Raw genomic sequence first — 115,343 nt, forward strand, 5'->3', positions numbered from 1 at the left:
AGCCGCTGCCTTCAACTTTGCTAAGTTGTTGAAGGCTTTTTATTGGGCCTTGAATAAATTCACTACAAATACCCGCCAATGTCTAATTTATTCACCAAGTTCATTGGTGCTGAAGTGAATTCTTCAGGTTCGACTATTTACCATTTTGGTTTATACTTATAAGCCATAAATATCATTATAAAAAATACGAGTATAAACATTGGGCCCATTAGAATTTGAAAATCCTGAAATTGATGGTTTTGCAATTAGAACTTTTAGAGATACGGCTGATTTGGATTATATAGCTGCGAGGCTTTGTTATCGTTCGGGATTAATTCCACAGTTTCACTGGCAATCATTACAGTGTATAGAAAAGTATTTCAAAACAATACTTTTACTTAATAGAATAAAATGTACTGAACGGACACATAGCTTAAAAAATTTATACGACTTATCAGTCCAATTACCTTTTGAATTATTTTTAAGCCCATCAAGTGATAAATTAATTGAACACCTTGATAAATTTGGCACAAACCGGTATTTTAATTACTCTTATTATGTAGATGGACCAAAACTGGTGTTGCTTGATAAATGCGTTTGGGAAATTCGACATTATTGTTATCAAATGAACTACAGTATTTTTTTAGATGGAGAATATCGCTCTCAATTAAACAATAATGTCAATTTAATAAGAACAAGTCATAATAATTTTAAAAATTCAAAAAAAATTCCAAATGTTAATGGGAAGCTTGAGGAAATTGTTGCTAATAAAGAGTACTTTTCTAGAAAAGCTTTGATATGGCAAAACGCCTTCTTTGGATTAAAAAACAGAAATGTTGTAAAGCAAAAAATACATTTTATAGCTGAAAACCCTCCTTTATCTCTTAACCCAGATTTACTTGAAGAAATTGAGAAATATATATTCTTACCTAAACATGTTTGCACAGCATATAGAAACATTAAAAAACCAAAATAGTGCTTATTTCAGTACTTTTCATCTCGTTCCCATGCTCCGGCGTGGGAATGCATAGCTACCAGTTCTGGTGGATTTCAATAAGACCGGATTGGCCGGCGTAGTTTCGGGCGCTGGAATAGCTCCAATGTTCGGCTTTGTCAACATAACCTCTTTTGACTGGGTTTTGATGAATATAGGCAATTTTTTGTTTTAATACAGTTTCCGTTTCAATTAATTGTGGGTGCATACCTTCTTGCTAAAATTGAAAATTTCGATCGGCTTTTTGTACTTTTATAGAATAACCACCCTTCCACGGTAAAATCGGAAGTTCGTTGTTTTTAGCTTTTTCTGAAATCAATGGATTGTTTTGGGCTAATAATCGACCTTGTTCCCAGCAGGTAATTAAGCCCATATCATGATCTTCCCACCTGTCTTGCCAAGTCGAGTTATTCCTTATTAGTGGATCGGTAATAGATTTTTTAATAACATTACTCATAACTCCAATATACAATATATTTATTTTAACTTCTATAAAGTTATTTATTTAAGATTTAGTTGTTTCACAGTCTCCGGAGCGTGGGAACGAGAATAAAGTGGCTATCCCAGATTCACATTATGATATCATCAGTTAAAACCATGAAATTAAATTATATTTTGCTAACAGTTGTCATGTTGCCTTCATGCGCTTTGGTTAATAGCAAGCACGAAAATCACATAGAAGGGATAGGTTCTCAACAAAAAGTATTTGTGATAAAAAGATCGTATATTGGACAGATAGCTGAAACCATTTTCGCTGATGTTAAAGAACTGGGTGAAGCAATGGACTCAGAATGTGCAAGTGACCCTAGGACAGAAGATGGTAGCTATATTTGGGTTTGTTTTCTAAAACCGAAACCTGTAGAAATTAAAGGTAAATTTCTAACAACACCACCAGATACGGGTGAGTGGATGCTTAATCTCAACTTTAAAGAAAATACATATCAATTAAGAAAATCATGGGTGCACAATGCGCAAAATCATGGAGGTGTCATTAAAAAAGTTTATATTGAGCGTATGGCGCAGTCAGTTTTGTCAGATTTAAGTGGCTCTATAAATCATACTAATACAAGCTGTGAGATTGATAAAAGTGTTGCAGATGGGCATTTTGTTTGGGTTTGTAATATACCCAATATATCTACATATGCGAACAGTGGAAATAAAAAATCAGTTTCAGGTTCTAACAATAGGATGTTAATTATTAATTTTAAAGAAAACACCTATGAACTTAATATGTTGTGACAACAAAACTGATGTTTCCTCGCTCTCAGTCTCTGCAGCTTGGAACGAGAATAATAAAAAAAAGAGTATAAAATGAGTGTCATACGTCTATTGGCCACGGGCATTAGAATTTTGGGTGCCTATTTTTTAATTAAATTTATAATCATGTCTTTGCAGTATTTTTATGCCTATTCATTTGTTGACGAATACGGTGCTGATGCCGGGCAACTTTTAAATTGGGTGACATTGACATGGGGTGTTATATACCTTGTTGTGATAATGATAATGCTTGTATTCCCGGTTACTTTAGCTCAGTGGTTTGTGCCGAGGAAAGTAAATGAAGATGATAGCGAAAATATCCATATTTCAAATCTAATCATATCTGCTTTTGTGATTATTGGGGTGGTGTTATTGGCCAGGTCAATTCCGGATATTTTTTATAATTGTGCGTGGATCTGGCATATTTATAGTGCAGAAATGAACACACATTTATTGTCTGAGTATGTTATTGATTTATTAACGACGTTTATTGAGTTTGGGATTGGTTTATACCTTACGATTGGAACAAGGGGCTTTCGGCGGATATTGTTTAAAATCCGCAGAGCGGGAATACAATAAAAGTCAGCACAATCTGTTGAGGCGTCATGCAATAATTAATATTTGATTGTGTGATTACTTGGCAACATCCTTGTTTGGATTTTCAGTCAATCATTTTATTGGCTGTGTCATTTTAGGGGCATAAACCATCGCTTGTTTGTCATTATTTGGCGTTACAATAGATTCTCTTTTTGGGGAAATGTTATGGTCTTTTTACCGTTAATTGTTTTGCTTGTTTTAATGGCTTTGTTTGTTCGTTGGGTGGTGGCTAAACGACCGGGGGATCGGTTTTATTATTGGGCTTGGGTGCTGGTCATGCTGAGTTCTTTTTTGCTGTTTTGGGTGAATGGGGCGGTGGGCATTATTGGGGACTCAAATAATGATGTCAATATGCTGTATAGCGCGTCACTTGGATTGGGTGTGATGGGTGCTTTATGGCAGCGGTTCCGACCTTTGCCAATGGTATATTTGATGTTGATTTTGGGCTTTTTACAGGTATTAATTGCGGTACTTGCCTGGCTGCTGGACTGGGGTGTCTCTGGACCTGTTTGGCCGTGGGATGTATGGTTTTTATCAATATTCTTTACTTTAATGTGGTTAATGGCTGCCTGGTTATTTTATAAGTCAGAATTTAAATAATAGTTCGTTTAGTGTGATTTTACTCTAGGGATGTCTGTGTTAAAGGTATTTTGATTGCTTTAATTTGTGACTGATTGCACCGTTTTTAGGTTAGCTGTTTGCTAATGTTAGCTTGAGCAGGGATAATGTTGATTTTAAATTTTATAAATAAAGGGCGGATATGTTGAGACAAGTTAAAGTGATGGTAATGGTTATGCTGCTGGCAGGGATTATGTCCGGCTGTGCAACTTTAAATGAAAACGAATGCTTGAGTGCGGATTGGTATCAGATTGGATTTAGTGATGGTGTCAAAGGTGAGCCGGAAACTTATTTGGAGAAGCACCGAAAAGCCTGTTCCAAGCATGGGGTTAGAACTGATTTGTCGGAATGGTTAACGGGGCGGGAAGCCGGATTACGTCGTTACTGTACCGCCGAAAAAGGTTATGAAGAAGGTTTGCTGAATAATAAATACCATGGTGTCTGCGCCGGTCGTGAGGGGCGTGAGTTTCAGCAAGCATACCAGCGGGGCAATGAGCTGTATCAGCAGCGTCAATTGGTGGCTCAAATTGAATCGGATATTAAAGGCATTGAGCAGAATATGGCGGACTTAGATCATGAGTGGGAAAATCTGCGGGCCGATTTATTGAATGATCGCTTAAGCAGTAATGAGCGTAGGCAGTTGGTTGACCGCTTGGATGTTGTTAAGCGAGACAATGAAAACATGGTTGGAGAGCGTCAGTTTTTAATTGAAAAATTAAACCAAGCCCTTGTTCAGTTGGATTATATGGAGCAAGAGCATCGCCGTAAAAGGTATTAAATGAGCAGCGATAAGTTCTCTGTTAGGATTTAAGTAAATTAATACGTCGTACAGGTTTCGTTAGTGTTAAATTTTTAAATAGCGTTGGAAGGTTGGGTCGTTGTACAAATATGCTGAACAGCACTAAGGCAATGGCCATGGCTTGATAGCTGTCTCTGGCCGGAACGTCTGCCGGTAACAGCCAAACGGCTAATAAGATAAGACTGCTGTGGGTGGTGCTTAGGAATAATAAATGGCGTGTTAAAAGACTCATTTGGCTGCCAGTTAACTGAGACATCAGAGGTAAGAAACCGTATAACCCGATACCACGGCTGATGATAAAAACGGCCACCGATAACAGCATAGCAAACCAATGATTTTTCAATAAATCAAAATCTAATTGATATATCACAATTCCGTAAATAACGATACTGGCAAAATAACGAAGGTTGCGTGATATGCCGCGCACATACAGTATTTCTCGTGGTGATAAAAATTGGCTGTGGGCTTTGTTCATAATAAGGACGCTGGTTAACATAGACATGATGCCGGAGACCCCGAAATAATGCTGACTGCTGAGATAGGATAACCAGCTAATGGTGATCAGTAGCAGAATATTAATTCGATAATTTTGAATATTAGTACTGATTAAGCCGCCAATAATACCCCAAACAAAGCCAAATACCACACCGCCCAACAAGGCCCATAGCCAATAAAGCCAATACCATGTAAGGTTTGGCCAAATAAACTCTTCGGCAGTATCCATTGCAGTTAAGGAAGCCACAGCCAAAAACAGTATTAAAGCCAGTACGCTGATAACGAGAGGTTCAATTTGTACCAGACCAAGATGTTGTCGTGCCTTTTCAGGATATATTTCATGCATGGATTTCACCATGGATAAAGTTTTACGAGGGGGTGAAAAATCTGTGATAAATAACAGCAAAGCCGTCGCTATTATGATGATTATAGGCGTCTCTAAATAATTGTTTAAACCCCAAAAAATAAATAAAGCAGCGAATCCAAAAGACAATACAAAGGTCGGTAGTAGTAACATCATTGGGCGCCAGCGTTGGTGACGTAAATGATGGAGATTAAAGCGATAGGCGGCATCAGCCAGAATAATCGGCAATAAAAGATATGTCGTTAGGTTATGAATTTGATCATAACTCAAAGTCGGAATTGAAATAAACAGACTCAAACCGTTGATAGCAATAAAACCGACAAGCACAAAGCAAGCTGCTAAGGAAAGTTGTAAGTTACGTTTCAGCCAGTTAGCCAGAGAAATGGCCACCAGTAGTATCACTAATAGAATACAAATGAAACCAATAGGATCTGAGTCATTCATGGTTTGACTCGGGTTGCTGAGTGTTGCTGAGATTTATTAGGTGTTGTTTTTGAAAGTGGCTGCGGCATAGCTTGAGATGTCGCGCTGAGTTGTCGCCAAGCAACTCTGGTATTACTAAAATATTCATGATCTTTCCCCTGCTTTTGACGAGTTATCGTCTGCCCTTGCTAATGATTATAGCAAAAAAGCCAGGTTGTCATCATATATTTTTGTTTGAGCTAATTAAGGACTTAGATGGGAGAGAAAAAGCGACCATCTTCAGGCTGTAATATGATCGCGCATTTCCTAATCAGAATACTGGGCAAGTTGGAGGTGGTGGTTCATCCCCTTCAAAGCCATTGGCAAAAATAAAATCTTCAAAACCATTTTTGAAAATCAAATCGGCTAAGGCGCCGCGTAAACTTTTAAGAGGATTAAAAGGCAAGCTACTGCCATCACCGTGAGGGAAGGGTGTTACCGGTGTAGCGATTAAATTAAAATCACCATAGCTGGTACCTGCTGTGACATCAATCCAAATACCGTTACTTTCATCGGCAAATAAGGCCACTAATTTATTTTGTTGAGAAAACATCAGGCTGGTGAGTCGGCCTGTCAGATTACCAACATCAGTAAATTCGCTGCAAGCAGCGGTCATGGTGTTCGGGTCGACATCTATCAAGACATCTTTGTCGCTGTAAGTTTGTGAGTCATAAGCATAAAAATGGTTATCGCCATAAGGACTGACAGCAAAATCGTGAATACCTTTATCCATAATGTTTGTTTGTGTCAGGCAAGTATCTACCGCCTGATTATAATTACCGTTATTTCTAAAGTTGTTGACCACACAAGTAGAAAAAATATTCGTTTGGTTTTGGAATTCTGTCATTACATCGGTGCATGCTTGGTCACTGCTTACATCCACATCTAGCCAGACAGTGGGTAGATTGCCGCCTGATGCGGTGGCTAAACTGGCATGGCTGACCTGGCCAATGACAATTTGTGGCATTTGGTATTCGACCTTGGCAGTGCCGGCAAGTAAAGAACCTGATGATTCATAATTGGTGCGGTAAGCCAGTAAAAAATAATCACCGGATTCATTAAAAGTGGCCGCTGAATGAACAATTGGTACCACTTGGTGAATATCGCCAGAAGTAGCGGTTTCTGATGGCGGCTGAATGAACCCGATGTTTTCATAGCCGCCATCATTACCAATGCGGAAAACGTCCACAGGATCCGCTTTCATAAAATCACCAAGCTTTTGTGGCATTGGAAAAGTAGGAGGCATTTCCAAATGGGTGCCTATACCGCGACTGTCGGTGGGCATCAAGCCATAGAGTAATTGATCCATCGGATTTAGACCCAGACCGTTAATCGGGTTCATTATGGCACCACAAGCCGATAAGTTGCCTAAATTATGTTTGTCCGTTAAGTTAGTGCACTGGCTGGCTAAGGCCATATTGCCTAGATTATCATTGGACACTGTATAGGCGCGGTTTAAATAATTCTGGAAAGATGTGCTGGTATTGGGTGAGCAATTAACCGGTGAGCCGGCCATGGCGAAATGGCTTAATGTCCATAAGACGGAGAATACATAAATTCGTTTTTTCATAAGGTTCTCTGGGGGATGGTCTCGTGAATCTACTTTACTGTAAAACGTGAATTCCGTCACATAAAAGCGGGTTTTAGTTGGGTATTTTGATAAAAACAATGAGTTTTCATATAAAGAATGTGACGTATTTCAAAAAAAGTTATAAAAATTGACACATTTTTAAAGGTTTTTTGTTTGATCATGATCCTAATTGAAGGTTGTATTGAGACAAGTTCAGTCCATTACATTTACTCAAAACCATGGCTAAATATAACGTCATCACAAAGCGACAACGGTGTAGAATTGTCGGTGGTGTCACTAAACCACAGATAATAATAAGACCCACGAATACCGACACCCATGGCGCGCCAGGTGGGGCTGCTCCAGATGCCCTGGTTTAAGATAACGTCATTATGGCCGGGACTATTTTTCCAACCATTCAGTGCAGCAGCCGGAGTCGGGTAGCCCCAAGCGGCATTTTCATAACCGTTACCGGTGTAGCTGCCAGCACTGATTTCGCGGGGTTTATCCCACATTTTCTGGGCTTGGGCGTGATCTTCGGTGTAACACATCCCAGACCAGAGATGGGGCATATCATTCGACCAACTGTGTAGGTTACAACTTGGGGTAAATAAGCTGCCACCATTAATAAGTGCATCCTCGGCATGCCATTGCCCCACAGTATTGAGAACATTTGAATAGGCAACAGCAGTTTTGCCATTATCAGTGCGGTATTGATTGACCAGATTTAGTAAGTTCCATTCATCGTTACTGAGACAAGTGCCGGGTGTCGCAGGCGTTTGTGCAAAAGACAGACTTGTGATCAAAACCAACAGAATGGTTACGATGTGTTTAAGCTGTGTTTTTATCTTCAAAGTCATGTTTTTATTGTAATGTCTCAGCATTGACAAAAATGTGAAGTTAGTCAATCTGAGGATAATTGCTTCAGCTTTAATTGCAGTGGGTCGAAGTTAATCTCAGGGTGGGTTTCTTTCAACTGTTGCAGTGTTTTTTGGCTTTTTTGCCATTGTTGATGGGCAATCTGCTGTTCTAAATCCTGCCACAAAGTTTGTTCAGTTTCGGTCAGTTTTTCTGGTTTTATGCGTTCGATTAAATCGGTTATCGATTTTGGTATCTGCTGCATTTGATTGTTAACCGGTAAGATTGCCGGCGCAGATTGCAGACTGTCTTCAGCCAAGGGTTCTTGTTCAGCTTTTAATTCTGAAAATTCTTGATGAGCTTCTTTTGTTGCTGCGCGACTTTTTGCTGCTGTGATCGGTGCTTCCAGACCGGCCATATCTGATTCCGATTCTTGACGTTTTATACGTGAGCCGGTGACGGTGATTTTGTCTTGTGCGTTCCTATCCTCTGCGGATGTGGCGGGTTTGGATTTGACATCTGGTTTGGGGCTGTGGTTAGAAACAGGTGCGCTGGGAATGGGTTCCGGTTGTAAAGATTCTTGTCGGACTTGTTGTAGTTCAGGTTGTTCCAGCATCAGCCACAGAATGGGTAGGGCGAATAAAACCGAAGCCGCCGCCAGCCACGGTCGTAAACGGCCCAATCGTGTCGATTGATGGGCTTGCTCCGCATGCGCTAAAATGGCGTCATCAATGGATTTTGGTGGTTGGGTTTTGTCACCTTTTTGATAAAGCTGATCGATGTGTGGGTCTTTGTGGTTCATAACAGCACCTGTAAGGTGTTTTTAAGTTTCTTCAGCGCATAACGGTAGCGGCTTTTGATGCGCTCTTTGGGTTGATGGGTGATTTCGGCGATTTGTTGCAAGGTTAAATCACCCTCGTGAAACAGCAGGAACACTTCCCGCTGATCCGGCGGTAATTCAGTGACCGCTTTATGCAGGGCTTTGGCATGACGCTTTTGTTGTAGAGCCTGTTCGGGTAACTGGTAATGCCCTGTTGTTTCATGATGATGTTCCGATATCGATTCATCAAACGCCTGTTCATAGCGTTTACCCTGTTTACGGTAATAATCAATCAATAAGCGTCGGGCGATGGTGTAGGCCCAGGTGGTAAATGTCTGCTTGGCATTAAAGTTGTCTTTATGTTGGATAATCCGAAACCACAGGTCCTGAAACAGTTCATCCGCTTGCGTCTCGTTATTAATTGATTTTAAGACAAAGCGATACAGCGGGCCTTTGTGGCGTTCATAAAGAACGGCAAAGGCCCGCTGGGCGTGATGTGTGTTATTGGCGTACATAACCATCAATTGTTCATCACTTTGTTGGCTGATTGTTTTCCCATGAACACGCTTAAGCATGGTGTTATTGTAAAACGAAACCAACGTGGCGCGAATACTTTATTGTTTCGACAGAGATTGCGCCAAAGACACCAGCTGCACAAACTCACCACGATAACCGAAGGCATCGTGGCCTTTGTTTTGATTGGCCAATGATCGAATGGCGTCGTAATCAAAATCTTTGAGATACGTGCCACCGCGTAATTGTTGACCAAAGGCGGCCACCGCGGCAGAAAATCCAAAAGCATCACTGACCTTGTTTAAATCTTTCATCTGATTTTTCTCAATCGGCCAGGTCAATAGCTGGCTGGTATCACTGTCGGGTTTTTTATAGCGGATTTTCAAAAAAGCCAGCTCTTTGCCATGTTGTTTTGAATTATCGGCATTCTGGTAACGTGATTCAGGTAACCAGCCTTTATTGCCGGTCAAAACAATTTCATAAATGGCGGTGACTGTATGACCGGCACCAATGTCGCCCGCATCAACCTTGTCATTGTCAAAATCTTCTTCATTTAACTGCCGGTTTTCATATCCGATTAAACGGTATTCGGACACGGTATTGGGATTAAATTCAATTTGAATTTTAACGTCTTTGGCAATGGTGAATAAAGTACCGTTCATTTGTTCCACCAGCACTTTATTGGCTTCTTTAATGGTGTCAATGTAAGCGTAATTACCATTGCCGACATCGGCCAGTTGTTCCATCAGATGGTCGTTGTAATTGCCGGTACCAAAACCCAGGGTGGTTAAAGACACACCTTGTTCACGTTTTTTCTCCACCAGTTCTTTGAGTGCTTCAAAGTTGGTTGTGCCGACATTAAAGTCACCATCGGTGGCAATTAATATTCGGTTAATACCGTCTTTAATAAAGCTCTGTTCCGCCAGTTGATAGGCCAGATGAATACCGGCTGAGCCATGGGTGGAACCACCGGCGGACAGTTGATCTAATGCCGCCGCAATTTTGGCCTGGTTATTACCCGGTGTTGGTTCTAACACAGTTCCCGCAGCACCGGCATACACGGCGATTGATACGCGATCATCGGCATTCAGTTGCCTGGATAACAGTTTTAAAGCCGACTTTAAAAGACCGATTTTATCGGGACTGTTCATGGAACCGGAGACATCCAATAAAAACACCAGATTGGCAGCGGGACGGTTTTTAACCGGGACTTCATAACCTTTTAAACCGATGTGCAATAAATGCGCGTCTTTATTCCACGGTGAAGGTGCGAGTTCGATGTGCGAAGCAAAGGGTGTATTTAGATTATCCGGTGCATCATAATCATAACTGAAATAGTTAATCAGCTCTTCGGTGCGAATGGCATCTTTGCGTGGCAATTGCCCGCTGTTTAAAAACCGACGCATATTGGCATAACTGCCGGTATCGACATCGATGGAAAAAGTAGACACCGGCTGCTTCAACACCGATTGCACACTCATATCATCAAACTGCTTGTAATTCTCTCGATCTTGCGACGGTATTTGCAGCGGTGAGGGCATCGGCATACCAATGCTATCGGCGGCCAAATTTGATGTTCGACTTATGCGAGATCCGGTGACGGTAATTTCACCTTGTTCGTAAAGACTGACCTGCGCTTCCTGTTCCTTTTTCTCAACCACAACCGGTTGACCGGTATCGACTTCCGGTGCGATCGGTTTGTTTTTTTCAGAAGGTTCAGGCTGTTGCCCGGCACAGGCAGTGAGTAAAGCAAAAAATAAAATAAATAAAAGGTGTTTCATAGCGATTCTCGTTTGTTAAGTACCCCTATATACGTTCGAGAATCTCAACGGGGTTAATTAAATTATCTATTTTTTCGTTAGAGATTCTCCAAAGTGATGAAAACCACTATCCGCGTCGTCCTCGTGCTTGACACGGGGACCCAGTATGCGAAGCATACAAAAGCGTAGCTTTTAATCGTGATTATTGAACGACATACAGAAATTCACCTGTACATCATTATTGAAGATGGGTCCCCGGGTCGGTGCCCGAGGACGACGCGATTGGCTTCTATTTACTTGAATGGTGATGCTTCGGACTATAATTTTCACAGATGAAACGTCTGTTTCGGGCAAGGCGCTAAATATCCATTCAGGCCGTTAATGAACTTTATCTTGATTATTGTTTTCTAATTGGTCGAAGTGCCATTGCGCTTTTTCCCAATTCAAATCTTGGCTCATATGCCAATTAAATTGGCGCGGATATTGATTGTACTTATTTATGTTTTTGAGGTGTTGATCGGCTATTTCAGGGTCATAGACTCGCCAGATTAAGCTTCTCGTACCATTCCACGTTTCTCTAATAAGGAAAAGCGCATTACCTCCCGCCTTAATATCCTTTTCTAATTTATCTCCAAATGGGTCAACAATCTCTCTTTCTTCTATTGAAGGCATACCATTTTCGATCAATTCCTCAAAATAAATTACTACAGTTAAGTGCCAACTAAAAATATATTGATGCTCAAAGTCTTTTAAAGAGGAATTAAGTACACCAACACCGGGTAAGCCATCCTCATGCCAATTAATTAGCGTATAAATTTCTTCTGGAAGCTCAATTTTAACCTCTTTTTCTTTCAATTTTTTTCTTTCCCTTTGCGTTTTTTAAACATATTAGATCAAGACTTTAAGCTTAGAATTTATTATAAATTTATTTAAGACAATTTTGATTATTATTTTAATTTTGTTGCAAAACAATCATTATCTTGTATTTGAATGAAAGGTAGTATTTTTACAGTGTTGCTGGACAAGGCAGGGCATCAACATTAGAGCGCCTTAGGTCAGCCCAGCAGCTACGGAGGGTTTTATCGTAGCTGCGCCCCTTGCGGGCGCCATTTATTAGATGAGTTCACTGGGACTAATTAACTTACGTCCCATGTACAATATTTCCGGTCTTGACAAGTAAACAAGTAAACCGAGACATTAAAATTCCCTTCAAGATGATTGGTAATGCGGTTGTTTGGTAGAGTTTGCCATAACCAGTCTAAATCGGTTTGTTCTTCATCTTCGGCGGAGAATGAATTTATAAATTCGTTTTTGTTTATGAAATCTGCTTTTGACGCTAATCTTTCAAACACGCAATAATCACCATTAACATAAGGCCAAACTCTATTTTGCCATGTTGGTAAAGCGGGTGTATTGTAGATAATGATATTCGTTTTATTTTCATCATCACCAAATGCTTCATTGGTTTCAATTCCGAGATTCTCAAGCTTACCTGCGATCAAGCATTCATCACAGATGCAATCAATTTCTTTTTCGCCATAGAAACCACCAGCATCAAACCATATCCCGTTATTTCCACAGATTGAACACGCTGAAGTTTTATCAAGTTTAAAAGAGAAATTGTCTGGATCTCTAAAATACCTGAAAGTTATTTTACTCATATATATGGAATATTAATATAGGGATTTCTAAATGTTGTTATCTTATAGATAATAAATTTGGATTATAGCAGAGACATTTCGTGGCCACAAAAAAACCCGTCTGCATAAGACGGGTTTCGTGGGTAAGTCCAGCACCCTTTTAAGTTCGATTAGTATTGCCTTTTATTATTCTGCTAAACATGAATTCAGACACTTGATGAACAAAAGGGGTGCTGGATTAGTGTCGCTATTTTATTTATTATTCGCTTGCGTTTTTTATCGCCAAAGCTTGTGCCACAGCGTTGACGGTGGCGGCGATGCGGATTGAGGATTGAATGCCTTCTTTGCTGATGCCGTGTTTGGCAATCGCGCTGACATGGGAATCAATACACATGCCGCAACCTTCAATGGCTGAAACCGCTAAACTAATCAGTTCAAAATCGACTTTTTCAATACCCGGTCGCGCCATCACGTTCATGCGCAATTTCGCCGGTAATGTGGCGTAGCTGTCATCACTACACAAATGGGTAAAACGGTAGTAAATATTATTCATCGCCATAATGGTGGTGGCGGCTTTAACGGCTTCCACATCAGTTTCGCTGAGAACATCCGCGACTTCACCGGCAATACTTTGGATAACCACCTTGTCTTTGGTGGCATAGGCTGAGCCCAGAGCAATCATGGCGATTTGTGAAGCCGATAAACCGGTAGCGCCTTCTTCCGTCAGGACACTGGTCAAATTTAATTTAATGTCTTTGGCATAATCAGGCAGGGCTGATTTTAAATCTTGAATAGACATAGAAAACTCCTGAAAATAGTTGGGTCAAAATCATCCCGTGACCAAGCGATCACGGGATGGATTTGGGTAATATTTAAGCAGTGGCTTGTTTTAAATCGATGGTTTCGTCGCCTTTGCTCCAGTTACAGGGGCATAACTCATCGGTTTGTAAAGCATCGAGAACACGCATCACTTCTTTCGGGTTACGACCGACGTTTAAATCTGTGGTCATGGAGAAGCGAATAATACCGTCCGGATCTACGATAAACACAGCACGTTGAGCCACACCTTCGTTTTTATCTAAAATACCCAAAGCTTCGGTCAGTTCTCGTTTCACATCTGCCAACATCGGAATCGGTAAATCACGCAATTCTTCCTGGTGTTTACGCCACGCCCAATGGGTGAACTCTGTATCGGTACTGGCGGTCAGCAACTGGGCATCCCGGTCAGCAAAATCTTCGTACAAATCACCAAAGGCGGCAATTTCAGTGGGACAGACAAAAGTAAAATCTTTTGGATAAAAGAAAATCACTTGCCATTTTCCGGCATAGGTTTGGTCTGTTATTTCGGTAAAAACGTTATCGATATTGATTTCATCTAATGGTTTACCGTCAACAGCGGTTAATTTAAATTCTGGAAATTTTTCACCAACACTAATCATAATGAACTCCTTGGTTTTTAGTTTAGAAAAAGAATATTGTTTCGATGGGTGTATGATAAGCGCAGGCGAATGATTTGTAAAATTGAATGATTAGATTGAACTGTTCGCAAAAATAGAACGTTGTAATTGTTGTCAATCAATCTTTAAACAGCAAGGGCATATTAATGATTACTTCAACTTTATAACTAATTTTTTGAACAAAAGTTTGCTGATGAATGGCGTATATTTTTGTGTGATTCAGTGACAAATATTTGAAATATTTTTAAATAAATGTCAAAAGTTAGCTTGCTTAACAAATAAATGCGTTTAATCGCTTAAAATTTAATCACTTCGTTATGGTTTTTTTGTGGGTGGTTGATATCTGTGGTTTAATTAAATACTCTTTGTTAGGGTCTTGCCCCATGTTAAGTGAAAAATAATAATCTGAATTTTCTATCATTATTTTTTGTTGTATTTGTTTGCTTTGGTAGCTATGCGTTTGCCGAAACTGAATTAGAACAATCTTTGACTGAATGCAAATCATTGGAGGATGACCAACCGCAACAAGCCATTACTTTGGCAGAATCAATCCTGTCTCATATGTCAAAAGAAGAAAATGCGGTTATCTATGGGCAGTTTTTAGGCTGTGCAGCCTGGGCTTACGCCAACAATAATGAAATAAATGAAGCACAAAATAAAGCCACAGAGTTAGAAGCATTATCGACTCAATTAGATGCCAGCGAGGATAAAGTCGATTTACTTCGCCGAACCGGCAGTATTTTTCATCGCACCGGCAATCGCATTGCGGCCGTTGATAATTACCAAAAAGCCATGGATATGGCTGAGTCTTTGAATTTGAAAAAGCCTCAAATTGCTATTTTGAGTAATTTAGGTGTTCTTAATTCCCAGATCAGGGAGCATGAACTGGCCATTGCTAATTATTATCTGGCACTGAAACTGATGGCGGAATTGGGTGATAACAGTTATCAGGCCCCGGTGCTGTTTAATTTGGCGATTACTTTAAATGGTGAAGGTCGTTATAAAGAAAGCTTACCGCTATTAGAAAAAGTGGAAGCCATGATAACCGACCAATGGCCTGACAGTCGCGTGGCGCAAGTGTATTCGGGATTGGCGGTTGCGCATAATGCCTTGGATTCACATAATCTGGCGTTAGCGTATATTGAAAAAGCGTTGGCGTTGTTATCCAAAGAGTCCATTCAATCCATTGAATATTATGGGACGCTGGTGGCTTATGCGGAGGTTTTGATTGCACTTGATCAAGCACAAAGCGCTTTACAACAGGCTGATACCGCCTGGCAATATTATCAATTAGACGAAAATCGGGAGCAATTGCTGAGTGTTAATAATCCCTTATATGCTTTGGCCAATGTCTATGAAGATGTCCAAAGACCGCTTAAAGCCCTGGCTGTTCGTAAATTGGCCGCAGAGATTGACGCGGAATTTCAGGACAGCTTTAATAAAGAAGCCATGGCACAAATGCAGGCCCGATTAAGTGACAGTCAGCAGCGCAAGGAATTGGCTGAATTAAAAGCGCAACAAGCTAAAGACAAAATAGAACTTATCGCCGCACAACATAATCGACAATTGACTTTAATGTTGGTGGTGTTCGGATCAATTTTAGTGCTGGCTTTTTTATTCTGGCAACGTCGTGTTAATAAACGCCTTCATGCCATATCGATACGTGACTCCTTAACACAATTGGGTAATCGACGTGCGATACGAGAATGGATGGCCAATCGAAAATTCCCACAACCGCCTAAAATTCGGTTGATGTGGTTGATTGATTTGGATATGTTTAAACATATCAATGATCAATATGGTCATGAAGCCGGTGATGAGGTTTTAATTGCATTGGCCCAAACCTTGCTTGGGTGCACCAATGATCAGCGTTTTGTGGGGCGTTGGGGTGGCGAAGAGTTTATGCTGATTACGGATGATATCTCAAAACATGTTATGTCTGATTTTTGTGACCATTTACTTTCAGCCATCGCCCAAACCGAAATTAACTACATGGATAAAATTATTTCGGTGACCGCCTCTGTGGGTGTCAGTCAAATGAAAGGTACCGATAAAAAAGCCTGGCATGAAGCGCTGACAACGGCTGACAAGGCGCTGTATCGGGCCAAAGACAAAGGCCGAAACTGTGTAATTTGTGGTGATATTAAGACGCCTTAAAAGACTTCGATGGTTCCCTGCATCTGATTTAACAATAATTAAGTGGTGAGTTAGTTATACTAAAGTCATTACGATGACAAATAAGGAACGCTTATGAAAATTAATAAATGTCTGATTTTGTGGGTTGCCCTTATGTTTTTAACGGCCTGCCATCACCGCACCATAAAACAATCTGACACCACCCTGTATTACAACGGCGACATTGTCACCATGCAGGGTGATGCGCCGCAAATGGTTGAAGTTATCGTTGAAAAACGGGGCAAAATTACCTTTGTGGGTGACTTAAAAACCGCCGAGAAGCAGTTTAGCCAAGCCCATAGGGTTGATTTGCAAGGCCGAACCTTATTGCCGGGTTTTATCGACCCGCACAGTCACTTTGGCATGGTTTCCAATACCATGGGGCAAGTGAACTTAAATTCGCCGCCGGTGGGTTCTGTGACCGGTATTGAGGATATTCTTAGTGCCATTAAAGCCTATAAAATAAACAATGACATAGCCGATGGTGAATGGATTTTTGGCTGGGGTTATGATGAAAGTCAGCTGCAGGAACAGCGGCATCCGAATAAGCGTGAGATTGATCAAGTGCTACCCAATAATCCGGTGTATTTACAGCACACCAGTGGTCATATGGGTGTCGCCAATTCGATGGCCTTAGAGCGCATGCAGGTGACAGCTGATACACCCAATCCCGAAGGCGGCAATATTGATCGAATTAGCGGTTCAAATGAACCCAATGGTTTAGTGCAAGAAACGGCCATGTATCCTTTTGTCGGGAATATGTTGCAAATTTTGGCCAGCCACCAGGCACAATATTTTGAGCAAACCCAGGATTACTACGCCAAAAATGGTGTGACCACTGCTCAGGATGGCATGACCGATCGCAATGCGCTGGCGTTTTTTCAATCACAAGCCGATGCCGGCAAACTTAAAATAGATTTGGTGGCTTTGGCAGGCTTCAGTGACCTTGATGAAAATCTAAAGGATGCTGAATTAAAATGGAAAACCTATCAAAACGGGTTTAAAGTTCAGGGCACAAAAATCATCGCGGATGGCTCGCCGCAAGGTAAAACCGCATATTTTACCAATCCTTATTTAACCAAAGTAGCCAGTTGTGATCATGATTGCAAGGGCTTACCGAGTCTTTCCCAAGGGACGTTGAATGACCTGTTTGTTACAGCGTACGCCCAGGACAATCAGTTATTTATTCACGCCAACGGCGATGCCACCATCGATATGGTGATTGCCGCCCATGAATATGCCGCTGAGCAACTGAATCAACCCTTGGACAAAGACCGCAGAACGATTGTGATTCATGCCCAATTTGTAAGGCCCGATCAGCTAAAGACTTTTCAAGAATACAATATGGAGCCGTCATTCTTTACCAATCATGCTTACTTTTGGGGTGATGTCCATGTCCAGAACTTAGGTAAACAACGGGCCTATTTCTTGAGCCCGATCGCCGCCGCTGAGGAACTTGGACTGAAATACACCGACCATTCTGATGACACCGTCACACCACTTGATCCGATGTTTTCGGTGTGGACTGCGGTTAATCGTGTTTCACGCAGCGGCCAGGTGATTGGTGAGCAACAGCGTGCGACACCCTTTCAGGCTTTAAAAGCCATCACCAGCCATGCCGCTTATGAACTATTTGATGAGGAGCTAAAAGGTACTTTGGCAGTAGGCAAGTTAGCCGATTTTGTGATTTTGAATCAAAACCCGTTAACAGTCGGTCCCATGTCCATAAAGGACATTAAAGTGGTAGAAACCATCAAACAAGGACAAACTATTTATCAATTACTGGAGTCTGCCCAATGAAAGCCTTTAACGAACTCTTTGATCTTAGTGGTAAAACCGCCATTGTCACCGGTGGTGCCAATGGTATTGGCAGAGCCACTGCGCTGCGCCTGGCACAAGCCGGTGCCAATATTGTGATTGCCGATTTGAATTTAAACGATGCCGAGCAAGCCGTCAAAGAAATTGAACAACAAGGTGCGAAAGCATTGGCGGTTGAATGCAATATCTTAAAAGACGACAATTTAGTGAATTTAGTGGATGCCGCTTTAAAAAAATTTGGCGGTATTCATGTGTTGATTAATAATGCCGGTGGCGGCGGTGGCGGACGCGAAAATCCCTTTAAAATTTCGGTGGATGATTTTCGCCGAGATTTTGAACTCAACGTCCACAGTGGCTGGCGTCTTTGCCAATTATGTGTGCCACATATGAAAAAAGCCGGTTATGGATCCATTGTATTCAGCACCTCCATGTCGAGTATTAACAGCAGCCCCAATATGAGTGGTTACGGTGCTTCAAAAGCCGCGGTTAATCACATGGTGTCGAATTTGGCCCATGACTTTGGACCGGAAGTCCGTATTAATGCGGTCGGTCCTGGCGCCACCCGCACAGCGGCCTTAGCCAGTGTCCTGACACCTGAAATTGAAGCCAAAATGCTGGCGAACACGCCCATTAAACGTTTGGGTGAAGCCGATGATATCGCCGGCGCCATGCTGTATTTCGCCGCCCCGGTCTCCGAATGGGTCAGCGGCCAGACTTTGTTTGTTAATGGCGGTGGTGTACAGACGCTGGATTGAGTGTCATACAGATTATGACAAACTTGTTAATTAGCTTGTGGAATTAAACACGATACAAATAGCCCAAGCTGCCATTGCAGAAATAGCCAAGCAATTTCCAAATTTAACAATGGTTAAAAATACAGAAGATCCGGTTGAGTTAAATGTTAACGTGCCCGTACAATCGGGTTTGAAGTACAAGATTTGGCTTGGCTTGCAAAATTCAGATGAGTTATTTTTTGCTGTCTCTGATAATTTTTATGTTAGCTTTTACCCTTGTACAAACCGGAACAATGTCGATCTTTTTGTGAAAGCGGTGACTGGTTTTATGTCCGGTGAACTTGGTGTTATAGAATACTATCGCGGCCGTTATTGTGTTAAAGCATATTTACAGAACATGGGTGAACAATCCAGGTGTACTATGGCGACATGGCATGGACGTTTTTGGAGGGTATTTGGCCGTAAAACGACTCAGATATTGAGGAATGATGACTTACAAGGCTAGTTGGCTTAACAGTCTGTTTAGCCAAACAATAAACAGTAGGTTTTATCGCTCGTTCCCATGCTCTGCGTGGGAATGTGTAGGGTTTTTAGGTTTTGTGAATATTCTAATGAACCAGTATGAAATAGCCCAGGTTAGTTTAAGGTCAATGGTTATATTGAGGTATGCATTCCCTCGCCGGAGCGTGCGGAACGAGGTCGATAATAGCGGAAATGAAAACAAAATGTTCGATGGGGTTTGAGAATTTTTAAAGGCTTAATCGTGCTCGTACAAACCCAAGCGATTTTTGGTGGCCATTAATCGTTGTTCTAAATCGTCAATTTTTTCTAATAGATTGAGTATGACGTCGATGCCTTCGGGGTTGATGTCCAGCTCGCGGTATAGTCGGATAATTTTGTCTATTTGGCGAATATTGGCTTCATCCACATATAAGCTGTCGTGGATGGTGATGGTTTCAATTAAACCGATGTCATGTAAGTGGGTAAAAAAGGTACGTTCCACCTGGTAATGTCGGCAGAGCGTGGTGATTTCTATGGTGTTTTGGCGGTCGTTACTCATGATTGAAGTTCTTGCAATTCAGTGAATAGTTGACGTTCTTTTTCGGATAATTGGGTCGGTATCTTAATTTGATAGGTGAGTATCAAATCACCTTTGTCATTATCTTTTTTGTATTTAGGAAAGCCTTTGCCTTTGAGTCTGACCTGGCTGTTACCCTGGGTGCCGGCTTTGACTTTTAATTTTACTTGACCGTCCAAGGTGTCAATCAATACATCACCACCAAGCACGGCGGTGTATAAATCCAAATCAATGGTTTTATACAGGTTGGCTTTTTCGCGACGAAATTTTGTGTTGTTCTGGATATTAAAACGGATGTATAAATCACCGTCAGGGCCGCCGTTGACACCTTTGCCACCGTGGCCTTTTAAGCGGATTCGCTGACCATTTTCGACACCGGCTGGCACGGTGATACGAATATTTTTACCGTTTAGGGTTAGGGTGCGTTTTTCGGTGGTGAGGACATCGGTCAGTTGCAGGGTTAATTCTGCTTGCATGTCTTCGCCTTTGAAATGTGCCTGGCGTCCGCCAAAACCGCTGCTGCCGCGGGCTTGGCTACCAAATATTGATTCAAAAAAGTCGGCAAAATCGGCCTCGCCGCCGGGGCTGCCGGTGTAGTGATGTTGTTGATAACCGTGTTGGCCACCTGCAGAACCGGCGCCTTGACCGTATTGATCAGCATGCTTCCAGTCCTCTCCAAATTGGTCGTATTTCTTTCGGTTTTCCTCTTTACCCAGCACTTGGTAAGCTTCGTTGATTTCTTTAAAACGGGCTTCGGCATCCTTGTCATTGGGATTGACATCGGGATGGTATTTACGGGCCAGCTTTTTATAGGCTTTTTTAATGTCAGCTTTGCTGGCTGATTTGTTGACGCCCAATACTTTGTAATAATCTTTATATTGCATATTGTTAATTATTGTTTGAGGTGCTTAAAGACACGCATAGATAAACAACAATATCGGGGTTTATTCTGCATTTTTCAATGGTATGCAGAGACTCATCCGATGGTTATCGTGGATAAGCTTTATAGACAGGCTGGCTTGGATCGGCTTCGATATCATCCATAATCTCTTCAACATCCAATTCCGTATCGCAATCATCACATTCCAGATGACTGGCATTTTCAAGCCATTTAATGGTTTTTTTGTGTTTGTGCCCACAATCGGCACATTGGAGAATAATTTTTTCGTTTTTCTTCATGGTTTTAACCCGGCTTTTAAGCCGAGACTTATTGGTTATTGAAAAGCCGGATCTCTAAACGGGTTGAGGTGTCCGAATCTGTTGTCATTATTTTATGGATATTTATGCTGAATTTGCAAAACATTTTTAGCAAATTATGTTCATGCGCTTAAGCCTTTTAAAAAAGGCTTGAGTTTTAGGATTGGTTTTGTGTACCATTGAGTCATCAGTTCAGCCGATACATTCATTGAACTGAGAAAATGTTATCAAGAAAGGCCGAGGGATTAGACCCGACGACGCCTTAGCAACCCTTTCCCCGTTACTAAACGAGAAAGAAGGTGCTACATTCTACTTCTTGTTATCCGGCAATGAAGATAGATAACTGAAATAAAACCACTGTTCTGTGGTTTTTCAGAATTTCTTTTTAACATTTTTCATTTGGACACAGTCTTCGGATTGTGCGAACTTTTATTTTTTAAAAAGGTATGAAAAATGACTCAATCTACACAATTACAAACCCAGGCGCTGCATGCAGGTCACGATGTCACACAACATGGCGGAACCCGCGCAGTACCAATTTACCACACATCCAGCTATGTCTTTAAAAATGCCGATCATGCGGCCAATTTATTTAATCTATCAGAGCCGGGTTACATTTATACCCGCCTGAATAATCCCACCAATGATATTTTGGAACAGCGTTTAGCCGCCCTGGAAGGGGGTGTCGGCGCGGTGGTCACCGCCTCAGGAACCGCGGCCATTAGCACCGCTTTATTGACGTTGCTTAAAGCCGGTGATCATATTGTCGCCTCGGGCAGTTTGTATGGTGGTACCTTTAATTTACTCCATGTGACTTTGCCACGGTTTGGCATTACCACGAGTTTTGTCAATGCCGATAATCCTGATGATGTGGCGGCAGCGATTCAGGAGAATACCCGCGCATTCTTTATTGAATCTCTGGGTAACCCCAAACTGGATGTGTTGGATCTCGAAGTACTTGCAGAAGTTGCGCATCAACATGACATTCCTTTCATTGTGGATAACACCATCGCCACGCCGGCTTTACTGAGACCGATTGAATATGGTGCGGATATTGTGATTCATTCACTCACCAAGTACATCACCGGAAATGGCACCGGTATGGGTGGTGCCATCATTGATGCCGGAAATTTCAACTGGGCCAATGGCAAATTTCCGGAATTTACCGAGCCCGCACCTGGCTATCATGGACTGGTTTATCACGAGGCTTTGGGTAACCTGGCTTATGTGGCGCGGTTACGGATTGAGGGCTTGCGTGATTTGGGTGCGGCAATGAGCCCTTTTAACGCTTTTGGTACCTTGCAGGGATTAGAAACCCTGGCTTTACGAATTAAACAGCACAGTGAGAATGCCCTGGCGTTAGCGCAATGGCTTGAGGCGCAACCTCAAGTGGCCTGGGTTAATTATCCCGGTTTAAACCAAAGTCCCTACTATGAATTGGCTCAAAAATACCTGCCTAAAGGTCAGAGTGGTATTTTAACCTTTGGTTTGAAAGGCGGTTTTGAAGCGGCAAAACAAGTGGTCAATGAAGCCAAATTATTTTCATTATTGGCCAATATTGGCGACACCAAATCACTGATTATTCACCCGGCCAGTACCACCCATCAGCAATTAGATGAGCAGGCTCAACATGCGGCCGGGGTCAGTCCGGACTTGATTCGTTTGTCGGTAGGCATTGAGGCCATTGAAGATTTAGTGGCTGATTTGCAGCAAGCTTTCGCGACACTCAAGGACTGAGGCAATATCATGGTAAAAACATTAGTCATTGATCAGTTCACGACTTTATCAGGCGCTGAATATGAACAGCTACCGGTGAGTTACCGGGTGTTTGGTCCGGATTTACATCAGGCCCCAATTATTTGTATTAACCATGCCTTGACCGGTAATGCCAATGTCAGTGGAGAAACCGGATGGTGGCGGGATTTGGTGGGGCCGGATAAAGCCATAGATACCCAATGTTTCACTGTGCTGGCTTTTGATATACCGGGAAATGGCGCCAATGGTTTTGTCATAGAAAACTATCAGGATTTTACCGCCAAAGACATGGCGCGGTTATTGTTGGTGGCTTTAGCACAATTAGGTGTGAATGAATTACATGCTTTAATCGGTGCTTCATTGGGTGGCGGTATTGCCTGGGAAATGATTGCCCTGGCACCAAAATTATGTCGCCACTTTATTCCGGTGGCGACAGATTGCGAGTCATCCGATTGGCTGATTGCCAATTGTCATTTACAGGAACAAATTTTATTAAATTCTAAGCAGCCGGTTCCTGATGCGCGAAAACATGCCATGATGTGTTATCGCACGCCTCAATCTTTTAGCCGGCGATTTCAGCGAAAAAAACAGGCTAATCAGCCGTTGTTTCAGGTCGAAAGCTGGTTAAATCACCATGGTGACAGTCTAGATAAACGGTTTTCCTTACAGGCCTATCTGCTTATGAATCAGCTGTTAAAAACAGTGGACTCAGGCATCCGCGATAACCCAAAACGAGCAGCACAAATAAGCGCGCAAATTCATCTGGTGGCGATTGATTCGGATTTATTTTATCCGGCGACTGATACCCGGGAATTATTTCAATGGTTAAAACAACATTTAGGTCCGAGACAAGTTGAATACCACGAAATTAATTCACCCCATGGCCATGATGCTTTTTTAATCGAAAAACAGCAAACTTCGCACATTATGAATTTAATTTTAAACAGCAAACAACGCCATCAAACCAGTCGTGTGTTGAAATTTGGCGGTCAATCATTGACCGATGGTAACGGTGGCTTTAATCGTGTAATAAAAATTATCCAAAGCCGCTTATCCAAACTGCAGCGAACAGTGGTGGTGTTGTCAGCCCGAGGCGATACCACACAGCGGTTACATGATTTAGTTCATCAGGCCGTGTCCGGTGAAGATTATGAGCGTGCTTTAACCACCTTAATCGCGCAACAAACACCGCCCGGTTTAAGTATCGACTGGCAGGAAAATGTGGACTTAATCAACCGATTGCTCAAAGGCATCGCCATGGTGGGTGATTACAGCTTAAAAACCTTGGATAAAGTTCTCGCACAAGGTGAATTAATGTCGGTCAAAGCCATGGCCGCTGCACTGACTGGCCGGGGTGTTCGGGTGGCGTTATTGGACACCCGGTCGTTGATTAAGAGCGATGATAATTACAGCCGTGCCTCGCCCTTGTCGCAGCTATCGAAAACTGCTGTTTGTCATGCAGTGGTGGCTTTAACAGATTATGACGTGATCTTGGCGGCCGGATTTGTGGCTTCCACAGAACAGGGTGACACCACCACTTTGGGACTCAATGGCAGTAATTATACGGCGGCGTTGCTGGCTAATTTTTTGGATGCCGATGAACTTGAAAATTACACCCATGTGGATGGCATTTTTACCGCCAATCCGCAATGGGTGGAACAAGCCCATAAAATTGAACAACTGAGTTTTGCTGAGGCCAATGAACTGGCGCAACTGGGTACGTCAGTATTGCATGCCAAGACCATGATTCCATTATTGGAAAAGAACATTCCTCTGCGTTTATTAAATACCTTTAACCCGACTGATGAGGGCACCTTAATTTCTGCGCAATCAAATCAAACCGGTATAAAGTGTATCAGTGCCGAGACTGATCGGGCACTCATTAATTTAAGCGGGCGCGGACTGCTCGGCAAGGTGGGCGTAGACAGTCGTATTTTTAATGCCTTGGCGCGGCATAGCATCAGCGTAAATATCATCGCCCAAAGCGGTGCTGAGCGCGGTGTTGGCTTGGTGGTTAACCGTGATGATGCGCAGTTGGCATGGCGGGTGCTGCGGGATGAGTTTAGCGACGATATTAAACGCCAGGATGTCAGCGATATTTGCCTTGATGAACAAGTTTCAGTGATTACGGCTGTGGGCTTATCACTGTCAGATTTTAGTCGGCCGTTAACCGCTTTGGTGAATAATCAGATAACACCGCTCATTATGAACAATGCCTTGAGTGGTCACAGTGTTAGTTTAGTGGTTAAGCAAGCAGATCTTATTAAAGCTGTGAACGTCATTCACAGTGCCATATTTGGCGCATTGAAGCGGGTTCACCTGGTGTTATTCGGTCATGGTGTGGTGGGTGGTGCTTTGATAGCGCAAATTTTAGCGGCCCAAGAAACCATTAAGCAAGGTAAAAACATTGACTTAAAAATCATTGCCATCGCCAACTCCAGACAAGTTCTACTGGATAAAGATGGTATTAGCGCGGATTGGTCTTCACGGTTAGAAAGCAGTCATCAGTCATCACAACTACAAACCATTGTTGATTACGTTAGGCAGCATCATTTAGAGAATGTTATCGCTGTGGATAATACCGCCAGCCTGTCTTTATGTGGTCAGTACGGTGAATTGATTACCGCCGGATTTGATTTGGTGTCGTCCAATAAAATTGCCAATACTTTTGATTATGACGCCTACAGTCGCTTACATGAGACATTAAAAAGACATGATAAAGTGTATCTCTATGAAACCAATGTGGGTGCCGGTTTGCCACTCATCGACACCATCAGAACTTTGCATCAATCGGGCGAAAATATCACTGCCATTCGTGGTATTTTTTCAGGTTCTTTGAGTTATATTTTTAATCGTTTTGGTGAAGAAGACGTGGCTTTTAGCGAAGTGGTCAAAGCAGCGGTCGGTCATGGTTTTACTGAACCTGATCCACGTCAGGATCTCAATGGTCAAGATGTGGCCAGAAAGCTACTGATTTTAGCGCGTGAACTGGATCTGGCGGTGTCGATGGTGGATGTGGTGATTGAAAACCTGATTCCAAATGATCTAATCAAACTGACTTTAGCGGATTTTAAACAGCGTTTACGTGAATTAGATGCGGTTTTTGCACACAAAAAAGCGGCGTTGAAACCGGGGCAGGTGCTGCGCTATGTGGGTGAATTAAGCGGTGATTTAATGCACACCAATACCGCTCAACTGACGGTTTCCTTACAAGCCGTTGATAGTAACGGACCCCTGGGCCGGGTGCGCGGCAGTGATTCATTGTTTGAAATATTCACCGAATCTTATGGCCAACAACCGATGATTATCCAGGGCGCCGGTGCCGGTGCGCAAGTCACCGCTCGCGGTGTGTTGGGTGATGTGCTGCGCATCGCCTCCCAGCGCACGGCTTAAAAACTGAGATTTTGAGGTGATGGCGTCTGTTAGTCTGACTCTGCCATCGCCTCAAATTTTTCAACCAGAATATCGACATCTTTTTGCATGCCGGGCAGGATGTTTTGTTGGTAATAGCTTTTAAAATCAAGTCCGCATGCGGCATTGTCGAGGCTACACAGGGTTAACATCGTCATGCCTTGAGGTTCACAGGCGATGCCGGCTTGATAGTGGCAGGCTATTTTCGCCAGTGACAATTGGAAAATCTGTTCAATACTGTGAAAATTCCGACTTTTTAACCAGGCTGAAAATGGCATAAATTCCCCGTCGGAAAAATACATAAATCCCATGCTGGATTGTTCAGCAATTAAGGGGCCGTTTTTGCTTTTTAAGACAGCGATTAAGGTCTGGCTATTTGTGTCTTTGCTGGAAGCGCCTTTTAGCTGTTGCTGGAACATATTTTGTAAATTATGACCAACCTGACTATTGGGTGGCAAGTTCCAATAGATGTTTTCCACATTATCAGCTAAGGTTGGATATGACTGAAGTACCGCCTGACAATTGTTCATCATGGCTTCAAATTCTGCTAATTTATTATTAGCAATATAATTTTTCTTGATATGTGTTTCACCCTCATTAGAATTGGACACAGCAAAGCAAGTGGCATTTTCCGACATAATGGAATGGGCTTCAATATAAGGATCGCTGTGGTATTTATGGGGTTTTAGTTCTTCTTTAAGTTGCATGATGATGTCTTCGCTTAATGGCTCGCTTTGTTGTGTTTCAGGCTTTGAATCATCCTGGCTTACTTTTTCTGTGGTCAGAATTGGGTCCGTTTTATTTTGTTGGCCGGATTGATTGGTTTGCTGTTGGTTTAGCTGTGCTAAGGAGGCGGCATTTCTTGGGGTAACCGTTATGTATATTATCAACACCACCACAATAGCAACGGCAATGACAATCAGGAACATTTTGTTAAATCCGCGTTTATCCATGAAATAAATCCTCGTAGCTGTTTTTGAAGGTTTGAACATCCTGCCATTGATTGGGGCTGATAAAGTGATTTTTGTAGAAATCGTGGATACTCAGGCCACAAGCGTCAGGAAATACGCGATAATCTTTTAAACAGTAATCAATCATTAAGGGGCTGTCGCTACCACAGCGCATGCCTAAATCACATAAATACAGATGGGTGGCGGCATTGAGAGGTTCCGAGTACCACCTGGTAGCACTGATATTATTGGCTTCCAGCACCATATCCACCGGCGTAATGCGTTGGTTTTTGGCTTCACCGCCACGGCTGTAGCCACTGCCTATGTAACGCCCGTTTTCAAAGCCGACGACCGTAATCAGCGCTTCATAAAACACTTCACCGTATGATGTATTAAAGTAGCTGAAAAGTTGTTGGTCAATGGCAGCAAAGGTATTTCTGTGTTGTTGAGCTAATTCGGGATTAATAACTTTTTGTTCTTGGCGTAAATTTTGTAAGCGTCTTAATTCTTTATTAATGTGCGATATTTCTGTGATGGTTGCCTGGTCAATAGACTCATCGGTCTCAGCCGGATCGGGTAAATCAAATAATAATTGGTTTTGTTGTGATTCGAGCTGATTAATTTGGTTATTAATATCTGTCATCTCTAGTTCACTTAAGCTGTCTTCGCCCTCAAGCACCTGTTCCAGCGCTTTGTAGCTTTGTTGCCATTGCAGGCTTATTTTAATGACATTTTTAAGTTCAATTTCGTGAGGTGTTTGAGTGGCTGTGTTATTTAATCGGTGCTCAATGGATTCAGTGATACCACTTATTAAAGTCGGTTGGTCTTTGTTTTTAACATCAAAGTCACCATAGGTCTGCCATAAAGCTAAACACTTATCATGCCATTGTTTGAGAAGTGTTTGTTGTTCAGCGGTGATGGCTGGCTTTTCGTTATCACCATAATCCGGACTGTCATAATAACGATAAGAACTGCCGACAAGAGTGGTTAAATCAGCCTGCATGCCCTTTGTTTGCCATTGATAAAAAATGGGCTGGCAGGTTTTGGCATCTTTGAGTTGGTAATAAATATCGAGGTAACTGAGTTGCTCGATATCGTTTTGACTGGCTTTTTTGGTTTCTTCAGTGGTGGAAATAAGTTTTTTATCAGGTTGTTCTATCGTCGACTTTTGGTGCTCAGTTTGTGTGGATTCAGTGTCTACCCGACTAACCACATTGGCCCGGCTGTCAATTTGCTGTTGTTTGACGTCTTTTTGATCTAACTGATATTTTAATAAAATCAAGGCAGCAATCACCATTAACACAAGAAAGCCGTAGAATAAATATGCCAGTAGTTTTTGACCCATGAATAACGCGTTGCAAAATAAGGTATTTTAACAGGCGTTGAGAATTTATGAAATCCAATAAAAAAGGCGTCCGGATGGACGCCCATGAATCTTATTAAAGATATTGCTTACAAGACCTTTTTACGGCTGCGACGAACTGTCATTAACGCCAATATTCCGGTTAAGGTAACAATCCCCATCGGCGATAAAAATGGTACTGGTTGTGCCGAACCACCGGGTGTACCTCGACCAACCCAATTTGCACCGGCATCTGTCATGCCTGGTGGTAAATTGTTCAATAAACCGGCAGCACTTAAACTGGTTGGATCGGCGAAATCAGTCGTGCTTGTGTTGGCTTCATTTTCGGTCAAGCTAAAAGCAGCGAAGAACGTTAAGTAGCGGGTTTCACCGGGGTTAACTGGAACATCATAGCCAAAAGAAATATTGTCAGAGCCACCAAAACCCCGAGAGCCTTTCTCACCTTTTTCTTTATTTGCTGTAATACCTTGAGGCCCTCCACCGCCACCGAAGCTGGGGATCAATAAAGGTACGGGCTGAATACCTTGGGGACCACCAAAAACATGGGTAATAATCGGATCACTTGTGGCGACTCCGCCATATACATTGTTGTCAGAAGTAATCACCCAGTAATCACCACTATCAAATACACTATTACCATTGGACGTATTCAGTGTGTAAGTTTCATTATCGGAACCCAAATTACCGCCCACTGCAGCCCGTGTGGTAATCATTGAGGCAGTTGGATTGTGTAAAGTATGAATAATGCGAATCAGTCGTTTATCTGTGTAGGCATAATATTGGCTACTGACTTCCAGACCGTTAGGCATGACATCAGGGTCAGTGGTGAGTGTGGTGCCGGTAATATCGACCACGCCATCGGTGTCGTTATAAGGGGCGCCATCAACAAAAATACCACCGTAACCATCAAAGGCATCATACAAAGAAGTGGTATATCCGCTACCAAAAGAACCGGTGTTATTACTGCCACTCCAGCTGATGTTAAGTCCATATACACTGTAGTCACTGATTCCCATTGCTGCAGTGGCGCTGTTATGAGAGACAGTTGCTGTGCCATTTAACATGGAGCTGGCATAAATGGTACTTTGGCAAAAATAATAGGCGTTAGTGGTTAAACTTGTTACGGCACTAGTGACTGAAATGGTATAGCAAGCTGTGGTGGTTATACCTGCGCGGCCGCTGCCAATTCCCATTAAGCCTAATGTACCAGTTGCAGTGATAGAAGCGGCTTGTTTTAAGCGTGAAAAACCAGATGGTTTTGTTGACATTTAAATTCCCCCTAAGATAGTCAATTTAAAGACATTATAAACGTGCTAAATTAATTACTGCAACATATTCCTAAGTTTTATTTAATAATCCGGCTTGTTCAAGTCGATTAAAAATAGGTGCTAAGGGTTTTTCATAGCGCTGCCAACGGTTCACTGATTTCTGATAAATGGGCTGCCTGACCTGAGTGACACTGGCTGTCCGCACAACATTCTTTTGGCGGTGAAAGTCAAGACAGTCAGCATGCCAGTCCAAACCCAATGCAGCAATCAGTCGTCTACTGTGAAATTCAGGGTCAGCCACTAACTGTTCGTATTCAGTGACGATGATTCTGTCAGGAACCACCTGGTACCAATGTTGCATCACTCGGTCGTATTGAATCATACGCTCAGCAATATGATTTAAATCAAAGGCCCAGTTAATTTTGGAAAATTGAGTCATCCAGCATGACACGGCGACATCCCGCAAGTCGCGTTTGGCATGGATGATTTTGGCATTTGGGAAGAGCGTTAAAATCCAACCAATTTTGCTGTAGTTATCGGGCATTTTATCGACCACGCGAAGGATATTTTTAGCATCGCCGATGAGTTTTTTTATTTGTTGTAAATGCCCCTTGGCCATATTTTTTAAACCATTTTTCGTAATATGTTGCACCAAATCAAAAGGAGAGCCACCGGGGTGATTAGCAGCAGCGGGAAGTTGATTAAAACTTTGGCCGATAAGTGGCTGTTCGCCGATACCAATGATATGTGGATGGGCATTGAAAATCTGTTCGGTTAGCGTGGTGCCGCTTCTCGGCATACCAATAATAAAAACCGGTTGTTCGCTGTCACTGCCAGTGGCGGTAAGACGTTTAAAGTAATCGCCATCAAAGGTCTCGATAACACGGTCTATGTATTGTCGGTATTTGTTAGGATCATAGGCTTTCTGGGTTTTTTCGTTATAGCTTAGTTTGTATTGGTTGGCTGATTGAATGTGTTGGGCAGCTTTGACATAGTCACCCATGCCATCGTAAAAATAACCCAGACCAGTGTGCAATTGGGCTTGAGCACCTTCTCGAATGCTGCTTTGTTGTAACAATGACTGCATGGTTTCGGCATGCTGTGGTTTGAGTTTCTTTTTCTGGGTTACGGCCAGACCACTGAGCGCGGGGATGCAACGAGCGTTTTTTTCAATGGCGATTTCAAACTGCTCTCGAGCGACCTCTAAATTGCCACCGGCTTCTAAAGCATGGCCATAAGCTGCATGAATTCGAGCCGCCCCATCATTCGATGTGATAATTGTTTCATAATCAGCAAAACAGGCAGACATATTCACCTGTTCCATATAGATTTTAGCGCGGGTTAACAGCGCTTCATTGTTTTCAGGATCCTTGTCGATGACTTGGTTGATGGCCGTTAAGGCATCGTCTTGCAGGCCGGCTTCCAGTAATACCTGGGCGTGTCCACATTGAGCTTTAATATTGGCCGGGTCTTGTTGTAGAGCCAAATGATACCAATGGTCTGCCTGCTTAATGTCACTGACTTTCAACCAATTACCGGCGATGCCGTTCAGTAAATCCACATGCTTTGGGTTAAGCTCATAAGCATCAGCAAAGGCATCCATGGCCTCATCAAAATGCTCTAATTCGGTTAAACAGCGACCTAAGTGAAATAGGGCATCAACATCTTTAGGGTTGATTTCTACCGCGCGGCGGCTGTGCTCAAGGGCCTCATCTAAGCGGCCAATTGTCAATAATAACCAGCCTAAGTTACTGAGCGCTGCTGTGTATTCGGGGTTAAGTTCAAGTGTTTTCTGATAATGATGAATGGCTTTTTGAGTTTGCCCGCTTTGACGGAAGGCATCTGCCAACCCCAGATGCAGGTGGGCTTGTTTGGGGTAATCTTTAAGTAGCTTATATAGGCGTTTAATGGCTGTTTTAAAACGTTTAAGAGAGAGTTCAGTGCATGCGAGGTTATAAATGGCAGGAGAGTAATTAGGTTGCTTTTTCACAGCTTTTAGTAAATGTTGATATGCCTTTTTAGTATCACCATGGCGTCGCAGGGCTTCACCATAGTTACTGTGATAGCGCGCATCATTGGGTTTCATGGCTGCAGATTTGGCCAGAAAAAATAAACTATCTTCAATATCATTGTTGAGTAAGCGTGCTAAACCATTTATCTGCCAGTACTCAGAATATTGTTCTATATGTTTGTCTTTACAAGCGGCCAATAGACTGATGGCACCTTGCGTATCCTGTTGCTGCAAACGCTGTTGGGCTGCATGAATGACTTGTTCAGTTGATACCAGGGTTGAATCTTGAGTCATGACGAGTATCTGTGTCAAAAGTTTTATAGTAATGATTTTCAAACAAAATAAGAAGTGATTTTTATCAGCTTTGTTAAATGGATAGTTGTTGGTATATTTAAACACTTTCAGAGGTTGTGATAAAATCAATGATAGAGAACCAACCGATGAGGCGATTATGGATATTAACTGTGACTTAGGTGAATATGAGCGACTTTCAGAGTCGAACATGGACAGTCTTATAATGCCGTTTATCAGTACGTGCAATATTGCCTGCGGTGGTCACGCGGGTAATGAAATCACCATGCAACACACTGTATTATTGGCCAAACAATATGACGTGGCCATTGGTGCTCACCCCAGTTATCCGGATCCGGTTAATTTCGGACGCCAAAGTATGGACTTACGACATCAGCAGTTATATGAAATATTATCAGAGCAAATTCATGTGTTAAAGAGCATCGCTAAGCAACAAGGCATGTTGTTACATCATGTGAAGCCCCACGGCGCACTTTATAATGATGCTGCTGATGATTTGAGAATCGCTCAAGTGATTGCTCAAGTGATTGCCGATGTTGATAAAAGACTGAAGTTCTATGGTCAAGCGCATTCTGCCATGGCGGAAGCGGCTAAACTGCTTGACATTTGTTTTGTGCCGGAAGCTTTTATTGATCGCCGTTATTTAAGCCAGCATCGTTTGGTGCCTCGTATCCATCGAGACGCACTGATTGAAACGGTTAGTGAGCAAATCAAACAAGCCCGGTATTTAATCACACAAAAGGGACTTTATGGGCATGATGGTCAATGGTTGTCCGTAGATTGTCAAAGTTTGTGTTTACACGGTGATCAACCTAATGCTTTAGACACAGCCAAGGCCATGGATGAGTTATTAAAACAGTTGGATGTGAGGAAATCCAAACCTCAATGAAGCCTTTACAAGTCAATTATGTGCAAGCCAATGGTGATTGCGCGATACTCATATATTTTAAACGGCACCCTCAGTTCAAGCTTAGGTTACACGCTTTGGCAAAATATATTCGGGCACAACACATATTTGGTGTTGTTGAAGTGGTACCGGCTTTTGATAGTTTAATGTTGGTATTTAATCAGCCCAGCGGTGTTGATGATAAGCTAATGGTGTCGGTTAAAGAAGCCTGTGTGCAAAGTCTTGGTATTAATGTGAAGCCTCAGCTACATGAAATTCCGGTTTGTTATCATCCGGATTTAGCCGCTGATTTAGAGACTGTTTTAAAGCAAACTGGCTTAACGTTAGAGCAATTAATAACTGTACACTCAGAGCCAACATACACAGTTGATTTTTTAGGTTTTTTACCCGGTTTTGCCTATATTGATGGTTTGCCGACGCAACTCAATATCCCAAGAAAATCAAAAACGAGTCAAAACACACCGGCGGGTAGCATAGCCATTGCTAATCGACAAACCGGTATTTATGCACTGGATAGCCCGGGTGGTTGGCATGTGATTGGCCGCACGCCGATTAAATTGATTGATTGGCAAACGGCACACAATATAATTTATCAACCACTGGATCAAATTCGTTTTAAAGCCATGAGTTATGATGCCTTTATATGAGTATCGTCATAAATAAAGCCGGGTTTCTCACCACTATTCAAGATGGTGGGCGAACCGGTTATGCGCACATTGGTATCCCAAAGTCAGGTTTTATGGACCGTTTGGCGGCACATGTGGCAAATAAAATGCTTGAGAATGATCCGAATGCAGCATTATTGGAAGTGGATGTGGTCGGTATCATATTAACAACAGAGGTCGATTGTTCGGTGGCCATAGCAGGTGCTAAGGCGATTGTGCACATTAATCAGGAACCCAACGATACCACGCAGCCGATTCATTTAAAGCAAGGTGATCAGCTCGAAATTAAGCCCTTAACACAAGGTATGTGGACTTATTTGGCATTTGCCGGTGGCTTATGTTGTGAATCAGTTCTGGGAAGTTGTTCAACCTTAACTGTGGCAAAATTAGGTGGATATGAAGGAAGACGTTTGTACAATAACGACCGAATTATTTTACAGGCACCCAGGCACATTCACGGGCAAAAAAAACCAATGTATAAAAGACCACCACATAATACCATTCACTGTTTAGCGGCTACTGCCGGGCCGGAATTTGACCTATTTACAAAAGCAGCGCAACGCCAAATTTTTCAAACCGCGTTTACTATGACTGAACATATCAGTCGCCAAGGTATGAAAATAACCGGTGTAAAATTGGACATTAAAACAAAAACTGACGTTCACAGTACAGGTTTGGTGCCGGGCAGTTTACAAGTTACGCCCGGTGGAGAGTACATTGTTACCCATCGCGATAGCCAAACCACCGGAGGTTATCCGCGACCCATCATACTTAACCAGCAGGCACTGAACCAATTGGCTCAAGTCAGACCGGGCGAGCAAATCTATTTTTATAAAGACCTTTGAATTAATCTTGGTCGGTGGAAAAAAGCCAACAGTAGGGTTTTCTAAAGCAGCTAAAATTCCACTAATCACCAATAGTAGGCACCTCGAGGCGACGCAGAAAACGCAGTCTAATACGCCGTTATTAGCAAGCTTTCTAACGCCGAATGGTGGGATTTAGACGACCTTCCAAAGGCCCTGCTTTTGGGTTTAACTCGATTCACGATTAATTCAAAGGTCTCTTATAGTAATTAAGTAACCATACATTTATTTTTGTTAAAACCTGTTGCGCAAAGCTTTTGATCAAGTTAGCCAAATTGATTGTGATTGAAAAAATAACTGGTTATAATAATGAAAAGTTATAACAGGGGGGAATCTGTGAAATTTAAAATATTTTTAATCGCTATCGTATTGTTTTTTTCCGGCATATTAGCCGCTCAGAGCCAGGACAATGCCAGTCAAATTGTAACAACCAAACACCTCACGCCTTTGCCGGAAATCCAACATAGTCTTAAGTTGGCCAGCGGAATAATCATTTATGATAATGGTCCGTTGGTAAACAGCCCGGGTACCGGTGTGGGTGGAATGGATGAAAGTGTTCTACAAAAAACCAGTTTAGGCATGGATACCTTAGGTTTTGGGCACCAGGTCAGTACCGGCTATCGTGTTGCAGATGATTTTGTGGTACCAGCTGCGGGATGGAATATAGGTCAAATAGAGTTTTTTGCTTATGAAACAGGAGAAACAGCGTCTACCATTACTTTAGTCAACTTACAAATTTGGGATGGCCCACCCGGACAATCTGGTAGTCAAGTTGTTTTCGGCGATACCGTCACCAATATAATGAGTCAAACCGCACCAGCCAATATCTTGCGTGTTACTGAAACCGATAGTGGAGCAGACAATAGTCGCCAAATAGCGGTTAGTGTTGTTGATGTTAATATAAATTTACCGGCAGGTACATACTGGCTGGATTGGCAAAGTGAAGGGTCCGGTAATTCGGGTCTCTGGGCGCCACCAATCACAATGACCGGCAATACCACCACCGGGAATGCCGTACGTTCGTCGGATAACGGTGTTACTTATGAACCCATTGAAGACAGCGGTACTTTAACACCACAAGGCTTACCATTTATTATATATGGACAATCATCCGGTGCTACAGCAACGTCAGTGCCAAGTTTAAACTTTTGGGGAATATTGGTGTTGTTATTGTTATTGGTTATTTTTAGCCAACAGTATTTGCGTCAATAGTCAAACTAAATTTCCGGATACAAAAAAGTCACAAAGGTACTTTTTTAGTGATTGAAATGTTTTTTATGACGTCCCGAAGCGGGACATATTAAGACGTGAGTTTATGACAGTTTTGTCGATTTGAATGAACTTCATCGCAGTACTGATGAGAAGAGCATGTTAATAAGAAGTTATCTCTAATTCAAAGACCATATTTATCCCAAGTTTATTTTCACATAAGTCATTAAATTAAGTACAATACGCACCTCAATCAATGCGCCCGTAGCTCAGCTGGATGGCAAAGTTGATTCGTTTGTCTTCTTTGGCTAAAGCCAAAACCGCCAAACGAATGATTGTTGTTGGAAGTCTCAGGTTCGCCTCGGCTCACCATTCGACTTTATTGCTTAGAACCGGTTGGTCGGGAGTTCAACTAAATCGGCAGGACTGCCGATTTGAACGCACTTTAGTGCGGCCCGAAGGGCGAAGTGCATGGATGCACTGAGTAATCTCTCCGGGCTCGTCGGAACGACGACTTGTTTGAAGATGAGACTTAAAAGTGTTAATTTTACTTTGAAAAATAAAATATAATACGCAAAAGAGCAATGCGCCCGTAGCTCAGCTGGATAGAGTAACCGGCTTCGAACCGGTTGGTCGGGAGTTCAACTAAATCGGCAGGACTGCCGATTTGAACGCACTTTAGTGCGGCCCGAAGGGCGAAGTGCATGGATGCACTGAGTAATCTCTCCGGGCTCGTCGGAACGACGACTTGTTTGTAGATGAGACTTAAAAGTGTTAATTTTACTTTGAAAAATAAAATATAATACGCAAAAGAGCAATGCGCCCGTAGCTCAGCTGGATAGAGTAACCGGCTTCGAACCGGTTGGTCGGGAGTTCAAATCTCTCCGGGCGCGCCAACTTCCACCACAGATTTAATAAATACCGAAGTTTAAAACGCATTGCGATTATGTCGTTATGTGCTATTGTGTATTGTATTCAAAACTTCAATTGAAAATGGAACAGGACTTTTGGCACCGCCGTTGGGCAAAGAACGAGATAGGCTTTCATGAGCCCAAGCCCAATGATTTACTGGTTAACTATTTCGATCAGCTACCGTTGAAAACTGACAGCCGGATTTTTCTGCCTTTGTGTGGAAAAACACTGGATATAGATTGGCTGTTGGCGCAAGATCATCAGGTGGTGGGTATTGAGCTGAATCAGTCTGCGGTAGAACAACTGTTTAAGCGGTTAAACTTAATTCCCGATAAAACAGTTATCAATAAGCATCTGACTTGTTATCAAGCGCCCAATATCTGTATTTATCAAGGGGATATTTTTAAGCTGACAGCTCAGGATCTGGGTGTGGTGGACGCGGTCTATGATCGTGCTGCCTTGGTGGCTTTACCTGAAGCTTTGAGACAGCAATACAGCCGGCATCTACTTCATTTATGTCCGCACACACCGCAATTGCTTATCGTTTTTAATTATGAGCAAAGCCAAATGGCAGGACCGCCTTTTTCAGTGAGTGAACAAGCCATTCGTCACTATTACAAATCATATAACAGCATCACAAAACTGACTGTTCGGGAACTGCCCGATGGCCTGAGAGGGGTGAAGGCAGAAGAATTAGCCTGGTTGTTGTTAGCGGAATAAAATAGCTCTAATACCGGCCGATAAAAAAGCCGAAGAACAGTCTTCGGCTTTTTTGTCTTTAAGATAGAATTTATTTTAAGTATTCATCCAAAAAAGCCAGGTATTTTTTAGCCGCGGCGATTTGATTGTTCTTTTTACTGAAGCCGTGGCCTTCATCATCGAACACCAGGTAGTCAACATAGGTGCCACCGGAACGAATCGCTTCGACCATGTCGTCACTTTCAATTTTCAAAACCCGTGGATCATTGGCACCCTGCACAATCAGTACCGGGCTTTTCACTTGGTGACCAAAAAATACCGGTGAGATGGCGTGCAGGCGTTCTTCATCGGTGGCCGGATCGCCAAGCTCATCGTACAGGGATTTGCGGAATGATTCCCAATAGGGTGGAATACTTTTTAAGGTGCGTACCCAATTGGTGACGCCAAAGATATTAATGCCGACTTTAAATTCATCGGTAAAAGCCATGGCAGCCATGGTCAGATAACCACCGTAACTGCCGCCGATAACACCAATTTTATCATCATCAACCCAATCCAGAGATTGTAAATAATATTTGTTATACACCACATCCTTTAAATCATGATCGCCATGTTTGCGGTCATCTAAGTGAAAGAAGGTTTTACCGTAGCCGCTTGAGCCACGGTTATTAATCATAAAAATGGCATAACCGTGATTCACTAAATTTTGAATCAGGGGTGAATAACCGATCCGTGATTGACCGCCGGGGCCGCCATGAATAAAAATCAAAGCCGGTACTTTCTGCTGTTCTGCCTGTTTGGGTTTGTATAAAATCCCGGGAATTTGTAACCCGTCAAAACTCTCAAAGCGGCGCACTTCACCACTGACCAGATGGTTCTCATCAATGGCGGGATTACCGGTCTGAGTGAGGCGTGTTACTCGATTGGTATTGACTTGGTGCACATATAAATTCGCCGGTGAGGTATCCGGTGCCAGATAAAACACCATGGTGTCTGCATTTTCATTGAAGTTAACACCTCTCAGATTGCCTTGGGGTAAACCCGGAAGCTGTAAGGGCTGACCGGTTTCCAGGTCAGTGATGTATAATTTTGTCAGGGCATCTTCATTAACAGCCACCACCCGGTATTGACCATTGTCAGAAAAACCGACGCCTGAAACATCCCAGTCAGCGCTGTAATAGGGTCTGTGGTTTTGGCTTTTCAGGTCATAACGCCAGGCTTGATTAAACTCGCCGTGTGCATTTGTGCCGTAGATCAATTGCGTGCTGTCAGGGGTGAAACTATAGGCCCTATATTGAACATCACCATCATGTTTGGTGATATGTTGAGCCACCTGTTTGGCATGTTCTAAATCATATAAATATAAATCAGAATCGGCATTACTGTTGGTTCTGCCGACCACTAACCAGCGACCATCCGGACTGATGGCAGAAACATCATAACCACCCTCATTTTTAAACACCATCTGGCGGGTGTAATGATCCGTATCATATAAATACACATCGAAAAATTTGGGATCACGTTCATTGCTGGCCACATAGAACTGTTGATCGTTATCATGCCATGACAAGAAATTGGCTTTTAGTTCATCGCCCGGTGTTAAGTCTTTAATGGTGCCGTCCATTTCGCGCACATACAGGTGATTCAGCTCATTACCACCTTCATCGGCACTGTATAAAATACGGTCATCTTGTGGAAACCAGCTAATGGCATATATAGAATCTGTTGTTGAGTTTGTTAATTGGGTTTTGGGTGAGCCGTCCACAGGCACCCGAAACGCATTATAAATACCGGTTTCATTACTACTGACCAACACCGCTGAACCGTCTGAATTAAGGGACGAACCAAATAGACTGGTGGTGTCAAAGAAGACTTCAGTATCATAGACTCTGAAATCATCTGTAACAGGTGTTGAATCTTTAACCGCCGCTTGTTGGCAAGCAGCTAAAAACAGGAACATACTTACTGTTAATATTAAACGCATCATCACAATGTCTCTTTGAATAAAAAAATGATTATAAACCATATCACGCACAACCGAAAACAGAGTGCTATAAAGTAGATGTAGTAAAGTTATAACCAATTTTTAAATAACAACCTGAATATGTTGCCTTTCGTTGTGTTTTATTAACTTTATTATTCTTAAAGTCCATACTAATTGATAAGATTTATTTAATGAGCACTTAGATGATAAGGTTTTAAAAAACATCAGGAATTGTGCCCAAACCGGCACACCCTTGGGAAGCAGCCGGTTTATTGAACAAATCGAAAAGAATTTAAAAGATAAAGTGGGTTATTCAAAACGAGGCAGGCCTTGGAACGTTGTAAACCAAGATTAACATAACACGGGTAAAGGGTACTGACCCCTTTTACTTACTATCCATGTGTCAGGGTTGAGTTCTAACTCTGTCAACGCAGAGCCTAATTTGTGAGAAATATAACCAGCTTTATCGTCTCTTATAACACGCCCGGTTTCATCAACTAAATCAATACGAATAAAGGGGTCAGTACCCTTTAAAGAGATTTATGCTATCATAGTAAATTTAAGGGGCTACTTATGCCAAGGAAACCGAGGTTCTTTGTTCCACATATTGCCAACCATGTTATTCAAAGAGGGAATAACCGTCAGGCTGTGTTTTTTGAAGAAGAAGATTATCAAACGTATAAAAATTACTTGTATGAAGCTGCTGAAAGTAGTGGTGTAAAGATTCATACTTATGTCTTGATGACCAATCATATTCATATTCTCGCCACAGCCGAAACAACAGACGGCATCAGTTTAATGATGCAAAAGACCGGTCGTTTCTATGTGCCCTATATCAATTATAAATATGAGCGATCAGGCACCTTATGGGAAGGTCGTTTTAAAAGTTCTTTAGTTGATAGTGATTTCTATGTTTTGGCTTGTATGCGATATATTGAAATGAATCCTGTCAGAGCCAACATGGTAGAATCACCTCAAGCGTATAAGTGGTCAAGCTACCATAAAAATGCACTTGATAATCATGACAGATTAATTACACCTCATGACAGCTACTTAGGTTTAGCGAGAACCAAAAAACAAAGGATAAACAGTTATACTAACTTATTTAATGAACACCTGGATGAAAAGGTTTTAAAAGACATCAGGAACTGTGCCCAAACCGGAACGCCATTAGGAAGCAGTCAATTTATAGAACAAATTGAAGCGCAATTAAAAGTTAAAGTTGGATATTCAAAACGTGGCAGACCGGGTAAAGCCAGCAATTAGATTAAAGTAGATAAAGGGTACTGACCCCTTTAATTCCTTTAATTCTAAAAACACCATTTTGCAGCGTAATAACTCAAAAATCTGTAGCAATATTCTGATGGCTTGTACGAAAATGACTATAATGAAGTGACTGTCCTCGATTATCCGGATCTGAAGCGTATGCCCCATAGCATACCTTTTGCGCTTTTCGGGGTGTCGACTTCAGTCGACAAACTTAGAATCAATCACACAGCAACCACATTCATGACCTGGCTTTTTTATCAAAAACAATCACAGATGTCCTCAAACAAGTCGGCTAAAGCCGATACCCCACTTGAGTAACATGAACTGAAAGGAGTTGAAGGCTGTGATACACAATAACTAAATCTGCTGCTTATTTCAGAACATTGCTATGAATTATTTGAAACATTCAAATGAATTGTCAAAAAGTACATCCGGGTTGTTGTTGGGTACAAAAGTTTGACAGACTTCAAAGTTGAAAAGTGTGTCATCATTGGTTCCAAAGGCAACTCTGACGGTATCTGCATAACCCAGGAACGAGTTACCCCAACCAGAGCCTACACCGATATTGACACCCGTGATGTAAGTGTTTGCAGTTAAGTTGACTTGTGGGTCTTCGGGTTGACCTTGTGGGTTGTTATTGATCCAGTCATTAAGCGTGGAATTATAGTTTTGAACAGCGCCGGAACCTTGTGGACTTAGCGTCACATAAACCCAGAAATTATCATTGTAGAGATCCAGTAAATACCAACTGTCTTCAAGCGGTGAAGCATAACTATTGTATATACCTTCCCAAATCAAAAAGCCGGCAGTATCGTCAAGCAGATCAGCTGTACCAGCGTCATCATAAAAATACAGCCGAAAAACCGGACTAAAGTGGGCGGTGGTGGTAGAGATTGAGTCGCGATACCAGGCATAGTTCAGTGCTGATACATTGCCCAGGGTTCTTTGTGGATAGTCAATAACGACATCAGATTGTTGCCACAGTAAATGGTAATCGGCCTTGTCCTGACCAGAGGTTTGCACATCAGTAAAAAACATCAGTGAGCCATCACCAAAAAGTGGTTGATCCTTGTTGATTTCAACCATGGCATCATCACGCACATTGACCGCTTCCCAACCTTGTGGATTGGCCGGTGTGACTTCTACTTCATCAAATGCCAGAACCGAGCTGCTGATCCACAGTGAACTTAAAAACAATACCTTTTTATACATTATTTTCCCCTGAAAATTAAAATACACGAATTAACAAATGTAACATAAATTCATCAGATTTGCCAAAGGTATTTAGCGGCTGTAAAGGGCTGAGTGTCCGCTTCAGTAGTCCTGAACCAGTTGTACAAAAGCACTGACACCATTTAATAAGGCCGTTTCATCCACATAAAAATGTGGGGAGTGGTTGGAAGCTGCGGTTTTTGCATCTTGGCTCTTGGGGGTAACCCCCATAAAAAAGTAAAAGCCGGGGACTTCATTGGCAAAAAATGAAAAATCTTCCGCTCCTGTAATCAGACCCGTATCCACCACAAATGGCTCACCAAAAACCTTTTTCAAAGAAGGCAGCATTTTTTCACCCAATTCAGGGTCATTAACAGTTACGGGGTAACCTTCGTTGATTTTAAACTCAATGTCTGCTTCATTGGCTTGTGCCACATGGTTGACGATATGGCCCAGTTGTTGATGTATGTTGTCACGAATACCCATGTCAAAATTTCTAATCGTACCTACCATGGTCACATCATCAGGAATGATGTTATTGCGAATACCGCCTTTGATGGCTCCAAAGGTCACCACAGCCGGTGCTTTGGTGACGTCGGTGCGACGGGAAACGATGGTTTGTACAGAATTAATGATTTGTGCCGAGGTGACAATCGGGTCAATACCGTTCCAGGGTCTTGAGCCATGGGTTTGTTTGCCAATCACTTTAAGTTCAAAATCATCAACGGCTGCCATCATCGGGCCGGTTCTGTAACCAGCTATGCCGGTGTTCATATTGGAGGTTACATGCAGGCCAAATACAGCTTCATAATAAACAAGGACAGTCATTAAATGAAGGTTGTCAATCGATTCATTAGTCTATATTGTTTCGCAATTTAGCACCGATAATTGAGTCCTTTTGGCGTGATTAAGTTTGGATAAGCTAATGGATGCTTTGGAAATGATGATTTAGGTGTTTTGCCTAATTTAAGCCGAGCGGTATGATTTCACGAATGCGAAGAAATATGAAAAGCTTGTTGGGTTCACGCTATTCTAAAACAGGTTTTAGGCGAATACCAACGGACCATTTACGTGAACCGCCCCGGGTTTGTCGGAGACTCAATAGTTTGAGAGAATAAGTCTATGAATACACAAATCCGATATGCCCCCGAGGTGAAAGAGCGAGCCGTTCGGTTGGTTTTGCAAACCGAACATGAACACAATTCCAGGTGGTCGACCATCAAGTCCATTGCTGTCAAGATTGGTTGTACACCTGAGACCCTGAGAAGCTGGGTTAATCGACTTGAAATTGATCAGGGTGACAAGCCCGGTACCACCACAACCCAAACTATGAAAATCAAAGATTTGGAGCGTGAGAACCGTGAGTTAAAACGTGCCAATGAAATTTTGCGTAAGGCGGCGGCTTTTTTCGCCCAGGCGGAGCTCGACCGCAAACGCAAGTGATGGTTGATTTTATTGATCAAGAAAAGGGATTGTATGGTGTCGAGCCAATCTGCGAGGTATTGCCGATTGCACCATCAACCTATTATCGCCACAAGCTACTCATTATAAACCCTCAGTTGCGTTCTGCCAGAAGTAAACAAGATGATATCCTGATGGCACAAATCAGTCGGGTCTGGCATGAAAATCGCTGTGTTTATGGTGTTCGTAAGGTTTGGAAACAATTGCTCAGAGAGGGTATCACAGTGGCTCGTTGTACAGTTGCCAGATTGATGAAAATCCTTGGTATCAAAGGCGTCATCAGGAAATAAAGGGGTCAGTACCCTTTAAAGAGATTTATGCTATCATACCAAATTTGAAAGATATCTTATGCCAAGGAAACCGAGGTTCTTTGTCCCACATATTGCCAACCATGTTATTCAAAGAGGGAATAATCGTCAGGCTGTGTTTTTTGAAGAAGAAGATTATCAAACGTATAAAAATTACTTGTATGAAGCTGCTGAAAGCAGTGGTGTAAAGATTCATGCTTATGTTTTGATGACAAATCACATTCATATTCTCGCCACAGCCGAAACAACAGACGGCATCAGTTTAATGATGCAAAAGACCGGTCGTTTCTATGTGCCCTATATCAATTATAAATATGAGCGATCTGGCACCTTATGGGAAGGACGTTTTAAAAGTTCTTTAGTTGATAGTGACTTCTATGTTTTGGCTTGTATGCGATATATTGAAATGAATCCTGTCAGAGCCAACATGGTAGAATCACCTCATGCCTACAAGTGGTCAAGCTATCATAAAAATGCCTTGGATAACCATGACAGATTAATTACATCTCATGACAGCTACTTAGGTTTAGCGAGAACCAAAAAGCAAAGATTAAGCAGTTATACAAACTTATTTAATGAACATTTGGATGAAAAGGTTTTAAAAGATATCAGGAATTGTGCCCAAACCGGCACACCCTTGGGAAGCAGCCGGTTTATTGAACAAATCGAAAAGAATTTAAAAGTTAAAGTGGGTTATTCAAAACGAGGCAGGCCTTGGAACGTTGTAAACCAAGATTAACATAACACGGGTAAAGGGTACTGACCCCTTTTACTTATAAATAAGATTAATAATATTATTATGACAATCCATAGTATTTTACTTGTCAGTTCATTTATCTATTTTTCAATTGGACTCACAATTGAAGGCATTAAACTGAGTGGAAAGGGGTGATTAAAGAGATTATTTGGTAACTACGCTAAAGAAAAAGACGTAATCATAGACAGGCATCTCATTAGATAATTGTTTTGGATTGTTTGATTAGTTTTCAGTCTATTTTTTTGTGTATTTTGAGATAATTTTGTGGAATCATCGTCAGGTTTTAGAAAAATTCTTATTTTGATCGGTTTTTGTAATTTTATGGTTTTTTCTGTTTTAGGCCGAGCGGGATGGCTTCACGAACGTGAATAATATAGAGAATAAGTTTTGATTTTAGGCTATTGTAAAGTTGGATTGAGGTGTATTCCAGTCGACCGTTTATTGGTTTTGATTGTCTCTTATAACGCGTCCGGTTTTGTCAATTGAATCTATGCGTATGGCACAAACGCCGAAAGCCTTTATTGGCTAAAAGTCACTACGGTTGGTCACTGCTTAAAAATCGTACTTTGCTTATTGCTATGCTAAATGCTCTGTGAACACACCATAAAACGATAGGGTGCTTTCAAAGTAAATTTATTGAATACATGCTACTGCCATCTTTTTATCCGTCCAAATTAACATAATGGTAACGCTGAGTAGATTAGTCAGCGTTACCCTTCAAAATAATTTAAAAAGTGGCTGAACACAATATTGTTTCAAGTGTGCTTTTAGCTGGCTTTGATTTCAATGGTAAATGTTTTTGACAGGGTGTCGGTGATGCCGAGGTTTTTGGGCGGTTCAAAGCGCCAGTTTTGGATGCTTTGTTGGGCTTGTTTTAGCATAAGTGCCGGAACATCGGGGGCGCCGGCGGCGACTCGAACCACCTCGCCTTCGGGGTTGATGTAGATACGGACTTTAAGGGTGTCTTTGGTGGCGTAACGCGATGGGATATCTAAGGGGGTTGTTTTTACAATGGCCCACGGGTATTGGGCATGAAGTGGGTTTATTTCTTTGCTCACCATTTCACGTTTTTGAAAATGAGATGTGCCGGCACGCCTTACTGGTTCAGTATTAGGCGTTTGTGGTGCTTCAGGCTCAATCTTAAAGTCAAAATCAGGTTGTGTGGCAATATTCATATCCATCACAGGTGCCATCGGACGGTCTTCAGAAATATCTGGCGTGATAATGGGTTCTGAGCGATTGTCATCAGTTTTGAGGCTTGGGTTACCCGGCTGCACGGTGGATTGACGCTCCGGTAGTCCTTGTGACCAGCTCGGTCGTTTTGTGTCGGTTTCAGTTTGCGCGTGGCTAATGGTGGTCACCATTAAAGCGGTCAGTATAATCAGGTATTTCATGGGTTTTTTCTAAGTGGATCAAATTTGTTGGGGTAGTTTAGTTTTATGGCGGCCTATGTCAATAAATATTGCGCTGAAACATTAAAATTCAAGTGCTTTAGGGGTTGAGACGTGCTTTATCGGTGGTTATGCTTTATAAATTTTATAATCCGTGTAGAATTTGTGACAAAATTTTTCAGGTAATAAGACATGATGTTTCGTTGTTTAATCTTTTTAATGTGGATGGGTGCTGTGATGGCTGATGATACCGTTAAATATAATTTTTCAGTGACCAATGCGGCACAGCATTTAGGTCGTGTGGAGATGGTTTTACCGGCCACTGAGGCGCAGCAAGTGACAGTGAAACTGCCGGTGTGGCGATCCGGTCGTTATGAGGTTTTAAACCTGAGTAAAAACATCACTGATTTTTCGGCCAAAGATGAATCGGGTCATGATTTGACCTGGTCAAAATCTAATAAAAATACTTGGGTCATTAATAACCCGGGCTTAGGTGTTGTCACTGTGAGTTATGTGGTTTATGCCAATATGCTGTCGTATCGGGTGGCACATATCGATGAAACCCACGCTTTTTTAGATGCCAGCGGGGTATTTATGTTTGCGCCCGATTTACGGCAATCACCCTTAACAGTTACTTTAGAGGTGCCGGCACATTGGCGTTCGCGCTCAGGAATGTCTTCACCTTCGAATCATGTGTTTGTGGCTGATAATTATGACCAATTGGTGGATTCACCAATTGAATCGGGGGTTCATGAATTTTTGGCTTTTGCGGTTAATAACCGTCAATATGAGATTATTATCTGGGGCGAAGGAAACCATGATATCAGTGATTTAAAGCAAAATATCGAGAAAATAGATCAGGTGGCGGCTGATTTATGGGGTGACTTTCCGTTTCAGCGATATGTGTTTATTTATCATGTAGCTGAGGGTATTCGCGGTGCCACCGAACATGTTAATTCCACTGTTATTCAGAGTCATCGTTTTCAGTTTGATCCACGTTCTGATTATTTGAAAATTCTGGCTACCACGGCCCATGAGTTTATTCACACCTGGAATGTTAAGTCTTATCGGCCTTCAGGTATTGCGCCTTATGATTACAGTGATGAGAATTACTCAAAATTGTTTTGGATGGTGGAGGGTAGCACCAGTTATTATGATGATTTATTTTTGCTGCGAGCGGGTATTTACAAGCCCAAAGAATATTTAAAAAAGCTTGCAGGTGATATTCATGGTCATCTTGGAAAGCCGGGCCGTGAAGTGAATTCCGTGGCGATGAGTAGTTTTGATACATGGTTGAATAATGATCCGCATTTTACCTTAAATAATCGGGTGAGCATTTATCTGGAAGGGGCGTTAAAATCCTGGGCTTTGGATCAGGCCATTCGAGAAAAAACAGCAGATAAGTACAGTTATGACGATGTGCAAAGACGGTTATATGGTGCGCATGTCAATACTGATATCGGTTATGATGAATCTGATGTGCAGGCTATATTAAAAGATTTAACCGGTTCTGCGATGACTGAATTTTGGCAAGATTTTGTTGATGGTACAAAAGCCCTTGATTTTGATGAGATATTGGCTTACTACGGGTTGCAGAGGGTGTTTGATAAGGACAGCGAACAAACCGTGTGGCTTGGTTTGGAAACCACTGACGACAGTGCCGGGGTGGCGGTTAAAGCGGTTCACAGAAATGGTCCTGCCTGGCAGGCTGGTGTCACCGGTGGTGATGTGATATTGGCTGTTGATGGCCATCGTGTGCGCATAAATGATTGGGCTGCGCGCTTAAAGATGTTGGGTCTTGATGAAAGCCATGAACTGACTTATTTTAGAGGCGATCAAATACAAACCACACGTATATACCCGATTGCTAAACCAAATCCTGAATTTTCGATTGAGCCTTTGGCTAAACCCAGTCGACGCCAACAACAGGCCTTTACGAGTTGGACGGGTATCGAGTTTAACAATTTGTATGAATAAGCGGGTTTAGCGTTGAGTCGTCCAATCATTATTGCCATTGCCGGTAACATTGGTGCCGGTAAGACTTCTTTGGTGGAATTTTTGCAAAGAAGTTATGACATAACACCATTTTATGAACCCAATGATGACAACCCTTATCTGGTGGATTTTTACCGTGATATGAAACGTTGGGCTTTTCATTCGCAATTGTATTTTTTAAGCAGTAAGTTTGCCATGCAGCAACAGTTAGAACAATGTTCGGGCGTGGTGTTACAAGATCGGACGTTATTTGAGGATGTGGAAATTTTTGCCACTGCTTTACATCGGATGCGAAAAATAAATAAGCGTGATTGGCAAACCTTTATGGGATTGTATGAAACAATCAAGAAGACCATTCAGCCACCGGATTTAATGATTTATTTGAGTTGTTCGATTCGCACCGCCCGTAAGCGCATTAAGTTACGTGGACGCAAAATGGAACAACACATGCCGTTGGCATATTTAAAGCGGTTGTCAGGTCTCTATCAAGAATGGATTGACGGCTATGACATGAGTGAGGTGTTGACCATAGAGACTGATAAACTGGATTATGTGAATGACTTAATTGATCAATTGCAACTTATGACGGCGATTGAACGTTATATCCCTCATAATTTAAAAAGACAATAACAAAAATGAGATAAAGATGACTTATTTGTGGGTATATTTAAAAGGCATGTTAATGGGGATGGCAGATGTGGTGCCGGGCGTGTCAGGTGGCACTTTGGCCTTGGTTACCGGTGTTTATGAGCGGCTGGTTAGTGCCATAGCACGTGTCGATGGGGATTTTTTTGGTTATCTGTTTAAGCTAAAAATTAAACAAGCCTGGCGACATGTGGATGGCTGGTTTTTGTTGGCTTTATTGGTCGGCATAATATCGGCAATATTTCTGTTCGCTGGTTTGTTAAGTCAGTTATTGGTAACACAACCGGTTTTAACCTGGTCGTTTTTCTTGGGTTTAATTGTGGCGGCTGCGGTGCTTTTGGTGGCCGCCGAGCATGCTAAGTCGTGGTTACACTGGTTAGGTTTGTTGTTTGGTATTGTCGTCGGATATGTGTTATCCACACAGTCTTTATTGACACTACCTGATGGCCATTTGGGTATATTTTTAGCCGGTATGATTGCCATTTGTGCAATGATTTTACCGGGGATTTCAGGATCCTTGATATTGGTGCTGTTAGGTCAGTATGCCGTATTATTGCATGCTGCGGATCAACGTGAATGGTTAACTTTAATTGTATTTGCTATCGGTGCTTTACTGGGTTTGTTGTTATTTTCACGTGTTTTAAAGTGGTTGTTAAAACATTATCATGTCGCCATGATTTATTTTTTGTCAGGTTTAATGCTGGGAACCTTGTTTAAAGTTTGGCCATGGAAAACAGTGAGTGGGGTCAATGTTTGGCCCTGGCAACATGCAACGCCTCACTATTTGATGAGTGGCTTAATGATTTTTGCCGGTGTCATTGTGGTCACCGGCTTGTTTTATTGGGGTCGACAAACCAGACGGGCATAAAAAACGCCGTTTATTTAATAAATCAACGGCGTTTTAATGGTCATAAAAGATTCTTAGTTCAAGCGACGACGGAATAAACCGGCCATCACTAAAAAGATGGTGGCTAAAGTTAACACAGACCATGTGCTGAGACTAGGTACCGGTCGGGCAGTCGGCGTGCCACGATTGGGTTGCATGGATTGTAGCTCCATGGGTGATGGACCACCGATACCTTTAAGTGCATTACCTGTTGGCATATTTGTAAAGCTTTCACAGAGTGTAAACCAAAAACAACTGGTTGGTGCGTCGGATATAGGCGGTGAACCATTACCCCGGTTGTTATCATGCCGAGCAGACGATATGTTTTGACCACCGATGTCATGCGTAAATAAGTTAAATTCCCCTGAATCCCCATCGAATGTGGTGCCCCAAGGCGCATCGGCTGTAGGCTGGCCAATCAGTGGCTGGCTGAAATCAAGAACACCGCCATTACTATAGAAGTCTACTGAGGCATAATCATTTAAATCATAAGTGCCGTCACTATAAATGGAGCCAGTAACCGTTAGTTGTAAATCAAGTACTTTTGGACTCGGAAGACTTATAATTTCATCAACAGGGTTTGATAATAATGATTCTTCAAAAACAATATAGCCGACAGTACGTGCTGTGCTATTAGGATCATCAAACACAAAGTCGAAGCGCACCGGTGCCGCCGAAATACTGAAAGAAGTGACGAGTAAAAATAAAGTTAGTTTTTTCATGGTTCCCCTTTTTTAGTTAGATTAAAATCATAACTATATTAGTGAAGTTGTTTTTATTTGGCAATGGTTTTGTGTGGTTTTGTGACGTGGTTCTCAGGAGTGTAATGTGAAATGTGATGGCAGTTTTTATTGGTATGATTTGGAAACCTTTGGGATTGACACCAAATATGACCGCATAGCACAGTTTGCCGGTATTCGGACTGACGCAGAGTTGAACATGATTGGTGAGCCTGATATGTTTTATTGTCAGCCGACCTTTGATTATTTGCCCACCGGTGAGAGTGTTCTGGTAACCGGTATTACCCCACAATTATGTCAGCAAAAAGGTTTGCCCGAACATGCCTTTGCCAATCGTATCAATGAAATATTTTCGAAGCCCAAAACCTGTGTTGTCGGGTATAACTCGGTGCGTTTTGATGATGAGTGTGTCCGCACGCTATTTTATCGTAATTTGATGGATCCTTATGCCCGAGAATACAGCCATGGCAATAGTCGTTGGGATTTAATTGATTTAGTGAGGGCCACGTATGCACTCCGCCCCCAAGGCATTCATTGGCCATTACGGGAAGATGGTCAGCCAAGTTTTAGGCTGGAAGATTTAAGCCAGGCAAATGGTCTGTCGCATCGAGCGGCGCACGATGCGTTATCGGATGTCGAGGCGACCATCCAAATGGCGGCTTTAATTAAACAAAAACAACCCCGCTTATTCGAGTTTGGTTTAAAAATGCGTGATAAGCAGTATGTGAAGGGTTTGCTTAATTGGGACTTGTTACAACCGGTGGTTCATGTTTCGGGCATGATTCCGGCTGAGCGAGGCTGTGTCAGTTTGTATGTGCCTTTGGCGATTGATCCACGCAATAAAAATGGTGTGATTTGTTATGATTTGAATTATTCACCGGATGATTTACTTCATTTAACTGCTGAAGAGATTGGTGAACGTCTTTACACCCCGCAACATCAACTGGCTGAAGGTCATCAGCGTATTCACTTAAAAACCATCCACATCAATAAAATTCCTTTTGTGGCACCGGTGAGTATTTTAAAGCACACTGATAAAGCGCGATTGGGTTTAGATGAGGCGTCGTGCGCACGGCATTTAAGCCATATAAAAGAGTATGCCAAAGACAATCAACAAGCGCTGATAAAAAAAGTACAGGCAGTTTTCTCAAAGCCATTCGAACTTCAGAGTGACGATGTGGATAGTCATATTTATCAGGGTTTTTTTAGTTATGATGAGCGGGCGTACTTTAATCAAATTCGTGACCTGAAGGCAGAAGACATACCTTGGGCTACCGATAAAATGACTGTTTTTAATGATGCACGTGGTCCTGAGTTGGTGCGCCGTTACCGTGGTCGAAACTTTCCGGAAAGTTTAGATAAGAAACAACGTCAACAATGGCTTCAGGAATGTTATCAACGGTTACAGCAACATCACGGTGATAATTGGCACCGCTGGTTTACGCATATGGCAACTTTAAAAGAAGGCTTAGATAATGCGGATAAAATGGCATTGTTAGAAGCTGTTGAAGACTACGCGCGCAACCATCCGCTGTTGGGTTTGGCTGGTCATTGATTGCAACAGGTTTCTGTAGATTATTTTGAACGATGGTTTTTACGGGTCTGAATCATGACAACCCTAATTACCATATAAAATACAAAACCTGCCGCCACTAAATAACTGCCCCAATGTTCAAGTAATACCACGTTTTTTCCTTGCTCTAAGCCCTGAATATAATCCCAAAGCATAGGTACCGCGCCAATCATGGCAATGGCCATAGCGACATAAGACAGCATTGTTAATTGATAGCTGCGTTCAGCATAACGTCTTTTTCGGTACAACTCGGCCTGTTCAGGGTCGATTTTGGCATCACTGTCATGGCTGAAGCCACATTTTGGACAGACCGGTGCCAAGGATGACATTTTGGTGCGACAAACAGGACATTTAACTAAAGCCATAAATAGAAGTGTGAGATAAAAGTATGGTTATTATAACAAGGATGGTGTCGTATTTTAAGCACATTAAAATACATCACTGACATGAAATCTTTATCAAAAACGACTATCATATCAGTTCTCATGACTCTAATTTCTACAGTATGTATCGCAAAACAAAAATCGTCGCCACCTTAGGACCTGCCAGTCGAAAACCTGAGCAAATAAAAAAGCTTATTCAATCCGGGGTTAATGTATTTCGTCTTAATTTTTCTCATGGCAGCCATGAAGATCATCGTCAAGCAGTGGCTGATATTCGACAGATCAGTGATGAGTTGCACGTTCATGTAGGGATTTTGCAAGACTTGCAGGGTCCAAAAATTCGAGTTGGGCGTTTTAAAGAAGGTTCAGTGCACCTTGTGCCTGGACAAATCTTCAAACTTTACGCAGATAAGAACACAGTCGGTGATGACGCCGGGATTGGTATCAGTTATGAGCAGTTGTATCAAGATGTGACTGTTGGTGATGCGTTATTATTGGATGATGGTAAGCTGAGTTTACGGGTGGCAGAAATTGTTGACACAGCTCTGGTTTGTGAAGTTATTTTAGGTGGTGTCTTAAGTAACCACAAAGGTATTAATGTGCCATCAGCAGATTTATCGATTGCGGCTGTGACTGAAAAAGATCGCGCTGATTTAGCTTTAGGTGCTGAGTTAGATGTGGACTGGGTGGCGCTGAGCTTTGTGCGATCGGCCGATGATTTGATATTGGCTCGGCAGTATCTGGATGAACATCAATCAACAGCTAAATTAATGGCTAAAATTGAAAAGCCCGGCGGGGTAAACAACTTTACGGCCATTTTAGAACAAGCAGATGGAATTATGGTGGCGCGCGGAGATTTAGGTGTTGAACTGTCCACAGAGCAAGTGCCTTTGTTGCAGAAAAAACTCATTCGCCAAGCCAGGGAGCAGGGTAAGCCGGTGGTCACTGCCACGCAGATGTTGGAAAGCATGATCGAAGATGCCACCCCAACCAGAGCAGAGGCCAATGATGTGGCGAATGCCATTTTTGACGGTACCGATGCGGTGATGCTTTCGGCAGAAACAGCCGCTGGTGCGTATCCGATAGAAGCGGTCAAAACCATGGCGCGTATTGCTGAAACGGTAGAACAAGATGACAGTTATCGAAGTCATATTGAGCAACAAAAAGTGGCGGTACAAAAGAACACGCCTGATGCGGTGTCTTCAGCAGCCTGTCAAGTGGCCACCATTTTAAAAGCCCAAGTGATGTGTTGCTTTTCAAGTTCAGGCGCCACCGCACTCAGGGTGGCCAGAAATCGCATGGTTACTCCGGTGATTGCCGTATCGCCACATTTAAAATCCTGTCGTCAGTTAACCCTGTCATGGGGTATTTATCCGGTTCTCAATGATCAAGCAAAAAGTGCAGATTCCATGGTAAAAGTGGCCAACACCGTTATTAATGAATCAAACATGGCCCAATTAGGTAACACCTATGTTATTACAGCCGGGGTGCCTTTTGGTCAATCAGGAACCACCAATTTAATTCGTGTCGAAACTTTAACACCTTGATGGCTTATTAAGTGTTATTAAAGTTGGTGAAGAGCCAATTGTTGTTGAGACCGGTTTAAGACCATTATTTTAGGGTATGAACTAAATGTACCTAAAATGATTTAATATGCTAAAAACCGGAACAAGAAAAAACACCTACAATGACATGATTCTCACGATGGTTTAGATAAACTGTCGAAAAATATCCACTTGAATATTTAAGGAAAGTACATGAAAAAAAACCAACAAGCGTCGATGAAAACAAGCCGTCATAAACAACAAATTAGCGATATTGTCGATTGCGTTGGAGAACGGATATTAGATAAAGAAACAGCCATTAGACAGGTCATTGCTGCGCTATTGGCCGGCGGCCATGTGTTATTGGAAGATCGTCCGGGATTGGGTAAAACCACTTTAGCGGCGTCCATAGCGCAGGTATTTGGTTTAGACTATAACCGCATTCAACTGACTTCTGACATGATGCCCAGTGATGTTTTGGGGGTCAGTATTTACAATACTGAAACACAACAATTCAGTTATCACAAAGGCCCGATTTTTACACAGTTTTTATTGGCCGATGAACTTAATCGAGCCACACCGAAAACCCAGAGTGCTTTGTTGGAAGCAATGGCGGAAAGTCAGGTCAGTATGGATGGTAAAACCTATCCCATGGAAGACGTATTTTTTGTGATGGCCACTCAAAACCCGATTGATGATTCCGGAACCTATGCTTTGCCGCATTCACAATTGGATCGATTTTTAATCAGTTTAAGTTTAGGTTACCCCAATGAAGCCAGTGAGCGGCAGATATATTCTGCCGCTTATTTAAAATCAATGAAGCAATCCTTACCGGCACTTAGTAATGCTGAGCAATTATTAATATGGCAGCAAGCGGTGACAGAAGTACATGCCGCAGACGAGGTGTTGGACTATTTGCAGTGGTTGGTTACTCAAAGCCGTAAACATCCTCATATTCAACAGGGTTTATCGCCACGGGCAGGTTTGGGCTTGTTCCGAATGGCACAGAGCTTGGCTTTTATGGATGGTCGGGATTTCATCACACCGGATGATGTGACCAAAGGGTTTTATCCGGTTTGTCGCCATCGGTTATTAACGGATGACGGCCGTTTAGCTGATGAGTATATTGAAGACATGTTGGACAGTGCCAATCTTGTTTGACCGTATAAAACAGTACTTTATCAACCGCCGGGGGCCTGAGGTTTTACCGGTGACATTGCATTGGCGCCGGCTTTATGTGTTGCCGTCTAAACCGGGTATGTTCTTCTTTTTAATAGGTTCTACCATGATGTTGGCCGGCTTAAACTTTAATAACAACATGAGTTTAATGCTGGTGTTTTTATTGTTTGGTATGGCGCAGGTAATTTTGTATAAAACATTTTTTAACCTCAAGTCAGTGGTGGTTGAACAAGTGCATGCTAAATCTGTGTTTTTGGGTGAGTGTTATCAAATACGGCTGCAATTAGCCGCTGCCAGCGACCGTTATCAGATTCAAGTAGATATGGAAGACTCCACTGATATCACCAACATCACTGCCCAGACCGGGCAATGGCAATTAGAGGGGCAATCAAGACACCGTGGTTATCAATCAATACCTCGTTTAAAATTATTAACGCGCTACCCTTTGGGATTGGTGACTGTATGGGCGTATTGCCAACCGCAAGCGCAGGTGTTGATTTATCCACGACCGGAGCAACCGTGCCCGCCATTTCCAATTCATGGTGGTATAGACGGTCCCGATTCAACCGTGATTCAGGGTGATGAAATGGATGATTTAAAACAATATCAAAGCGGTGATCCGATTCGAGATATTGCATGGAAAAAATCCGCTCAAGGCCAGGGTATATTTGTTAAAAAATATCATTTAAAGCAAGGTAAAGAGCTTTTGTTTGATTTTCAACAACTGGCACAAGTTGATGTTGAGGCTCGTTTGTCACGGTTAACGGCCTGGGTTGTGGCCGCCGAAAAGCAACACACTAATTATCAGTTAAAACTGCCCAACTTCACCAGTGCGATGAGTCATGGTGAACGTCATTATCATGATTGTTTAAGTGCGTTGGCTTTATTCGGTCAAGGAGGTGCCTCATAGCCCGTATCCAATCTCAATTAAGCACCAAACAAGTTTTCTGGGTAAGTTTGGCTGTGGTGGTGGCGGTGCTGCCTCAAGTATATCGTTTGCCACTGTGGTTTGTGCCGATGATGACAGTGGTTGTGGCGTATCGATTTTATGTTCAAGTTAATCACATAAAAAAAGCCTATAACCTGGTGTTAATCATGGTGGCAGTGGCTGCATTGTTGTTGATAGTTTATAGCCAGGGTTTTGGTTTATCGAGAGAAATCAGTGTCACCATTTTAATCACCATGACCGTGTTGAAATTGTTGGAAACCTATAAAATGCGAGACGCGCTATTGGTGGTTATGCTGTGTTATTTTGTCGCTATGACTCGGTTTTTATATTCTCAGGATTTGGTTTTGGTGGCTTATTTATTGTTATCAGCCTGGGTGACTACCCATGCGCTGGCGGTGGTAAATTATCAACATGGTGATGCCTGGTTTGAAAGCGGTCATATTAAATCCAGTGTCGGCTGGTTGTTGTTGGCTTTACCCTTTGCGGTGTTGTTTTTCTTGGCATTTCCGCGTTTAGGTTCTCCGATTTGGGGTTCGCCTGATATTTTTGGTGAAGGTAAAACCGGTATTTCCGGTGAAATGAGTCCCGGTTCCATCATTGAGCTGTTTATGGATGATTCGCCGGCTTTTCGGGTGACATTTGAAGACGGCGAACAGCCTGATAATAACCAGCTTTATTGGCGAGGGCCGGTATTGACTGAATTTGATGGTCGTACTTGGTCGCAGTTTGACTTTAACCGACAACGCCGTGTGGTGGCTTTTGATCAACAAGCAAAACAGATAAGCTACCAAATTGAAATGGAACCCAATGGCCGTCGATTTATGTTTGGGTTGGATTACATTGTTCAATCGCCGACCGGCGCTTCCTTGTCTTCGGCATCGTCGTTAACTTCGATGACCGTAATCAACCAGCTTAAACATTATCAAGTCAAATCAGTGCTGAGTGACCGCTTATATCAGAATATGTCAAGCTACCAACGCAATCGCTTATTGGATTTTTCGGACAATCAAAATGTACAGACGCAGCTGTTAATCAGCCAATGGCAAGCAATCGATAGTTCGCCCTATGGCATAATCAACAAAGCCTTAGCGTGGTTTCAAACTGAAGGCTTTTTGTATTCCTACTCGCCACCGCCTTTGGACAGTGATGATGTGATTGATGAGTTTATCTATGATTCAAAACGGGGATTCTGCGAACATTTTGCCTCCAGTTTTGTGGTCATGATGCGTATGGCTGGTCTGCCTGCTCGGGTGGTAACCGGATATCAAGGGGGTGTCGATAATGGTGATTATTTATTAGTGAAACAATCCGATGCCCATGCTTGGGCGGAGGTTTATATTGATGAGCCGGATCACGAGTTGGGCGGCTATTGGCAAAGAGTTGATCCGACTTCAGTGGTTTCTCCTGAGCGATTATTCCAAGGCTCTGGAAATATTATTGAACAGCGACGAACCATCATGGATTTTCCTTGGTTACGTCAAGCCAGAGAAAATATGGATAAATATCGGTTTCGCTGGAACAAGTGGGTACGTGATTTTAATGTCAGCAAGCAACAAGCTTTATTTGACGCCATCGGTATTAAGCACCGAGAAGGTAAAGATTTGGCTATTATGCTGTTAACCATTCTCGGCTTAACCGGTGTCGTTATTTTTAGTTGGCTTTGGTGGCGATTAAGACCGCGTTATACAGACATACAACAATGGTACCTTCGTTTTATGCGTTTATTCAAAAAAGATCCAGAGATTTTTCAGATGCGACACCTGGGTTTCGAGGCTGTGGCACCGAAAATCATGACACGATATCCCTCATTAAGCGAGCCCATAGAGCAATTTAAACAAAGCTATCTGCGCATTCGTTATCGCAATGAACATCCAACAGCAGCGGACCAACGCCGCTTACAGCATTATTTCCAAGCCCTTAAAAAAGCCGTGAATAATGTCGATAAAGCCAGCTCAAAGTGATACAGATTTCGGCACTTATCTTGAGCAAGAATTAGCCTGGTTGACCATCCTCTCGGGGTTTAAACCATACGGGTATATAGCGAATAACAAACAATAAGAAAGCCAGAACCCACAGACCACCGGAAATCAACATGCCGTTAAAATGGCTCAATACACCCAGTAACGGTAAAATTGAACGGACAATCACCGATAACACCAATAGTCCAAAAATAGGGCCCAGTAATTTAGGCGGGTTATGGAGGTTACGACCACTGTGGCCGTAACTGACACGGGTCATCATGCCAACAGTAATTATACCTAAGCAACCGATGGTGAGTACATGTAAGGCCAAATAATAAAAGCCCGGTTTAAATATCATGGCGAACATCAGCCCAAAACCGATAATTAGCATTAAGTAGCCAATATGTAACACCCAGACCAGGGGCTTTAACCAAATTTGATGGTTATACCAGCCGTATAAACGGATACCATGAAGCACCATATTTATCAGGGTAAATCCGCCCCATAACCAAGTCATTTGTGGTGCTAAGCTTAAGGTAAGAATCCAGGCAATCATCATCGGCGGTATCATTAGTTCAATGTTGGCGTAACGTTTTGCCACATAGCGTTCGGGCACACCATTTTGACTGAACATCGGAAAAACACGACCTGCCATAACCACAATTAATAACAACACCCAATAAAACACAAAATTAGTTAGTGACCGCGCCCAACCATATTCACCGGATAAGATGGCGCCATGGACAGTGATATTAATGATGGCAAATAAACTCACCAAACCAATCATAAAATAATTACGCTTATTGCCTGCTTGAATTAACGGAATGGCAATCATAACGGCTAACATAATCAAATATAAACTATCCACAAAAGCCACCAGCCAACCGGGAATACTTGGAATAAAAGCCACTAAACGGCCCATAATCCAGATAAAACTTAATAGGGCCAAAGTCAGGGGTGTGGAAGTGGGTCGCCGGGTCCAGTTCACGATGGCCGTCAGTAAAAAACCGCCGATAACTGCCATGGTGTAGCCAAACACCATTTCATGTGCATGCCATAGATTTGGGGTGTAATAGGACAAGCCTGCAAACATAACACCGTGGTGCTGATATAAAAGCCATGCCAAAATCAGCGCAAAACCACCCAATCCGGCCAATAAAAACAATGACCGAAAACCCAAAGCAAACAAACCGTAATGAGAACGGGGTAAATCAGACTGTAAGTTTTTCATGACTGCATTATAGTACCGGTTAAAAAACGGTGTTTTGACTTGGGTCAAAAAAATGATTGAATCCATTGGCAAAGCTAACAATAATGGATGTTTTTTATTGGTCGTAATCCCATGGGTTTAAATCACTTAAGTCAACGACAAACAGCCGGGTTTGCCTTGTTGTTTGGTGCCGTATTAATCAGTACGTCCAGTGTTTGGGTCAAATTAGCCGATTTAGCACCGACAGTGAGTGGTTTTTATCGCATGGCGATTGGCGGTGGTTTGCTGATTGTTATCTGTGTCATGACCGGACGTTCACTTTGGCACAGTAGTGCTTATGCCTTTAAGCTGTTTTTGGCGGCTTTGTTTTTTGCTGTGGACTTATGGCTTTGGCATCGCAGTATCTTGTTTGTGGGTCCGGGTTTGGCCACGGTCTTAGGGAATTTTCAGGTGTTTTTTATGACCTTATTTGGTGTGGTGTTTCTGAGTGAGCGGGTGGGATGGCGATTCTTGACAGGTTTAGGCTTGGCGTTTTTGGGTTTGTTTTTACTGGTGGGTGTCGATTGGTCTAATTTTGATGCCGATTATCGAACCGGTGTTATTTACGGCTTATCAACAGCCTTGGCTTATACCGGATTTATGTTGGTAATGCGTCAATTACAGGGTATGAAAAGTACGTTATCACCGATGTCAAATTTAGGCGTTATGTCACTGATGTGTGCGGCTATATTGGCAGTGGTGGCTTTATTTGATGGTGATTCATTTGTAATACATGACAACCAAACCCTATTGTCCATGATTAGTTTAGGGGTGTTTTGTCAAGTTTTGGGGTGGGTCATTATTACCCGTTCCATGCCTTTGTTGGCGACTTCTCTGGTGGGTTTGATTTTGTTGTTACAACCCGCTTTATCAATGCTATGGGATATTGTGTTTTTTAGTCGTCCTACCTCAACTTTAGATATCATCGGTTTTGTGGCGGTTATGGCAGGTATTTATGTGGCCTCTGTGCGTCGAAAAAAAGCCATTAGAATGAACAGTTAAGACTTTGAATTAATGATGGTTTTTCGGGCTTAAGTGTTTTAAAATTATTGAGCACTTCAATCAGACAAAAACACATGAAAATTGAAAAAGCCATTGTTTTAGATCATGCCATTCAAAGAGATTTGTTTAAACAATTACTCGACACCAGCGGTGATTCAGATAACCGGCGTCAATTATTTGAGCAGGTCAAACATGAGTTAGCAATTCATGCGGATGCCGAAGAACGCTACTTTTATGTGCCCTTAATTAAGATTGATGCCACCCAAGATGATGCGCGTCATGGGATTGCTGAACACCATGAAATTGAAGAATTGGTGGAAAAAGTAGAAGAGGCTGATTTTGATTCTTCTGCTTGGCTAAAACATGCTAAAAATTTAGCCGGTAAAGTATTGCATCATTTAGATGAGGAAGAGCAGGATTATTTCCCCAAAGCAGATAAAGTACTGAGTGACGAGCAAGCCAGCGAATTGGGTGATCAGTATTTAAGTGCAATGAAAGAGGCCCGTAGAAACGAGGACTGATTATGCTTGATTTTTTGGGTATCAATGTTGAGCATTACATTGATTGGGGCGTTATTCTTAGACATTTATTTCTCATTGGTTTTGCGTTGGTTTTAACCATACCGGTGGCCATTAACCGTGAAGCCAATTCACATGGTGGTGGTGTTCGAACGTTTCCGCTGGTTGCCGTGGCCACCTGTTCCTACACGTTATTATGTTTAGATGTGATTGGAAACGAAGAAGCCATTGGAAAATTTATGGCCGGTATTGTTACCGGGATTGGTTTTATCGGTGGTGGTGCCATATTGAAATCGAAAGATGATTCTAAAGTATCTGGCTTAGCCAATGCGGCCAGTATCTGGAACACCGGAGCCATCGGTATGTCGGTTGCCTGGCAACGATTTGAAATAGCCATCATTATCGCGGTTATTAATTTTTTGATTTTACGGATTGGTTACAACGCCAAAAAAATTGTCAAAGACAGTGGTGGTTGTGAAGATGAGCAAGAAACCAAGCCCAAATAATGGGTCTTGTTATGTTAAGTGGTGAGCATTTGACATATTTTATTAACCTAAAAAGAGAGTAATGATATGAGTACAAATAAAATAATTGGTTTAGTGTTATTGGTTCTGGGCGCCGTGTTGGTATTTTTTGGATTGAATGCAACTGAAGCGCCTTTAGAAGAAGTATCAGAAGCTGTGACCGGACGTTATAGTGATCAGACCATGTACTATTTGATTGGTGGTGCTGTTTCTGCCGTGGTTGGGATTGTTTTGTTGTTAAAGAAATAAATTTACTTAACAGCAACAAAAAACCCCGCTATTGGCGGGGTTTTTTGTTAGGTAGTTAAATAGGGCTATCTAAAGAGATGACTCAGTACAGACAGTAACAATAGCACCAAGAAGATATAAAATATAATCTTAGCAATTCCGGCTGAAGCACCGGCAATACCACCAAATCCTAAAACACCTGCAATCAGTGCGATAATTAAAAAGACTAAAGCATAATATAACATAATAAATCCCTCGTATTCGTTAAATGCGCATGTGAGGCATATTGCCCCACATGCCGGTTAGTTTAAGTTTATGAGTCTTGTACGACTTTAAGTTGGTTGTCAACGCTGCGAACACCGTCAGTGTTTTCGGCAATTTTCTCAACCAAATCTTTTTCGGCTGAGCTGCTAACATTACCTTTTAAAGTAACTTTGCCATACATGGTATCAACATTAACCTTTAAGCCGGATGTTTCACCATTCCACAACAGTTTAGATTTAATGGCAGCTGTGGTGGTTGAATCATAATACCAGTTGCTGAAAGAGCGATTGGCATCATCATCCATCTCATCGTCATAATCGATGTTTTCAGGCTTTTCTACCACTAAATTGTTTTCAACCTTATTAACACCTTCAATGCCTTTGGCTATTTCACCAGCCAAGTCTTTATCAATCTCTGAGTTAACAGTTCCTGATAGTACAACAGTACGACCTTTAACATCTGTGTCAATTTCAAAATTATTTAAGTGACGGTTAACCAATAAAGCAGTTTCAACTTTACCATCTAACCACGCGTCTCTTAATTTATCATCAGCATCGTATTTTGAATTGTCAGCCATGACAAATGGGGTGACGGCCAATGATGCGGCTAAAATAGTCGTTCGTATGGCATTTCTTAACTTGTTTGTTTTATAATTTTTCATGATTGTAATCCTCATATTATTAATTAAGTTAAACCACATGCCGAATGACATGATGGTACCAATTATAAGGATGCCCCGTTAACGCAAAGTTACCGAAATGTTAAAAACAGGTTATTGTGCGGGTCTGTAAGTTGTTGAAATTAAAGTGTAAACCCAGTTATAGCAGGCGTTAAGGGCTTTTAGTGGCATGGTTATTTAGGCGCTATAAAAATCATAAATAGTGACTTGACTATGATAGTAATTATGCAAAATAACATCAAAACTGGTAACTGAAGGTGCTTTTGTTACAATGAAAGGCTTCCTTTTTAACTTGATTCTGAGCAATTAAATCCATGCAGCCACATAAGGTTAGTCATCATTTATTACGTGGTATTTTGCTGATGTTGGCTGCAGCATTGGCGTTTAGTGTCATGAATGTTTTGATTCGAGCCGCTTCCAGTCGACTGCATGCCTTCGAAATCGCCTTCTTCCGTAACTTGTTCGGGCTGTTGTTTATGCTGCCTTGGTTTATGAAATATGGTTTGACGGTGATCAAGACGGCTCGGTTGCCATTGTTTATGATACGGGCTGTATTGGGTTTGATTTCGATGCTGTGTTTTTTCTGGGGGTTAACTGTTTTACCTTTGGCAAAAGCTGTGGCTTTGGGCTTTACCGTGCCGCTATTTGTTACCATTGGTGCTGCGCTCGTATTGAAAGAGGATGTTCATATGCGTCGCTGGCTGGCTGTTATTATTGGCTTTATCGGTACCCTTATCATATTAAGGCCCACAGTTGATGGCGATTTAGTGCCTTCACTGGTGGTCATCTTATCCGCGGTCACCATGGCCATCTCCGTGTTGATTATTAAAAACCTGTCGCGGACCGAGCGACCTAACACCATTGTTATTTTTATGGTTTTGTTAATGACGCCCTTGTCATTCCCGGTGGCACTGACGGTTTGGCAGTGGCCGGATGCCTGGACTTGGTTTTTACTCATTTTATTGGGCTTTAGTGGCAGTCTGGGGCATTTATTGTTTACCCATGCCATTCGCAGTAGCGAAGTGTCTTTGGTGATGCCGTTTGATTTTGCCCGATTACCCTTCGTGATTGTGTTGGCTTGGCTATTTTTTGATGAGTCGGTTGATCGATGGACCTTAATCGGTGCTGCGATTGTGTTTGCTTCAGGTGCTTATATTGCGCATCGTGAAGCACAGTTAAACCGCCGCCGTGCCAGGGTTTTGAAAGCAGCCAGTTAATCATGGATAATTTATTAGATCAAATTCGTCAATGTCGCGTCTGCGAACAATATTTACCATTGGAACCCCGTCCGGTGGTGCAAGCCTCCAGTGGTAGTCGCCTTTTAATTATCGGCCAAGCACCGGGCACCAAAGTCCATGAAACAGGAATACCATGGAATGACCCAAGTGGTGATGAATTGCGTCGCTGGCTAAATATTGGACGGGATTTATTTTATAACCCAGAAGTCATTGCCATTGCCCCCATGGGTTTTTGTTATCCCGGTCGCGGACGATCCGGCGATTTGCCGCCCAGGCCTGAATGCGCACCCTTGTGGCATCGGCCTTTGTTCAATCTCATGCCGAAAATAGAGCTTACTTTATTAATCGGCCAGTACGCACAAAATTATTATTTAAAAAACAAACCCAAAACCCTGACTGAAACAGTTCGCAATCGCCACGATTTTTTACCGAAGTATTTTCCGTTACCGCACCCATCACCCCGCAACCGCTATTGGCGCATGCAAAATCCGTGGTTTGAGTCAGATGTTATTCCTGAACTCAGAGAATGCGTCAAGGCGTGTCGCATAAGAGACTGAGCCAAGTAGATGTTACTGCTTTAACCAAGCGCGCATCTTATAATAATGCTGTAAACGCCATTTACCCGACTTGTAGGGCGTTCAATTAAATCACTACTAAACAGGAGAATCTGATGAGACTAAACTTTTCAGTCAGCACGCTAAGCAGACCGCAACCGCAAAGCACTGACATCAATTCTGAATTAATCAATTTAATTCAAAACCACCAACAGGCGGCTCAATTAAGCAATGTACAGCTCGCAACTAAGTTAGGCTATAAAAACATCAATAAAACCATGCGAAACTTACGCGATTTTAAGCAAACCGGTGAAATTGCTGATAGCTATTTGCATAAAATTGGCGAAATCCTGAATATTGATTTTGATGAAATAAGACAAGTTCAAGCCCGGTATCTGAGAGATAAGTTTTCTGATAGGACATTGTTTATTCAGCACTTTGATCAGATTTGGGCTCACAGAGCATTGATCATTGGAGATGCGAGTTATGCCAATATCAGTTTTCCGGGTATATACCTCAGTGTCGCGTATTTAGGCGCCCCAGGATATAACATTGGCATTTTATTGCAGCATTATATGAACGGCCATTGGCGGGCCGATAATGTATGTTGTGATCGGGTGTATATCATCGCTGCCGGCGGCAGTCCTTTATCCGGCAACAACAGCTGCCATGGTTTTTGTCGACGATGTCGCAGTCAAAAGTCTTTTAAGGTACCGGCTTTCGGAATCATGCTAAAGGCTCATAAAGAATTAAAGCCTGCTTGTCAGCAGCGTGAAACAGACAAAACCATGGCTGATTTATTGCATGATTTCCAATCTTATAAATACCGAAACGTAAAAAGCGATTTAACTGGAATCAGTTCAATCGCTTTGACGGGCAAAAAATAAAAATTATAAGTCGTCTAATTCAGCCAACAACTCATCAACCGCTTCACAAGCCGGTTCAAGGTTATCCTGGTCAACATTTTGTAGATTGTTTAACTTTTGCGTGTAAGCGGCAATGGACATTAATTTACCCATGTCTCCGGATTGCATAATTTCCTGCATTTTTTCGCTGACTTCTTCAAGCTTATCTTTAAGCACTTCCTCAGAACACGATTGGCCACAGCCATTAAGCAAAAATAAAGTGCCTAACATTAAACTGGTCAGTATAATTTTTTTCATACGGTCTCTCTCTTTGATTGAATGATCTTATTGTAGCTGATTGGAAAGTTGACTGGGTTGTATTAATTCATGATTTAACTGAATTGAGGTATTGGTCGCAATTTGTGTAATGAATTTGTTGGCGTGTGTTCAGGGTGGTGTTATGTGCTTTAAACCGATTTTGCGGGCACAACGGCGCATCAGTCACCCCGCAGGTTTTTTCTTTTTTGAGCTCACTGAGCATTTCTTTGGCGATGCTACGGTCTTTGATCATGAATAAGTATTTGAGGTGTAACTACATGGTTGGTTCCAATTCTTATTTTGCAACCACATTTAATTTCAAACCTAATTCATTAAGTACTTTGGTGAGGGTGCTGTAACGTGGGTTGCCTTGTTCGCTCAATGAACGGTATAAACTTTCACGAGCCAAGCCTGTTTTTTTAGACATTTGGCCGATACCGCCTAAAGAGTCAATGACTTCACAAATGGCCAATAGTAGTAATTCGTCATCTTGCTCTTCCATAACCACCTGAATATAGGCCGCACGATCTTCATTCGTTTTAAGGTAGTCGCTTGTTTTATAGGGTTTTGTTTTGATCATTGGATTCTCTCCAATATTCTTTAGTTTGGAAACTATCCGAAAATCGTTTATTTTTAATTGTGATACCAAAAAGTGAGATATTAAGCCTGGCGACATTGTGGAACAACTTCAAACTTAAGGTCAAAAGTGGCGAGTAATTTCATAATGGTTTCAAATTGTGGGTTGCCATTCTCACTTAAACTTTTATACAAACTTTGGCGGCCGGTACCCACTTCTTTAGAGACATGGGTCATACCTTTGGCTTTAGCCACTTCACCCAAAGCCACGAGAAATCCATCTATACCATTTTCTTCAAGCGCTACAGCAAGATAAGCCGCCGCCATTTCGGGGCTGTCAATATATTCTGATGCGTTATAGGGTTCAGTTTTCATATCATTACTCCAATTCTTTCAGTATCTGTTTAGCCTTACTAATGTCTTTTATAGGAGACATCTTGTCAATGGGTTGGTTCCTTTTATATTTTTAAGGTTGTTTTCAAAATTAAAAATTAGGCCTTGGCGGCTATATGGCTAATAATAGTTACCAAAAATGTTGCCAACAAAATGCGTGCGCTGTAAAGAACTTTAATGATACCTTATAAGGCGTTAAAGTGTTATATGTCTTGGTTTGTGTGAGGTTGTGAGATTTTATGAAGCGCCAAAAAACTAAGGAATGGTGCCCGGGAATGGAATCGAACCATCACGGTATTTCTACCGGGGGATTTTAAGTCCCCTGCGTCTACCAATTTCGCCACCCGGGCCCTTTTGATGTCTCTGACTGCGTGAGATCATCAATTACTGCGTCGAAACTTGCTCAAGCACATGCGTGCATTCACAAGTTATCTCCTTGTCCTTGATAATCTCACTGTGTCAGAGACTATCAAAAGATCCTTTAGCTGTCTTATGCTTCCATGAGGTCAGCATATACTGCGTCGAAACTTGCTCAAGTACAGTTGTACATTCGCAAGTTATCATCTTGTCTCTGCTAACCTCATGAAACCATAAGACTAGCAAAAAATGCCTTGTTGCTGATTCTATCAGCTTTGTTTCTAACTTAGAGAGCACATGCGTGCACTCGCGACTCTTTCCTTGTCTTTGCCAGCCTCACTGTGAAAGAGACTATCAAAAGTTCCTTTTTGCTGACTCATCATTCATGATACCAGCATATTCTGCGTCAGTTGATGTTTGAGTACAGTCGTACACTCACATCGCCTTCCTTATTTCTGCTAACCTCAGATATCCTGAGCCTAGCAAAAAATCCTTTTTGATGTCTCTGGCTGCGAGATCATCGGTTGTTATTTTTAAACTTGTTTTCGCGGTTTTGGCGAAGTGCTTCATTTTAGTTAAAAAATTGAAGCTGTAAAGGACTTTTTGGGTCCTTTTTTTGTTTTTTGAAGATGGAGGCTGAACCCGGAATCGAACCGGGGTACACGGATTTGCAATCCGCTGCATCACCACTCTGCCATCCAGCCGAATCTTTTTTACGCTTATCTTCAAAAGCGTTGTTATTCTCGCTTTTATTTGTTGTCAGTGCAAGTCTCGTTTTGGGTTTTGGCGAGGTGCTTGACACTGAAAACAAAAAAGGGCTGATTAAATCAGCCCTTGGGTGTTTGGAGCGGGAAAGGAGGATCGAACTCCCGACCCCAACCTTGGCAAGGTTGTGCTCTACCGCTGAGCTATTCCCGCTTTGAGGTTGGCTATTTTAGCCGTAATGATTTTATTGTCAATCGATTTTTGGAAAATTGTGTTAAAACTTATGACTTTTATTGACGCATCATTGGCCAGGCGGCTTTGAGGTAAATCACCATTGAATAAAGAGTCAATGCGGCGGCGATATAAAGTAAGCCCAGTCCGATTAATTGTACCGGTATAAACCATAAATCAGCTTCATAGAGTAAAAATCCAATTGCCATCATTTGGAAAACAGTTTTTATTTTGCCGACCATGGCAACATTAACAGCGCTGCGTGACCCGAGTTCTGCCATCCATTCGCGTAAAGCACTGACGGTTATTTCGCGGCCAACGATAACGGCGGTGGCTATCATCATGAGAATGGTTGGGTGATCCTGAAGCAACACAATGAGGGCAGTTGTGACAGTGAGCTTATCAGCAACCGGGTCTAAAAAAGCACCTAATTTTGATGAGACGTTATATTTTCGTGCGATATAACCATCAAAAAAGTCAGTAATACCGGCTAAAACAAATACCCCGCATGCCACGAATCGTGACCATTCATAAGGTAAATAAAAGAACAAAATCATCACTGGAATCAGTAGGACCCGAAGTATGGTCAGAAAATTTGGAATGTACTTGGTCATGGCGTCCAGTTTTGTGAAAGTGATGGAATGTTAAAAAACCCGCTTATTCTACCAATCATTACCCTGATTGGCTTTACTTTTTTGGTTAGTCTTAGATTCCAATTTGATAATTTCCGCTTAAGATCACCACCACGCCATCGGGTTGGTATTGATTTTTAATGGTAATTTCAGCGTGATGGAATCGAGCAATTAGTTTTGCCACATAAAGGCCAATGCCTAAATGAGCTGTTTGGCTTTGTTGTTGGCGGTAAGAGTGTAAGGAATCAAACACTGTGCTCAGCTTTTCATGGCTTAGCGTCGGTCCTTGGTTAGAAATATGTAATTGATATGTCTGATTGCTTGTATCAATGTTCAACTGAACCAATATGGGTTGTTGTTCAACGCTAAAATCATAAGCATTTTCGATGACCTTATCAATGAGTTGTGCCATTAAGTCAGCGTTGCCATTAATAAAGACGGCTTGTTGAGCGCGTTGGAATCTTATGACATGGTTGGGTTTTTGGTAGGCGGGTATCAAATCGTCCAGTAACGCATTTAAGTCAAATGGATGCCGTTCGTTGTCGTTAATGGCTTGTTGTAATCGGCTTAATGAACTGAGTTGATTTAAAATAAACATCAGTCGGTGATTGGCCTTGGCGGCACGTCTGACAAAATCTTGTTGTTCCCTTGATAATTGACTGCTGCTAACGTTATCCAATGATGATTGGATTATACCGATGGGGGTTTTCATTTCATGTGATAAGCGACTTCCTAATTGTTTAAGGTAATCGGTGTATTGATCGATTTGCGCCAGTAGTTGGTGCAAATCGCGTGATAAATCACCCACTTCATCAGCTGCTTTCATGAAGGGTAATTGTTTATGAATGGTTCCCGAGTCATCTAAAACGTGGCGCAATTGTCGGCTTAAACGGCGAATACGCCAGGCCAGTAATGCGGCGTAGGCCAAAAACACTAACAGCAGCAATAGGGCAATGCCGAATAACCAACCTATGGTTTGGATAAAGGTGCGAATCAGGCTACGGTGTGCCGGCGGATGTGCCAGGGTTAAACTTATCTGACCCGTGCTAAAGTCTTGATTAACCACCTGGTGATCTAAGTTATGACTCACTGAGGGATTATTGACGGCAAATATAAGTGGGTACAATACGTTAGTTAGCCAGTCATCGTTCTTAGGTTGTTCTGTTATCTTGTTGATATCGTAGAAAACGCGTTGTTGTTGATCAGTGATTAACAGGCGGCTGTTGTCAGGGGTGATTTTAGACAGCTTTTGTTGCCATTGCAGGTCACTGTTAAACACTGCTTGTAGTTGAATGTTATTGTTCGCATAGTGACCATAATGTTCAATCTCAACAGTGTGGTTGGTGGCGACGATACCAAGACCTGTTAGTTGGGTTTGTGGGAGTTGGATTTCAACTGTATAACCACTGGCAGTTTCATGCCAATAGGCTTTTAATGGCAGTATTCGATGGTCTGATACAGTGCCTTCAGGTTGACGATTAATGTGTTTGACCGTGGTGCCATGCGCGTTGCCGTAAGCTATGGTCAAACGGTCTTTTTGCTGATTAATGTTTGTTTGATTCATAGGTTCATGAGATGAATCGATCACGGAAACCCATAAGTAAAGGTGTTGCTTAGATTGGCCAAAACGAAACTGTAGGTTTTTGCCGACATCATAAGTTGGTACTGTTTGCCATTCATCTGACAAGCCATTAAGTTGTACCGGTGTTTCGATGGGCTGTGCTATCAAGCCGCTTAGATGTCTGTCTTGTTCAGTTGAAAATTGTTCAATACTATTGGCAATCAGTTGTGCTTGTTGCTGACCGGCAGTTAACAGGTTTTCTTGGTAGCTGTGATTTAAGCGGGATAGGGTGAGCCACATTAATATCGGAAAACTCAGACTCAGTAAGCCGATGGTGCCAATTTGCCATTTGAGTTTCATTGTCGCCAGCGGTAACCCATGCCGTGGACAGTTTCTATGCAATCAGATTGTGGATCAATGGCCATAAATTTTTTACGAATACGTTTAACATGAGAGGTAATGGTGCCTTCATCAACATATATATTCGCATCATGCATTAACTGCTCGCGGGTTTTGACTTGTCCGGGATAACGAGCCAAAGATTGTACCATCCAAAACTCTGTTACGGTCAAGGGTACATTTTGGTCATGCCATTTGATTTGTAAATTATCGGTTAATACCGTTAAAGGGCCTTGTTGCCATTGTTTCAGTTGTTGATTGTTACCGGTCAGTTCACTGCGACGAAACAAGCTTGCAACCCGTGCCAATAAGTGTGGCATGGATATGTCTTTGCTAAGGTAGTCATCTGCGCCTAATCGTAAGCCGGACACCACGTCCACTTCATGATCACGTGCGGTTAAAATAAGTATCGGTAAAGTCACTGATTGCTGACGCAAATTACGGCATAAATCAAACCCTGCATCCGGCTCATCACCCAAGCCAATATCTAAAATAGCTAAATCCGGTAACTGTCGGCTAAAAAATGTCTCCGCTTGTTCACGATTAGGTATGCCAGTGACTTGGTACCCGTGCTGATTTAAGGCAGCTTTATAATTGGCCAGTAAATCAGCCTCATCCTCAACAATAACAATATGTTTTGTGGATTTCATGAAATTTTAGTCCTCAGTTTCAGTCAAAGTCTTATCAGGTATTTATTCATTGTATAATGTGCCACCATAATTACAAACCATGATCTCGTATTAAGGATAAAAAATATGCGTAAAGCTTTAAAAATTTTCTGGTTTTTGACCAAACTCGGATTGGTCTGTCTGCTGTTGGCAGTGGTGACAGTTTATGGGATGTATAAATATTTTGAGCCGGAACTGCCCTCAGTTGAAGCCATCAAAGAATACCGCTTACAAGTACCGTTACGTGTGTATAGCCAAGATCACAAACTGATGGCCGTGTTCGGCACCAAACGCCGCATTCCGGTGAACATTAATGATGTGCCTGAACACCTTAAACAAGCTTATATCGCTGCTGAAGATGCCAACTTTTATGATCACCATGGTTTTGATGTCAAAGGTATTATGCGCGCAGTGTGGCAAATCATTACCACCGGTGAAAAACAAAGTGGGGGTAGTACCATTACCCAGCAATTAACCCGTAATGTGTTTTTGTCTTTGGATCAAACCTGGAGCCGGAAAATAAAGGAACTGTTTTTATCAGTTAAATTGGAAAGAACCATATCAAAGGATGAGATTTTAGAACTTTACTTGAATAAAATATTGCTTGGTCACCGTGCTTATGGTGTGGCGGCCGCTGCTGATGTTTATTATGGAAAGACCCTTGATCAACTAAGCTTAGCGCAAATGGCGATGTTGGCCGCACCGCCGAAAGCGCCTTCACGGATTAACCCCGTGACCAGTCCTGAACGGGCATTACAACGCCGTAATTATGTTTTGACACGTATGCTGGAGCTTGATTTTATTACCCAAGACGAATTTGACCAAGCTGTGGCAGAGCCTGATGAGGCCTACATTCATGAGCCAGAGGTTGAGGTATCTGCCCCGTGGGTGGCGGAAATGGTACGCAGTGACATGGTAGAACGTTATGGTGATGCCGCTTATACGGATGGTTATTATGTGGTGACCACCATCAACAGTGAATTACAAATGGCTGCACAACAGGCCATTCAAGCGGGTCTGCATGCTTATGATAAGCGCCACGGTTATCGCGGACCGGTTCAACATTTTGACCAACAGGCGATGCAGGATTTATCGGCATTAACTGAACAATTAAATGAGTTTTCTAAGCCCGCCGGTTTACAAGCAGCGCTTATTATTACTGTTGATGAACAAGAGGCCCATGCCCGTTTGGGCGATGGTCAGGATATTATTTTGACGTTTGAAAGTAGTTCTTGGGCGGCGCCCTATGTGGATAATTATCGGGTTGGTAATCGTCCAAACAACATGACTGAAGTGGTTGAGGTTGGTGATGTGGTGATGGTGGCGCGAGATGCCGAGGGCGAGTTCGCTTTAAGTCAAATCCCGAACGTTCAAGGTGCGTTGATAAGTAGCAACCCAAAGAATGGCGCCATTTATGCCTTAATAGGCGGTTATGATTATCAAATCAGTAAATTTAATCGCGTGACTCAAGCCAAACGCCAGCCCGGCTCGGGTTTTAAACCGATTATTTATTCAGCAGCGCTGGAAAATGGCCTACACGCGGCCAGTATGATTAACGATGCACCCATTGTGTTTGAAGATGATAAGTTGGAGCGTGCCTGGCGACCTGAAAACTACAGTGAAAAAATATTTGGTCCGACGCGTTTACGAGAAGGTATTGTCAAGTCTCGAAACTTGGTGTCGATTCGGGTATTACGTCACATCGGCATACAAAAAGGCCGAGAGCACATCATGAAGTTTGGTTTTAATGCGGATGATGTTCCCCGTGATTTATCCATCTCTTTAGGTAGCCCAAATGTGCCGATAATGTCCATGAATCGGGCATTTGGAGTGTTTGCCAATGGTGGTTTCTTAATTGAACCCTATGTTATAGAAGGTATTTATAACCAGCAAGATTTACCGGTATTTTTGCATCAGGATAAGTTGGCTTGTGATCGTTGTGCTAAAGATCCAGCGGACAGCGAACCTGAAGCCCGGGAAAATGAATCACCGGCGACATTGCCTGTGGTGATTAATCAAAATCAAGACAGCGATCTTAATCAAGAAATTAGCCAGCAACCGCAAGCCGAAGTGGTTACCAAACCTGAAGCCATTAAAGCCCCCAGAATAATCAGTGCTGAAAATGCCTTTATCATCGATTCATTTATGCAAGAAGTGGTTCAACGCGGCACCGGTGTTCGGGCTAAAAGTTTAGGTCGCAATGACTTGGCCGGTAAAACCGGTACCACCAATGATCAAATGGATGCCTGGTTTAATGGTTATAACCCTGAGGTGGTAACCAATGTTTGGGTTGGTTTTGATACCCCGCAACCTATGGGTCGCGGCGAAGTGGGCGGGCGTGTGGCCTTACCCATTTGGATTGATTACATGCAAGTCGCTTTACAAGACCGAACCGAACAAGAAAGACCGGTTCCCGCCGGTGTGGTTTCTGTACGTATTGATCCTGATACCGGACTCATGCTACCGCCTGAGACCACCGGAGGTCGTCTTGAATACTTTATGGTAGGGCGATTGCCGCCTGCTATAGATGATAAAGAACCGGTTGATTATGACGACTTGTTTTAATTCGCTGTGATTATTTAACACGGCTCTTCATACGATGAATGAGAAGCGGTTGCGTTATGTGCGGCCACATAAATAAACCTTAAATCACCTAAATTATTGCTAATGAATAGCCAATATGCGCAAAAAAACAACAAGCCACCGGTGATTTTAGCGTCTTCATCGGTCTATCGTCGGCATCAACTACAACAGCTTCACATTGATTTTAGTCATTATGATGCGGCCATTGATGAATCTTTGGTAGAGGATGAATCGCCGAAAAATCGTGCGCTGCGGTTAGCCATTGCAAAAGCACAATCAATTAAGAAACAATTTCCAGAGGCTGTGGTCATTGGTTCAGACCAAGTCTGTGCCTGTGATAATCAGGTGTATCATAAGCCCGGAAATCGTCATAATAACATCAAACACTTAACAGCATTTTCAGGCAGAACCGTAATTTTTTATACCGCTGTTTGTGTTATGGGGTTAAATACACAGAGCCGTGAATACATCAACGAGACGCAGGTTAAGTTTCGTCAGCTGAGTGCATCAGAAATTAGTCGTTATGTGGATAAAGAACAGGCGTTTGATTGTGCCGGCGGATTTAAAATGGAGCAGTTGGGTTTGAGTTTAATGAGGTCGGTAAAAAGTGATGATCCGTCTGCTTTAATGGGGCTGCCTTTGATACAATTGTGTGCTTTTTTACGGGAGTTGGGTGTTGAGCTGCCATAATAGATATTTAAATAATGACGTGGCTTGTTTGATTTTGGTCATTAAATGAAAATGCGGACAACCGTTAGTACCATGTTGTTGTTGCTCGCCATCTGTGTACTTTGGCTGTCTGCTCATGACAGTTATGTTGATCGAGTTAATCATCAGCAGCAGTTACTTATTCATGAGCTTCGGCAGGGCAGCCATGACCTAACGTGGTCTTTAAAGGCCTCTTCTGATTTGGTTGGCGGTTTTGGTTCCGGTTGGGTTATACAGCCTAAAGGATTAGGGGTTGATCCACAAAAAGCTGAAATTTCTTTGGCCTTTAAAGATCAGTTTATTGTGCCGAACTACTATCAAGAATTAAGATTTTACTGGACTGGTGGTTACGTAACGACAGAAAATACAAAGTTACAATTAGAATTTTCTCAAGTTGATTCAGGTATTTTTTATTATTCTCCATTATTATCAGTTGAACTCGGCCCCAATCAAATTAATTTAAGCCAGTTAGAATGGATGTCGAAGCAAGGAGAAAAAAGTGAAATCATTTCTTGGCATCAATTACCGGCTTTAAATACATTGGTATGGCGGTTTTCACAAGAACAAGACAGCAATGCTGTGGCGATTATACGTGATGTTGAGTTACTGCAAACCAAAGCATTAGACAGCATAAAACAAACAACACCGTTAACAGGCTTATTGAGCAACCAATTAAGGTTGCAGTGGCAGAAGCAACGCTTCAATGGTCAAAGAAGTGTAAGTTCTCCACCGGTTATGCGTGCTTATCTTGACATATCTCCTTGGGTGCTTTTTGTGGCGGCAATTATAGCCATTATGTTGGCAATTATTTTCTATCATCAACCGAATCGCGAAAAGCAAACATCTGTCAATAAACAGGGTGCTTTAATAACTGTGTTTTTGGTGGCGTTGGTTGCTTGGTCCATGCAGACAGAAACATTATTCACCTTGTTCGAAAATTATTCTTGGATTCCGATTATTTTGTTTATATGTCCGACGGTGCTTTTGTTTAAAGATTGGCTGTTGCCAAAAACAGCTGCTTGGTCGATTTGGTTGATGACTTTATGCGTGGCAATTACACTATTTATAGTAAGTGATTTTCGTTGGGATTTTGTCAAATCACTGCCGTTATACGTTTTATGGGCGCTGGCACAACAAGTGATATTAGGTCCATTGGTGAGTGATTATTTACACCACAAAGCCGGTTTGTCTCAAATAGCTGTGGCTTTATTATGCGGTGTTTTGTTTGCTTTACTGCATCTGCCCAATCAAATGCTGATGGTCGCTACTTTTGTCGGCGGTGTGTTTTGGAGCTATGCTTGGTTGCGCTATAAAAATATGTATGCCAATGCAGTTTCTCATGCGCTGTTGGCATTGTTGTTTTATCAGGCCATGCCGGCGAATTTATTGGGTACTGCCAGAGTCGGGTTTTGGTTTTAAATTGATTTTAGTTTTTTAGCAATCTCAGCAATGCGTTTGCCTTGAGCCAAGCACAGTTGTTTTTCGTTATTATCTAAGCCACTTTGGCGACCACTTTTCGCCCAGTGGGTGGCTCCATAGGGAGATCCGCCGGTTTCAGTGAATAACAAAGCTTTTTCGCTGTAGGGTAAACCGGCTAATATCATGCCATGATGTAGTAATGGAATCATCATATTGATTAAAGTGGTTTCTTGACCACCATGAATTGATGATGAATTGGCGAAAACACCCGCAGGTTTGCCTTCCAAATTTCCATTGAGCCAGAGTTGAGATGTGCTGTCGATAAAAGCCTTTAAAGGAGCGGCCATATTACCAAAATGGCTTGGGCTGCCCAATAATAAACCATCACAGTCGGCTAGCTCCTGTTCAGTGATAAACGGATCAGCTGCCGTCATTTCTTCCACACCTTCGGAGGCAACGGTTCTAATGATGGCTTCACAGTCATCGACCTGCTGAACGCCACGGGCAATGAGCCGCGCCATTTTCTGGGTGTTGCCGTGTTTTGAGTAGTACAGAATGAGTATGGTTGTGGTATCGGTCATGGGATTAATTCCAGAACATTCTCAGGTGGTCTGCCTATAACTGCACGGTCATTATAAATAACAATGGGCCGTTCAATCACTTTCGGGTTGGCTGACATCAATTGTAATAATTGATCATCAGATAAGTCTTGATTGTCCATGCCGAACTCTTTGTACTCAGTTTCTCCGGTGCGGATTAAATCACGGGGAGATAAAGACAGCATTTTTGTGATTTTTTTTAAGGTTTGCGGTGAGGGGGGTGTCTCTAAATATCTAATGATTTGCGTGTTCACATTATTGTCTTCTAATAAAGCTAAAGCGGCACGTGACTTTGAACAACGGGGGTTATGATAAATAATGGCTGAGTTCATATAAATACGAAAGGCTCCGAATATTTAAAATCGCTCATTGTACGTTATAATGTTTCGCTTTGCATAACCACAGCTTAGCATTGAGGCATTAATTTAATGAAAAAACACCAACAAACCTGTGACATGATTGAACAGGCCCTAAAAGATTGGGGCGCAGAATCTGTAACTGTAACCGATAACTGTCATTTGCACATTGGCCATGAAGGTGCAAAATCGGGCGGCGGGCATTTTGCGGTACAGGTGATTTCATCTCAGTTTTTAGGACAAAATCGCATTAATCGTCATCGAATGGTACAGGGTCAGTTAAAAGGCTTATGGGACAATGGCCGCATTCATGCCTTAGAAGTCGAAGCTTTTACACCGGAGGAAGTACAATGAAAATACTGACAATGTTGGGTTTAGTTCTGCTGTTGACCGCGTGTCAACAAGATGAAGCCATGGATAGTACAGTGGTGGATAGTTCTCGGGTATTGTTAACGGTTGATGAAAAACCCATAACAGAACAAATGGTGCGGGTTTATTTACTGAACAAAGGCATTCAGCAACCCGAGGAAACGCAGATCAATGAGGCTGTTGAACAATTAACAGAACAACAGCTACTGGTTAATTATGCACAAAAAGAAAATCTGCAATTACCATTAGAGCAGGCTTTGAGCTTACAGCAGTTACAGCAACAAACCATGGCGATGTATGCGTTAAAGCAATATTTAGCAGATAAAACAGTGACGGATGCTGAGATACAAAGCGAATATCAGCGGGTGATTGCTGAAATTAAAGACACTGAATACCATGTCCAACATTTACTGTACAAGGACGAGGTCGATGCCTTATCTGCATTAGATGAGTTGGCTTCGGGTACGGCCTTTTTAGATGTACAAGAAAAGTATTTAGAAAGCCACGGTAACATGTCAAATGTCGGCGACATCGGCTGGGTTAATATCAAACAAGTCCCAGAGTCATTTGCCAAACCTCTCCAACAATTACAGCCAGGTTCCTATTATCAACAACCGGTGATTTCTCAGTTCGGTGCCCATGTGATTTATTTGGCAGATAAACGCAAGTCGGAACCACCCAGCTTTGAGGCGGTTAAAGCCGGCATTCAGCGCAGCTTAGAAGACAAAAAAATTAATCGCTTTAAGCAGTTGCTGCGTGCCAAATCAGACATCAATACCAACCCGTAATAATAAATCTTCATGGACACAAAAAAGCCCGGTAAAAACCGGGCTTCTTTGCGTCAGCTTGACGTGTTTAGTTCAAATCCATAAAACTACGTAGCAGCTCGGAACGACTTGGGTGGCGTAATTTCCGCAGGGCTTTGGCTTCAATTTGACGAATCCGCTCACGGGTAACATCAAACTGCTTGCCCACTTCTTCTAAAGTGTGGTCGGTATTCATATCAATACCAAAACGCATACGCAGCACCTTCGCTTCACGTGGTGTTAAACCACCCAATAAGTTGGTCACAGTATTGGTTAAACCATTGGCTGTGGTTGAATCCAGAGGCGACAAAATATTGCCGTCTTCGATAAAATCGCCCAAACTCGAATCTTCATCATCACCGATGGGGGTTTCCATGGAAATCGGCTGCTTGGCGATTTTAATCACTTTACGTACTTTATTCACCGGCATTTCCATGACTTCAGAAATTTCTTCCGGCGTCGCTTCACGGCCTTTTTCCTGTAATAACTGTCGTGACACACGGTTGAGTTTATTAATGGTTTCAATCATGTGCACCGGAATACGAATGGTCCGTGCTTGATCGGCAATGGAACGGGTGATGGCTTGACGAATCCACCAGGTGGCATAAGTCGAGAATTTATAACCGCGCCGGTATTCAAATTTTTCCACCGCTTTCATGAGGCCGATATTGCCTTCTTGAATCAAATCCAAAAACTGTAAGCCGCGGTTGGTGTATTTTTTAGCAATCGAAATCACCAGCCTTAAGTTGGCTTCAATCATTTCTTTCTTAGCACGTCTTGATTTGGCTTCGTTGACGGTGATACGGCGATTAATCTTCTTGATTTCAGGGATGGTTAAACTGTTTTGTTGTTCAATCATCTGTAATTTTTGTTGGTAGCCAATGATGTCTTCTTTGAACATTTCAAATAAAGAGGCACTGTCACCACCTTTGCTGATTTGCTGGTCAACCCAGGTTAAATCAGTTTCTTTGTTCATAAATGAGCGAATAAAATCTTTACGCTGCATTTTGCATTGATCAATGGCAATGTCGTGAATTTTGCGTTCATAATCACGAATACCCGGCTCATAATGGTCGGTTTCTTCCATGTAGTGACCAAATTGTACCCATTGAATGTCGTTGAGAATATCTTCCATGGTTTTTGGATGGAATTTGAATTCCACCAAAATCTCAGAAATTTGTTTCATGTAGTTCTTTTGTTTAACATCGCCAATGCCAACTTTTTCAACCGACTCTTCAAACTTCTTAAATAATTTTGTAACGGCTTTGATGCGTTTTGTGACTTCCTCGAAATCAAGTCCTGTTTCGACTTCTTCCTCATCCTCATCTTCATCTTCATCAACCGGATCAGTGGGTTTTTTAACTTTTGGAATCACCGCTTCTGTGTGCGGGTCATAGATATCGGTGATGAATAATTCAACCTTGAGCTCTTCATCCAACACATCCTGGTAATATTCCAAAATAGTTTTAATGGTTTTAGGGAACAGGAACGTGGACTCCATAATTAAATGATCGCAATGCTCAATACGCTTAGCAATGGCAATTTCATCTTTACGTTCCAATAATTCGACCAAGCCCATCTCCCGCATGTACATACGTACCGGATCAGTGGTACGGCCGATGCTGGGATCAACGGCAGATAACACGGCGACGGCCTCCTCGGTGGCCGTATCGTCGTCTTCCTTGGCGGTGGAATCATTGAGGATGATGCTGTCGTCTTCGGGTGCTTCTTCCAAAACCTGGATACCCATATCGTTAATCAGCTGAATAATGTCTTCAACTGAATCGGTCTCAATAATGTCATCCGGTAGGTGGTCATTAACCTCTGCATAGGTTAAATAACCTTGTTCCTTACCTTTTGCCAGTAAGACTTTTATTTGTGTGGTTTGTTTTTCTGATGCCATGGTATGTTGTTTCTCACTTGATTTTCTTGGTTAACAGGGCTATTAACTGCTGTTTCTCTTGGTCAGTTAAACCGTCTTGCAATTGCTTTTCGCGCAACTGGTTAATTTTTGACGTGGTGGTCAATTGTTCCAGATGGGCCACTAAATCATCCATTTCAGAAGTCAGTTCGGTTTCATCCATGTGATCATACACAACCATTAATCGGCTGAGATTACTCACATAGTCACTGTTCCTGAAGTGCTCTAATAGCGCTGCTGAATTAATTTGGGGGTAACCGGCTTGGATTTCAATCATTTTGTTGATAATTTCTGCGCCTTTGTAAGGTAATAGCGTAAAGTCTAAATCATCTGGCAACTTTTCACACAACGCTGGTTTATTAAGGATCAATGACAATAGCCGACGCATGGGATTTAGCTGGCCGTTATCGGGCCGTTTTTGTTGGTTGGGTTTTTTTGAGCGGGCATGCGTAATCCCGGAAATGTTGGCAACGTTGTCATGCATGATTTGGCGAAAAGCTCCGTGCGGTAATTGTTTGAGGTAACTTTTAGCGCGCTCATGAAGCTGTGCTTTACCGTCAAGGGTGTTTAGTTGAATTCCTTCGCTGATGATATCCATCAGAAACTGTGACAAGGGAACTGCTGATTGTAATTGTTGTAAAAAGCCATGTTGACCATTTTGATTGACATATGAGTCCGGGTCTTGATCTTCGGGTAAAAATAAAAACTCAATGATTTTATCATCTAAATATAAAGGTAAAGCCGTTAACAGGGCTTTTTTTGCGGCTTTTTGACCGGCAGAGTCACCATCAAAACAAAAAACCACCTTAGTCCAGGTTTTAAATAATAAAGCGATGTGTTCAGTGGAAGTGGCGGTTCCCAGAGTAGCCACTGTGTTTTTTATACCGTGTTGGTGCAAGGCCACCACATCCATATATCCTTCAACGACAATCACAAAATCTTCTGAGCTGTGCTTTCTGGCTAAGTGATAGCCATAAAGTTCTCGACCTTTATGAAATAGATCGGTTTCCGGCGAATTCAGGTACTTTGGTTGTTGCTCATCATCCACGGCGCGACCACCAAAAGCAATAACACGACCACGTCGGTCATGAATCGGAAACATCAGGCGGTTTCTGAATTTGTCGTAACTTTTTTGATTGCTGTGAGACAGCAAACCACAGCGATCTAAGAGTTCTTGTTGATCCTGAGGAAAACGTTTGCTGATACCGTCCCAGCTATCCTCAGCAAAACCGATTTGAAAAGTTTGACAGGTTTTACCATCAATACCGCGGTTTTTAATGTAATCAATAATTTTCTGATTGTTTTTCAGATGTTGTTGATAAATACGGGTGACTTTTTCAGTGATGGCATATAAGTTGGTGCGTTCTCGGTGTTGCTGCTTGTTGACTTGTTTCAGTGGTACTTCAACGCCTGCCTGTTCTGCCAATTCCTTGACTGCGTCAACAAAATCCAGACCTTCAAACTCCATGAGAAAGCGAATGGCGCTGCCGCTTTGGCCACAGCCAAAACAGTGAAAAAATTGTTTTTGTTGACTCACTGTAAAAGAAGGCGTGTTCTCGTTATGAAAAGGGCATAAGCCTGAATAGTCTTTGCCGGCTTTTTTTAAGGTAACACGGGGCGCCACCACATCATAAATATCAATGCGGTTTAATAATTCATCAATAAATTCATTGGGAATGGAGGCGGACACGACATACCTGAGTCTTTACAGACTAAGTGAGTAAAGTAAGGGATTGTACAACAGTGGGCAATTAAGACAAGCGGGATTTAACGAGGGCGCTCACTTCGCCCATATCAGCGCGCCCGGCAATTTTAGATTGTAATTGGCCCATCACCCGACCCATGTCTTGCATGCCTTGGGCATCGGTTTGTCGAATCGTATCATCCACCAAAGCTTGAACTTCGTCCTCACTCAGCTGTTGCGGCAAATATGCCTTCAATACCTCGGACTCGGCCCGCTCAATGTCGGCCAACTCTGGACGGTCGGCTTGATCGTATTGTTCAGCGGCGTCCTTGCGCTGTTTTATCATCTTGCCAATAATTTTAACAATATCCGCGTCATTAACGTCACTTCTGGTATCTACTTCAATCTGTTTAATTTCAGAGGTAAGCAAACGTATGGTGCCAAGCAGGGTCTTATCTTTAGCCCGCATGGCATTTTTCATATCTTCAGTGATGCGTTGTTTTAATGACATGGTAGAGCGTTAATACATTCTGCGCGGGATGCCTTCTTTCGCCACACGACGTTGGCGACGCTTAACAGCAGCGGCTTTTTTGCGTTTTCTTTCTTGGGTTGGTTTTTCGTAGTATTGACGTTTACGTGATTCAGCCAGTACACCGGCTTTTTCACATGCGCGTTTAAAACGGCGCAACGCGAAATCAAAGGGTTCGTTATCCCGAACTTTCACACTTGGCATATGTATCTTAACTCCAGTTAAATAGTAAATAAGCCCACAGGTGGGCTGAAAAGACCGCGTATTTTAATGGTTTTATTGCTGAATGCAAAGTAAAAAGGCTAATTTGCGTGGATTTTACAGGAAAAAAGGTGCAATATCCTTAAAACACTGGCTTGTTTCATGGTTGAAGATTGTAAAAAACTCAGAAACAAGCGCTTAAAAAACCGTCCAATTGGTTTGCCACCATTCTAAAAACTCGTCAAAATCAATTTGTTCATTGTGATCGCCGTCAATGGTTTCAAAGCCGCGAATGGCATTTTCACGGTCAGCAGTGGGTGCCAATATTTTTAATAATTTGATGAATTCATCCTGATCAATAAGACCACTGTTATCGCGGTCAAAGAATTCAAAATGATCTCTAATTTCAGCAATTTCTTCTCGGCTTAATTTTGACATAGTAATAAGGTTATACAAACAGCACCCATTATAGGCTGATTGTTGACCGATGAGAACCGAAAGTTTTTATATTCTCATTAAAGGATGATGATTGATTTATGATAGAATCCGGCGCTTATTTTAATGGGTCATTTATTATGGGTTTTAAATGTGGCATCGTCGGCCTGCCAAATGTCGGTAAATCAACCTTATTCAACGCCTTAACCAAAGCAGAGATTGCCGCGGAAAATTATCCTTTTTGCACCATTGATCCCAATGTCGGCATTGTTGAAGTGCCCGATCCCCGTTTGGCGCAGTTGGCAGCTATTGTAAAACCTCAAAAGGTTTTACCAACCACCATGGAGTTTGTCGATATCGCCGGGTTGGTTGCCGGTGCCTCAAAAGGTGAAGGTTTGGGGAACCAGTTCTTATCCCATATAAGAGAAACTGATGCCATTGCGCATGTCGCCAGATGTTTTATTGATGATGATGTGGTGCATGTGGATGGTAAGATTAATCCGTTGTCTGACATTGAAACCATCAATACAGAGCTGGCTTTGGCTGATCTGGAGTCCGCTGAAAAATCATTGCTAAGAACCCAAAAGAAATCACGCACCGGTGATAAAGAAGCCGTGAGAAGAGCTGCCGTTTTAGAGAAGATTGTGGCACATTTATCAGAGGGTTTGCCATTAAGAACCTTAGATATGGAAAAAGAAGACTGGCAATTGGTGAAAGAATTCAGTTTTATTACCGCTAAACCGATGATGTATATTGCCAATGTTGATGATCAGGGTTTTGAAGATAACCCGTTATTGGATTCATTAAATAGCTTTGCTGCTGAAGAAGGCGCTATCGTGGTACCGGTTTGTGCCGCCATTGAAGCCGAAATCGCGTTACTGGATGAGGCCGATAAAGCCGAATTTATGGCTGAAATGGGTTTAAAAGAATCCGGTTTAAGCCGCGTTATCAGAGCCGGTTATGAACTGTTAGGATTACAAACTTATTTTACCGCCGGTGTTAAAGAAGTTCGGGCCTGGACATTTGTTGCCGGTATGACCGCACCACAAGCGGCCGGTGTTATTCATACAGATTTTGAAAAAGGCTTTATTCGCGCCGAAACCATGGCATTTGATGATTTCATTAAATATAAAGGCGAAGCAGGCTGTAAAGAAGCCGGTAAACTGCGCTTAGAAGGCAAAGAATATATCGTTAAAGAAGGCGATATTCTACACTTCCGCTTCAACGTTTAGGGTGATTCAAAGCCGTTCAGAAATATCAAATCGCCCTCAAAACCGTTGGCAAAAATAAGATCTTCGGTAATGCCATCAATGCGGTAAATGGGGCCATTTTGAGAAGTAATATAGACATTACCCAGGTGATCTTCACCGAAGCTAGTAACGCCGGTCGGCACAATATTGGCAGTCCAGGGCATTGAAAGCCACTGGTTTTGACTGTAGTTAGCTAGCCATAATTGGTTTTTACACCAGTCAGTGTAGATGTAATGGTTTTGCAGATTAATTATCGGACCACGGTAATTATAGCCACCGGTAATGGAGCAGTTACCGTCTGTATGAGCCAATTCTAAGATGGGATCAGTGAAGGTTGGTAGCGGCGGGGTGCAAGTGGCACCAGTGTTTTCATGAAAGCCTTCCCGACAACGCCAACCATAATTTTCACCACCTGAAGAACTGGCCGGTTGAAAATTGACTTCTTCCCATTTGTTCTGGCCGACATCGGCAATATACATATCACCGGTCAAGCGATCAAAGCTCCAGCGCCAGGGATTGCGTAAACCGGATGCCCATATTTCATCACAGCTGTTGTTGCTATTAACAAAAGGATTGTCATTGGGAATGCCGTAAGGACCGGCATCAAGTCCACACGCTTCATCGTCTTGTTGTAAGCTGCCATCGACATCAATACGAAGCATTTTGCCTAATAATTGAGTTAAATCTTGTGCCCGATGATTGGGGTCATTGCCACTACCGCCATCACCCATGCCGATATACAAATAGCCATCGGGGCCAAATAAAATGTTGCCGCCATTATGGTTACCGAAGTCCTGTTCAATTCGCATCAGAATGACGGCAGAATTGGGATCGGCGATATCGGGATTGGCTGAAACTTGATAACGAACAATCAGGGTATCGCCTTGATTGGGTGAGGCTTTGGTGTAATTAATGAAGAAGTAACCGTTTTGGCTGTAATTTGGATGAAAAGCCAACCCTAAAAGACCTTGCTCGCCATTAAAACGAACGAGGGAGCTGATGTCCAAAAATGGTGTACTCAACAATTGACCATTTTCATCAATAATACGTATGGTGCCGTCTTGTGTGGCAGCAAACAGTCGACCACTGCCATCATATGCGGATCGGATACCCATGTTGTTAGGGATGTTTGCCACTTCGGTCAAGTACAGACCATTGGGAACCTGACCTATGGCTGAGTTTAGCCATAAAAAAAGACTTAAAAACAAAATTGTAATCATTGGTTTTTTCATGGCTGAACTCATTTTTAGGGGTTATTTAATGCGTTTAACCTTAACGCTGCGGTTACCGTCACCACTCAGTGTCCAGGAACCCATAAAGCCCGGTTCAATGGTGACAATTTGTGGTCCGTCTTGATTTAAGCTTATGCGTCCGGTTGAAACTTGCTTCCAAATTTGGCCGTTTTCAAGCTGATAAAAATTATCACCCAACTGGTTGCTGTATTGTTTAACCAAAAGGGCTTTTATTTCGCTTTCTTCAATCTCTTGAGTTGTCTTTGCTAAGCCCAAATTCTTTTTACGCTCAGCCATGATTTGTGCCTGTTGTGTTTGGTTGACCCAACGCAATAGAGCGGCTTGTTCTGATGGGCTCAATTTGTCGATACCGGTGGCTTGTTTTTCTGACTCAGTCATGTTCGAAAAATCAAGGTCTTTAGCGGTCGCCATTAAAGCCAGTGACAGGCTGATAACGATAACAATGGTTTTAGTCATTAAATGCATATTTCTGTTTAAAATTGTCAATATACATCATATTATAGATAATCAAATGAGAAAAACCCGAAAAAAGCGGGATTTTATGATTTATTTACAGGTTTTTTTGTTGTATAACATTCTTTTAACACCACAACCCAAAAAAATTGTAAAATATGCGAGATAGTCACAAAAAAACGCAAACAACCAAAGGTAATACCATGCAAAAAAATACAGTCTTAACCATCGGTTTACTGTCACTGGCCGGACTCGGTCTGACAACAGCAGATGCCGGTGTCAAAGTTATCATGAATCAATCTACTCCTTTAGGAATGGTTGGGGATACTGAATATGATCTTGATAATAATATAATAGAAATAGTTCTGGATAGACCTGTAATCTGTAACAAAAAAGATAATCAAGCTTATCCAAATGGTATCACTAAACTGAAAATTTATGATCCTAACAGAGAGATGCAAGGTGGGTTTGGCACACAAGATGGCTTGTACTTTGACACAGATGCTAACTACGAAATCCAAAATGGTCATCTGCTGTTGGATACTTATAATCCCGCAAAAGCACTTTGTGTCAGTGCTGAATCAGGAAATTATGATTTAATTTATAAAGACCCTTTTGAAACGCCTGTTGAGGCTGCTCCATTAATGCAGTATGTTGGTTTGCCAGATATCGTTTCACCAGGCCAAGAATTAAACTACGAAATTCATTTAACCAACCCATCCACTGCGCCAAGTGATATTTATTTTGACTTAATGGAATACTGGCACAAGAACTCCGGTCATGCTGCTTATATGTTTGATGCTGGTTCGAGAACCTGTAATCCATCAAACTCAGTTGTATGTGATGCAAGTCCTATAAGCAAACTTAAAAAGAATGTTCGGTTGTCACCTGGCAATACGTTAGAATTAAAAATCACTCAAGTTGTTGATAGTAACTCAATTGAAAATAATAATCTTGAATTTATGGCCGCAGCTTTTTTAAGAAATGGTTCAAATGGCGATTTTAAGCCAAGAGTGTACAGTAATGATTTTTATGAAAAAGACGTTCATGTAATTAGTAAAACAGTCAGTGTTCAGGATAATACACCACCAGTTGTCACATGGACAAATGGTCAGCCAAGTTCGGTGAGTTTTTATGAAGATGAAAATAATGAATTAACATTTGATTTTGAATTTTTCGATATGGAAACACACGATTTAAGTGATATTACTCCTACGGTCTCTGTTAAATACAATACTGTTTCAGCCATGATAGATTTTTTAGGTATTGCTCAAAATGGAAATCATCAATATAGTGTCAAAATAAAACCTGAACCTGATGCATTTACCAATACAGGTGACCCAGAGGTTGTTACAATTACTGTGGATGATAATGTCGGAGGACAATCTACACTGACCTTCAATGTGGATATAAGCTCTGTAAATGATGCCCCGACCTTTGCCCTGAATTGTAATGAGTTAACAATTAATGAACAAAATACAGACTTAAGTTGCACCTCGGCGATTGGCAATGGTGGCGGTAATCAAATCCAGGGTGTCTGGGGTGATGAATATATTATTGCCAGCTTTGACCCGGGTCCGAATGAAAGCCACCAATTGGTGCAAAAATATGAAGTCGAAATTGTTGATAACTCAGACGGAGTTTTAGATACCTTTGGTAGTGGTTCAGCTGTTACCATTGATAAGGACAGCGGTGAAGTGACCATTCACACCAATAATGGTGTTTATGGCACAGCACTGGTTCGTGTCCGTGTTAAAGACAATGATGGTGTTGCCGGTGCCAATGGATGTGACACCAATGATCCGGGATATGAGGCAAGTCATGGATGTGATGTGTCTGATTGGAAGCCTTTGACCATTGTGAGTCAGCCTTTCAAATATAGTGTCAGTGGTGAAGTTCTTGGTTTGCCTACTAGTAAATCAATTCAATTAAAGTTAACTGGTACTGAAAATGGTATATCAGTAGATGTAAATACAAATATAACTGTTAGCAGCACCCAACATAGCTTTACTTTGCAGAATGGTAATGGTCAGCCTCAACTATTGGATGATGGTACAACATATACTGTTATCCCTGATTTAGTACCTAATGGTTATACATGCAATGTGACAAATGGTACTGGAACCATAAATGGCTCCGATATAACAAATGTAGAAGTTAGTTGTTCAAATTAGTAGCTTATTTGCGAAATTGAAAATAAATAAAAAAGCAGCTGTTCATCAGCTGCTTTTTTTATTGTGTAAAATACCATCATGACGCCACAACGCTTTGCCACCTTAAAAAAAGTCCTTGATCAACGCCAGCCCGATTTGACGGTGGTGATGGATGGGGTGCATAAACCCCACAATTTTAACGCCATTATCAGAACCTGTGATGCGGTGGGGGTTTATGAGGCGCATTATGTTCCCGTAACGGAACGCTACCGGGAACTGACCAACACCGGTAAAGGCTCGGAAAAATATGTTTATGCCCGCCGTCACAATCATTTTTCTGAGATTGGCTCGGTATTAAAAGACCGGGGTTATCAACTCCTGGCGGCGCATTTGTCCGATGAAGCCGTTGATTTTCGTGCCATTGATTTCACCCGACCCACGGCGCTGGTGATGGGTGCCGAACTGGAAGGCTTAAACCCTGAAACTGCGAAGCTGGTGGATCAGCATGTCATTATTCCGATGCAAGGCCTGGTGGAATCACTCAATGTGTCGGTGGCTTGTGCCATTATGCTGTATGAAGCCCAGCGGCAGCGTTTGGCGGCGGGACTGTACGATCAGCCACGCCTGGCAACTGAGATATATGAAAAAACCCTGTTTGAATGGTGTTGGCCAAAAGTGGCTGAACTGTGTCAGCAGCAAGGTCGTGACTATCCCGAACTGGATGATTCAGGCGAGTTCCAGTCGTTCTAACAAGTCCGAGTTTTGCAGTAAATGTTGCAGCGGGTCTGGCAAGCTCATGGCTTTATCTAAACAATCAAAAGTACTCAGGCGACCGGTAATTGAGTCTATAAATCGGCGGTGTTTTTTGGATTGAACGAAATCCTTTGCCAGCAATGTCAATGCGGCCTGGGAAGCGCCGGCTTCATTCATCATATTAATACTGTCGGCGGTGACAAAGATTTTATCGGCATTGGCCAGTAAAAAACCATAGGGATTGTCACCATCCGTGTGGTTAAGCCACAACTGTTCCTCTGCTTTTATAATGGATCGAATAAACCTTTGGGTTTTTGGCTTTAAGCGCGGTGAACCACAGAGGTGAATCCGGGCCTTATTAAATACCGATCGGATTTGTTTTAAATCACTTAAAAATTGTTGTTCAAAATAGTTGTCGCCGGGATTACCAATAAATATCGCCACATGAGGTTTATGGGTGCTGTTGACTTGTCTATGCGCGCTAAACCAGGCTTGATTAAAGGGATGTAAGTTGCCACGAAAGCATATGACCTTATTATGATGTACTTGATCGTGTTCAGGTAATAACACCACATCAAAACCCTTGAAATGATGACCGGGGTTTAAGATTTGAATGTATTTGGCTTGCGTGTTTTGATGTTTTCGTAACCAACGCGCCGCGCCTGCCATACGGCGACCGGTGGTAATAATGAAATCACTGTCAGTTTCATCCTGCAATTGTGGCTTGAGAACAGCGCCAATACCCGGTAATAGTCTCGGTAACAGCCAATCCCAGGGTGCCGACAACCTAATCTGCGTTATTTGCTGTTGTCGGCAGAGTGTTTTCGCCAGTGTGAGGCTTTGGATTTCATGGCCGCGGGTGCCTTCACTTAAGACCCGAGCCTTATTCGCTTTATTCAATGACAGTCAGCGTTTATAATAAGCCCATTATTATAGAGACCTTTAGACAAAACGTATAGTTTGCCTAAATAAACAACAACCCAGTACGCACATGAGTTGCCGTTTGATTTGTTATCGGCCAGCCATTTCATTGAGGATATAGTCATGAGTAAAGAATTAGCCAATGCCCAAAAAGTGTATTATGTGACAAAAAAGGATTTACCCCTAAGTTGCCCTACCGATGATATGACTTTATGGAATTCCCACCCCAAAGTCTATATGCCGATTGCAAAGCTTGGTGAGGTGATGTGTGAATATTGTGGTGCCAAGTATATTTTAAAAGACGAGTAAGGTGCCTCATCTAACGGCGTACCTGCCACATTCGATATAAGGCAGACCATGCAAAGGTCAGCCGCGCTCACTGTTATGCAAATTTTACCGGCACTCAATATGGGTGGTGTTGAGCGCGGTACGGTGGAATTTGCCCGATATTTAAAACAACAAGGGCATCGAGCCATTGTGGTTTCCGGTGGTGGTTATCAGGTGCAAGCGCTGGAGAATACGGGTGTTGAACATATTCAATTGCCGGTAGGCAAAAAATCACCACTGACCTTTCGTTATGTACCAACACTGAGAAAGATTTTCAAACAATACAATGTCGATATTGTTCATGCCCGTTCACGGCTGCCGGCCTGGTTGTGTTATTTTGCATTACGTAAAAAACCACGCCCACCTTATTTTGTCACCACCTTACATGGCTTGCATTCCGTCTCCCGATATTCTTCGGTGATGGCGCGTGGCGATGCGGTGGTTGCTGTTTCTAAAACCGCCGCCGATTATTTGCAGCAGAACTTTAAAAAACATTTAAAAACACAGCCACAAGTTATTTACCGAGGTGTGGATTTTAAAGTCTTCAAATTTGGTTATCAAGCTGACAAACAATGGGTTGCGGCATTGGAAGCCAGGCATCCGGCCTTGAAAAACAGTCAAAAAGTTCTTTTGCCCGGACGTTTGACAGCCGTCAAAGGTTTTGAAAATATCATGCCTTGGTTAGGACAAAGCGGTGCCAATCAATACCTATTGGTGACCGCAGACAGTAACCAAACTGATTACACAAAACGGCTATTCGAGTCTCTAAAACAGGCCGGTTTGTCTGAAAAGGTGATTTGGATTGGTCCGCAACAACGTATGGCGGATTTATACGCCTATGTGGATTTAACCTTGTCCATTAACCGCAAACCGGAAAGTTTTGGTCGTACCGTACTTGAATCTTTAACCGTTGGCACGCCGGTGGTGGGATTGAATCACGGTGGTGTTGGGGAAATTTTAACGGCTTTGTTTCCATCAGGTTTAGTACCGGTTGGTGATGATGATAGGCTGATCAGATGGATCAAAGCCATGCTACTTAAACCTGCGGTTATGGCATCACAAACACAATTCAGCAACCAACAGCAATTCCAGCAAACTGTGGCATTGTATCAACAACTATTGGCACAAAAGTCATGAGCACGATTCGCCGACAACAAATGGCCATGGTGATTTTAATGTCGGCTGTGTGGGCCTTGTTACCCTTTGGTCGATTGTCAGAAATTCCGGTATTGGTATTAGCCGTGACTGGTATTGTGGTGATGCTGAGACACCGGGTTCTTTTAAGTAAACAACCCTGGTTTATCGGATTGACCGTGTTATCAAGCTTATATTTCTTGTTAACCCTGGTCAGCGCCTTAGATTCCTACTGGTTGCAAAAAAGCTTTACTGTAAGCTTTGCCTCATGGCGCTTTTACTTTATGGGCGTGGCGGTGTTGTGGTTGAGCACCATTCAACAAAACCGCCGTGAAACGACCGCTTATTCAGCCAAAGAGCTGAGTGTATTAATCGGCAAAATCATGGCCATTGTTGCATTGTTTTGGTGTTTAGACGCCATTATCCAGGCCCTGTTTGGCTATGATTTATTTGCCCGAAAATCATATCCCGGACGTTTAACCGGCATCTTTGGGGATAATGTAAAACTGGGGCCGGTATTGGCGCTGATGTTACCGATGGTTTTGATTTGGGCACAACAACAAAGCCACTGGATTCGCTGGCTAGCATTTATCGCCATGCTGGTGGCCATATTACTCAGTGGCACCCGTTCAGCGTGGATTATGATGGTTTTTATTTGGTTGTTATTCACCTGGCAACATTTACCGCAAAAACGTTGGCAAACCATGATTAAGGCCACCTTAATGGTATTGGCCATCACCTGGTCAATGGCCATGTTGGTGCCTGATTTTAAACAGCGCATTGATCGCAGCGCGGAAGTCTTTACCGACCATGACAGTGCCTTGGATTATGCTTTGGCAGATCGTTTACCGATTTGGAACAGTGCCTGGCAGATGTATAAAAAGCACCCCATTAATGGAGTCGGGGCGCGGGCTTTTCGAAAAGCCTATCCGGATTTTGCAGCAGAAGATGACCCTTGGGTGGCGCAGGATGGCGTCAGTTTACAAGCCCATCATTGGGTGTTGGAGTTGATGGCCGAAACCGGTACTTTGGGTTTTGTGTTTGGCCTGGCCCTGATTTTCATTTATATTAGTGTGGTGAAGAATAAATTTAAACACCCCACTGTTTGGCCTTATGCCACAGCCTTATTAGCGGCCTTTTTGCCGGTGGTGTCTTTATACTCCTTATTTTCTTCTTTTTGGTCGATTTGTTTGTGGTGGCTGGTGATTGTCAGTTTAATGGGAGTCAGCGGTGAAGACTGAGATTAGTGTGGTGATTACCACTTTTAACGCCGAAAAAACCATTCAAACCTGTTTGGACAGTGTGGTTTGGGCCGATGAAGTGATTGTGCTGGATTCCTACAGTGATGACGGCACTTTAGCGATCATCGCTGAATATCCACAAGTCATGGTAAAACAACAAACCTTTAAAGGTTATGCCCAACAAAAACAGGACGTGATTGATATGGCAAACCATGACTGGGTGTTGTTACTGGATGCCGATGAATGCCTCACCCCCAAAGCCATCAAGAAAATCCAACAATGGCAAACCAAACAACCCAAAGCCGATGCCTATAATATGCCGCGCATTGAATGGGTATTCTGGCACTGGGCCCATCCCTGGGTTAAGCGCAATGAATTTATCCGTTTATTCCGGAAATCCAAAAGCCATATGAGCCCGGATCTGGTGCATGAATCAATACAGGTCGATGGTGTGGTGAAACGTTTATATGCGCCGTTTAAACACTACGGCGAAACTTCGATTCAGGTTAAATTGGAAAAAATTAACCGCTACTCAGAATTGTCGGCGCAACAAAAGTTCGAACGCGGTAAACGTTGTACGCCCATGCGCTTATTCTTTTACCCGATTTTTTACTTCTTCCGCCAATATTTCATCAAGCGGCAAATCTTTAACGGCGTCGCTGGTGTGGTGAATGCCACCTTAAACAGTTATTACGCTTACCTGAAATACGCCAAACTCTATGAGCTTCAACAGCGCAAAGACTGATTTTAATGTGGCGCTGGCAAAATTATTTTGCCGTTTGCCCTTAAGCTGGCAGTTGGCCGGTGGTCGCATGCTTGGTCGCTTATTCTATTGGCTCCCAAACCGCCGGCGCCGCATTGCCGCCATAAATATAGACCTGTGTTTTCCTGATTATAAAGATCCCAAAGCCTTATTGAAAGCTAACCTCATTGCCACCGGTCAAGGCGTCACTGAAATGTTGGCGGCCTTATGGTTTCAGCCCAAGGGCTTATCTGCTGGCACCATGAATCGGTTTACTTTTTCCGGATTTAAACATCTGGAAACAGTGCTACAGCAAGGCAATGGCTGCTTACTGCTTAGTTGCCACACCACTTCCATCGAATGGGGTATTCGTGGCTTGAATAAAAAATTAGCCGATTTGAACTTACCGGTGGGCCATATGCTGGCACGCCAACATAATAACAAAGACTTAGAAGCCCATTTAGAACAAGCCCGGCTGGGATTTGTTGAAAAAGTCATCGATAAAAAAAACATCCGATCTTTATTACAGTCAATCAAGTCAGGCCATCCCGTCTATTACGCCCCGGATCAGAATTTCTCCTACAAAGTCAAATTCGCTCAATTTTTTGGCCGCCCCGCCGCCACCACCACCGGCACCCAAAACCTCGCCCAAAAAGGCGTCAAAGTCGTCCCCTGGTTCTGCTTCCGAACCGGCCCCAGCCAATGGCACATCGAAATTCTCCCCGAAATGAGCAACCTGGGGGATGTGGATGAAGCCGCGGCATCGGCGCAAATCAACCAACTCTTCGAACACCAAATCCAAAAACACCCCGAACAATACCTCTGGGTTCACCGCCGATTTAAGAACCAGCCTGAGGGCTATGAGAATCCGTATAAATAGATGACAGATAACTCGTTCCCAAGCGCCGCGTGGCAATGCATAATCTGCAGTTGTAGGATGGGCTCTGCCCATCACAATGCTAAAGCGAAAAGTATTAATTGGTTTTTGATGGGCGAAGCCCATCCTACTGTGCTTATATGTAATCTAGTGGGCTAAATCGATTCTTTTGACTTAATTCCTTAACCACATGGGTATATATCATGGTTGTCTCCAGATTTTTGTGTCCCAGAAGTTCCTGAATGGTTCTGACGTCGATGCCGGCTTGTAATAAGTGCGTCGCATAGGAATGACGGAGTGTGTGAGCGGTGATTTTCTTATTAATTCCGGACTTGATAACCGCTTTTTTTAGGTTTCTGTTGTAAGTGCTTTCTAACACATGGTGTCTTCTCATTATTCCTGTTTTAGGGTCTTTCGACACGTTATTCATTTGGAATAAATACTGCCATTTAAATTCTTTGTCGGCATTGGGGTATTTGCGTTTTAGTGCATTTGGCAGCTCAACGGTTCCGTGGCCCTTGGATAAGTCTAAATCATGAGCGATTTTATTTTTAGCTATCAATTGATTAAACGGCTCAATTAACCGCTGTGGCATAGGTAATGACCTGTCGTCTAATGATTTACTGTCCCAAATAATAATGCGATTATAGTCAAAATCTAAATCTTTAATGCGCAAATTCATGGCTTCGGATATTCTTAAACCACAACCATAAATTGTCTGGGTGATGAGTTTATAGATGTTGTCCTGAAACTGAACAATTAAGTGTTTGATTTCTTTGCTGCTTAATACGGTGGGTAGATGCACACGTTGTTTGGCTCTGAGGGCATTGATGTTTTTATTTTCAAGAGAAATATCGAGCACTTTATTGTATAAGAATAAGAGGGCGTTGAAGGCCTGGTTTTGTGTTGATGCGGCGACATTTCTGTGGGTGGCTAAATGGGATAGAAATTGTTCAATTTCATTTTTTCCCATGTCCGCAGGGTGTCTTTTATGATGAAATAAAATGTATTGTTTAATCCAATACACATATATTTTAGCGGTTTCATCGCTGTAATGTAGGAATTTAATCTTTACCCGAACCTGGTCAAGCAGTTTCATAATTGCGTTATTATCAAGCTATGAACTGATAATAACGCATTTATGCGTTTTAAACTCGAATATTTAGGAAAAAAACGCATAAATCACACAAAAACTTCTGTTTTATGGTTAAATTCAGCATAAATTAACCCAATCAGCCCATATTTACCCTTCATTTTGATATAGAATGTGTGTTTAATAAGTTGTTAGGCATCGAGATGGGAGCAATTTGGACCTGGCGGAAACCTCCTGTCGGTGTGATGCTCCTCGGGCTGCTGTATGCCGTAGTTGCGATGGGACTTCTGCACAGCCTGATCCCGGAGCTACCTGTTCCGATACCTGATCCAATGCCTGTGGGATATTTCTGCCTTGATTGTGGCGGCTACGACCCTTGGGAATACAAGGCTGCTTGGTATGTTTTAGTCCTCGGCCTCGTGATGTTGATTTCTGCAGTTGGGATCGTTGTCGGTTCCCGCTGGGCTCGCCTCGCTTTGCTTGTGGCCCTGCTCGCCTGGATCGGCTACGGATCGTTCTACGAGACCTATGTCTACATCACGCAGATGGTTGCAGTGGAGAGGCCCAACGAGCTTTCCTCTGCTGCATTCTGGTGGCGAATCGCCGACGACAAATTGCTATGGACGCTATGGGTCGGATTGAATTGTTGGTACCTGTACAGTCTGCGAACGGTCAAGCATTTTGGTGGGCGCCGAATTGAAGCGGAAGCAGGCCATGCCTAACAAGCGAATCGAGTTCGCTCCCTTCGGTCGCCCGACTCGCAAACGGCTGTGCCGTTTGCTCGCGGCTCATTCGCGGCGTTAAAAGGTGGGCAGAGCCCTCCCTACAAGTCTATCTGGGGACGTTTGTTATATCCCAATCATTGGCATTCTATCCTAACTATAAAGTTTTCCTGCAATTTCTAAAACGTCGATAAACCGGTAAATTCCATTAGGCGATAGCGCCAGTAGCGCCAGTGGCTGTCATCGGCGTAGTACTGATAGGGTCGGCTGAAGTTTTGATTGGGGGCGTTGTGCCAGCGTAATTCGAAAAATTCGCTGGCGTCTTGGATGGCTTGGGTATCGGGCGGACCAACCAGCACAACATTGGTCTCAAGGTTTAAGTTATCGAGGTTTCGGCGGGTAAAATTGGCGGAACCCAGCAGTAATTCAGCCGGGCCAATTGCCGGGCGGGTTAGCATTAATTTGCTGTGGCATTGTTCGCCGTGGGTATCGCACCAGCGGATCGGAATCCCGGCTTTGGTTAACGCCAAGGCGACCTGTCGGTTGGGGATGCCGTTTTTCTTTTTGCCAAAAGCATCTTCATTGGGGTCGAGTAACAGGCGCAGGTTTACACCACGTTCGTGGGCGTCAATAAGTGCTTTAATGATGCCACGATGGGACAAGTAAAACATCGCCAGATCAATGCGGTCGCCTTGGCCACTTTTATTTAAAGTCTGAATGACCCGATCACGGATTTTGGCTTCGGTCAGGATTTGAAGGGTTGGCGATGCGGGCGAGGGCGACCTCGTCGTGGTTAAGAAATCTTGGTTTGTTGGCAGGGGTTTTATATCGGTATCGGAAAAATTCAAGACCGCCTGTTCGGTGTCCAGCAAATCGCGGACACTGGGCCCCATAAACTCAAGGGCGATATTGCCATGGGCGCTGCTGGCGTCGTGGGGATTGCCGGAAGTGACTAATCCCACCAAGCCTTGCTCTGAGTCCGCCACCAGAGTCTTGCGGTGATTGGCTTTGAAGTTGACTAGCTTCAGCCAGGTGCGCAAAGTGACTTTGTCCGGTCCCACCGGGTTCTGTAACCAACCGCCATTGCTCGAATTGCCCAGCCACTGGCAGCACAGGCGCCAGACACCGGACCAGAGCGGGTTAGAATCCCGCAAGCGATCCAAATCGGTGATGACCACTTCAACACCGGCTTCACGCAAGGCGTCAAATCGTTCTGATTCCAGACCGCCGTATAATTGATTAATTGGATCGGTTATTAGGACGATACGCAGATTGGTGACTTGGGCTTTGCGTTCAATCAGGGCCGCAGTCAGCTCGGCAGACAGTGGCCGTAGATTATCGTCCATCTTGGTCGCCTCTGAATCCCCGGCAAAGTCATTGTATAAAAACATATCCAACACAATCAGTCGCTCGGCCTGGCTTATCAATTCGAAAATCCGGTTAAAAATGCGCTGATCCGTCTGTCGCACATCGTTCTTATCGATCCAGGTGTAGTCGGCCAGAAAACGCACGTTCTGAACCGGTAAGGCCGGCGTTGCCACGCTGATGCCCGGTGGCAGCGGTTTATAGCTGTGATAGATACCCAGGCTAATCCAGATCAGGAAAAAAACCAGCAGTAGCCAGCGAATAATGGACTTAAATTTTTTCATCAAGTTATTGTAACTGAAATTTCAAAATCATGATTAAGAGAAAAGGAAGAAAATGGATGACACAGATGGTTTTAAGCGGTGCCATGAAAATCACCGGTTATGGCCTGTGCTAAAATAAAAATTTAAGTCATTCGATTATGCTATTCAGCAGGGGGCTGTTAATAATATTTATGAATCAATCGTGTTAGAAGAAATACTCAAATTTTGGTTTGAGGACATCGATGCAGATCAGTGGCGGCGTTTTGATTCGGCCTTTGACGAATTACTGAAGGAACGCTTTTTGCCTGTCTTGCAGCAAGCCGCTGCAAGTGAGTTGTTTACCTGGCGTGATACAGTTAAAGGTCGTCTGGCCGAGATTATTGTCTTGGATCAGTTTTCACGGAATATTTATCGCGACACACCCCTGGCTTTTGCTCAAGATGGTATGGCGCTGGTGTTGACGCAAGAAGCCATCACTGCCGGTGCTCTATCCGAACTGAATGAAATGGAGCGCAATTTCTTTTTGATGCCTTTTATTCACAGTGAGTCCCGGGTGATTCATGCCCAGGCGGAAGCATTGTTCAAACAATATGCACCGGCTCGTTATGAAGCTGAATTAAAGCACAAGGTGATTATAGATCGATTTGGTCGCTATCCCCATCGAAATAAGATATTGGGACGTGTTTCTACGCAAGAAGAAATTGAATTTCTGAAATTACCAGGATCCGGTTTTTGATTCCTTTAGTTGAATAAAATGGCTGCCATTAGCACTAATAAGCAGTTTTTTATGAATCAAGTGTTCCGGGTCTGGGTGACGCTTTCATAAAGTAATTTGAAGCGCTTGCCGACTTAATAGGAGAATCACCAAAAACATGGCGAATTGAGTTGCAACCCAATATTCGTATTGCACCTCTTCGCAGATTTCCGCTGTCTATTGTATATCGAGAACAGACACATGGGTTTCAGATTTTGGCGGTTGTGCATAACCGGCGTCGTCCGCAGTATTGGCTTGGACGGATTTAATAATTGGTAAGATTTTAGTTTATTTTTCAAATATTTATTTTGGGTTTAAACTTAATTACGGTTACTGAAAAGGTACGCAATAAATTTACGCATTTCTACCAGTCTCACTTCCAACTACAAACCACGATGACGGCCAGTGCGCAACTGATTTTGGTGCCGTATTTTGTGGTGAAGGTTTTTTGCAGGATAACGGCGTCAAAAAAACGCTCGATATCACCGCGGTAGCCCTCAGAATAAAAATTCATCTCCGTGGCTAATGGTGTTATGGTTTGATAGGGAATATCCGCGTACGGATCGTGAACTTCGTAGGCTTGGGGTTGATAGGTATTGGGTCGGGCGGCTTTAAATTCATCCGTGATTTGGATGTCGGTGTAGGACTTGGCTTGGTTCAGGATTTGACCGGTGCTGATGCGGGGTGTGACTTGTTTGGCCTGTTTGTCGGGTTCAGTCATGATTGGTTTAACCTGTGGTAATGGTTCGACGATTTGTTGGGCTTGTTCGATGCCAGGCTTCGGTTGAGGTTCTGGAATTGCTTGGGGTTTGATGTCAGCGTCAGTTTTGGGTTTAGGTGGGACAATGGTTTTTTGTGGTGCTGATTCAAATTTTACTTGTTGTAAGTCAATCTGCAGAGTATGGTGCTTGTTGTTGGGCGTGCGGATGGGTTCCAGCCACAAAAACAGGCAGATAAATACCAACAAAGGCAGCCACACATGTGGTAACCAATGTTTGAGGGAATAAGAGTTGTGCCAGTTTGGGTCGGATGGATAGTACAAGTCAAGATTATTTTTCAACAAACGATATTATAGTTCAGGCAGGTTAAAAGACTGTAAAGTTGATTCAATATTAACAGGACATTGTGACTTATTCGGTTTTGTTGAAATCGATGCCGGTAATTCGGCGATAAGCTTCGTGATATTTCTCTGCCGTTTTATTAATAATGCCTGTCGGTAAATTGGGGCCCGGCGGGGTTTTATCCCATTGAACGGTTTCTAAATAATCGCGCACAAATTGTTTATCAAAGCTCGCGGGACTGGTGCCGATCTGATAATGGGATTTGTCCCAAAAGCGTGATGAGTCCGGGGTGAATACTTCATCCATCAGATGCAATTCGCCGTCATCATCAAGTCCAAATTCAAATTTGGTGTCAGCAATAATCAAGCCGTTTTTGTGGGCGTGTTGCTGGGCTTTTTTATAAAGCTGTAAAGACACGTCTCGCACCTGTTCGGCCCGTTGTTGACCAATTAAATCAACCAGTTGGGTAAATGAAATGTTTTCATCATGACCACCGACGGCGGCTTTCGATGATGGTGTAAAAATCGCTTCAGGGAGTTGTTCGGCCTGTTGTAAACCTTTGGGCAAGTCGATGCCGCAGATTTGACCGGTTTTTTGATAGTCTTTCCAGCCGGAACCAATAATATAACCGCGAACAATGGCTTCGCATGGCAAGGGTTTTAGTTTCTTAACGACCACCGACCGCATTTGCAAATCCTTATTGGCACCGACAATGACTTCTTTCACTGGAATATGGGTGAGGTGATTCTTTATAATGGGCGCCAGCATTTGAAACCAAAAGTTGGATAATTGTGTCAGAATAGCGCCTTTATGAGGAATCGCATCCGGCAACACCACATCAAAGGCACTGAGCCGGTCGCTGGCGACCATGAGCAGATGTCTGTCATCAATTTGGTAAACGTCGCGGACTTTGCCTTGGTGTATTTTGGGTAGAGAAATGTCCATGAAAAACAGCAAAAAAGACCATTTTAACCAGCAAATTTTAAACACGCAAACTAAATAACTATGGGTATTATTATTGGCGGCCTAATCGGCTACAGAATGGGCGGCTTTATCGGCATGTTATTGGGTGCCTGGTTGGGTCATCAAATCACTCAATTTATCAGTGGTGGCGGTTCACCCAAAAAGCAAAGAACGGCGACGCAACACAGCTTTTTTAAAGCCCTGTTTGTGAGCATGGGCAAACTCGCAAAGCTCGATGGTGTGGTTTCTAAGCAAGAAATTGATCGTGCTGAAATCATCATGAATAAGATGAAGCTGACCCCTGAGCTCAGACAGCAGGCCATTCATTATTTTAATCAAGGTAAAGAATCCAATTACAGCATTGATCGTGATTTAACAGAATTTCGTCAAAAATCGCGGGGTTCCTTATCGCTAAAACAATTTTTCTTGGAAATGCTCATTGATATGGCTTCTGTGGATGGACAAATTGATCACGCTGAGCAGCACTTAATTGAACAAATATGCCAATTGATTGGTTATCCTCTGGCGATGTTACAAGCCATGTTAAAGATGCGTGGTTCGAATTATTATCAAAACCAAGGCCAACAACAAGGACAACGGCGTTCTCGCAGTCAACCCCGTGCTTCAGCCGCTTCGAGCAATCCATATCAGGTGTTGGGTGTTGACAAATCTGCCGACAAACAAGAAATCCGGCGAGCTTATAAAAAGTTAATGAGCCAGCATCATCCTGATAAATTGGTGTCCAAAGGCTTGCCGCCGGAAATGATGAAAGTGGCCGAAGAAAAGGCCAAAAGTATTCAATTGGCATGGGAGCAGGTTAAAGAATTACGGGGTTGGTAAGCATCTATTTAAGGCTTTGATAAGGTTTGACATTAGGCAACGGTGATGCCAAACTAATTGCTTTAAAATTCACTCGTTTGGGTATGAAACAACCGATTATTGCACCATCAATTTTATCTGCCGATTTTGCCCGGTTGGGGGCTGAAACTGAAGCTGTCTTAAGCGCTGGTGCCGATTGGGTGCACTTTGATGTCATGGACAATCATTATGTACCTAATTTAACCATTGGACCGTTGGTGCTAAAGGCCTTACGCAATTATGGTGTCACTGCACCCATTGATGTGCATCTTATGGTGAAGCCGGTGGATCGCATTATTGGTGATTTTATTGAGGCTGGCGCCAGTATTATTTCCTTTCACCCCGAGGCCAGTGAGCATGTTGATCGCACCATTCAGATTATTAAAGACGGAGGTTGTCAGGCAGGATTGGTACTCAATCCGGCGACACCCGTTAATTGGTTGAGTCATGTGATTGGACAATTAGATTTGGTGCTGCTAATGAGTGTCAATCCCGGTTTTGGTGGTCAATCTTTTATTCCTGAAACCTTAAATAAACTGAAATTAGTGCGTGAGCTGATTGATAACAGTGGTCGTGATATCCGGTTAGAGGTGGATGGTGGTGTTAAAGTCGATAACATCGGTGAAATTGCGGCAGCCGGTGCCGATGCTTTTGTGGCCGGATCGGCCATTTTTAACAGCGATGATTACGAAACAACAATAACTGAGATGCGGCGACAAATTCAGCATCAATTCAGTCAGCTTACATAGAATAGATAACCATGAAGCCACTAAGTTTACTTGTTATTTTATTTGCCCTGATGTTCACGGGATCAGTAGCGCATGCCAACAATTTAAATGACGTTGTTAAAGAAGCGCGCAAACAAGGCCAGGTATTATCTGCAAAAACTCGGCAGGGCATGCACGAGGTTCGGGTGGTAACACCACAAGGCAGTGTTAAAACCATCCGTAAACCGGTCAGCCAGAATAATCAACACCAACCACAGCCAACAACGCGACCTAACCCATATCAACAACCCACACAAACCTTAAGGCAGCCGTCACAAAGATTTGACAATAACCGTGAATATCGAAACTCAAGACAACCTGAGTTTCGTACTTTCCAGCGGCATCCATCACAATCAGTTAGACCGTCACAATCAACCAGGCCCTTAAGAAACCATCGGCCCACGTCACCACCACAACCACGTCGTCAGTCCTCACCGAGACGCTCTGATGACCGTGATCCGGATTAATTATTATGCGTGTATTATTGATAGAAGATGATGACAACTTACGATCCGTTTTATTAAAACGATTTGATGAAGTGGGTTATGTGGTGGATGAAGCCGATAATGGTGAAGATGGCCTGTTTAAAGGTCGTGAATATCCCGCTGATGTGGCGGTTATTGATTTAGGCTTGCCGCGTATTTCCGGCATGGAAGTGATTCGCACTTTGCGTGAAGAGGGCATCGATTTTCCCATCATTGTGCTCACCGCGCGTGGCTCCTGGCAGGATAAAGTCATGGGACTGGATGCCGGTGCCGATGATTATCTGGTAAAGCCGTTTCATTTTCCTGAATTATTGGCACGTATAAATGCCTTAGTGAGACGCTCAAGCGGAAATGCCACACCTGAAATTACCTGCGGTGAATTGGTGATTAACACCAGTCATCAGGATGTTAAATTAAAGGATGAATTGTTAACATTGACTTCTTATGAGTACAAGGTATTGGAATATCTGATGCTGCACCAGGACGAAGTGGTGTCCAAAACCACGTTGACTGAGCATATTTATCATCAGGATTATGATCGAGACAGTAATGTCATCGAAGTTTTTGTCGGGCGCTTGCGCAAAAAAATTGCAGAAGTTGATCCGGACACCACCTACATTGAAACTTTACGCGGACGCGGCTATCGGCTGAGAAATAGAGATTAGAGCGTGTTTGGCTTAGGACAGCGAACAGCATTAAAAACCCGGGTCCTGCTATCGTCCAGTTTAGCCCTGATACTGGCGTTAAGTTTAATGGGCGTGATTATGCATCAAGCCTTCAAAGAAAAAACTTTGCAGCTGGTTGAGGAGCGCTTAGAAGGTTATTTATACGCATTGATTGCATACATTGAGTACGACGAAAATCAATTGGTGATGCCTGATAATTACCCGACACCACGCATGGAACAACCGGCTTCGGGGATTTATGGGCAAATTTTAATCCGTGATTTTTTATGGCAAACACCTTCCATTTTGGGTCAGGACATTCCTGACATTGAGCCTTTATCAACCAATCAGCGGGTATTCAATACCCGGCAGGAATTTGCTGGCGTACCTTATTTTTACCTGAGCCAGGGAGTGGCCATCGAAACCGATGATGAAGTCATTCATGCCACCATTGCCGTGTCTGAAAATGCCGGTGAGTTTTATGATGAATTGGCGGCTTTTAGAGAAAGTTTATTAACCTGGATTGTGGTTATCAGTGGTGGTTTGTTGGTGGTGCAGTGGGTGATTATGTTCTGGGCCACGCGACCATTGAAGCGACTGATGTATGATTTAAGTCAGCTGGAACAGGGCGCTGATTCAATCTTCTCTGAAGATTATCCGCTGGAATTGCGAGGATTGACCGCCAGTTTGAATCGTTTGATTGAAAATGAGCGTAATTCATTACAGCGACAACGGCGGACATTGGGCGATTTGGCACATTCTTTAAAAACACCCTTGGCCATAATTCACTCAGAATTGGATAATCAGCCGGTGGATAAAGTCATCATTAAACAGCAAATTATCCAAATGGATGAGATTGTTGCTTATCAATTAAAACGGGCTGCAGTGGCCGGTCACAGAACATTCGTACAAGGTATTCCTGTGATTGATGTGGTTGATAAAATTATCGATTCCTTGCAAAAAGTTCATCGCCATAAAAATGTTGAAGTCAAAACAACAGTGGCACCCGGCGCCGAATTCTTTGGTGAACAAGGCGATTTGATGGAGTTGCTCGGTAATTTATTAGAAAATGCCTTTAAATGGTGTGATTTGCACATTCATATTACCATTAAGACCCTGATAAAAACCGGGCGACAGCGCACCGGATTAATTATTGAAATTGGTGATGACGGACCGGGTATCGCACAACATAAACGTGAAACTTTATTAAAACGCGGTGTACGTGGTGATGAAAAAGTCACCGGTCACGGCATTGGCTTGTCGATTGTCACAGATATTGTGGAATCTTATCAGGGTGAGTTAAGTATTGAACGTGACCCTGAGTTGCACGGTGCACTTTTTAAGATTATTCTGCCACCATAACTTGTAGAGAACAACATGGATAACAACATTGATGATTTATTAACTGTTATGGCGCGTCTGCGAGATCCGCAACACGGCTGCCCCTGGGATCTGGCGCAGGATTTTAACAGCATTGCACCCTACACTGTTGAAGAGGCGTATGAAGTCGCTGATGCCATTGCCGAGCAAGATTGGGTGGGTTTAAAAGAAGAGCTGGGTGATTTACTATTTCAGGTTGTATTTCATGCCCGGATGGCCGAAGAACAAGGCTTATTTTCATTCTCAGATGTGGTTAATGGTTTGTGTCAAAAAATGATTGACCGCCACCCCCATGTGTTTGATGAAACCCAGACGGTTATTCGTGATGCCAAACAGCAAACCGAAGCTTGGGAGAAACAAAAAAACCAACACAAAGACAGTGTCTTTGATGGTATTGCGAAAACATTTCCGGAACTGCTAAAAGCCATGAAAATGCACAAAGCCGCCGCCACCATTGGTTTTGATTGGCCGGATATTGTGCCGGTGTTTGATAAGCTGGATGAAGAAAAGCAGGAGCTCATTGAGGCGTTACAAAGTGGTGATCAACATGACATAGAAGGTGAAGTGGGTGATTTGTTGATGGTGTGTACCAGTTTGGCGCGTCACGCTAAAGTGGATCCAGAAATGGCGATGCGCAAAGCCAATCAGCGTTTTGATGCACGATTTCGCATTGTCGAGCAATTAGCAAAACAAGAACAGCCCGGTCAAGATAGCTATGATTTAGACTATTTAGATAGCCTCTGGTTACGGGCGAAACAGCAGTTGGGTCAGGCCGATTAAATTCAAAAACAGTATTTATTTGATTGCAATAACAGCCGCAACAGCTTGCGGGTGTCTCATTGCTTTTAGAGTTGGTGTTGCATCAAGGCTTCCACAATACCTTGATTAGCCGGTGGCAGTTGTTGTTTGGATAAGTCTTCTACGGCACACCATTGCGTGGCTTGTTGTTCATTGCTGTGTACCTGTGGTTGTTCAGCGTGTTCTTTAAAAATATGCAAACGCACGGCAAAGTCAGGGTATTGATAATCAATTTGCTGCCAAGCGCGAGCTTCATTTGGTTGATAAGCCAGTTCTTCCTGGATCTCGCGGATTAAAGCCTGTTCAGGTGATTCTCCGGATTCAATTTTACCACCCGGAAATTCCCAATAATCGGGGAGGTGGACGTCAGATCGGCGTTGCGTGAGTAGCACGCGGTTTTGGTGATTAATCAGCACCAAAACCGCGACTTCAATGTGTTTTAGTTCAGTTGGCCGTGGCATTTCTTGTATTTTTTACCCGAACCGCATGGGCAGGGGTCATTACGACCCACTTTATCGCCTTCTCGAACAAAGGTTTCAACACTGTTATCCGGTGGCGCTTGCTGCTGTCCGGCGCTTTGGTGTTGATAGGTAACGTTTTTATTTTCTTTGTGTTCCATGGCTTCGACATCTTCATCCTGACGAACTTTAACCCGAGAAATAATACGGATGGTTTCGTATTTGATGCGATCCAACAAATCTTTGAACATTTCAAAAGATTCGCGTTTGTATTCTTGTAACGGTTGTTTTTGCGCATGACTTCGCAAGTTGACGCCATGACGCAAATGGTCCATTTGTGCCAAGTGTTCCTTCCACTGTTGATCCAAGGTATTGAGGTAAGCCGCTTTTTCAAACTGGCGCATGACCTCGTTCCCGGTTAATGCTTCTTTTTCTTTGAAAAAGCGTTCAATGTGGTTAAGAATTTTATCGGTCAAGCCATCGTCGTTCAGGTCTTCGTCACGTTCTAAGATACGCACAATGTTAATGTCAATACCAAACTCCTTAGACAAAACACGTTCCAAGGAACTGATCTGCCATTGTTCTTCAACACTTTCCAAAGGCACATACTGACGAATAACATTATCAAAAACTTCTTCGCGGATATCAGCAATGTAGTCGCCGATGTCCTCAGACTCTAAAAGATCAGCCCGCTGTTGATAAACAACTAATCGCTGATCATTGGCGACATCATCAAACTCAAGTAAGTTTTTACGGATATCAAAGTTATGAGATTCAACTTTGCGTTGTGCATTTTCGATGATACGGGTAATCCATTTGTGTTCAATGTATTCATCTTCCTTCATGCCAAATCGTTTCATGTTGTCCATCATGCGAGATTGACCAAAGACGCGCATCAGATTGTCTTCTAAGGAAATATAAAACCGTGAAGAACCGGGATCACCTTGACGACCGGCACGACCACGTAACTGGTTATCAATTCGACGAGATTCATGGCGTTCGGTACCAATAATTCTCAAGCCTCCGTTATCTAAGACTTGTTGATGACGTTTTTTCCATTCTTCTTTAATCTTTTGAACTTGCTCTTCGGTTAGATTCTTATGGGATTCCAGTTCCATGGATAAGTTACCGCCAAGCACAATGTCGGTACCACGACCGGCCATATTTGTGGCAATGGTGACGGCACCGGGGAGACCAGCTTCTGCCACCACGTAAGCTTCGCGCTCATGTTGTTTGGCATTAAGAACATTGTGTTTGATTTTTTGTGCAGTTAACTCTCTGGATATATGTTCAGACACTTCAATAGAAGCGGTACCTACCAACACCGGTTGGCCGCGTTCATGACAATCTTTGATGTCCTCGATAATGGCGTCATATTTGGCTTTTTGGCTGAAATAGACCAAATCACCTTGATCATCACGAATCATTGGTTTGTGGGTTGGAATGACAACCACTTCTAAATTGTAAATACTTTGGAACTCATAGGCTTCAGTATCAGCTGTACCGGTCATGCCCGATAACTTAGGATACAGACGGAAATAGTTCTGGAAAGTAATGGACGCCAATGTCTGGTTTTCTTTTTGAATCGGCACATTTTCTTTGGCTTCAACCGCCTGGTGCAAACCATCTGACCAGCGACGGCCTTCCATGGTACGACCGGTAAACTCGTCGACAATTACGATTTCACCGTCTTTAACAATATAGTCCACATCTTTTTCAAATAGATGATGGGCTTTTAAAGCGGCAGAAACATGGTGCATCAGACTGATATGCTGTGAGTCGTACAAGGAATCTTCTTCCTTCATTAAGCCATGTTTTTTCAATAAGTCCTCGGTATTTTGCATACCTTGTTCAGTGAGGAATATTTGTTTTGATTTTTCGTCCACAGAAAAATCACCATCAGGTTCAGGCAGTGCTTGTTTGGCGAGCATGGCTTTGGTGACTTCCTTGGGATCCGGTTCCTTGGTGGCGCGTTGCAATTGTGGTACCAGTTTATTGATGCGGTTATAGACATCCGGTGATTCATCCACTTGACCGGAAATAATCAGCGGTGTTCGTGCTTCATCAATTAAGATAGAGTCAACTTCGTCAATAATGGCATAAAAAGGTTCGCGTTGAACTTTTGCGTCTAAACTAAAAGCCATGTTGTCACGTAAGTAATCAAAACCAAGCTCATTATTGGTGGCATAAGTAATATCCGCTTCATAAGCAGCCCGTTTTTGCTCATGGGATAAAGACGGAATCACCACACCGACAGACATGCCTAAGAAATTGTACAAAGGTTCCATCCATTCGGCATCACGTTGTGCCAAATAATCATTCACTGTAACCACATGCACGCCTTGACCGGCTAAGGCATTCAAATAAGCAGCCAGGGTACACATCAGTGTTTTACCTTCACCGGTACGCATTTCACTGATTTTGCCACGGTGAAGCACGATACCACCAATTAATTGTACATGGTAATGGCGCATTTCTAAGGTTCTAACAGCCGCTTCTCTGACTAGGGCAAAGGCTTCGGGTAAGATGTCATCCAGTGATTCGCCATCAGCAATACGTTGTTTAAATTCCGCAGTTTTTTCCTTGAACTGTTCATCGGAAAGTTCTTGCATTTTTGGTTCCAACAATTCAATTTGATCTGCTTCTTTGTCAAGCTGACGGATGTAGCGATCATTGCGACTGCCGAATACTTTGGTAAATAGTGAGTTTAAAGCCATAATAATAGTCTGTTGATTTTTGCCACAGTAGGCAAATATGTGGTTTCGATTGGTCCGATATTCAAGTCATATAATCGGATATTGTGTGTTTATGAATGGATAAAAGGCAGTGGATTGACTTTATGGCCATTTTTCAACACCTCAAAATGCAAATGTTCTGAAGTGGCGCGACCGGTTTTGCCCATGGTACCAATGTGATCACCGGCAGTCACTCGCTGGCCTAATTCAACGGTCACTTCTTCGGCGTGGGCATATCGGGTCATAAAGCCATTGCCATGGTCGATTTCAACCATGCGGCCATAGGAACCGCGAGGGCCGGCCCAGACCACAACACCATCAGCGGCAGCTCGAATTTTAGATTGATAAGCGCCGGAATAATCCATGCCTGAATGACTGGCTTGTTGGCCGGTAAACGGATCAATGCGTTTGCCATAATAAGATGAAATCCAGCCGGACTCTAAAGGCATCATATGCGGCGTTACATTTTGTTCAATGGACTGTTCATTGAGCAAACGGGATAATACATCAAATTGTTCTTGTTGTTGTTCAAAACTCTGCTCAAGAGAGAACAAGCTGGCATAAACAGATTGTGGCGTATTGATGTCACCGGTTAATTCCAGTTCAGCACCACCCAAACCGGGTATATTATTAAGATCAAATTCATCGGCGTTGATATCGCTGGCGGCGGTTAGCCGGCTGCCCAGTGCATTAAGTCGCGTGGATTGCGCCATCAGTTGACCAATTTGTAGGGTCATGGCATCAATGTCATTTTGTACACCTTTTTTAAGCGTATTTAGTTCTGATTGACTGGCTTCAACACGTGCTTGTAATGCCTGAATGGTGTCTTGTTCTGATTGAGAGGCGTAATTGAAAAGTAAAGGCGCTGTGGCCATACCTAAGGTAAACATCATGGCCAGTGCCAAACCGACAACACCATAAACTTTAAATTTAAAAGAGCGATCAGCAAAGGAATATTGCTTTATACCACTGTGGTTCTGTTTCAGAATGGTTACATTTTGCATGGTAAAACTTAGCCTTTGTGTTTGGTTATTATGATGAAACTCATGCTTGTCTGTCTGTATGAGATGATTGCAAAAAACAACCACCTCGTTCAAAATAAGCCCATGAGTCGCAGCAAAAAACTACAACCAATCAACGAGCGAATTGCGCAAGATAAGGGGTTATCAACCTTGCTTAAACGCGCCAATCAATTGGCTGACTTAAATAAACGATTACAACCAGCTTTACCTGCACCGGTTAAAGGCCTGTGCCAGCTGGCTAATATTCGTGGCGAAACCGCTGTTTTTGCTTGTGAAAATCAAGCCGCAGCGTCTAAAGTTCGCATGTTCAGCCGAGACATTTTACAGATAATGCAACGGGAATACAAAATATCTGTGAAGAAATTAAGGGTGGTTATCCAGCAGACTGATTAAAAGCCGGTTATTCGGTTGTGTAAAAGTCTCAAAATTGATCTTTTAGCGACAAAAATTCCCCGCCTGATTCGTTATAATGAACATTTTTACCCATGGATAAGTCATGACTTTAGCAGACAAAATAAACCGTGCCTGGCAACAGCGCGATGAATTAGAAGCAGTGGCACTCAAAGACCGTTACGGTGCCGACATTAAAACCTGTTTAGAAGCATTGGAAAGTGGAGAACAAAGAGTGGCTGAACTTGTTGATGGTGAATGGCAGGTTAATGAATGGTTAAAAAAAGCCGTACTCCTATATTTTAAAACCTCGCCCAACCGTGTTATGCCCGGCTCGACTCACAACTTTTGGGACAAAGTACCCTGTCGCTTTCAGGATGCCGATGTCAATGAATTTCGCAGCGTTGGTGCCCGTATCGTACCGCCGGCCACCATTAGGCGCGGTGCTTTTATCGGCAAAGGCGTGGTCTGCATGCCATCTTATGTCAATATTGGTGCTTATGTCGGTGCCGGCACCATGGTCGACACCTGGGCCACGGTGGGTAGTTGTGCGCAGATTGGTGAAAATGTGCATCTGTCCGGCGGCGTCGGTATCGGTGGCGTGTTAGAACCTTTACAAGCCGCACCCACGATCATTGAGGACAATTGTTTTATCGGTGCCCGCAGTGAAGTGGTGGAAGGTGTCCGTGTCGGTGCCGGCAGTGTTATTTCCATGGGCGTTTACCTCGGCATGAGCACCAAGATTTATGACCGTGAAAAGGACGAAGTTACCTATGGTTACGTGCCACCGGGATCGGTGGTGGTGCCCGGAAGCCTACCGGCGGACAATGGTAAATATGCATTGAATTGTGCGGTGATTGTGAAACAAGTGGATGCCCAGACCCGCGCTAAAACGTCGATTAATGAATTGTTAAGAACATGATTATTTACGGTATTAAAAATTGTGATAAGGTTCGAGCCGCGCTTAAACAGGCCAAGCAGGCCGGTGAGGATGTCAGGCTGCATGATTTTCGCAGCGATGGTATTGATGTCCAATTACTTGAGGCGATGCTGGCAGATATCGACATCAGTCAATTAATTAATAAACGCAGCACCACCTATCGACAACTCGATAAAGACACACAACAGAACGTTGGTATTGAGACATTGGCAGCCTTTCCCACCTTAATCAAACGGCCGGTGGTTTTTCATGATAACCATTTTACCCTGGGATTACCGTCATGAACCCTGAAGTCATCACCTTAGCGCAACAACTGATTCAAAAACCCTCCTTTACCCCCGATGATGCCGGTTGTCAGCCGTTATTAATGAACCGCATGTCAGGCCAGGGTTTTCAAGGCCATCATCACCGTTTTGGTGAAGTGGATAATGTGCTTATATGGCATGGTGACAAGCCCGGTCCGTGTTTATTATTTTTGGGTCACACCGATGTCGTGCCTGTTGGTGATGAATCTGACTGGACCCATCCGCCGTTAAGTGGCTTGGTCGAAGACGGGCTATTACATGGCCGCGGTGCCGCCGATATGAAAGGTTCTGTGGCGGCCATGGTTCTGGCGATAGAAAAATTTGTCGGTGAACATAAAAACCACCCGGGTAAAGTCGCCATTATGCTAACTTCTGACGAAGAAGGCGAAGCCGCTGATGGTATTCGTCAATTTATGCCGATGATGGCCAAAGACCATCATTTTGATTATTGTCTGGTGGGTGAACCAAGCAGCACCGAATTAGTCGGTGATACGGTGCGGGTCGGCCGTCGTGGTTCATTGCATGTCAATATGGTTATCGAAGGCAAACAAGGGCATGTGGCGTATCCGCATTTGGCTGAAAACCCGGTTTTTACAGCCGCCCCGTTTCTCACCGAAGTGGCCCAATATGTTTGGGATCAGGGCAACGAAGATTTTCCGCCGACAAGTTTTCAAGTGTCCAATATTCATGCCGGAACCGGTGCCGCCAATGTCATTCCCGGTCGCCTGCACATCACCGCCAATTTTCGTTATTCGCCGGAATCAAGCCAAACCAGTTTAGCGAAACAGCTTAAAGGCTTATTGGACAAGCATGGATTCGACTATCAGCTTGACTGGGCGCTATCCGGTGAGCCGTTTCATTGTAAAAACGACACCTTTAAAACGGCGCTTAAAAAAGCCATTCAGCGTTTTAGTGACGTTGAACCTGAATTTAACACCCAGGGCGGCACCTCAGATGGTCGTTTTGTGGCGCCTTTGGGCATTGCCACCATGGAACTGGGGCCAATTAATAAAACCATTCACCAGGTCAACGAATGTGTGCCGGTCAAACAACTGCTACAGTTAGAAAATATTTATTTGGATTTAATTAAACGCTTATTGCTGTCATGAGTCTCAACCATCGTTTGTCGGTGGCGCCCATGCTTGATTGGACCGATCGCCATTGCCGCTATTTTCATCGCTTAATTTCGTCTGACATTGTGTTATACACGGAAATGATTACCACCGGCGCCTTATTGCACGGTGACCGCACAGACTTATTGGCTTATGACCCGTCCGAGCACCCGGTCGTCATTCAGTTGGGTGGTAGCAATCCTGAGGATTTGGCGGTTTGCGCCAAAATGGCCGAAGACGCCGGTTACGATGAAGTGAATATCAACATTGGCTGTCCAAGTGATCGGGTACAAAGCGGTCGTTTTGGTGCCTGTCTTATGCGCGAGCCTGAATTGGTGGCCGAATGCGTGCAAACAATGCGCCGCGCCGTAACCATCCCGGTTACCTTAAAAACCCGTATCGGTGTCGACAATGATGCCGATTATGATTTTTTTAAACGATTTGTCCGTATTAATCGTGACGCCGGTTGCAAGACCTTTATCGTGCATGCCCGTAAGGCATTACTGAAAGGCCTCAGCCCAAAACAAAACCGCAGTATCCCGCCGTTACAGTATCATTTTCCGGAGCAAATTAAAGCTGAATTCCCGGATTTAACAGTGGTTGTAAATGGCGGCATAGACACTGTTCAAAAAGCACAAAATCACTTACAATACGCCGACGGTGTCATGATTGGGCGCGCCTTCTGGAATGCCCCATGGCTCATCAGAGACATGCATAACGCCTTGGGTTTCAAACCCTTACAAACCAATCGCGATGATATACTTAGTGCTTATCAGGATTATTGTGTCCAGATGATGGACCAAGGCTTGAGCCTGCATTGGCTTATCAGACCCATTTTGGGATTATTTCACGGATTTCCCGGCAGTAAAAAATGGAAATCTTATTTAGTAACCGAAGCACCCAAACGTAAAAATGACATTCGGGTGCTGAGCGAAGCAAGGTCGATAGTAGATTATGTTAGTTAAAACCGTAGCTGACTTTATAGCAGCGCAAAAATACGCCAATTACCCCATCAAACAAGCGGTGGCCATGAAAGCCGCCTTTATGGTGTCACCGGTGGGCTTTTCTCTCAACGAGCAAACCGCGCAAGACAATGAATATATGCAGATGGATAAATCGGTGGATGAAAAATTAGCCATCTACCAACAAATGCACCTGGCTCGTGTTCTGACAGACTTTGGCATTCCGGTATTATCTTTCCCGGGGTCAGTACACACACCCGATGCAGTGTTTCCCAACAATGCCTTCGCCACCAACCATAACCGCCGCTATATTGTTGGTTCCATGCGCTATCCCAATCGCCAGTTGGAAACCGAACGTAAAGACATCCGTAAATTCTTTAACAGTGTTTTAGATTACGACGAATATGAAATAGAACACCCCCGAGCCATTGCTGAACTCACCGGTGTCCTAGTACCTGATCGTGGCCGCAACATCGGCTTTGTCGGCATGACTGAACGGGTCAATGATGAAGGCGCACTGGCACTGGATGAAGGCTTTCAGTTGGATTTAACCTTTCAGTTTGACCTGGCCGAAGGTGAATACCACACCAACGTGGTAATGGCCAATCTGGCCGGCGAAGCCGTGGTTCTGCATAAAGATTCCTTTGCCGACCCCGAAGTGGTACAAGCCATTGATGATTTCTACGAAGGTAAGGTATTGTACTTATCCGACGAAGAAAAACTGGCCTTCTGCGGTAACTGCCTGTCCATCACCGAGCGTGATGTACTGTTCAGCCAGACCGCCTTTGATACCTTAGCCGAAGCGTCTAAGAAGAAACTGGATAAATGGGGTTTTAAAATTCACGGTGTCGAGGTTTCTGAATTGGAGAAGGCTGGAGGCTCCCTCCGCTGCATGGTCGGCGAAATCTTCTGAGGAAAAAGTGGGGCGTGAATCTCTGCGTTGTCACTCACTTTTGCAACAATCACGCACAAGTATGTGCGCTCATGCTGTCAAAAGTGAGTTCCGCCTTGGCCTTCAAGCCCCACTTTTCCCTCAGCTCCGGGGTTTGAGTGAAAACGTGGCCTACGAAATACTGAATATTAGACAACATCCAGACGGTGACTAAAAGTGCAGGATTGCACTTTTGAACGCACGAAGTGCGGCCCGAAGGGTTGAGTGCAGGAAGCACGAAATAATCTCTGCGTTGCAGGTAAATTTTGAGACGATCACGTATAGGTCTATACGCTCACGCCTTCAAAATTTACCTGCGCCTTGATCTCCACCGCCAAATTTCCCCTCAGCTCCAGGTTTTAATCTCTGCGTTGTCACTCACTTTTGCAACAATCACGCACAAGTATGTGCGCTCATGCTGTCAAAAGTGAGTTCCGCCTTGACCTTCAAGCCCCACTTTTCCCTCAGCTCCAGGGTTTAAGAGCGTCATTATCGGGCTCGACCCGATAACCTCAGCCAGATTTACGCGATATCAAATAAGCGTTGTCGCTGGTTTTTGAAACAATCACGAACAAGCTTGTGCGCTCACACCTTCAAAATCCACCTGCGCCTTGACTTTCAACGCCAAATCTTCCCTCAGCTCCAGGTTTAACCCCGTCATTATCGCGCTTGACACGATAATTTCAGGCAGTTTAGGGTAATGCCTATAAGTATCTGATGTCATCAGTCAACTGTCCTCCGCCTTCAGTCCTCTGTCTTCTGTTATCGCGACGTCTTCGGGCACCGACCCGGAGACCCATGATAAATAAACGATTTAACATTAAAGTCTTGGCGGATTTTTATTCCTATGTTGCCGCCGAATGATGAAGCAATAAAGCAAACACTATTAAAAATTTGTTTTATTTTAGAAATCAAATCAGTTGTCAGCAGATAAGAGTTTAAATGCATTCGATTAGTTGGCGATATGAATCAATAAAAATGCTAGTTAATTGAAAAGATTGCAATATATCATTATTATATCGTTAATAATCAGTTGCTTACGCGTTAAAAAATGGGGTTTGGTTGAAAAGTGTGACGGTGGTCAAATTTATGGAATAATCCGGTGCTAAATTGAAAACCCCTTTTTAGTTTAGGAATGAGAAAATGAAAAAATTGTTAACCGTAAGTTTGTTTATGTTGTCTGCGACTACTTTTGCAATGGATGCGGATCAGTTAAAAGAAAATGATTTGAAAACATGTCAGCAACAAGCGCTGTCAGCACCTGAAGATCAGCAAGATCACAAGAAAGAAACGTGTGAATGTATTGTTAATAATACTGACTACGAGGCCTTGGCTGAAGCCCGTCAAGAAGGTGATATGGATAAACTTAATGAACTAAAGGCAGAAGCGGCTGATCAGTGTGACGCTTAAGTTATACTTTTTGGTCAAAAAAACAGCGGTCATTTGATCGCTGTTTTTTATTTTGTACGTTAAGTCTCGGTGTAAATTTTTTTTATCCGTTGCATTAACAATAATTTGTTCGGGCATGTCTGATATGTCTTATCCGGATTAAGCAATAGTTTGTTTATAGCTTGACAAAAACCTTATTTAAGATTGTTTTAAACTAATGTTTGATTTATTTTTTGCAAAATATTTTATAGGGGTTTTATTGTTGACTGCCGGTATGATTTCTTTCGCGCACAAATGGGAAAAACAGGCCATTCCGCTTGATGGTGATGCGAGTTTGGATCGGTTGATTTCGGCGGCGGCTGATTGCGGAACAAGGCTTCAGCTTCATTGCGGTGGAAGGCGGTTTTGCCAGCTTATATCACCTCAATCGTTATGTAAAAAATTTAGATGGTGCAGCCGATTCTGCAAAAGATGTCTTGTTAAAGCTCGATAGATGGCCAACTATACTACACTATAAGCCGCC

The 115,343-nt window shown here is 42.9% G+C and carries 116 protein-coding genes, 5 tRNA genes, 1 pseudogene, 1 riboswitch and 1 other annotated feature (1 of these 124 running past the window's edge); of the genes and pseudogenes, 66 read left to right on the forward strand and 56 right to left on the reverse strand.

Translation table 11 applies throughout. From position 1 onward, the window contains the following. Positions 1-199 precede the first annotated feature (199 nt). On the forward strand, positions 200-955 hold the full coding sequence (locus tag OS173_RS06510) for a HEPN domain-containing protein (protein ID WP_267183466.1): 756 nt from the start codon (positions 200-202) through the stop codon (positions 953-955). 55 nt (positions 956-1,010) lie between these two features. Here the strand turns inward: OS173_RS06510 and OS173_RS06515 are convergent, their stop codons facing one another. Both OS173_RS06515 and OS173_RS06520 read right to left on the reverse strand, forming a co-directional pair. Further along, a complete protein-coding gene (locus OS173_RS06515) occupies positions 1,011-1,181 on the reverse strand; it encodes a hypothetical protein (RefSeq protein WP_267183467.1) in 171 nt (56 codons plus the stop codon). 9 nt (positions 1,182-1,190) lie between these two features. Continuing rightward, a complete protein-coding gene (locus tag OS173_RS06520; RefSeq protein ID WP_267183468.1) occupies positions 1,191-1,430 on the reverse strand; it encodes a hypothetical protein in 240 nt (79 codons plus the stop codon). 140 nt (positions 1,431-1,570) lie between these two features. On the opposite strand from OS173_RS06520, the gene OS173_RS06525 reads away from it, so the two are divergent. From OS173_RS06525 to OS173_RS06540, 4 genes are all read left to right on the forward strand, one after another. After that, a complete protein-coding gene (locus OS173_RS06525) occupies positions 1,571-2,212 on the forward strand; it encodes a hypothetical protein (RefSeq protein ID WP_267183469.1) in 642 nt (213 codons plus the stop codon). Between the two features lie 144 nt (positions 2,213-2,356). Next, positions 2,357-2,809 carry a hypothetical protein gene (locus OS173_RS06530; RefSeq protein WP_267183470.1) on the forward strand — a complete coding sequence of 151 codons (453 nt, stop codon included), beginning with the start codon at positions 2,357-2,359 and terminating at the stop codon, positions 2,807-2,809. 183 nt (positions 2,810-2,992) lie between these two features. Then, positions 2,993-3,427, forward strand: a complete 435-nt coding sequence (locus tag OS173_RS06535; protein ID WP_267183471.1) for a hypothetical protein — start codon at positions 2,993-2,995, stop codon at positions 3,425-3,427. Positions 3,428-3,587: 160 nt separating this feature from the next. Next, positions 3,588-4,223, forward strand: a complete 636-nt coding sequence (locus OS173_RS06540; RefSeq protein WP_267183472.1) for a DUF2799 domain-containing protein — start codon at positions 3,588-3,590, stop codon at positions 4,221-4,223. A gap of 22 nt (positions 4,224-4,245) precedes the next feature. Here OS173_RS06540 and OS173_RS06545 read toward each other — a convergent pair whose 3' ends face one another. The 10 genes from OS173_RS06545 to OS173_RS06590 all read right to left on the reverse strand — a co-directional run bounded on the left by OS173_RS06545 (position 4,246) and on the right by OS173_RS06590 (position 14,165). Then, positions 4,246-5,547, reverse strand: coding sequence for a cation:proton antiporter domain-containing protein (locus tag OS173_RS06545; RefSeq protein ID WP_267183473.1), 1,302 nt, complete (start codon positions 5,545-5,547; stop codon positions 4,246-4,248). A gap of 289 nt (positions 5,548-5,836) precedes the next feature. Continuing rightward, a complete protein-coding gene (locus OS173_RS06550; protein WP_267183474.1) occupies positions 5,837-7,135 on the reverse strand; it encodes a hypothetical protein in 1,299 nt (432 codons plus the stop codon). 227 nt (positions 7,136-7,362) lie between these two features. Further along, entirely contained in the window at positions 7,363-7,995 is a 633-nt protein-coding gene (locus tag OS173_RS06555) for a CAP domain-containing protein (protein WP_267183475.1), read from the reverse strand. Positions 7,996-8,039: 44 nt separating this feature from the next. Then, positions 8,040-8,795, reverse strand: coding sequence for a hypothetical protein (locus OS173_RS06560; RefSeq protein WP_267183476.1), 756 nt, complete (start codon positions 8,793-8,795; stop codon positions 8,040-8,042). Further along, a complete protein-coding gene (locus tag OS173_RS06565; RefSeq protein WP_267183477.1) occupies positions 8,792-9,388 on the reverse strand; it encodes a sigma-70 family RNA polymerase sigma factor in 597 nt (198 codons plus the stop codon). Before OS173_RS06565 ends, OS173_RS06560 begins: the two co-directional genes overlap by 4 nt. 39 nt (positions 9,389-9,427) lie before the next feature. Next, a complete protein-coding gene (locus tag OS173_RS06570; protein WP_267183478.1) occupies positions 9,428-11,107 on the reverse strand; it encodes a vWA domain-containing protein in 1,680 nt (559 codons plus the stop codon). A 357-nt stretch (positions 11,108-11,464) separates the two neighbouring features. Then, positions 11,465-11,941: a DUF695 domain-containing protein gene (locus tag OS173_RS06575; RefSeq protein WP_267183479.1), complete on the reverse strand. Its 477-nt coding sequence runs from the start codon at positions 11,939-11,941 to the stop codon at positions 11,465-11,467. A gap of 281 nt (positions 11,942-12,222) precedes the next feature. Then, entirely contained in the window at positions 12,223-12,747 is a 525-nt protein-coding gene (locus OS173_RS06580; protein ID WP_267183480.1) for a CbrC family protein, read from the reverse strand. Positions 12,748-12,985: 238 nt separating this feature from the next. Then, a complete protein-coding gene (locus OS173_RS06585) occupies positions 12,986-13,525 on the reverse strand; it encodes a carboxymuconolactone decarboxylase family protein (protein ID WP_267183482.1) in 540 nt (179 codons plus the stop codon). Positions 13,526-13,598: 73 nt separating this feature from the next. Then, positions 13,599-14,165 carry a peroxiredoxin gene (locus OS173_RS06590; RefSeq protein ID WP_267183483.1) on the reverse strand — a complete coding sequence of 189 codons (567 nt, stop codon included), beginning with the start codon at positions 14,163-14,165 and terminating at the stop codon, positions 13,599-13,601. A gap of 408 nt (positions 14,166-14,573) precedes the next feature. On the opposite strand from OS173_RS06590, the gene OS173_RS06595 reads away from it, so the two are divergent. The 4 genes from OS173_RS06595 to OS173_RS06610 all read left to right on the forward strand — a co-directional run bounded on the left by OS173_RS06595 (position 14,574) and on the right by OS173_RS06610 (position 19,415). Continuing rightward, entirely contained in the window at positions 14,574-16,340 is a 1,767-nt protein-coding gene (locus tag OS173_RS06595; protein WP_267183484.1) for a diguanylate cyclase, read from the forward strand. A 93-nt stretch (positions 16,341-16,433) separates the two neighbouring features. Further along, the gene (locus tag OS173_RS06600; RefSeq protein ID WP_267183485.1) at positions 16,434-18,158 is read left to right on the forward strand and encodes an amidohydrolase; all 1,725 of its coding nucleotides are present in this window, start codon (positions 16,434-16,436) and stop codon (positions 18,156-18,158) included. After that, positions 18,155-18,931, forward strand: coding sequence for a glucose 1-dehydrogenase (locus OS173_RS06605; RefSeq protein ID WP_267183486.1), 777 nt, complete (start codon positions 18,155-18,157; stop codon positions 18,929-18,931). Before OS173_RS06600 ends, OS173_RS06605 begins: the two co-directional genes overlap by 4 nt. Before the next feature lie 37 nt (positions 18,932-18,968). Further along, on the forward strand, positions 18,969-19,415 hold the full coding sequence (locus OS173_RS06610; RefSeq protein ID WP_267183487.1) for a hypothetical protein: 447 nt from the start codon (positions 18,969-18,971) through the stop codon (positions 19,413-19,415). 252 nt (positions 19,416-19,667) lie between these two features. On the opposite strand, the gene OS173_RS06615 is transcribed toward OS173_RS06610, so the two are convergent. The 3 genes from OS173_RS06615 to OS173_RS06625 form a co-directional block, all read right to left on the reverse strand. Beyond that, positions 19,668-19,970 (reverse strand): chaperone modulator CbpM, encoded by a 303-nt coding sequence (locus OS173_RS06615; RefSeq protein ID WP_267183488.1) that lies wholly within the window; start codon positions 19,968-19,970, stop codon positions 19,668-19,670. Continuing rightward, entirely contained in the window at positions 19,967-20,872 is a 906-nt protein-coding gene (locus OS173_RS06620; protein WP_267183489.1) for a J domain-containing protein, read from the reverse strand. The genes OS173_RS06615 and OS173_RS06620 overlap by 4 nt, the downstream gene beginning before the upstream one ends. Positions 20,873-20,975: 103 nt before the next feature. Continuing rightward, positions 20,976-21,167 carry a hypothetical protein gene (locus OS173_RS06625; protein ID WP_267183490.1) on the reverse strand — a complete coding sequence of 64 codons (192 nt, stop codon included), beginning with the start codon at positions 21,165-21,167 and terminating at the stop codon, positions 20,976-20,978. A gap of 239 nt (positions 21,168-21,406) precedes the next feature. After that, a riboswitch (SAM riboswitch) is annotated at positions 21,407-21,531 on the forward strand. Positions 21,532-21,638: 107 nt separating this feature from the next. Between OS173_RS06625 and OS173_RS06630 the strand changes: the two genes are divergently transcribed. Together OS173_RS06630 and OS173_RS06635 are read left to right on the forward strand one after the other, a co-directional pair. After that, positions 21,639-22,922, forward strand: a complete 1,284-nt coding sequence (locus OS173_RS06630) for an O-acetylhomoserine aminocarboxypropyltransferase/cysteine synthase family protein (RefSeq protein ID WP_267183491.1) — start codon at positions 21,639-21,641, stop codon at positions 22,920-22,922. A gap of 9 nt (positions 22,923-22,931) precedes the next feature. Then, positions 22,932-26,333, forward strand: a complete 3,402-nt coding sequence (locus OS173_RS06635) for an aspartate kinase (RefSeq protein WP_267183492.1) — start codon at positions 22,932-22,934, stop codon at positions 26,331-26,333. 29 nt (positions 26,334-26,362) lie between these two features. On the opposite strand, the gene OS173_RS06640 is transcribed toward OS173_RS06635, so the two are convergent. From OS173_RS06640 to OS173_RS06655, 4 genes are all read right to left on the reverse strand, one after another. Continuing rightward, positions 26,363-27,304 (reverse strand): hypothetical protein, encoded by a 942-nt coding sequence (locus OS173_RS06640; protein ID WP_267183493.1) that lies wholly within the window; start codon positions 27,302-27,304, stop codon positions 26,363-26,365. Further along, positions 27,297-28,646, reverse strand: a complete 1,350-nt coding sequence (locus OS173_RS06645) for a hypothetical protein (protein WP_267183494.1) — start codon at positions 28,644-28,646, stop codon at positions 27,297-27,299. The genes OS173_RS06640 and OS173_RS06645 overlap by 8 nt, the downstream gene beginning before the upstream one ends. A gap of 107 nt (positions 28,647-28,753) precedes the next feature. Beyond that, positions 28,754-29,932, reverse strand: a complete 1,179-nt coding sequence (locus OS173_RS06650) for a hypothetical protein (RefSeq protein ID WP_267183495.1) — start codon at positions 29,930-29,932, stop codon at positions 28,754-28,756. Positions 29,933-30,002: 70 nt separating this feature from the next. After that, the gene (locus OS173_RS06655; RefSeq protein WP_267183496.1) at positions 30,003-32,237 is read right to left on the reverse strand and encodes a tetratricopeptide repeat-containing sulfotransferase family protein; all 2,235 of its coding nucleotides are present in this window, start codon (positions 32,235-32,237) and stop codon (positions 30,003-30,005) included. A gap of 157 nt (positions 32,238-32,394) precedes the next feature. Between OS173_RS06655 and pxpA the strand changes: the two genes are divergently transcribed. The 8 genes from pxpA to tmpT all read left to right on the forward strand — a co-directional run bounded on the left by pxpA (position 32,395) and on the right by tmpT (position 37,531). Continuing rightward, positions 32,395-33,144 (forward strand): 5-oxoprolinase subunit PxpA, encoded by a 750-nt coding sequence (pxpA, locus tag OS173_RS06660; RefSeq protein WP_267183497.1) that lies wholly within the window; start codon positions 32,395-32,397, stop codon positions 33,142-33,144. Next, the gene (gene pxpB, locus OS173_RS06665; RefSeq protein WP_267183498.1) at positions 33,141-33,809 is read left to right on the forward strand and encodes a 5-oxoprolinase subunit PxpB; all 669 of its coding nucleotides are present in this window, start codon (positions 33,141-33,143) and stop codon (positions 33,807-33,809) included. Before pxpA ends, pxpB begins: the two co-directional genes overlap by 4 nt. Then, positions 33,806-34,672 carry a 5-oxoprolinase subunit C family protein gene (locus OS173_RS06670; protein ID WP_267183499.1) on the forward strand — a complete coding sequence of 289 codons (867 nt, stop codon included), beginning with the start codon at positions 33,806-33,808 and terminating at the stop codon, positions 34,670-34,672. The genes pxpB and OS173_RS06670 overlap by 4 nt, the downstream gene beginning before the upstream one ends. A 354-nt stretch (positions 34,673-35,026) precedes the next feature. Then, entirely contained in the window at positions 35,027-35,902 is an 876-nt protein-coding gene (locus OS173_RS06675; RefSeq protein WP_267183500.1) for a hypothetical protein, read from the forward strand. A gap of 274 nt (positions 35,903-36,176) precedes the next feature. Beyond that, positions 36,177-36,383, forward strand: a complete 207-nt coding sequence (locus OS173_RS06680; RefSeq protein WP_267183501.1) for a hypothetical protein — start codon at positions 36,177-36,179, stop codon at positions 36,381-36,383. 109 nt (positions 36,384-36,492) lie between these two features. Beyond that, positions 36,493-36,564: transfer RNA gene (locus OS173_RS06685), tRNA-Arg, on the forward strand. Positions 36,565-36,718: 154 nt separating this feature from the next. After that, positions 36,719-36,795 (forward strand) — tRNA-Arg (locus OS173_RS06690). A gap of 97 nt (positions 36,796-36,892) precedes the next feature. Then, positions 36,893-37,531 (forward strand): thiopurine S-methyltransferase, encoded by a 639-nt coding sequence (gene tmpT, locus OS173_RS06695; RefSeq protein WP_267183502.1) that lies wholly within the window; start codon positions 36,893-36,895, stop codon positions 37,529-37,531. A gap of 70 nt (positions 37,532-37,601) precedes the next feature. On the opposite strand, the gene OS173_RS06700 is transcribed toward tmpT, so the two are convergent. Beyond that, positions 37,602-39,497 carry a S9 family peptidase gene (locus OS173_RS06700; protein ID WP_267183503.1) on the reverse strand — a complete coding sequence of 632 codons (1,896 nt, stop codon included), beginning with the start codon at positions 39,495-39,497 and terminating at the stop codon, positions 37,602-37,604. 570 nt (positions 39,498-40,067) lie between these two features. On the opposite strand from OS173_RS06700, the gene OS173_RS06705 reads away from it, so the two are divergent. Further along, positions 40,068-40,760 carry a transposase gene (locus OS173_RS06705; RefSeq protein ID WP_267183504.1) on the forward strand — a complete coding sequence of 231 codons (693 nt, stop codon included), beginning with the start codon at positions 40,068-40,070 and terminating at the stop codon, positions 40,758-40,760. A 396-nt stretch (positions 40,761-41,156) separates the two neighbouring features. On the opposite strand, the gene OS173_RS06710 is transcribed toward OS173_RS06705, so the two are convergent. Both OS173_RS06710 and OS173_RS06715 read right to left on the reverse strand, forming a co-directional pair. Beyond that, positions 41,157-41,975 carry a hypothetical protein gene (locus OS173_RS06710; RefSeq protein ID WP_267183505.1) on the reverse strand — a complete coding sequence of 273 codons (819 nt, stop codon included), beginning with the start codon at positions 41,973-41,975 and terminating at the stop codon, positions 41,157-41,159. Positions 41,976-42,077: 102 nt separating this feature from the next. Beyond that, positions 42,078-42,803: an amidohydrolase gene (locus OS173_RS06715; RefSeq protein ID WP_267183506.1), complete on the reverse strand. Its 726-nt coding sequence runs from the start codon at positions 42,801-42,803 to the stop codon at positions 42,078-42,080. 294 nt (positions 42,804-43,097) lie between these two features. On the opposite strand from OS173_RS06715, the pseudogene OS173_RS06720 reads away from it, so the two are divergent. Both OS173_RS06720 and OS173_RS06725 read left to right on the forward strand, forming a co-directional pair. After that, positions 43,098-43,720, forward strand: a pseudogene (locus tag OS173_RS06720) (IS3 family transposase); the annotation flags it as partial. Further along, positions 43,376-43,492 (forward strand) — a sequence feature (AL1L pseudoknot). It overlaps the preceding pseudogene by 117 nt. A gap of 64 nt (positions 43,721-43,784) precedes the next feature. Further along, entirely contained in the window at positions 43,785-44,483 is a 699-nt protein-coding gene (locus OS173_RS06725; protein WP_267183507.1) for a transposase, read from the forward strand. A gap of 785 nt (positions 44,484-45,268) precedes the next feature. On the opposite strand, the gene OS173_RS06730 is transcribed toward OS173_RS06725, so the two are convergent. Next, on the reverse strand, positions 45,269-45,895 hold the full coding sequence (locus OS173_RS06730; protein WP_267183508.1) for an energy transducer TonB: 627 nt from the start codon (positions 45,893-45,895) through the stop codon (positions 45,269-45,271). A gap of 189 nt (positions 45,896-46,084) precedes the next feature. Between OS173_RS06730 and OS173_RS06735 the strand changes: the two genes are divergently transcribed. The 3 genes from OS173_RS06735 to OS173_RS06745 are packed head-to-tail and all read left to right on the forward strand — an operon-like array spanning position 46,085 to position 49,400. After that, complete coding sequence (locus OS173_RS06735; protein WP_267183509.1) at positions 46,085-47,869, forward strand: M61 family metallopeptidase; 1,785 nt, start codon at positions 46,085-46,087, stop codon at positions 47,867-47,869. A 12-nt stretch (positions 47,870-47,881) separates the two neighbouring features. Beyond that, positions 47,882-48,517 carry a deoxynucleoside kinase gene (locus OS173_RS06740; RefSeq protein ID WP_267183510.1) on the forward strand — a complete coding sequence of 212 codons (636 nt, stop codon included), beginning with the start codon at positions 47,882-47,884 and terminating at the stop codon, positions 48,515-48,517. 16 nt (positions 48,518-48,533) lie between these two features. Next, positions 48,534-49,400, forward strand: coding sequence for a DUF368 domain-containing protein (locus tag OS173_RS06745; RefSeq protein ID WP_267183511.1), 867 nt, complete (start codon positions 48,534-48,536; stop codon positions 49,398-49,400). A gap of 53 nt (positions 49,401-49,453) precedes the next feature. On the opposite strand, the gene OS173_RS06750 is transcribed toward OS173_RS06745, so the two are convergent. Beyond that, positions 49,454-50,140 (reverse strand): hypothetical protein, encoded by a 687-nt coding sequence (locus tag OS173_RS06750; protein WP_267183512.1) that lies wholly within the window; start codon positions 50,138-50,140, stop codon positions 49,454-49,456. A gap of 106 nt (positions 50,141-50,246) precedes the next feature. On the opposite strand from OS173_RS06750, the gene sbcB reads away from it, so the two are divergent. After that, positions 50,247-51,713, forward strand: coding sequence for an exodeoxyribonuclease I (gene sbcB / locus OS173_RS06755; protein ID WP_267183513.1), 1,467 nt, complete (start codon positions 50,247-50,249; stop codon positions 51,711-51,713). A 20-nt stretch (positions 51,714-51,733) separates the two neighbouring features. On the opposite strand, the gene OS173_RS06760 is transcribed toward sbcB, so the two are convergent. Beyond that, on the reverse strand, positions 51,734-52,096 hold the full coding sequence (locus tag OS173_RS06760) for a hypothetical protein (RefSeq protein ID WP_267183514.1): 363 nt from the start codon (positions 52,094-52,096) through the stop codon (positions 51,734-51,736). Between the two features lie 140 nt (positions 52,097-52,236). On the opposite strand from OS173_RS06760, the gene pyk reads away from it, so the two are divergent. The 4 genes from pyk to OS173_RS06780 all read left to right on the forward strand — a co-directional run bounded on the left by pyk (position 52,237) and on the right by OS173_RS06780 (position 57,747). Next, a complete protein-coding gene (gene pyk, locus OS173_RS06765; RefSeq protein WP_267183515.1) occupies positions 52,237-53,661 on the forward strand; it encodes a pyruvate kinase in 1,425 nt (474 codons plus the stop codon). A 210-nt stretch (positions 53,662-53,871) separates the two neighbouring features. Then, entirely contained in the window at positions 53,872-54,819 is a 948-nt protein-coding gene (locus OS173_RS06770; RefSeq protein WP_267183516.1) for an AAA family ATPase, read from the forward strand. Then, a complete protein-coding gene (locus tag OS173_RS06775; protein WP_267183517.1) occupies positions 54,812-55,747 on the forward strand; it encodes a DUF58 domain-containing protein in 936 nt (311 codons plus the stop codon). Before OS173_RS06770 ends, OS173_RS06775 begins: the two co-directional genes overlap by 8 nt. A gap of 47 nt (positions 55,748-55,794) precedes the next feature. After that, positions 55,795-57,747 carry a transglutaminase family protein gene (locus OS173_RS06780; protein ID WP_267183518.1) on the forward strand — a complete coding sequence of 651 codons (1,953 nt, stop codon included), beginning with the start codon at positions 55,795-55,797 and terminating at the stop codon, positions 57,745-57,747. 31 nt (positions 57,748-57,778) lie between these two features. Here OS173_RS06780 and OS173_RS06785 read toward each other — a convergent pair whose 3' ends face one another. After that, positions 57,779-58,978 carry an NnrS family protein gene (locus OS173_RS06785; RefSeq protein ID WP_267183519.1) on the reverse strand — a complete coding sequence of 400 codons (1,200 nt, stop codon included), beginning with the start codon at positions 58,976-58,978 and terminating at the stop codon, positions 57,779-57,781. 87 nt (positions 58,979-59,065) lie between these two features. Here OS173_RS06785 and OS173_RS06790 point away from each other — a divergent pair, with 87 nt between their 5' ends. The 4 genes from OS173_RS06790 to OS173_RS06805 all read left to right on the forward strand — a co-directional run bounded on the left by OS173_RS06790 (position 59,066) and on the right by OS173_RS06805 (position 61,289). Further along, entirely contained in the window at positions 59,066-59,998 is a 933-nt protein-coding gene (locus OS173_RS06790; protein WP_267183520.1) for a DMT family transporter, read from the forward strand. A 74-nt stretch (positions 59,999-60,072) separates the two neighbouring features. Then, positions 60,073-60,519, forward strand: a complete 447-nt coding sequence (locus tag OS173_RS06795) for a hemerythrin domain-containing protein (protein ID WP_267183521.1) — start codon at positions 60,073-60,075, stop codon at positions 60,517-60,519. Between the two features lie 2 nt (positions 60,520-60,521). Continuing rightward, positions 60,522-61,022, forward strand: a complete 501-nt coding sequence (locus OS173_RS06800; protein WP_267183522.1) for an MgtC/SapB family protein — start codon at positions 60,522-60,524, stop codon at positions 61,020-61,022. A gap of 66 nt (positions 61,023-61,088) precedes the next feature. Then, a complete protein-coding gene (locus OS173_RS06805) occupies positions 61,089-61,289 on the forward strand; it encodes a DUF3185 family protein (protein WP_267183523.1) in 201 nt (66 codons plus the stop codon). 65 nt (positions 61,290-61,354) lie between these two features. On the opposite strand, the gene OS173_RS06810 is transcribed toward OS173_RS06805, so the two are convergent. Continuing rightward, on the reverse strand, positions 61,355-61,513 hold the full coding sequence (locus OS173_RS06810; RefSeq protein WP_267183524.1) for a DUF1328 domain-containing protein: 159 nt from the start codon (positions 61,511-61,513) through the stop codon (positions 61,355-61,357). 68 nt (positions 61,514-61,581) lie between these two features. Next, positions 61,582-62,193, reverse strand: coding sequence for a BON domain-containing protein (locus tag OS173_RS06815; protein ID WP_267183525.1), 612 nt, complete (start codon positions 62,191-62,193; stop codon positions 61,582-61,584). 332 nt (positions 62,194-62,525) lie between these two features. Between OS173_RS06815 and OS173_RS06820 the strand changes: the two genes are divergently transcribed. The 3 genes from OS173_RS06820 (at position 62,526) to OS173_RS06830 (ending at position 64,890) form a co-directional block, all read left to right on the forward strand. Next, complete coding sequence (locus tag OS173_RS06820; RefSeq protein WP_267183526.1) at positions 62,526-63,428, forward strand: DMT family transporter; 903 nt, start codon at positions 62,526-62,528, stop codon at positions 63,426-63,428. A gap of 2 nt (positions 63,429-63,430) precedes the next feature. Then, positions 63,431-64,006 carry a uracil-DNA glycosylase family protein gene (locus tag OS173_RS06825; protein ID WP_267183527.1) on the forward strand — a complete coding sequence of 192 codons (576 nt, stop codon included), beginning with the start codon at positions 63,431-63,433 and terminating at the stop codon, positions 64,004-64,006. 113 nt (positions 64,007-64,119) lie between these two features. Then, positions 64,120-64,890: a hypothetical protein gene (locus OS173_RS06830; RefSeq protein WP_267183528.1), complete on the forward strand. Its 771-nt coding sequence runs from the start codon at positions 64,120-64,122 to the stop codon at positions 64,888-64,890. 3 nt (positions 64,891-64,893) lie between these two features. On the opposite strand, the gene OS173_RS06835 is transcribed toward OS173_RS06830, so the two are convergent. From OS173_RS06835 to OS173_RS06880, 10 genes are all read right to left on the reverse strand, one after another. Continuing rightward, positions 64,894-65,166 (reverse strand): LptM family lipoprotein, encoded by a 273-nt coding sequence (locus OS173_RS06835; RefSeq protein ID WP_267183529.1) that lies wholly within the window; start codon positions 65,164-65,166, stop codon positions 64,894-64,896. A 67-nt stretch (positions 65,167-65,233) separates the two neighbouring features. Beyond that, positions 65,234-65,419, reverse strand: coding sequence for a hypothetical protein (locus tag OS173_RS06840; protein WP_267183530.1), 186 nt, complete (start codon positions 65,417-65,419; stop codon positions 65,234-65,236). 42 nt (positions 65,420-65,461) lie between these two features. Further along, on the reverse strand, positions 65,462-65,746 hold the full coding sequence (locus OS173_RS06845; protein ID WP_267183531.1) for an addiction module antidote protein: 285 nt from the start codon (positions 65,744-65,746) through the stop codon (positions 65,462-65,464). A gap of 80 nt (positions 65,747-65,826) precedes the next feature. Next, a complete protein-coding gene (locus OS173_RS06850; RefSeq protein WP_267183532.1) occupies positions 65,827-66,117 on the reverse strand; it encodes an addiction module antidote protein in 291 nt (96 codons plus the stop codon). Between the two features lie 281 nt (positions 66,118-66,398). Then, positions 66,399-66,485 (reverse strand) — tRNA-Leu (locus OS173_RS06855). Between the two features lie 637 nt (positions 66,486-67,122). Continuing rightward, positions 67,123-67,196 (reverse strand) — tRNA-Cys (locus OS173_RS06860). 139 nt (positions 67,197-67,335) lie between these two features. Beyond that, positions 67,336-67,410 (reverse strand) — tRNA-Gly (locus OS173_RS06865). A gap of 77 nt (positions 67,411-67,487) precedes the next feature. Then, positions 67,488-68,042, reverse strand: a complete 555-nt coding sequence (gene pgsA / locus OS173_RS06870) for a CDP-diacylglycerol--glycerol-3-phosphate 3-phosphatidyltransferase (protein ID WP_267183533.1) — start codon at positions 68,040-68,042, stop codon at positions 67,488-67,490. Between the two features lie 91 nt (positions 68,043-68,133). Then, positions 68,134-69,981: an ATP-binding protein gene (locus OS173_RS06875; RefSeq protein ID WP_267183534.1), complete on the reverse strand. Its 1,848-nt coding sequence runs from the start codon at positions 69,979-69,981 to the stop codon at positions 68,134-68,136. Then, a complete protein-coding gene (locus OS173_RS06880; protein WP_267183535.1) occupies positions 69,978-70,670 on the reverse strand; it encodes a response regulator in 693 nt (230 codons plus the stop codon). Before OS173_RS06880 ends, OS173_RS06875 begins: the two co-directional genes overlap by 4 nt. Positions 70,671-70,775: 105 nt before the next feature. Here OS173_RS06880 and OS173_RS06885 point away from each other — a divergent pair, with 105 nt between their 5' ends. The 3 genes from OS173_RS06885 to OS173_RS06895 all read left to right on the forward strand — a co-directional run bounded on the left by OS173_RS06885 (position 70,776) and on the right by OS173_RS06895 (position 75,398). After that, positions 70,776-73,253, forward strand: coding sequence for a penicillin-binding protein 1A (locus OS173_RS06885; protein ID WP_267183536.1), 2,478 nt, complete (start codon positions 70,776-70,778; stop codon positions 73,251-73,253). A gap of 102 nt (positions 73,254-73,355) precedes the next feature. Beyond that, positions 73,356-73,961: a Maf family protein gene (locus OS173_RS06890; RefSeq protein WP_267183537.1), complete on the forward strand. Its 606-nt coding sequence runs from the start codon at positions 73,356-73,358 to the stop codon at positions 73,959-73,961. Between the two features lie 45 nt (positions 73,962-74,006). After that, positions 74,007-75,398, forward strand: coding sequence for a CPBP family intramembrane glutamic endopeptidase (locus OS173_RS06895; protein WP_267183538.1), 1,392 nt, complete (start codon positions 74,007-74,009; stop codon positions 75,396-75,398). Here the strand turns inward: OS173_RS06895 and wrbA are convergent. Further along, the gene (gene wrbA / locus OS173_RS06900; protein ID WP_267183539.1) at positions 75,395-75,979 is read right to left on the reverse strand and encodes an NAD(P)H:quinone oxidoreductase; all 585 of its coding nucleotides are present in this window, start codon (positions 75,977-75,979) and stop codon (positions 75,395-75,397) included. The two genes, OS173_RS06895 and wrbA, sit on opposite strands and share 4 nt — an antisense overlap. Beyond that, entirely contained in the window at positions 75,976-76,329 is a 354-nt protein-coding gene (gene arsC, locus OS173_RS06905; protein ID WP_267183540.1) for an arsenate reductase (glutaredoxin), read from the reverse strand. The genes wrbA and arsC overlap by 4 nt, the downstream gene beginning before the upstream one ends. Positions 76,330-76,425: 96 nt before the next feature. On the opposite strand from arsC, the gene OS173_RS06910 reads away from it, so the two are divergent. Together OS173_RS06910 and OS173_RS06915 are read left to right on the forward strand one after the other, a co-directional pair. After that, positions 76,426-76,707, forward strand: coding sequence for a BolA family protein (locus OS173_RS06910; protein ID WP_267183541.1), 282 nt, complete (start codon positions 76,426-76,428; stop codon positions 76,705-76,707). Continuing rightward, positions 76,704-77,510, forward strand: a complete 807-nt coding sequence (locus tag OS173_RS06915) for a peptidylprolyl isomerase (RefSeq protein WP_267183542.1) — start codon at positions 76,704-76,706, stop codon at positions 77,508-77,510. The genes OS173_RS06910 and OS173_RS06915 overlap by 4 nt, the downstream gene beginning before the upstream one ends. 67 nt (positions 77,511-77,577) lie before the next feature. Here OS173_RS06915 and rpoD read toward each other — a convergent pair whose 3' ends face one another. The 5 genes from rpoD to OS173_RS06940 form a co-directional block, all read right to left on the reverse strand. After that, positions 77,578-79,431: an RNA polymerase sigma factor RpoD gene (gene rpoD, locus OS173_RS06920; RefSeq protein ID WP_267183543.1), complete on the reverse strand. Its 1,854-nt coding sequence runs from the start codon at positions 79,429-79,431 to the stop codon at positions 77,578-77,580. Between the two features lie 13 nt (positions 79,432-79,444). Continuing rightward, on the reverse strand, positions 79,445-81,139 hold the full coding sequence (dnaG, locus tag OS173_RS06925; protein WP_267183544.1) for a DNA primase: 1,695 nt from the start codon (positions 81,137-81,139) through the stop codon (positions 79,445-79,447). Positions 81,140-81,200: 61 nt separating this feature from the next. Next, complete coding sequence (locus OS173_RS06930) at positions 81,201-81,644, reverse strand: GatB/YqeY domain-containing protein (RefSeq protein WP_267183545.1); 444 nt, start codon at positions 81,642-81,644, stop codon at positions 81,201-81,203. A gap of 9 nt (positions 81,645-81,653) precedes the next feature. Continuing rightward, positions 81,654-81,866 (reverse strand): 30S ribosomal protein S21, encoded by a 213-nt coding sequence (gene rpsU, locus OS173_RS06935; RefSeq protein WP_188365825.1) that lies wholly within the window; start codon positions 81,864-81,866, stop codon positions 81,654-81,656. A gap of 195 nt (positions 81,867-82,061) precedes the next feature. Beyond that, positions 82,062-82,301 carry an EF-hand domain-containing protein gene (locus tag OS173_RS06940; protein ID WP_267183546.1) on the reverse strand — a complete coding sequence of 80 codons (240 nt, stop codon included), beginning with the start codon at positions 82,299-82,301 and terminating at the stop codon, positions 82,062-82,064. Positions 82,302-82,438: 137 nt separating this feature from the next. On the opposite strand from OS173_RS06940, the gene ychF reads away from it, so the two are divergent. After that, positions 82,439-83,530, forward strand: a complete 1,092-nt coding sequence (gene ychF, locus OS173_RS06945) for a redox-regulated ATPase YchF (protein WP_267183547.1) — start codon at positions 82,439-82,441, stop codon at positions 83,528-83,530. On the opposite strand, the gene OS173_RS06950 is transcribed toward ychF, so the two are convergent. Next, entirely contained in the window at positions 83,527-84,780 is a 1,254-nt protein-coding gene (locus OS173_RS06950; protein ID WP_267183548.1) for a PQQ-dependent sugar dehydrogenase, read from the reverse strand. The genes ychF and OS173_RS06950 overlap by 4 nt on opposite strands. Before the next feature lie 21 nt (positions 84,781-84,801). Then, complete coding sequence (locus OS173_RS06955; protein ID WP_267183549.1) at positions 84,802-85,257, reverse strand: hypothetical protein; 456 nt, start codon at positions 85,255-85,257, stop codon at positions 84,802-84,804. A 200-nt stretch (positions 85,258-85,457) separates the two neighbouring features. Here OS173_RS06955 and OS173_RS06960 point away from each other — a divergent pair, with 200 nt between their 5' ends. Both OS173_RS06960 and trmH read left to right on the forward strand, forming a co-directional pair. Beyond that, positions 85,458-87,428 (forward strand): hypothetical protein, encoded by a 1,971-nt coding sequence (locus OS173_RS06960; protein WP_267183550.1) that lies wholly within the window; start codon positions 85,458-85,460, stop codon positions 87,426-87,428. 78 nt (positions 87,429-87,506) lie between these two features. After that, positions 87,507-88,157 (forward strand): tRNA (guanosine(18)-2'-O)-methyltransferase TrmH, encoded by a 651-nt coding sequence (trmH, locus tag OS173_RS06965; RefSeq protein ID WP_267183551.1) that lies wholly within the window; start codon positions 87,507-87,509, stop codon positions 88,155-88,157. Here trmH and OS173_RS06970 read toward each other — a convergent pair. Beyond that, on the reverse strand, positions 88,134-89,060 hold the full coding sequence (locus OS173_RS06970) for an ELM1/GtrOC1 family putative glycosyltransferase (RefSeq protein WP_267183552.1): 927 nt from the start codon (positions 89,058-89,060) through the stop codon (positions 88,134-88,136). The genes trmH and OS173_RS06970 overlap by 24 nt on opposite strands. Before the next feature lie 144 nt (positions 89,061-89,204). Here OS173_RS06970 and OS173_RS06975 point away from each other — a divergent pair, with 144 nt between their 5' ends. The 5 genes from OS173_RS06975 to OS173_RS06995 are packed head-to-tail and all read left to right on the forward strand — an operon-like array spanning position 89,205 to position 93,405. Continuing rightward, positions 89,205-89,390, forward strand: a complete 186-nt coding sequence (locus tag OS173_RS06975) for a zinc-finger domain-containing protein (protein WP_267183553.1) — start codon at positions 89,205-89,207, stop codon at positions 89,388-89,390. A gap of 48 nt (positions 89,391-89,438) precedes the next feature. Then, on the forward strand, positions 89,439-90,545 hold the full coding sequence (locus tag OS173_RS06980) for a glycosyltransferase (RefSeq protein WP_267183554.1): 1,107 nt from the start codon (positions 89,439-89,441) through the stop codon (positions 90,543-90,545). Beyond that, on the forward strand, positions 90,542-91,783 hold the full coding sequence (locus OS173_RS06985; RefSeq protein WP_267183555.1) for an O-antigen ligase family protein: 1,242 nt from the start codon (positions 90,542-90,544) through the stop codon (positions 91,781-91,783). Before OS173_RS06980 ends, OS173_RS06985 begins: the two co-directional genes overlap by 4 nt. Further along, on the forward strand, positions 91,773-92,528 hold the full coding sequence (locus OS173_RS06990) for a glycosyltransferase family 2 protein (RefSeq protein ID WP_188364972.1): 756 nt from the start codon (positions 91,773-91,775) through the stop codon (positions 92,526-92,528). Before OS173_RS06985 ends, OS173_RS06990 begins: the two co-directional genes overlap by 11 nt. After that, a complete protein-coding gene (locus tag OS173_RS06995) occupies positions 92,503-93,405 on the forward strand; it encodes a lysophospholipid acyltransferase family protein (protein WP_267183556.1) in 903 nt (300 codons plus the stop codon). The genes OS173_RS06990 and OS173_RS06995 overlap by 26 nt, the downstream gene beginning before the upstream one ends. Before the next feature lie 133 nt (positions 93,406-93,538). Here OS173_RS06995 and OS173_RS07000 read toward each other — a convergent pair whose 3' ends face one another. Continuing rightward, complete coding sequence (locus tag OS173_RS07000; RefSeq protein ID WP_267183557.1) at positions 93,539-94,501, reverse strand: integron integrase; 963 nt, start codon at positions 94,499-94,501, stop codon at positions 93,539-93,541. A gap of 197 nt (positions 94,502-94,698) precedes the next feature. On the opposite strand from OS173_RS07000, the gene OS173_RS07005 reads away from it, so the two are divergent. Then, positions 94,699-95,217: a hypothetical protein gene (locus tag OS173_RS07005; protein ID WP_267183558.1), complete on the forward strand. Its 519-nt coding sequence runs from the start codon at positions 94,699-94,701 to the stop codon at positions 95,215-95,217. 179 nt (positions 95,218-95,396) lie between these two features. On the opposite strand, the gene OS173_RS07010 is transcribed toward OS173_RS07005, so the two are convergent. Next, positions 95,397-96,866, reverse strand: a complete 1,470-nt coding sequence (locus OS173_RS07010) for a phospholipase D family protein (protein WP_267183559.1) — start codon at positions 96,864-96,866, stop codon at positions 95,397-95,399. Between the two features lie 181 nt (positions 96,867-97,047). Here OS173_RS07010 and OS173_RS07015 point away from each other — a divergent pair, with 181 nt between their 5' ends. Continuing rightward, positions 97,048-97,581: a DUF924 family protein gene (locus OS173_RS07015; protein ID WP_267183560.1), complete on the forward strand. Its 534-nt coding sequence runs from the start codon at positions 97,048-97,050 to the stop codon at positions 97,579-97,581. Positions 97,582-97,972: 391 nt separating this feature from the next. On the opposite strand, the gene OS173_RS07020 is transcribed toward OS173_RS07015, so the two are convergent. Together OS173_RS07020 and OS173_RS07025 are read right to left on the reverse strand one after the other, a co-directional pair. Continuing rightward, the gene (locus OS173_RS07020) at positions 97,973-98,641 is read right to left on the reverse strand and encodes a hypothetical protein (RefSeq protein WP_267183561.1); all 669 of its coding nucleotides are present in this window, start codon (positions 98,639-98,641) and stop codon (positions 97,973-97,975) included. Between the two features lie 88 nt (positions 98,642-98,729). Beyond that, a complete protein-coding gene (locus OS173_RS07025; protein ID WP_267183562.1) occupies positions 98,730-99,605 on the reverse strand; it encodes a phosphoribosylaminoimidazolesuccinocarboxamide synthase in 876 nt (291 codons plus the stop codon). Between the two features lie 60 nt (positions 99,606-99,665). Between OS173_RS07025 and djlA the strand changes: the two genes are divergently transcribed. From djlA to mazG, 6 genes are all read left to right on the forward strand, one after another. Next, positions 99,666-100,463, forward strand: coding sequence for a co-chaperone DjlA (gene djlA / locus OS173_RS07030; protein WP_267183563.1), 798 nt, complete (start codon positions 99,666-99,668; stop codon positions 100,461-100,463). A gap of 83 nt (positions 100,464-100,546) precedes the next feature. Then, entirely contained in the window at positions 100,547-101,230 is a 684-nt protein-coding gene (gene rpe, locus OS173_RS07035) for a ribulose-phosphate 3-epimerase (RefSeq protein ID WP_267183564.1), read from the forward strand. 11 nt (positions 101,231-101,241) lie between these two features. Beyond that, positions 101,242-101,715, forward strand: a complete 474-nt coding sequence (locus OS173_RS07040) for a hypothetical protein (protein WP_267183565.1) — start codon at positions 101,242-101,244, stop codon at positions 101,713-101,715. A 5-nt stretch (positions 101,716-101,720) separates the two neighbouring features. Next, a complete protein-coding gene (locus tag OS173_RS07045) occupies positions 101,721-102,398 on the forward strand; it encodes a response regulator transcription factor (RefSeq protein WP_267183566.1) in 678 nt (225 codons plus the stop codon). A gap of 3 nt (positions 102,399-102,401) precedes the next feature. Then, the gene (locus tag OS173_RS07050) at positions 102,402-103,760 is read left to right on the forward strand and encodes an ATP-binding protein (RefSeq protein WP_267183567.1); all 1,359 of its coding nucleotides are present in this window, start codon (positions 102,402-102,404) and stop codon (positions 103,758-103,760) included. A 15-nt stretch (positions 103,761-103,775) separates the two neighbouring features. Beyond that, positions 103,776-104,558, forward strand: a complete 783-nt coding sequence (gene mazG, locus OS173_RS07055; RefSeq protein ID WP_267183568.1) for a nucleoside triphosphate pyrophosphohydrolase — start codon at positions 103,776-103,778, stop codon at positions 104,556-104,558. Positions 104,559-104,623: 65 nt separating this feature from the next. Here mazG and mutT read toward each other — a convergent pair whose 3' ends face one another. From mutT to OS173_RS07070, 3 genes are all read right to left on the reverse strand, one after another. Continuing rightward, positions 104,624-105,037 (reverse strand): 8-oxo-dGTP diphosphatase MutT, encoded by a 414-nt coding sequence (mutT, locus tag OS173_RS07060; protein WP_267183569.1) that lies wholly within the window; start codon positions 105,035-105,037, stop codon positions 104,624-104,626. Then, positions 105,016-107,751, reverse strand: coding sequence for a preprotein translocase subunit SecA (gene secA / locus OS173_RS07065; RefSeq protein ID WP_267183570.1), 2,736 nt, complete (start codon positions 107,749-107,751; stop codon positions 105,016-105,018). Before secA ends, mutT begins: the two co-directional genes overlap by 22 nt. Positions 107,752-107,840: 89 nt before the next feature. Then, positions 107,841-108,773, reverse strand: a complete 933-nt coding sequence (locus tag OS173_RS07070) for a M23 family metallopeptidase (protein WP_267183571.1) — start codon at positions 108,771-108,773, stop codon at positions 107,841-107,843. A 102-nt stretch (positions 108,774-108,875) separates the two neighbouring features. Between OS173_RS07070 and OS173_RS07075 the strand changes: the two genes are divergently transcribed. From OS173_RS07075 to OS173_RS07100, 6 genes are all read left to right on the forward strand, one after another. Beyond that, a complete protein-coding gene (locus tag OS173_RS07075) occupies positions 108,876-109,184 on the forward strand; it encodes a DciA family protein (protein ID WP_267183572.1) in 309 nt (102 codons plus the stop codon). 103 nt (positions 109,185-109,287) lie between these two features. Then, a complete protein-coding gene (gene dapD, locus OS173_RS07080) occupies positions 109,288-110,103 on the forward strand; it encodes a 2,3,4,5-tetrahydropyridine-2,6-dicarboxylate N-succinyltransferase (protein WP_267183573.1) in 816 nt (271 codons plus the stop codon). Further along, positions 110,100-110,405 (forward strand): ArsC/Spx/MgsR family protein, encoded by a 306-nt coding sequence (locus OS173_RS07085; protein WP_267183574.1) that lies wholly within the window; start codon positions 110,100-110,102, stop codon positions 110,403-110,405. The genes dapD and OS173_RS07085 overlap by 4 nt, the downstream gene beginning before the upstream one ends. Beyond that, entirely contained in the window at positions 110,402-111,535 is a 1,134-nt protein-coding gene (dapE, locus tag OS173_RS07090; RefSeq protein ID WP_267183575.1) for a succinyl-diaminopimelate desuccinylase, read from the forward strand. The genes OS173_RS07085 and dapE overlap by 4 nt, the downstream gene beginning before the upstream one ends. Continuing rightward, positions 111,532-112,503: a tRNA dihydrouridine(20/20a) synthase DusA gene (gene dusA / locus OS173_RS07095; protein ID WP_267183576.1), complete on the forward strand. Its 972-nt coding sequence runs from the start codon at positions 111,532-111,534 to the stop codon at positions 112,501-112,503. Before dapE ends, dusA begins: the two co-directional genes overlap by 4 nt. After that, positions 112,493-113,413 carry an arginine deiminase-related protein gene (locus OS173_RS07100; protein WP_267183577.1) on the forward strand — a complete coding sequence of 307 codons (921 nt, stop codon included), beginning with the start codon at positions 112,493-112,495 and terminating at the stop codon, positions 113,411-113,413. Before dusA ends, OS173_RS07100 begins: the two co-directional genes overlap by 11 nt. Before the next feature lie 583 nt (positions 113,414-113,996). Here OS173_RS07100 and OS173_RS07105 read toward each other — a convergent pair. After that, positions 113,997-114,155: a hypothetical protein gene (locus OS173_RS07105; RefSeq protein ID WP_267183578.1), complete on the reverse strand. Its 159-nt coding sequence runs from the start codon at positions 114,153-114,155 to the stop codon at positions 113,997-113,999. Positions 114,156-114,574: 419 nt separating this feature from the next. On the opposite strand from OS173_RS07105, the gene OS173_RS07110 reads away from it, so the two are divergent. Further along, a complete protein-coding gene (locus OS173_RS07110) occupies positions 114,575-114,841 on the forward strand; it encodes a hypothetical protein (RefSeq protein ID WP_267183579.1) in 267 nt (88 codons plus the stop codon). A 341-nt stretch (positions 114,842-115,182) separates the two neighbouring features. Beyond that, a protein-coding gene (locus OS173_RS13400; RefSeq protein WP_407659811.1) for an erythromycin esterase family protein crosses the window boundary here: on the forward strand, positions 115,183-115,343 show its 5' portion. The gene runs 28 nt beyond the window's last position; only the first 161 of its 189 coding nucleotides appear in the window; its start codon is at positions 115,183-115,185; the stop codon falls past the right edge of the window.

The sequence above is a fragment of the Marinicella gelatinilytica genome (assembly GCF_026410405.1).
In the GTDB taxonomy this organism is placed as follows: domain Bacteria; phylum Pseudomonadota; class Gammaproteobacteria; order Xanthomonadales; family Marinicellaceae; genus Marinicella; species Marinicella gelatinilytica.

Excerpts from the sequence above, each read along its gene's own strand:
- pxpB (WP_267183498.1), top strand. The coding sequence starts at position 33,141 with ATGAAGCCTTTACAAGTCAATTATGTGCAAGCCAATGGTGATTGCGCG.
- OS173_RS06885 (WP_267183536.1), top strand. The coding sequence starts at position 70,776 with ATGCGTAAAGCTTTAAAAATTTTCTGGTTTTTGACCAAACTCGGATTG.
- OS173_RS06600 (WP_267183485.1), top strand. The coding sequence starts at position 16,434 with ATGAAAATTAATAAATGTCTGATTTTGTGGGTTGCCCTTATGTTTTTA.
- OS173_RS06555 (WP_267183475.1), bottom strand. The coding sequence starts at position 7,995 with ATGACTTTGAAGATAAAAACACAGCTTAAACACATCGTAACCATTCTG.
- OS173_RS06640 (WP_267183493.1), bottom strand. The coding sequence starts at position 27,304 with ATGGATAAACGCGGATTTAACAAAATGTTCCTGATTGTCATTGCCGTT.
- wrbA (WP_267183539.1), bottom strand. The coding sequence starts at position 75,979 with ATGACCGATACCACAACCATACTCATTCTGTACTACTCAAAACACGGC.
- OS173_RS06960 (WP_267183550.1), top strand. The coding sequence starts at position 85,458 with ATGCAAAAAAATACAGTCTTAACCATCGGTTTACTGTCACTGGCCGGA.
- OS173_RS06830 (WP_267183528.1), top strand. The coding sequence starts at position 64,120 with ATGAGACTAAACTTTTCAGTCAGCACGCTAAGCAGACCGCAACCGCAA.
- OS173_RS07025 (WP_267183562.1), bottom strand. The coding sequence starts at position 99,605 with ATGGACATTTCTCTACCCAAAATACACCAAGGCAAAGTCCGCGACGTT.
- OS173_RS06700 (WP_267183503.1), bottom strand. The coding sequence starts at position 39,497 with ATGATGCGTTTAATATTAACAGTAAGTATGTTCCTGTTTTTAGCTGCT.
- OS173_RS06880 (WP_267183535.1), bottom strand. The coding sequence starts at position 70,670 with ATGAAATCCACAAAACATATTGTTATTGTTGAGGATGAGGCTGATTTA.
- OS173_RS06590 (WP_267183483.1), bottom strand. The coding sequence starts at position 14,165 with ATGATTAGTGTTGGTGAAAAATTTCCAGAATTTAAATTAACCGCTGTT.
- OS173_RS07040 (WP_267183565.1), top strand. The coding sequence starts at position 101,242 with ATGAAGCCACTAAGTTTACTTGTTATTTTATTTGCCCTGATGTTCACG.
- OS173_RS06605 (WP_267183486.1), top strand. The coding sequence starts at position 18,155 with ATGAAAGCCTTTAACGAACTCTTTGATCTTAGTGGTAAAACCGCCATT.
- OS173_RS06705 (WP_267183504.1), top strand. The coding sequence starts at position 40,068 with ATGCCAAGGAAACCGAGGTTCTTTGTTCCACATATTGCCAACCATGTT.
- OS173_RS06810 (WP_267183524.1), bottom strand. The coding sequence starts at position 61,513 with ATGTTATATTATGCTTTAGTCTTTTTAATTATCGCACTGATTGCAGGT.
- OS173_RS07005 (WP_267183558.1), top strand. The coding sequence starts at position 94,699 with ATGGGAGCAATTTGGACCTGGCGGAAACCTCCTGTCGGTGTGATGCTC.
- OS173_RS06910 (WP_267183541.1), top strand. The coding sequence starts at position 76,426 with ATGAAAAAACACCAACAAACCTGTGACATGATTGAACAGGCCCTAAAA.
- OS173_RS06560 (WP_267183476.1), bottom strand. The coding sequence starts at position 8,795 with ATGAACCACAAAGACCCACACATCGATCAGCTTTATCAAAAAGGTGAC.
- OS173_RS07110 (WP_267183579.1), top strand. The coding sequence starts at position 114,575 with ATGAAAAAATTGTTAACCGTAAGTTTGTTTATGTTGTCTGCGACTACT.
- OS173_RS06815 (WP_267183525.1), bottom strand. The coding sequence starts at position 62,193 with ATGAAAAATTATAAAACAAACAAGTTAAGAAATGCCATACGAACGACT.
- rpsU (WP_188365825.1), bottom strand. The coding sequence starts at position 81,866 with ATGCCAAGTGTGAAAGTTCGGGATAACGAACCCTTTGATTTCGCGTTG.
- OS173_RS06650 (WP_267183495.1), bottom strand. The coding sequence starts at position 29,932 with ATGTCAACAAAACCATCTGGTTTTTCACGCTTAAAACAAGCCGCTTCT.
- OS173_RS06525 (WP_267183469.1), top strand. The coding sequence starts at position 1,571 with ATGAAATTAAATTATATTTTGCTAACAGTTGTCATGTTGCCTTCATGC.
- OS173_RS06565 (WP_267183477.1), bottom strand. The coding sequence starts at position 9,388 with ATGCTTAAGCGTGTTCATGGGAAAACAATCAGCCAACAAAGTGATGAA.
- OS173_RS06680 (WP_267183501.1), top strand. The coding sequence starts at position 36,177 with ATGGCAAAGTTGATTCGTTTGTCTTCTTTGGCTAAAGCCAAAACCGCC.
- OS173_RS06845 (WP_267183531.1), bottom strand. The coding sequence starts at position 65,746 with ATGATCAAAACAAAACCCTATAAAACAAGCGACTACCTTAAAACGAAT.
- OS173_RS06570 (WP_267183478.1), bottom strand. The coding sequence starts at position 11,107 with ATGAAACACCTTTTATTTATTTTATTTTTTGCTTTACTCACTGCCTGT.
- OS173_RS06655 (WP_267183496.1), bottom strand. The coding sequence starts at position 32,237 with ATGACTCAAGATTCAACCCTGGTATCAACTGAACAAGTCATTCATGCA.
- mutT (WP_267183569.1), bottom strand. The coding sequence starts at position 105,037 with ATGCCACGGCCAACTGAACTAAAACACATTGAAGTCGCGGTTTTGGTG.
- OS173_RS06805 (WP_267183523.1), top strand. The coding sequence starts at position 61,089 with ATGAGTACAAATAAAATAATTGGTTTAGTGTTATTGGTTCTGGGCGCC.
- OS173_RS06550 (WP_267183474.1), bottom strand. The coding sequence starts at position 7,135 with ATGAAAAAACGAATTTATGTATTCTCCGTCTTATGGACATTAAGCCAT.
- OS173_RS06585 (WP_267183482.1), bottom strand. The coding sequence starts at position 13,525 with ATGTCTATTCAAGATTTAAAATCAGCCCTGCCTGATTATGCCAAAGAC.
- OS173_RS06940 (WP_267183546.1), bottom strand. The coding sequence starts at position 82,301 with ATGTCAAAATTAAGCCGAGAAGAAATTGCTGAAATTAGAGATCATTTT.
- OS173_RS06950 (WP_267183548.1), bottom strand. The coding sequence starts at position 84,780 with ATGAAAAAACCAATGATTACAATTTTGTTTTTAAGTCTTTTTTTATGG.
- OS173_RS06985 (WP_267183555.1), top strand. The coding sequence starts at position 90,542 with ATGAGCACGATTCGCCGACAACAAATGGCCATGGTGATTTTAATGTCG.
- OS173_RS06835 (WP_267183529.1), bottom strand. The coding sequence starts at position 65,166 with ATGAAAAAAATTATACTGACCAGTTTAATGTTAGGCACTTTATTTTTG.
- dusA (WP_267183576.1), top strand. The coding sequence starts at position 111,532 with ATGAGTCTCAACCATCGTTTGTCGGTGGCGCCCATGCTTGATTGGACC.
- OS173_RS06745 (WP_267183511.1), top strand. The coding sequence starts at position 48,534 with ATGACTTATTTGTGGGTATATTTAAAAGGCATGTTAATGGGGATGGCA.
- OS173_RS06730 (WP_267183508.1), bottom strand. The coding sequence starts at position 45,895 with ATGAAATACCTGATTATACTGACCGCTTTAATGGTGACCACCATTAGC.
- OS173_RS06615 (WP_267183488.1), bottom strand. The coding sequence starts at position 19,970 with ATGAGTAACGACCGCCAAAACACCATAGAAATCACCACGCTCTGCCGA.
- djlA (WP_267183563.1), top strand. The coding sequence starts at position 99,666 with ATGGGTATTATTATTGGCGGCCTAATCGGCTACAGAATGGGCGGCTTT.
- tmpT (WP_267183502.1), top strand. The coding sequence starts at position 36,893 with ATGGAACAGGACTTTTGGCACCGCCGTTGGGCAAAGAACGAGATAGGC.
- OS173_RS06520 (WP_267183468.1), bottom strand. The coding sequence starts at position 1,430 with ATGAGTAATGTTATTAAAAAATCTATTACCGATCCACTAATAAGGAAT.
- OS173_RS06540 (WP_267183472.1), top strand. The coding sequence starts at position 3,588 with ATGTTGAGACAAGTTAAAGTGATGGTAATGGTTATGCTGCTGGCAGGG.
- pxpA (WP_267183497.1), top strand. The coding sequence starts at position 32,395 with ATGGATATTAACTGTGACTTAGGTGAATATGAGCGACTTTCAGAGTCG.
- OS173_RS06875 (WP_267183534.1), bottom strand. The coding sequence starts at position 69,981 with ATGAAACTCAAATGGCAAATTGGCACCATCGGCTTACTGAGTCTGAGT.
- OS173_RS07085 (WP_267183574.1), top strand. The coding sequence starts at position 110,100 with ATGATTATTTACGGTATTAAAAATTGTGATAAGGTTCGAGCCGCGCTT.
- OS173_RS06840 (WP_267183530.1), bottom strand. The coding sequence starts at position 65,419 with ATGATCAAAGACCGTAGCATCGCCAAAGAAATGCTCAGTGAGCTCAAA.
- OS173_RS06785 (WP_267183519.1), bottom strand. The coding sequence starts at position 58,978 with ATGAAAAACTTACAGTCTGATTTACCCCGTTCTCATTACGGTTTGTTT.
- pyk (WP_267183515.1), top strand. The coding sequence starts at position 52,237 with ATGTATCGCAAAACAAAAATCGTCGCCACCTTAGGACCTGCCAGTCGA.
- OS173_RS06820 (WP_267183526.1), top strand. The coding sequence starts at position 62,526 with ATGCAGCCACATAAGGTTAGTCATCATTTATTACGTGGTATTTTGCTG.
- dapE (WP_267183575.1), top strand. The coding sequence starts at position 110,402 with ATGAACCCTGAAGTCATCACCTTAGCGCAACAACTGATTCAAAAACCC.
- OS173_RS06545 (WP_267183473.1), bottom strand. The coding sequence starts at position 5,547 with ATGAATGACTCAGATCCTATTGGTTTCATTTGTATTCTATTAGTGATA.
- trmH (WP_267183551.1), top strand. The coding sequence starts at position 87,507 with ATGACGCCACAACGCTTTGCCACCTTAAAAAAAGTCCTTGATCAACGC.
- OS173_RS07100 (WP_267183577.1), top strand. The coding sequence starts at position 112,493 with ATGTTAGTTAAAACCGTAGCTGACTTTATAGCAGCGCAAAAATACGCC.
- OS173_RS06645 (WP_267183494.1), bottom strand. The coding sequence starts at position 28,646 with ATGGGTCAAAAACTACTGGCATATTTATTCTACGGCTTTCTTGTGTTA.
- OS173_RS07045 (WP_267183566.1), top strand. The coding sequence starts at position 101,721 with ATGCGTGTATTATTGATAGAAGATGATGACAACTTACGATCCGTTTTA.
- OS173_RS06580 (WP_267183480.1), bottom strand. The coding sequence starts at position 12,747 with ATGAGTAAAATAACTTTCAGGTATTTTAGAGATCCAGACAATTTCTCT.
- OS173_RS06895 (WP_267183538.1), top strand. The coding sequence starts at position 74,007 with ATGAAAATGCGGACAACCGTTAGTACCATGTTGTTGTTGCTCGCCATC.
- OS173_RS06850 (WP_267183532.1), bottom strand. The coding sequence starts at position 66,117 with ATGAAAACTGAACCCTATAACGCATCAGAATATATTGACAGCCCCGAA.
- OS173_RS06930 (WP_267183545.1), bottom strand. The coding sequence starts at position 81,644 with ATGTCATTAAAACAACGCATCACTGAAGATATGAAAAATGCCATGCGG.
- OS173_RS07070 (WP_267183571.1), bottom strand. The coding sequence starts at position 108,773 with ATGCAAAATGTAACCATTCTGAAACAGAACCACAGTGGTATAAAGCAA.
- OS173_RS06800 (WP_267183522.1), top strand. The coding sequence starts at position 60,522 with ATGCTTGATTTTTTGGGTATCAATGTTGAGCATTACATTGATTGGGGC.
- OS173_RS06825 (WP_267183527.1), top strand. The coding sequence starts at position 63,431 with ATGGATAATTTATTAGATCAAATTCGTCAATGTCGCGTCTGCGAACAA.
- OS173_RS06915 (WP_267183542.1), top strand. The coding sequence starts at position 76,704 with ATGAAAATACTGACAATGTTGGGTTTAGTTCTGCTGTTGACCGCGTGT.
- rpoD (WP_267183543.1), bottom strand. The coding sequence starts at position 79,431 with ATGGCATCAGAAAAACAAACCACACAAATAAAAGTCTTACTGGCAAAA.
- OS173_RS06715 (WP_267183506.1), bottom strand. The coding sequence starts at position 42,803 with ATGACTGTCCTTGTTTATTATGAAGCTGTATTTGGCCTGCATGTAACC.
- OS173_RS06530 (WP_267183470.1), top strand. The coding sequence starts at position 2,357 with ATGTCTTTGCAGTATTTTTATGCCTATTCATTTGTTGACGAATACGGT.
- OS173_RS06795 (WP_267183521.1), top strand. The coding sequence starts at position 60,073 with ATGAAAATTGAAAAAGCCATTGTTTTAGATCATGCCATTCAAAGAGAT.
- OS173_RS06630 (WP_267183491.1), top strand. The coding sequence starts at position 21,639 with ATGACTCAATCTACACAATTACAAACCCAGGCGCTGCATGCAGGTCAC.
- OS173_RS06710 (WP_267183505.1), bottom strand. The coding sequence starts at position 41,975 with ATGTATAAAAAGGTATTGTTTTTAAGTTCACTGTGGATCAGCAGCTCG.
- OS173_RS06770 (WP_267183516.1), top strand. The coding sequence starts at position 53,872 with ATGAAAAAAAACCAACAAGCGTCGATGAAAACAAGCCGTCATAAACAA.
- OS173_RS06735 (WP_267183509.1), top strand. The coding sequence starts at position 46,085 with ATGATGTTTCGTTGTTTAATCTTTTTAATGTGGATGGGTGCTGTGATG.
- OS173_RS06760 (WP_267183514.1), bottom strand. The coding sequence starts at position 52,096 with ATGGCTTTAGTTAAATGTCCTGTTTGTCGCACCAAAATGTCATCCTTG.
- OS173_RS06515 (WP_267183467.1), bottom strand. The coding sequence starts at position 1,181 with ATGCACCCACAATTAATTGAAACGGAAACTGTATTAAAACAAAAAATT.
- OS173_RS06725 (WP_267183507.1), top strand. The coding sequence starts at position 43,785 with ATGCCAAGGAAACCGAGGTTCTTTGTCCCACATATTGCCAACCATGTT.
- OS173_RS06790 (WP_267183520.1), top strand. The coding sequence starts at position 59,066 with ATGTTTTTTATTGGTCGTAATCCCATGGGTTTAAATCACTTAAGTCAA.
- secA (WP_267183570.1), bottom strand. The coding sequence starts at position 107,751 with ATGGCTTTAAACTCACTATTTACCAAAGTATTCGGCAGTCGCAATGAT.
- OS173_RS07105 (WP_267183578.1), bottom strand. The coding sequence starts at position 114,155 with ATGACATCAGATACTTATAGGCATTACCCTAAACTGCCTGAAATTATC.
- OS173_RS06995 (WP_267183556.1), top strand. The coding sequence starts at position 92,503 with ATGAGCTTCAACAGCGCAAAGACTGATTTTAATGTGGCGCTGGCAAAA.
- OS173_RS06975 (WP_267183553.1), top strand. The coding sequence starts at position 89,205 with ATGAGTAAAGAATTAGCCAATGCCCAAAAAGTGTATTATGTGACAAAA.
- OS173_RS06955 (WP_267183549.1), bottom strand. The coding sequence starts at position 85,257 with ATGACTAAAACCATTGTTATCGTTATCAGCCTGTCACTGGCTTTAATG.
- dapD (WP_267183573.1), top strand. The coding sequence starts at position 109,288 with ATGACTTTAGCAGACAAAATAAACCGTGCCTGGCAACAGCGCGATGAA.
- OS173_RS06635 (WP_267183492.1), top strand. The coding sequence starts at position 22,932 with ATGGTAAAAACATTAGTCATTGATCAGTTCACGACTTTATCAGGCGCT.
- OS173_RS06980 (WP_267183554.1), top strand. The coding sequence starts at position 89,439 with ATGCAAAGGTCAGCCGCGCTCACTGTTATGCAAATTTTACCGGCACTC.
- OS173_RS06535 (WP_267183471.1), top strand. The coding sequence starts at position 2,993 with ATGGTCTTTTTACCGTTAATTGTTTTGCTTGTTTTAATGGCTTTGTTT.
- rpe (WP_267183564.1), top strand. The coding sequence starts at position 100,547 with ATGAAACAACCGATTATTGCACCATCAATTTTATCTGCCGATTTTGCC.
- OS173_RS06620 (WP_267183489.1), bottom strand. The coding sequence starts at position 20,872 with ATGCAATATAAAGATTATTACAAAGTATTGGGCGTCAACAAATCAGCC.
- pgsA (WP_267183533.1), bottom strand. The coding sequence starts at position 68,042 with ATGACCAAGTACATTCCAAATTTTCTGACCATACTTCGGGTCCTACTG.
- OS173_RS06750 (WP_267183512.1), bottom strand. The coding sequence starts at position 50,140 with ATGAAAAAACTAACTTTATTTTTACTCGTCACTTCTTTCAGTATTTCG.
- ychF (WP_267183547.1), top strand. The coding sequence starts at position 82,439 with ATGGGTTTTAAATGTGGCATCGTCGGCCTGCCAAATGTCGGTAAATCA.
- OS173_RS06670 (WP_267183499.1), top strand. The coding sequence starts at position 33,806 with ATGAGTATCGTCATAAATAAAGCCGGGTTTCTCACCACTATTCAAGAT.
- arsC (WP_267183540.1), bottom strand. The coding sequence starts at position 76,329 with ATGAACTCAGCCATTATTTATCATAACCCCCGTTGTTCAAAGTCACGT.
- OS173_RS06625 (WP_267183490.1), bottom strand. The coding sequence starts at position 21,167 with ATGAAGAAAAACGAAAAAATTATTCTCCAATGTGCCGATTGTGGGCAC.
- OS173_RS07000 (WP_267183557.1), bottom strand. The coding sequence starts at position 94,501 with ATGAAACTGCTTGACCAGGTTCGGGTAAAGATTAAATTCCTACATTAC.
- OS173_RS07010 (WP_267183559.1), bottom strand. The coding sequence starts at position 96,866 with ATGAAAAAATTTAAGTCCATTATTCGCTGGCTACTGCTGGTTTTTTTC.
- OS173_RS06890 (WP_267183537.1), top strand. The coding sequence starts at position 73,356 with ATGAATAGCCAATATGCGCAAAAAAACAACAAGCCACCGGTGATTTTA.
- OS173_RS07075 (WP_267183572.1), top strand. The coding sequence starts at position 108,876 with ATGAGTCGCAGCAAAAAACTACAACCAATCAACGAGCGAATTGCGCAA.
- mazG (WP_267183568.1), top strand. The coding sequence starts at position 103,776 with ATGGATAACAACATTGATGATTTATTAACTGTTATGGCGCGTCTGCGA.